This window comes from Nocardia sp. NPDC049935 (assembly GCF_055586645.1).
On record NZ_JBVJHV010000001.1, the window covers coordinates 1072707 to 1185459 of the forward strand.

Annotated in this window: 107 protein-coding genes, 1 tRNA gene and 1 riboswitch (2 of these 109 only partly in view); of the genes, 47 read left to right on the plus strand and 61 right to left on the minus strand. The window is 69.3% G+C overall.

The window, feature by feature from the left end; all coding sequences use genetic code 11:
- Positions 1-1122 carry the 3' portion of a DNA-directed RNA polymerase subunit beta gene (gene rpoB / locus ACZ6SF_RS05040; protein ID WP_466060673.1) on the plus strand. It extends 2388 nt beyond the left edge of the window, so 1122 of the gene's 3510 nt are visible here — the last part of the coding sequence; its start codon lies off the left edge, out of view; its stop codon occupies positions 1120-1122.
- A gap of 765 nt (positions 1123-1887) precedes the next feature.
- Here the strand turns inward: rpoB and ACZ6SF_RS05045 are convergent.
- The 4 genes from ACZ6SF_RS05045 to ACZ6SF_RS05060 are packed head-to-tail and all read right to left on the minus strand — an operon-like array spanning position 1888 to position 5458.
- Positions 1888-2682, minus strand: coding sequence for an alpha/beta fold hydrolase (locus ACZ6SF_RS05045; RefSeq protein WP_466060674.1), 795 nt, complete (start codon positions 2680-2682; stop codon positions 1888-1890).
- 14 nt (positions 2683-2696) lie between these two features.
- Positions 2697-3101: an HTD2 family dehydratase gene (locus ACZ6SF_RS05050; protein ID WP_466060675.1), complete on the minus strand. Its 405-nt coding sequence runs from the start codon at positions 3099-3101 to the stop codon at positions 2697-2699.
- A complete protein-coding gene (locus ACZ6SF_RS05055) occupies positions 3094-4254 on the minus strand; it encodes a CaiB/BaiF CoA transferase family protein (protein ID WP_466060676.1) in 1161 nt (386 codons plus the stop codon). The genes ACZ6SF_RS05050 and ACZ6SF_RS05055 overlap by 8 nt, the downstream gene beginning before the upstream one ends.
- Positions 4255-4300: 46 nt before the next feature.
- On the minus strand, positions 4301-5458 hold the full coding sequence (locus tag ACZ6SF_RS05060; RefSeq protein ID WP_466060677.1) for an acyl-CoA dehydrogenase family protein: 1158 nt from the start codon (positions 5456-5458) through the stop codon (positions 4301-4303).
- Positions 5459-5591: 133 nt separating this feature from the next.
- Between ACZ6SF_RS05060 and ACZ6SF_RS05065 the strand changes: the two genes are divergently transcribed.
- Positions 5592-6548, plus strand: a complete 957-nt coding sequence (locus ACZ6SF_RS05065; RefSeq protein WP_466060678.1) for a LysR family transcriptional regulator — start codon at positions 5592-5594, stop codon at positions 6546-6548.
- A gap of 25 nt (positions 6549-6573) precedes the next feature.
- On the opposite strand, the gene ACZ6SF_RS05070 is transcribed toward ACZ6SF_RS05065, so the two are convergent.
- The gene (locus tag ACZ6SF_RS05070) at positions 6574-7065 is read right to left on the minus strand and encodes a beta-class carbonic anhydrase (RefSeq protein WP_466060679.1); all 492 of its coding nucleotides are present in this window, start codon (positions 7063-7065) and stop codon (positions 6574-6576) included.
- 218 nt (positions 7066-7283) lie between these two features.
- On the opposite strand from ACZ6SF_RS05070, the gene ACZ6SF_RS05075 reads away from it, so the two are divergent.
- The 4 genes from ACZ6SF_RS05075 (at position 7284) to ACZ6SF_RS05090 (ending at position 12445) form a co-directional block, all read left to right on the plus strand.
- Positions 7284-7928: an HhH-GDP family DNA glycosylase gene (locus tag ACZ6SF_RS05075; RefSeq protein ID WP_466060680.1), complete on the plus strand. Its 645-nt coding sequence runs from the start codon at positions 7284-7286 to the stop codon at positions 7926-7928.
- Positions 7929-8028: 100 nt separating this feature from the next.
- Positions 8029-9816 carry an APC family permease gene (locus tag ACZ6SF_RS05080; protein ID WP_466060681.1) on the plus strand — a complete coding sequence of 596 codons (1788 nt, stop codon included), beginning with the start codon at positions 8029-8031 and terminating at the stop codon, positions 9814-9816.
- A 100-nt stretch (positions 9817-9916) separates the two neighbouring features.
- Positions 9917-11038: a terpene synthase family protein gene (locus ACZ6SF_RS05085; protein ID WP_466060682.1), complete on the plus strand. Its 1122-nt coding sequence runs from the start codon at positions 9917-9919 to the stop codon at positions 11036-11038.
- Between the two features lie 111 nt (positions 11039-11149).
- Positions 11150-12445, plus strand: a complete 1296-nt coding sequence (locus tag ACZ6SF_RS05090) for a diguanylate cyclase domain-containing protein (RefSeq protein WP_466060683.1) — start codon at positions 11150-11152, stop codon at positions 12443-12445.
- A gap of 13 nt (positions 12446-12458) precedes the next feature.
- On the opposite strand, the gene ACZ6SF_RS05095 is transcribed toward ACZ6SF_RS05090, so the two are convergent.
- The 12 genes from ACZ6SF_RS05095 to ACZ6SF_RS05150 form a co-directional block, all read right to left on the minus strand.
- On the minus strand, positions 12459-13562 hold the full coding sequence (locus ACZ6SF_RS05095) for a glycosyltransferase (protein WP_466061345.1): 1104 nt from the start codon (positions 13560-13562) through the stop codon (positions 12459-12461).
- 77 nt (positions 13563-13639) lie between these two features.
- A complete protein-coding gene (locus ACZ6SF_RS05100) occupies positions 13640-14971 on the minus strand; it encodes a glutamate-1-semialdehyde 2,1-aminomutase (RefSeq protein ID WP_466060684.1) in 1332 nt (443 codons plus the stop codon).
- Between the two features lie 22 nt (positions 14972-14993).
- Positions 14994-15566, minus strand: coding sequence for a YdcF family protein (locus ACZ6SF_RS05105; protein WP_466060685.1), 573 nt, complete (start codon positions 15564-15566; stop codon positions 14994-14996).
- A 1-nt stretch (position 15567) separates the two neighbouring features.
- Positions 15568-16950: a glycosyl hydrolase family 28-related protein gene (locus ACZ6SF_RS05110; RefSeq protein ID WP_466060686.1), complete on the minus strand. Its 1383-nt coding sequence runs from the start codon at positions 16948-16950 to the stop codon at positions 15568-15570.
- Positions 16947-18389 carry a YveK family protein gene (locus tag ACZ6SF_RS05115; protein ID WP_466060687.1) on the minus strand — a complete coding sequence of 481 codons (1443 nt, stop codon included), beginning with the start codon at positions 18387-18389 and terminating at the stop codon, positions 16947-16949. Before ACZ6SF_RS05115 ends, ACZ6SF_RS05110 begins: the two co-directional genes overlap by 4 nt.
- Positions 18389-19813: a hypothetical protein gene (locus ACZ6SF_RS05120; protein ID WP_466060688.1), complete on the minus strand. Its 1425-nt coding sequence runs from the start codon at positions 19811-19813 to the stop codon at positions 18389-18391. Before ACZ6SF_RS05120 ends, ACZ6SF_RS05115 begins: the two co-directional genes overlap by 1 nt.
- A gap of 27 nt (positions 19814-19840) precedes the next feature.
- On the minus strand, positions 19841-20845 hold the full coding sequence (locus ACZ6SF_RS05125) for a CgeB family protein (protein ID WP_466060689.1): 1005 nt from the start codon (positions 20843-20845) through the stop codon (positions 19841-19843).
- On the minus strand, positions 20842-22317 hold the full coding sequence (locus tag ACZ6SF_RS05130; protein WP_466060690.1) for a lipopolysaccharide biosynthesis protein: 1476 nt from the start codon (positions 22315-22317) through the stop codon (positions 20842-20844). Before ACZ6SF_RS05130 ends, ACZ6SF_RS05125 begins: the two co-directional genes overlap by 4 nt.
- The gene (locus tag ACZ6SF_RS05135; RefSeq protein ID WP_466060691.1) at positions 22314-23468 is read right to left on the minus strand and encodes a glycosyltransferase family 4 protein; all 1155 of its coding nucleotides are present in this window, start codon (positions 23466-23468) and stop codon (positions 22314-22316) included. Before ACZ6SF_RS05135 ends, ACZ6SF_RS05130 begins: the two co-directional genes overlap by 4 nt.
- Positions 23465-24520 (minus strand): glycosyltransferase family 4 protein, encoded by a 1056-nt coding sequence (locus tag ACZ6SF_RS05140; RefSeq protein WP_466061346.1) that lies wholly within the window; start codon positions 24518-24520, stop codon positions 23465-23467. The genes ACZ6SF_RS05135 and ACZ6SF_RS05140 overlap by 4 nt, the downstream gene beginning before the upstream one ends.
- Before the next feature lie 23 nt (positions 24521-24543).
- On the minus strand, positions 24544-25383 hold the full coding sequence (locus ACZ6SF_RS05145) for a glycosyltransferase family 2 protein (RefSeq protein ID WP_466060692.1): 840 nt from the start codon (positions 25381-25383) through the stop codon (positions 24544-24546).
- 128 nt (positions 25384-25511) lie between these two features.
- Positions 25512-26693 carry a class I SAM-dependent methyltransferase gene (locus tag ACZ6SF_RS05150; protein ID WP_466060693.1) on the minus strand — a complete coding sequence of 394 codons (1182 nt, stop codon included), beginning with the start codon at positions 26691-26693 and terminating at the stop codon, positions 25512-25514.
- A gap of 14 nt (positions 26694-26707) precedes the next feature.
- Between ACZ6SF_RS05150 and rfbC the strand changes: the two genes are divergently transcribed.
- On the plus strand, positions 26708-27274 hold the full coding sequence (gene rfbC, locus ACZ6SF_RS05155) for a dTDP-4-dehydrorhamnose 3,5-epimerase (protein ID WP_466060694.1): 567 nt from the start codon (positions 26708-26710) through the stop codon (positions 27272-27274).
- Here rfbC and ACZ6SF_RS05160 read toward each other — a convergent pair.
- Genes ACZ6SF_RS05160 through ACZ6SF_RS05175 form a run of 4 tightly spaced genes read right to left on the minus strand, consistent with a single transcriptional unit; the run spans position 27258 to position 30965 of the window.
- Complete coding sequence (locus ACZ6SF_RS05160; RefSeq protein WP_466060695.1) at positions 27258-28286, minus strand: NAD-dependent epimerase/dehydratase family protein; 1029 nt, start codon at positions 28284-28286, stop codon at positions 27258-27260. The genes rfbC and ACZ6SF_RS05160 overlap by 17 nt on opposite strands.
- 2 nt (positions 28287-28288) lie before the next feature.
- Entirely contained in the window at positions 28289-28939 is a 651-nt protein-coding gene (locus ACZ6SF_RS05165) for a PIG-L deacetylase family protein (protein ID WP_466060696.1), read from the minus strand.
- Positions 28936-29718: a glycosyltransferase family protein gene (locus ACZ6SF_RS05170; RefSeq protein WP_466060697.1), complete on the minus strand. Its 783-nt coding sequence runs from the start codon at positions 29716-29718 to the stop codon at positions 28936-28938. The genes ACZ6SF_RS05165 and ACZ6SF_RS05170 overlap by 4 nt, the downstream gene beginning before the upstream one ends.
- The gene (locus ACZ6SF_RS05175; RefSeq protein ID WP_466060698.1) at positions 29715-30965 is read right to left on the minus strand and encodes a class I SAM-dependent methyltransferase; all 1251 of its coding nucleotides are present in this window, start codon (positions 30963-30965) and stop codon (positions 29715-29717) included. Before ACZ6SF_RS05175 ends, ACZ6SF_RS05170 begins: the two co-directional genes overlap by 4 nt.
- A 434-nt stretch (positions 30966-31399) precedes the next feature.
- Between ACZ6SF_RS05175 and ACZ6SF_RS05180 the strand changes: the two genes are divergently transcribed.
- Positions 31400-32890, plus strand: coding sequence for a sugar transferase (locus ACZ6SF_RS05180; protein WP_466060699.1), 1491 nt, complete (start codon positions 31400-31402; stop codon positions 32888-32890).
- 21 nt (positions 32891-32911) lie between these two features.
- On the opposite strand, the gene ACZ6SF_RS05185 is transcribed toward ACZ6SF_RS05180, so the two are convergent.
- The gene (locus tag ACZ6SF_RS05185) at positions 32912-33352 is read right to left on the minus strand and encodes a DUF4440 domain-containing protein (RefSeq protein ID WP_466060700.1); all 441 of its coding nucleotides are present in this window, start codon (positions 33350-33352) and stop codon (positions 32912-32914) included.
- A gap of 164 nt (positions 33353-33516) precedes the next feature.
- Between ACZ6SF_RS05185 and ACZ6SF_RS05190 the strand changes: the two genes are divergently transcribed.
- From ACZ6SF_RS05190 to ACZ6SF_RS05220, 7 genes are all read left to right on the plus strand, one after another.
- Positions 33517-33882 carry a WDGH domain-containing protein gene (locus ACZ6SF_RS05190; RefSeq protein WP_466060701.1) on the plus strand — a complete coding sequence of 122 codons (366 nt, stop codon included), beginning with the start codon at positions 33517-33519 and terminating at the stop codon, positions 33880-33882.
- Positions 33883-33941: 59 nt separating this feature from the next.
- Positions 33942-34346, plus strand: a complete 405-nt coding sequence (locus ACZ6SF_RS05195; RefSeq protein WP_466061347.1) for a Fur family transcriptional regulator — start codon at positions 33942-33944, stop codon at positions 34344-34346.
- Between the two features lie 35 nt (positions 34347-34381).
- Positions 34382-36613: a catalase/peroxidase HPI gene (gene katG, locus ACZ6SF_RS05200; RefSeq protein WP_466060702.1), complete on the plus strand. Its 2232-nt coding sequence runs from the start codon at positions 34382-34384 to the stop codon at positions 36611-36613.
- Positions 36614-36797: 184 nt separating this feature from the next.
- Positions 36798-37805 carry an ABC transporter ATP-binding protein gene (locus tag ACZ6SF_RS05205; RefSeq protein ID WP_466060703.1) on the plus strand — a complete coding sequence of 336 codons (1008 nt, stop codon included), beginning with the start codon at positions 36798-36800 and terminating at the stop codon, positions 37803-37805.
- Positions 37802-38614 (plus strand): ABC transporter permease, encoded by an 813-nt coding sequence (locus ACZ6SF_RS05210; protein WP_466060704.1) that lies wholly within the window; start codon positions 37802-37804, stop codon positions 38612-38614. Before ACZ6SF_RS05205 ends, ACZ6SF_RS05210 begins: the two co-directional genes overlap by 4 nt.
- Positions 38611-39753: a sensor histidine kinase gene (locus ACZ6SF_RS05215; protein ID WP_466060705.1), complete on the plus strand. Its 1143-nt coding sequence runs from the start codon at positions 38611-38613 to the stop codon at positions 39751-39753. The genes ACZ6SF_RS05210 and ACZ6SF_RS05215 overlap by 4 nt, the downstream gene beginning before the upstream one ends.
- Entirely contained in the window at positions 39750-40367 is a 618-nt protein-coding gene (locus ACZ6SF_RS05220) for a response regulator (RefSeq protein ID WP_466060706.1), read from the plus strand. The genes ACZ6SF_RS05215 and ACZ6SF_RS05220 overlap by 4 nt, the downstream gene beginning before the upstream one ends.
- Here the strand turns inward: ACZ6SF_RS05220 and ACZ6SF_RS05225 are convergent.
- Positions 40364-40750: a winged helix-turn-helix transcriptional regulator gene (locus ACZ6SF_RS05225; RefSeq protein WP_466060707.1), complete on the minus strand. Its 387-nt coding sequence runs from the start codon at positions 40748-40750 to the stop codon at positions 40364-40366. The two genes, ACZ6SF_RS05220 and ACZ6SF_RS05225, sit on opposite strands and share 4 nt — an antisense overlap.
- A gap of 77 nt (positions 40751-40827) precedes the next feature.
- On the opposite strand from ACZ6SF_RS05225, the gene ACZ6SF_RS05230 reads away from it, so the two are divergent.
- Positions 40828-41238 carry a RidA family protein gene (locus ACZ6SF_RS05230; protein WP_466060708.1) on the plus strand — a complete coding sequence of 137 codons (411 nt, stop codon included), beginning with the start codon at positions 40828-40830 and terminating at the stop codon, positions 41236-41238.
- Here ACZ6SF_RS05230 and ACZ6SF_RS05235 read toward each other — a convergent pair.
- The 3 genes from ACZ6SF_RS05235 to ACZ6SF_RS05245 form a co-directional block, all read right to left on the minus strand.
- Complete coding sequence (locus ACZ6SF_RS05235; RefSeq protein ID WP_466060709.1) at positions 41181-41831, minus strand: TetR/AcrR family transcriptional regulator; 651 nt, start codon at positions 41829-41831, stop codon at positions 41181-41183. The genes ACZ6SF_RS05230 and ACZ6SF_RS05235 overlap by 58 nt on opposite strands.
- A gap of 184 nt (positions 41832-42015) precedes the next feature.
- Positions 42016-42309 carry a DUF1330 domain-containing protein gene (locus ACZ6SF_RS05240; RefSeq protein ID WP_466060710.1) on the minus strand — a complete coding sequence of 98 codons (294 nt, stop codon included), beginning with the start codon at positions 42307-42309 and terminating at the stop codon, positions 42016-42018.
- Between the two features lie 92 nt (positions 42310-42401).
- The gene (locus tag ACZ6SF_RS05245) at positions 42402-42983 is read right to left on the minus strand and encodes a carboxymuconolactone decarboxylase family protein (protein ID WP_466060711.1); all 582 of its coding nucleotides are present in this window, start codon (positions 42981-42983) and stop codon (positions 42402-42404) included.
- 72 nt (positions 42984-43055) lie between these two features.
- On the opposite strand from ACZ6SF_RS05245, the gene ACZ6SF_RS05250 reads away from it, so the two are divergent.
- The gene (locus ACZ6SF_RS05250; protein WP_466060712.1) at positions 43056-43409 is read left to right on the plus strand and encodes a winged helix-turn-helix transcriptional regulator; all 354 of its coding nucleotides are present in this window, start codon (positions 43056-43058) and stop codon (positions 43407-43409) included.
- A 407-nt stretch (positions 43410-43816) separates the two neighbouring features.
- Positions 43817-44056 (plus strand): hypothetical protein, encoded by a 240-nt coding sequence (locus ACZ6SF_RS05255; protein ID WP_466060713.1) that lies wholly within the window; start codon positions 43817-43819, stop codon positions 44054-44056.
- 628 nt (positions 44057-44684) lie between these two features.
- Here the strand turns inward: ACZ6SF_RS05255 and ACZ6SF_RS05260 are convergent.
- Positions 44685-45002 (minus strand): hypothetical protein, encoded by a 318-nt coding sequence (locus ACZ6SF_RS05260; RefSeq protein WP_466060714.1) that lies wholly within the window; start codon positions 45000-45002, stop codon positions 44685-44687.
- A gap of 1202 nt (positions 45003-46204) precedes the next feature.
- Here ACZ6SF_RS05260 and ACZ6SF_RS05265 point away from each other — a divergent pair.
- A complete protein-coding gene (locus ACZ6SF_RS05265) occupies positions 46205-46387 on the plus strand; it encodes a hypothetical protein (RefSeq protein ID WP_466060715.1) in 183 nt (60 codons plus the stop codon).
- Between the two features lie 289 nt (positions 46388-46676).
- Here the strand turns inward: ACZ6SF_RS05265 and ACZ6SF_RS05270 are convergent, their stop codons facing one another.
- Entirely contained in the window at positions 46677-47333 is a 657-nt protein-coding gene (locus ACZ6SF_RS05270; protein ID WP_466060716.1) for a hypothetical protein, read from the minus strand.
- A gap of 240 nt (positions 47334-47573) precedes the next feature.
- Here ACZ6SF_RS05270 and ACZ6SF_RS05275 point away from each other — a divergent pair, with 240 nt between their 5' ends.
- Positions 47574-47777 (plus strand): hypothetical protein, encoded by a 204-nt coding sequence (locus ACZ6SF_RS05275; RefSeq protein WP_466060717.1) that lies wholly within the window; start codon positions 47574-47576, stop codon positions 47775-47777.
- 240 nt (positions 47778-48017) lie between these two features.
- On the opposite strand, the gene ACZ6SF_RS05280 is transcribed toward ACZ6SF_RS05275, so the two are convergent.
- From ACZ6SF_RS05280 to ACZ6SF_RS05290, 3 genes are read right to left on the minus strand one after another with little or no spacing between them, the layout of a single operon-like run.
- A complete protein-coding gene (locus ACZ6SF_RS05280) occupies positions 48018-48872 on the minus strand; it encodes a helix-turn-helix domain-containing protein (RefSeq protein WP_466060718.1) in 855 nt (284 codons plus the stop codon).
- Positions 48869-49417, minus strand: coding sequence for a DUF6879 family protein (locus ACZ6SF_RS05285; protein ID WP_466060719.1), 549 nt, complete (start codon positions 49415-49417; stop codon positions 48869-48871). Before ACZ6SF_RS05285 ends, ACZ6SF_RS05280 begins: the two co-directional genes overlap by 4 nt.
- Entirely contained in the window at positions 49405-49704 is a 300-nt protein-coding gene (locus ACZ6SF_RS05290) for a hypothetical protein (RefSeq protein WP_466060720.1), read from the minus strand. Before ACZ6SF_RS05290 ends, ACZ6SF_RS05285 begins: the two co-directional genes overlap by 13 nt.
- A 432-nt stretch (positions 49705-50136) precedes the next feature.
- Between ACZ6SF_RS05290 and ACZ6SF_RS05295 the strand changes: the two genes are divergently transcribed.
- Complete coding sequence (locus tag ACZ6SF_RS05295; protein WP_466060721.1) at positions 50137-50442, plus strand: hypothetical protein; 306 nt, start codon at positions 50137-50139, stop codon at positions 50440-50442.
- Positions 50443-50583: 141 nt separating this feature from the next.
- Positions 50584-51987 (plus strand): hypothetical protein, encoded by a 1404-nt coding sequence (locus ACZ6SF_RS05300; protein ID WP_466060722.1) that lies wholly within the window; start codon positions 50584-50586, stop codon positions 51985-51987.
- Positions 51988-52039: 52 nt separating this feature from the next.
- Here ACZ6SF_RS05300 and ACZ6SF_RS05305 read toward each other — a convergent pair whose 3' ends face one another.
- A complete protein-coding gene (locus tag ACZ6SF_RS05305) occupies positions 52040-52426 on the minus strand; it encodes a hypothetical protein (RefSeq protein ID WP_466060723.1) in 387 nt (128 codons plus the stop codon).
- A 284-nt stretch (positions 52427-52710) separates the two neighbouring features.
- Between ACZ6SF_RS05305 and ACZ6SF_RS05310 the strand changes: the two genes are divergently transcribed.
- Positions 52711-52851: a hypothetical protein gene (locus ACZ6SF_RS05310; protein ID WP_466060724.1), complete on the plus strand. Its 141-nt coding sequence runs from the start codon at positions 52711-52713 to the stop codon at positions 52849-52851.
- Between the two features lie 97 nt (positions 52852-52948).
- Here the strand turns inward: ACZ6SF_RS05310 and ACZ6SF_RS05315 are convergent.
- Positions 52949-53022: transfer RNA gene (locus ACZ6SF_RS05315), tRNA-Pro, on the minus strand.
- Between the two features lie 942 nt (positions 53023-53964).
- Between ACZ6SF_RS05315 and ACZ6SF_RS05320 the strand changes: the two genes are divergently transcribed.
- Positions 53965-54249: a hypothetical protein gene (locus ACZ6SF_RS05320; RefSeq protein WP_466060725.1), complete on the plus strand. Its 285-nt coding sequence runs from the start codon at positions 53965-53967 to the stop codon at positions 54247-54249.
- A 288-nt stretch (positions 54250-54537) separates the two neighbouring features.
- Here the strand turns inward: ACZ6SF_RS05320 and ACZ6SF_RS05325 are convergent, their stop codons facing one another.
- Positions 54538-55194, minus strand: coding sequence for a response regulator (locus ACZ6SF_RS05325; protein ID WP_466061348.1), 657 nt, complete (start codon positions 55192-55194; stop codon positions 54538-54540).
- A 100-nt stretch (positions 55195-55294) separates the two neighbouring features.
- Positions 55295-57853: an ATP-binding protein gene (locus ACZ6SF_RS05330; protein ID WP_466060726.1), complete on the minus strand. Its 2559-nt coding sequence runs from the start codon at positions 57851-57853 to the stop codon at positions 55295-55297.
- 360 nt (positions 57854-58213) lie between these two features.
- Between ACZ6SF_RS05330 and ACZ6SF_RS05335 the strand changes: the two genes are divergently transcribed.
- The 4 genes from ACZ6SF_RS05335 to ACZ6SF_RS05350 are packed head-to-tail and all read left to right on the plus strand — an operon-like array spanning position 58214 to position 63021.
- The gene (locus tag ACZ6SF_RS05335) at positions 58214-58300 is read left to right on the plus strand and encodes a potassium-transporting ATPase subunit F (protein WP_466061349.1); all 87 of its coding nucleotides are present in this window, start codon (positions 58214-58216) and stop codon (positions 58298-58300) included.
- On the plus strand, positions 58301-59971 hold the full coding sequence (kdpA, locus tag ACZ6SF_RS05340; protein ID WP_466060727.1) for a potassium-transporting ATPase subunit KdpA: 1671 nt from the start codon (positions 58301-58303) through the stop codon (positions 59969-59971). It abuts the gene before it with no gap.
- Position 59972: 1 nt separating this feature from the next.
- Entirely contained in the window at positions 59973-62147 is a 2175-nt protein-coding gene (gene kdpB, locus ACZ6SF_RS05345) for a potassium-transporting ATPase subunit KdpB (protein ID WP_466060728.1), read from the plus strand.
- A 1-nt stretch (position 62148) separates the two neighbouring features.
- The gene (locus ACZ6SF_RS05350; protein ID WP_466060729.1) at positions 62149-63021 is read left to right on the plus strand and encodes a potassium-transporting ATPase subunit C; all 873 of its coding nucleotides are present in this window, start codon (positions 62149-62151) and stop codon (positions 63019-63021) included.
- A 113-nt stretch (positions 63022-63134) separates the two neighbouring features.
- Here the strand turns inward: ACZ6SF_RS05350 and ACZ6SF_RS05355 are convergent, their stop codons facing one another.
- Together ACZ6SF_RS05355 and ACZ6SF_RS05360 are read right to left on the minus strand one after the other, a co-directional pair.
- Complete coding sequence (locus ACZ6SF_RS05355) at positions 63135-64064, minus strand: hypothetical protein (protein WP_466060730.1); 930 nt, start codon at positions 64062-64064, stop codon at positions 63135-63137.
- Positions 64065-64451, minus strand: coding sequence for a hypothetical protein (locus ACZ6SF_RS05360; RefSeq protein ID WP_466060731.1), 387 nt, complete (start codon positions 64449-64451; stop codon positions 64065-64067).
- 167 nt (positions 64452-64618) lie between these two features.
- On the opposite strand from ACZ6SF_RS05360, the gene ACZ6SF_RS05365 reads away from it, so the two are divergent.
- Entirely contained in the window at positions 64619-69244 is a 4626-nt protein-coding gene (locus tag ACZ6SF_RS05365; RefSeq protein ID WP_466060732.1) for a CHAT domain-containing tetratricopeptide repeat protein, read from the plus strand.
- Positions 69245-69274: 30 nt separating this feature from the next.
- Here ACZ6SF_RS05365 and ACZ6SF_RS05370 read toward each other — a convergent pair whose 3' ends face one another.
- Entirely contained in the window at positions 69275-69766 is a 492-nt protein-coding gene (locus ACZ6SF_RS05370) for a DinB family protein (RefSeq protein ID WP_466060733.1), read from the minus strand.
- 327 nt (positions 69767-70093) lie between these two features.
- Positions 70094-70630 (minus strand): DoxX family protein, encoded by a 537-nt coding sequence (locus ACZ6SF_RS05375; protein WP_466060734.1) that lies wholly within the window; start codon positions 70628-70630, stop codon positions 70094-70096.
- 207 nt (positions 70631-70837) lie between these two features.
- Between ACZ6SF_RS05375 and ACZ6SF_RS05380 the strand changes: the two genes are divergently transcribed.
- Positions 70838-71512 (plus strand): TetR/AcrR family transcriptional regulator, encoded by a 675-nt coding sequence (locus ACZ6SF_RS05380; protein ID WP_466060735.1) that lies wholly within the window; start codon positions 70838-70840, stop codon positions 71510-71512.
- A 3-nt stretch (positions 71513-71515) separates the two neighbouring features.
- Here the strand turns inward: ACZ6SF_RS05380 and ACZ6SF_RS05385 are convergent, their stop codons facing one another.
- From ACZ6SF_RS05385 to ACZ6SF_RS05400, 4 genes are all read right to left on the minus strand, one after another.
- On the minus strand, positions 71516-71971 hold the full coding sequence (locus ACZ6SF_RS05385; protein ID WP_466060736.1) for a hypothetical protein: 456 nt from the start codon (positions 71969-71971) through the stop codon (positions 71516-71518).
- A gap of 325 nt (positions 71972-72296) precedes the next feature.
- On the minus strand, positions 72297-72740 hold the full coding sequence (locus ACZ6SF_RS05390; RefSeq protein ID WP_466060737.1) for an SRPBCC family protein: 444 nt from the start codon (positions 72738-72740) through the stop codon (positions 72297-72299).
- A 36-nt stretch (positions 72741-72776) separates the two neighbouring features.
- Positions 72777-73130: an ArsR/SmtB family transcription factor gene (locus ACZ6SF_RS05395; RefSeq protein WP_466060738.1), complete on the minus strand. Its 354-nt coding sequence runs from the start codon at positions 73128-73130 to the stop codon at positions 72777-72779.
- Positions 73127-73576: an SRPBCC domain-containing protein gene (locus ACZ6SF_RS05400; protein WP_466060739.1), complete on the minus strand. Its 450-nt coding sequence runs from the start codon at positions 73574-73576 to the stop codon at positions 73127-73129. Before ACZ6SF_RS05400 ends, ACZ6SF_RS05395 begins: the two co-directional genes overlap by 4 nt.
- A gap of 180 nt (positions 73577-73756) precedes the next feature.
- Between ACZ6SF_RS05400 and ACZ6SF_RS05405 the strand changes: the two genes are divergently transcribed.
- On the plus strand, positions 73757-74965 hold the full coding sequence (locus tag ACZ6SF_RS05405; RefSeq protein WP_466060740.1) for a low temperature requirement protein A: 1209 nt from the start codon (positions 73757-73759) through the stop codon (positions 74963-74965).
- 137 nt (positions 74966-75102) lie between these two features.
- Entirely contained in the window at positions 75103-75966 is an 864-nt protein-coding gene (locus ACZ6SF_RS05410) for an RNA polymerase sigma factor SigF (protein WP_466060741.1), read from the plus strand.
- Between the two features lie 20 nt (positions 75967-75986).
- Here the strand turns inward: ACZ6SF_RS05410 and ACZ6SF_RS05415 are convergent, their stop codons facing one another.
- Together ACZ6SF_RS05415 and ACZ6SF_RS05420 are read right to left on the minus strand one after the other, a co-directional pair.
- Positions 75987-77504: a sensor histidine kinase gene (locus ACZ6SF_RS05415; RefSeq protein WP_466060742.1), complete on the minus strand. Its 1518-nt coding sequence runs from the start codon at positions 77502-77504 to the stop codon at positions 75987-75989.
- A complete protein-coding gene (locus ACZ6SF_RS05420; RefSeq protein WP_466060743.1) occupies positions 77497-78174 on the minus strand; it encodes a response regulator in 678 nt (225 codons plus the stop codon). Before ACZ6SF_RS05420 ends, ACZ6SF_RS05415 begins: the two co-directional genes overlap by 8 nt.
- 119 nt (positions 78175-78293) lie before the next feature.
- On the opposite strand from ACZ6SF_RS05420, the gene ACZ6SF_RS05425 reads away from it, so the two are divergent.
- The 4 genes from ACZ6SF_RS05425 (at position 78294) to ACZ6SF_RS05440 (ending at position 81372) form a co-directional block, all read left to right on the plus strand.
- Entirely contained in the window at positions 78294-78659 is a 366-nt protein-coding gene (locus tag ACZ6SF_RS05425; RefSeq protein WP_466060744.1) for a PepSY domain-containing protein, read from the plus strand.
- Positions 78660-78780: 121 nt separating this feature from the next.
- Positions 78781-79476, plus strand: a complete 696-nt coding sequence (locus ACZ6SF_RS05430) for a dienelactone hydrolase family protein (protein WP_466060745.1) — start codon at positions 78781-78783, stop codon at positions 79474-79476.
- A gap of 236 nt (positions 79477-79712) precedes the next feature.
- The gene (locus tag ACZ6SF_RS05435) at positions 79713-80777 is read left to right on the plus strand and encodes a beta-mannosidase (protein ID WP_466060746.1); all 1065 of its coding nucleotides are present in this window, start codon (positions 79713-79715) and stop codon (positions 80775-80777) included.
- Between the two features lie 7 nt (positions 80778-80784).
- Positions 80785-81372 carry a sugar O-acetyltransferase gene (locus ACZ6SF_RS05440; protein WP_466061350.1) on the plus strand — a complete coding sequence of 196 codons (588 nt, stop codon included), beginning with the start codon at positions 80785-80787 and terminating at the stop codon, positions 81370-81372.
- On the opposite strand, the gene ACZ6SF_RS05445 is transcribed toward ACZ6SF_RS05440, so the two are convergent.
- The 4 genes from ACZ6SF_RS05445 to ACZ6SF_RS05460 form a co-directional block, all read right to left on the minus strand.
- Positions 81365-82186: a YceI family protein gene (locus tag ACZ6SF_RS05445; RefSeq protein WP_466060747.1), complete on the minus strand. Its 822-nt coding sequence runs from the start codon at positions 82184-82186 to the stop codon at positions 81365-81367. The two genes, ACZ6SF_RS05440 and ACZ6SF_RS05445, sit on opposite strands and share 8 nt — an antisense overlap.
- Positions 82183-84795 (minus strand): MFS transporter, encoded by a 2613-nt coding sequence (locus tag ACZ6SF_RS05450; RefSeq protein WP_466060748.1) that lies wholly within the window; start codon positions 84793-84795, stop codon positions 82183-82185. Before ACZ6SF_RS05450 ends, ACZ6SF_RS05445 begins: the two co-directional genes overlap by 4 nt.
- The gene (locus tag ACZ6SF_RS05455; protein ID WP_466060749.1) at positions 84788-85288 is read right to left on the minus strand and encodes a MarR family winged helix-turn-helix transcriptional regulator; all 501 of its coding nucleotides are present in this window, start codon (positions 85286-85288) and stop codon (positions 84788-84790) included. The genes ACZ6SF_RS05450 and ACZ6SF_RS05455 overlap by 8 nt, the downstream gene beginning before the upstream one ends.
- A gap of 393 nt (positions 85289-85681) precedes the next feature.
- Positions 85682-87019, minus strand: a complete 1338-nt coding sequence (locus ACZ6SF_RS05460; RefSeq protein WP_466060750.1) for a lipase family protein — start codon at positions 87017-87019, stop codon at positions 85682-85684.
- A gap of 304 nt (positions 87020-87323) precedes the next feature.
- On the opposite strand from ACZ6SF_RS05460, the gene ACZ6SF_RS05465 reads away from it, so the two are divergent.
- The gene (locus ACZ6SF_RS05465; RefSeq protein WP_466061351.1) at positions 87324-88175 is read left to right on the plus strand and encodes a phosphotransferase family protein; all 852 of its coding nucleotides are present in this window, start codon (positions 87324-87326) and stop codon (positions 88173-88175) included.
- 19 nt (positions 88176-88194) lie between these two features.
- Here ACZ6SF_RS05465 and ACZ6SF_RS05470 read toward each other — a convergent pair whose 3' ends face one another.
- The 4 genes from ACZ6SF_RS05470 to ACZ6SF_RS05485 all read right to left on the minus strand — a co-directional run bounded on the left by ACZ6SF_RS05470 (position 88195) and on the right by ACZ6SF_RS05485 (position 92615).
- Positions 88195-89733 carry a DUF4153 domain-containing protein gene (locus ACZ6SF_RS05470; protein ID WP_466060751.1) on the minus strand — a complete coding sequence of 513 codons (1539 nt, stop codon included), beginning with the start codon at positions 89731-89733 and terminating at the stop codon, positions 88195-88197.
- 70 nt (positions 89734-89803) lie between these two features.
- Positions 89804-90751 carry a HAMP domain-containing sensor histidine kinase gene (locus ACZ6SF_RS05475; protein WP_466061352.1) on the minus strand — a complete coding sequence of 316 codons (948 nt, stop codon included), beginning with the start codon at positions 90749-90751 and terminating at the stop codon, positions 89804-89806.
- 146 nt (positions 90752-90897) lie between these two features.
- Entirely contained in the window at positions 90898-91599 is a 702-nt protein-coding gene (locus ACZ6SF_RS05480; RefSeq protein WP_466060752.1) for a response regulator, read from the minus strand.
- Between the two features lie 74 nt (positions 91600-91673).
- Entirely contained in the window at positions 91674-92615 is a 942-nt protein-coding gene (locus ACZ6SF_RS05485) for a patatin-like phospholipase family protein (RefSeq protein ID WP_466060753.1), read from the minus strand.
- A 303-nt stretch (positions 92616-92918) separates the two neighbouring features.
- On the opposite strand from ACZ6SF_RS05485, the gene ACZ6SF_RS05490 reads away from it, so the two are divergent.
- Together ACZ6SF_RS05490 and ACZ6SF_RS05495 are read left to right on the plus strand one after the other, a co-directional pair.
- Positions 92919-94247, plus strand: a complete 1329-nt coding sequence (locus ACZ6SF_RS05490) for an alpha/beta hydrolase (RefSeq protein ID WP_466060754.1) — start codon at positions 92919-92921, stop codon at positions 94245-94247.
- Positions 94244-96730, plus strand: coding sequence for a phosphatidylglycerol lysyltransferase domain-containing protein (locus ACZ6SF_RS05495; protein WP_466060755.1), 2487 nt, complete (start codon positions 94244-94246; stop codon positions 96728-96730). The genes ACZ6SF_RS05490 and ACZ6SF_RS05495 overlap by 4 nt, the downstream gene beginning before the upstream one ends.
- Positions 96731-96743: 13 nt before the next feature.
- Here the strand turns inward: ACZ6SF_RS05495 and ACZ6SF_RS05500 are convergent, their stop codons facing one another.
- On the minus strand, positions 96744-97106 hold the full coding sequence (locus ACZ6SF_RS05500) for a cupin domain-containing protein (protein WP_466060756.1): 363 nt from the start codon (positions 97104-97106) through the stop codon (positions 96744-96746).
- 350 nt (positions 97107-97456) lie between these two features.
- Between ACZ6SF_RS05500 and ACZ6SF_RS05505 the strand changes: the two genes are divergently transcribed.
- The gene (locus ACZ6SF_RS05505; protein ID WP_466060757.1) at positions 97457-99280 is read left to right on the plus strand and encodes a hypothetical protein; all 1824 of its coding nucleotides are present in this window, start codon (positions 97457-97459) and stop codon (positions 99278-99280) included.
- 673 nt (positions 99281-99953) lie between these two features.
- Here ACZ6SF_RS05505 and ACZ6SF_RS05510 read toward each other — a convergent pair.
- Entirely contained in the window at positions 99954-100658 is a 705-nt protein-coding gene (locus tag ACZ6SF_RS05510; RefSeq protein WP_466060758.1) for a YoaK family protein, read from the minus strand.
- 285 nt (positions 100659-100943) lie between these two features.
- On the opposite strand from ACZ6SF_RS05510, the gene ACZ6SF_RS05515 reads away from it, so the two are divergent.
- A complete protein-coding gene (locus ACZ6SF_RS05515; protein ID WP_466060759.1) occupies positions 100944-101864 on the plus strand; it encodes a universal stress protein in 921 nt (306 codons plus the stop codon).
- 11 nt (positions 101865-101875) lie between these two features.
- On the opposite strand, the gene ACZ6SF_RS05520 is transcribed toward ACZ6SF_RS05515, so the two are convergent.
- Positions 101876-102886: an alcohol dehydrogenase catalytic domain-containing protein gene (locus ACZ6SF_RS05520; protein WP_466060760.1), complete on the minus strand. Its 1011-nt coding sequence runs from the start codon at positions 102884-102886 to the stop codon at positions 101876-101878.
- A gap of 189 nt (positions 102887-103075) precedes the next feature.
- On the opposite strand from ACZ6SF_RS05520, the gene ACZ6SF_RS05525 reads away from it, so the two are divergent.
- Positions 103076-104089 carry a hypothetical protein gene (locus ACZ6SF_RS05525; protein ID WP_466060761.1) on the plus strand — a complete coding sequence of 338 codons (1014 nt, stop codon included), beginning with the start codon at positions 103076-103078 and terminating at the stop codon, positions 104087-104089.
- A 34-nt stretch (positions 104090-104123) separates the two neighbouring features.
- Here the strand turns inward: ACZ6SF_RS05525 and ACZ6SF_RS05530 are convergent, their stop codons facing one another.
- The 3 genes from ACZ6SF_RS05530 to ACZ6SF_RS05540 all read right to left on the minus strand — a co-directional run bounded on the left by ACZ6SF_RS05530 (position 104124) and on the right by ACZ6SF_RS05540 (position 106660).
- Positions 104124-105203: a saccharopine dehydrogenase family protein gene (locus tag ACZ6SF_RS05530; RefSeq protein WP_466060762.1), complete on the minus strand. Its 1080-nt coding sequence runs from the start codon at positions 105201-105203 to the stop codon at positions 104124-104126.
- 80 nt (positions 105204-105283) lie between these two features.
- Positions 105284-105532: a MoaD/ThiS family protein gene (locus ACZ6SF_RS05535; RefSeq protein ID WP_466060763.1), complete on the minus strand. Its 249-nt coding sequence runs from the start codon at positions 105530-105532 to the stop codon at positions 105284-105286.
- A 30-nt stretch (positions 105533-105562) separates the two neighbouring features.
- Positions 105563-106660 (minus strand): WD40/YVTN/BNR-like repeat-containing protein, encoded by a 1098-nt coding sequence (locus tag ACZ6SF_RS05540; RefSeq protein WP_466060764.1) that lies wholly within the window; start codon positions 106658-106660, stop codon positions 105563-105565.
- A 151-nt stretch (positions 106661-106811) separates the two neighbouring features.
- On the opposite strand from ACZ6SF_RS05540, the gene ACZ6SF_RS05545 reads away from it, so the two are divergent.
- Both ACZ6SF_RS05545 and ACZ6SF_RS05550 read left to right on the plus strand, forming a co-directional pair.
- The gene (locus ACZ6SF_RS05545) at positions 106812-108845 is read left to right on the plus strand and encodes an MDR family MFS transporter (RefSeq protein ID WP_466060765.1); all 2034 of its coding nucleotides are present in this window, start codon (positions 106812-106814) and stop codon (positions 108843-108845) included.
- 87 nt (positions 108846-108932) lie between these two features.
- Positions 108933-109679 carry a hypothetical protein gene (locus tag ACZ6SF_RS05550; RefSeq protein ID WP_466060766.1) on the plus strand — a complete coding sequence of 249 codons (747 nt, stop codon included), beginning with the start codon at positions 108933-108935 and terminating at the stop codon, positions 109677-109679.
- Between the two features lie 85 nt (positions 109680-109764).
- Here ACZ6SF_RS05550 and ACZ6SF_RS05555 read toward each other — a convergent pair whose 3' ends face one another.
- A complete protein-coding gene (locus tag ACZ6SF_RS05555) occupies positions 109765-110211 on the minus strand; it encodes a 6,7-dimethyl-8-ribityllumazine synthase (protein ID WP_466060767.1) in 447 nt (148 codons plus the stop codon).
- 77 nt (positions 110212-110288) lie between these two features.
- Positions 110289-110455: riboswitch (FMN riboswitch) on the minus strand.
- A 136-nt stretch (positions 110456-110591) separates the two neighbouring features.
- On the opposite strand from ACZ6SF_RS05555, the gene ACZ6SF_RS05560 reads away from it, so the two are divergent.
- The 3 genes from ACZ6SF_RS05560 (at position 110592) to ACZ6SF_RS05570 (ending at position 112579) form a co-directional block, all read left to right on the plus strand.
- The gene (locus ACZ6SF_RS05560) at positions 110592-110918 is read left to right on the plus strand and encodes a hypothetical protein (protein WP_466060768.1); all 327 of its coding nucleotides are present in this window, start codon (positions 110592-110594) and stop codon (positions 110916-110918) included.
- On the plus strand, positions 110918-111499 hold the full coding sequence (locus ACZ6SF_RS05565) for a carboxymuconolactone decarboxylase family protein (protein WP_466060769.1): 582 nt from the start codon (positions 110918-110920) through the stop codon (positions 111497-111499). The genes ACZ6SF_RS05560 and ACZ6SF_RS05565 overlap by 1 nt, the downstream gene beginning before the upstream one ends.
- Positions 111500-111607: 108 nt before the next feature.
- Positions 111608-112579: a sterol desaturase family protein gene (locus ACZ6SF_RS05570; protein ID WP_466060770.1), complete on the plus strand. Its 972-nt coding sequence runs from the start codon at positions 111608-111610 to the stop codon at positions 112577-112579.
- Positions 112580-112592: 13 nt separating this feature from the next.
- Here ACZ6SF_RS05570 and ACZ6SF_RS05575 read toward each other — a convergent pair whose 3' ends face one another.
- Positions 112593-112753, minus strand: partial view of an SDR family NAD(P)-dependent oxidoreductase gene (locus ACZ6SF_RS05575; RefSeq protein WP_466060771.1) — the 3' portion only. The gene runs 631 nt beyond the window's last position; only the last 161 of its 792 coding nucleotides appear in the window; its start codon lies beyond the right edge, outside the window; it ends in the stop codon at positions 112593-112595.

Genomic DNA, 112753 nt, shown 5'->3' on the forward strand with positions numbered 1-112753 from the left:
CCGAAGGGTGAGACCGAGCTGACTCCGGAGGAGCGGCTGTTGCGGGCGATCTTCGGTGAGAAGGCGCGCGAAGTCCGCGATACCTCGCTGAAGGTGCCCCACGGTGAGTCCGGCAAGGTCATCGGTATCCGGGTCTTCTCCCGTGAGGACGACGACGACCTGCCTCCGGGTGTGAACGAGCTGGTGCGCGTGTATGTGGCGCAGAAGCGCAAGATCCAGGACGGTGACAAGCTCGCGGGCCGGCACGGGAACAAGGGTGTGATCGGCAAGATCCTGCCGACCGAGGATATGCCGTTCATGCCCGACGGGACCCCGGTCGACATCATCTTGAACACCCACGGTGTGCCGCGTCGTATGAATATCGGGCAGATCCTGGAAACCCATCTGGGCTGGATCGGCAAAGCGGGCTGGGACGTCCGGCTTCCCGGTGGTGATCGTCCCGGCTGGGCGGCGTCGTTGCCGGACGAACTGCTGTCGGTGCCGCCGGGTACGAACCTGGCGACGCCGGTATTCGACGGCGCTCGCGACGACGAACTCGCGGGTCTGCTGGCCTCCACCCTGCCCAACCGTGACGGCGACGTGATGGTGGGGGAGGACGGTAAGGCGACCTTGTTCGACGGTCGGTCCGGTGAGCCGTTCCCGTACCCGGTGGCGGTGGGCTACATGTACATCCTGAAGCTGCACCACCTGGTCGACGACAAGATCCACGCCCGCTCGACCGGCCCGTACTCGATGATCACCCAGCAGCCGCTCGGTGGTAAGGCGCAGTTCGGTGGTCAGCGTTTCGGCGAGATGGAATGCTGGGCCATGCAGGCCTACGGCGCCGCCTACACCCTGCAGGAACTGCTGACCATCAAATCCGACGACGTGGTCGGCCGCGTGAAGGTCTACGAGGCGATCGTCAAGGGCGAGAACATCCCGGAACCGGGCATCCCGGAATCGTTCAAGGTTCTGCTCAAGGAACTCCAGTCGCTGTGCCTCAACGTCGAGGTGCTGTCGGCCGACGGTCTCGCGGTGGATCTGGCCCGGGGCGACGACGACGAGGTGGATCGCACCGCGGCGAATCTCGGAATCACGCTCTCTCGCGACGAATCCCATACCCTCGACGATTTGACCAGCTGAGATCCCGCCCGCTGCCGCATACCGGAATGGTAAGCGGCAGCGGGCGGAATCCGCTTCCGCGGTACGGATCGGCAGTCAGGAGTGCCGGTTACGCGGAGATACTGCCGTCTACCCCGGAGCCGGAGTCGGCCACGGTGTCGGTGGGGCCGGGCTCGGCGCCGCATGTGCACCGGTGCGCTGTGGGTCCGGGGCCCTCGTCGTGTCCGGCCTGCAGCGAACAGGCGTGCGAGCGCCAGACCGACGGGCAGGGTGCGGGCAGGTCGGGGGAGTCGTGCAGGGATATCACGCTGACGGGTATGCCCCGGTACTCCTCGAAATCGCGAAGGTGCTCGGCGCAACGGTCGCATGCCACCGTCGGTGGGATGCCGATCCGTCCGCGCCGTATCACGACCCGGGTCGCCGGTACCGCGCCGGCGCGGTGGCCTCCGCGGGTGAAAGGGCAGGTGAGAGCCGATTTGTCGAGCCAGCGCAAAGTCATCGCTCCGCCTGTCCCGCCGCGGCACCCGTTCCGGCCGTGCCTCGTCCGGACCGCTCGGGGGATAGCCCCGCCGGGGAGTCTGTGTCGTTCATGCCGACATATCGCCCGAATCCTGCTGTATATAACCGGAAACCGGGCCCCTAAATGCATCGGCTTGCGCCGGTAGCGATCCGCGATCCGCAGTTCCGCGGGCGGGACTCCGGCGGTATTGCTCCAAGATAGTGCCGATACCAAGATATGCGCATTGAACTATGTATTACGCGGACCCAGTGCACCGGCGGAGCCGGCTAGGCCAGGAGGAAGGCGCAGACCCTGTCGGTGACTGCCGGGAACTCGTCGAAGAAACCGTGCCTGCCGCCCGGGAAGATCTCCAGGACGGCGCCGGGTACGGAGTCGGCGATGAGCCGGGCGTTGCCGGCCGGCACCATACGGTCGTCGCTGCCGTGCAGGATCAGGGTTTCGCAGGTGATCGTGGACAGCAGGCCCGACGCATCGTGCTCGTCGCTCGCGCGCAGATGCAGGCGTCGCGCGCGTGCGGTCATGGCGGGGTCGCCCAGCAGGGGGGACCGGCGCGGCGGCGCCGACGTCCATTCGGGGGTGTACATCAGATCGAGCAGGACTTCCCGGCGGGCTCGGGCATCACGCTGCCCGAGCAGCCTGCGCAACTCGGGGCCGCGCTCCTGGGCGGCCGCCCCACCGGGTGACGTGCAGGCGAGGATCAGCCGGTCGACCCGGTGCGGATGGCCGATCGCGAGCATCTGCGCGACCCGGCCACCCATCGAGGTGCCGTAGACAGAGGCGCGGGCGCACCCGACCGCGTCGAGAACGGCGGCGGCATCGTCGGCGAACGAACGGGTGGACCAGTTCTGCGTGCCGCTGTCGTCGGCGCGGGAACCGCCGGTGCCGCGGTAGTCGAAGGATATGGTCCGGAACCGTTCGGCGAGGCGGGGGCGCACGCCGTCCCACCAATGGTGCGAGTTCGCCTGCCCGGAGAGCAGGAGCAGCGGCGGGGCGTCCGGCGATCCGTCCGATTGCCAGCTGATCCGCGCGTCACCGGGACGCGATACCGATCCGGTTTCCACTCCCGCGGCCCCTTTCACGTCCCGTAGGTGAGCACACCCCGCGCGGTCTGCCGGCCGTATCTGTCACGCGCGTGGGTGTGCAGCCCGCCGTCGCGGGCCGCGGCGCCGGCGACCAGGCCCTGATGGTCGAACAGCGGCGAGAGCAGACGGTAGTCGAATGTACGTGGATCCGCCGGGCCGCCGTGGGCCCGGGCCGCCTCGGCCATCGCGAGTGCCTGCAGCGGTCCGTGGGTGAGCAGGCCGGGATAACCCTCGATATCGCGGGCGTAGTCGCGGTCGTAGTGGATGCGGTGGCCGTTGTAGGTGAGCGCGGAGAAGCGGAACAGCAGAGTGGGATCCACGCCGATCTCGCGTTCCCCCGGGGCGACAGGACTTTCGGGCGGCGAGGCGTCCGCCTGCGCTTCCACGGTGTCACTCACGGCTGTACTCCGATCGGGCCGGGTCGAATTCTGCGCGCAGGGCGTCGTTGTGCTCGCCGAGCCGGGGTACCGGGCCCATACGCGCTTCGCGACCGGGCACGGTCACGGCGGGCAGCAGCGCGCGGACGGTACCGCCGGGGGTATCGACGGCGCGCCAGCGGTCACGGGCACGCAGTTGCGGATGGTCCGCGAATTCCTCGGGGGTGCGCAGACGGGCGCAGGCGATACCCGCCGAGTCCAGGACCCGCACCGCTTCGTCCGCGGAGTAGCGGCTCAGCGCCGCCTCGAGGATCGCGGTGATCTCGTCGTCGTGGGCGAGGCGTTCGGGGTTGTGGACGAAGCGCGGGTCGTCGGTGAGCGCCGGGTCGCCGAGCACCCGGGCGCACAGGCTCGCCCATTCGCGATCGTTCTGCACACTGAGGAACACCGACGAACCGTCGCCGGCCCGGTAGGGGCCGTACGGCGAGATCGAGGCGTGCCGGGCGCCGGTGCGGCGGGCCGGCTGCTGTCCGTAGACCGAGAAGTAGGCGGGCTGCATCATCCATTCGCCGAGTGCGTCGAGCATGGCCACCTCGAGCGTGGTGCCGCGGCCGGTGCGTTCCCGGTCGTAGAGCGCGGTGAGGATGCCCGAATAGGCGTACATACCGGTGGCGATATCGGCCACCGAGATACCGGCCTTCGCCGGCTCGTCCGGTGTTCCGGTGATGCCGAGAAGACCGGCTTCACACTGGACCAGCAGGTCGTAGGCCTTCTTGGTGCGGTACGGGCCGTCGGGGCCGTATCCGGAGATCGAACAATGGATCAGTTCGGACCGGCGGTCGCGCAGCGTGGCGGCGTCCAGGTCCAGCCGCGCGGCGGCGCCGGGCGTCAGGTTCTGTACGAAAACATCCGCGCCATCGATGATCCGGCCCAGCAAGGCGTGATCGGCGGGGTCCTTGACGTCGAGTTCCAGGCTTTCCTTGCCGCGATTGAGCCAGACGAAATAGCTGGCCTCGCCGTGCACCGTGCGATCGTAGCCGCGCGCGAAATCACCGGCGCCCGGCCTTTCGATCTTGATCACCCGGGCCCCGAGATCGGCCAGCTGACGGGTGGCGAACGGCGCGGCCACGGCTTGTTCCAGGGATACGACAGTGACGCCGTCCAGCGGATGCACAATTATTGCCTTCCCACCCCGGGCGCGAGCCGGGTGCGCGCCGCGATCACGGTGCGGTCCGGTAGCGCTGGATCAGCTGTTTGGTGATCACGTTCTTCTGGATCTCGTTGGTGCCCTCGCCGACGATCATCAGCGGGGCGTCGCGGAAATAGCGTTCGACATCGAATTCCGTGGAGTAGCCGTAGCCGCCGTGGATACGGACGGCGTTCAGCGCGACTTTCATGGCGGTCTCGGAGGCGAACAGTTTCGCCATACCGGCCTCCATATCCGCCCGCTCGCCCGAGTCGTAGCGCCGCGCGGCGTACATGACGAGCTGGCGGGCGGCGGTGAGTTCGGTGGCCATCTCGGCGAGGTAGTTACCGATGGACTGGTGTTTCCAGATCGGCTGCCCGAAACTCTCCCGTTCCTGCGCGTAGCGCAGCGAATCCTCGAGCGCGGCCCGCCCGACGCCCAGCGCCCGGGCGGCGACCTGGATCCGCCCGACTTCGAGCCCACGCATCATCTGGGCGAATCCATGTCCTTCCTCGGTGCCGAGCAGCGCGTCCGCGGGCACCCGCAGATCGTCGAAGACGAGTTCGCAGCTCTCGACACCCTTGTAGCCGAGTTTGGGCAGATCGCGGGACACCTCGAAGCCGGGGCCCTTCTCCACCAGCAGGATGCTGACGCCGCGATGCGCGGGTGTGGCGTCTCGATCGGTTTTGCAGAGCAGGGCGATCAGTGCGGACCGGCGGGCGTTGCTGATCCAGGTCTTGGATCCGTTGACGAGATAGCCGTCGCCGTCGCGGCGGGCCCAGGTCCGCATCGCCTGCAGGTCCGATCCGCCGCCGGGCTCGGTGAGTGCCATGGTGGCCCGGATCTCGCCGGTGGCCATCCGGGGCAGGTAGTGGTCCCGCTGCGCCGGCGTGCCGTAGGCGAGCAGCAGTTTCGCGACCACCGTATGCCCGCCCATCGCGCCCGCCAGGCTCATCCAGCCGCGGGCGAGTTCCTCGGTGACCGCGGCGTAGCAGGGTGTCGAGACGCTGGCCGTGCCCCAGGGATCGGGGATCGCGAGCCCGAAGATCCCGATCTCCTTCATCTGCTCGACGAGTTTCTCGGGATAGATGTTGCCGTGCTCGAGTTCCCGGACGACGGGTTCGACCTCGCGGTCGACGAATCGGCGCACCAGCGCCACGATTTCGGCTTCGTCCTCGTCGAGCTCGTACATCGGACTTCCTTTCCGCGCGTGACCTCGGGAGTCGTCTCCGGTACCGGCACTCGTCACCTGCCGTCGTCCATCATCGAAGGTGATCTCGGGTGTTGTAAAATAACGATTACTGATATGACCATGCCGTGGCGCGATGGAGGCCGGACCGGTGGAGCTGAAACAGCTGAAGGCCCTGGTGACAGTGGCCGAGACCGGGAGCGTCACCAAGGCGTCGCAGCTGCTGCACCTGGTCCAGCCCGCGGTGACCCGGCAGATCAGAACTCTCGAAACGGAGCTGGGGGTGGTGCTGTTCGAGCGCACCCGGCAGGGGATGCGGCCCACCGCGGCGGGCGCGGTACTGATCGACCACGCCCGCCGGGCCTTGCACGAACTGGACCGGGCCCGGGCCGAGATCACCCCCGCGCCCGGGCCGGTCACGGGTATCGCGACCGTCGGACTGCTCGAGAGTACGGTGGATATCCTCGCGCGCCCGCTGCTCGAACGGTTGCGCGCGCACCATCCGGGTATCGAATTACGGATCCTCACCGCCTATTCCGGACATCTGCAGCAGTGGCTCGACGGCGGTGAGGTGGATATGACCCTGCTGTACAACCTGCGCAGCACCCCGTCACTGCACGCGCGGCCCCTGTTGCGTGAGCGACTGTGGGTGGTGGCGGCACCCGAGGCCGGACTACGGATCGAGGAGCCGGTGCCCACGGAGACCTTCGCGGCGCATCCGGTGGTGATGCCGGTGGCGGGACACGGATTGCGAGTGCTTATCGATCAGGCGTTCGCCCGCGCGGGGATCGTCCCGCGCATCGCTGTCGAGACGAACTCGATGTCGATGCAGAAGCAGTTCGCCGGTGCGGGCTACGGCCGGACGGTGTTGCCGGCGGCCGGAGTCGCCGCGGATGTCGCGGCCGGGCTGCTGTCGGCGGCGCCGCTCGACGATCCGGAGGCGTCCAGGAATGTGGTGCTGGGCCTGCCCCGCGCCGGGCGGCGCTCGCCGGCGGTCGAGGTCGTCGCGGGGGAACTGGTCCGGGTGGTGCGTGATCTGGTGGCCGCGGCGCGGTGGCCGTCGGCGCGGCTGTTCGAGGACGGGCCGGGGTAGCCGGACCCCGGCGCGCCCCGGGTGGTCAGGCCTTCACTTCCTCGAGTGCGCCGGTGGCGACATCGAAGACGAACCCTCGCAGCGAGGAGGTCTTGGTGACGAACGGGCTGGTCTCGATACGCCGCACGCTCTGCCGCACATCCTCGTTCAGGTCGGGGAACGCCTCGGCGGACCACGCCGGCTTCAGGCCGGTCTCGTCCTGGATCGAGCGTTTGAAATCGTCGTCGGTGAAGGTCAGCATTCCGCAGTCGGTGTGGTGGATGAGGATGATCTCGGTGGTGCCCAGCAGCCGCTGGCTGATGGCCAGCGAACGGATCTCGTCATCGGTGACCACACCACCGGCGTTGCGGATGACATGCGCCTCGCCCTCCTGTAATCCGAGGATCCGGTACACGTCCAGGCGCGCGTCCATGCAGGCCACCACCGCGACGCCTTTGCTCGGGGGCAGGGGCAGCGGCCCGCTGAACTGCTGCGCGTACTGCGCGTTGTTGGACAGGTACTCATCAGTGGCGGTCATGCACCGATCTCCGATCGTCGACGGTTGGCTCCGGTGGATCTCCCTGCACGATCTCGGACCGCATCCGCGGCCGGGAGTAAAAGATACCCGCTGAGTCCAAGCCTGGCGGATCGCCGGCGAGGAGCGGACCCTGGGCGCCGACTGTGTCCGGCGCCGGGCGGACGTGCCGAGGTGTGGATCGGAGGCGAGCGGGTACGCGCGGGCGGAAAGGAGGCGCCATGAGCCAGCGAGACGTTGTGCACACACTGCTCGACCGGGCCGGGACCACCTTCGCGTCCGAAGCCGGTATCCACCTCGACGACAAACCGGCACCGCTGTTCCAGCTGTTGATGCTGACCGAGTTGCTCAGCGCCCGGATCTCGTCCGATCTCGCGATCTCGGCGACGGCCGAACTGGTGGACAGCGGGTACGGGACCGCCCGCAAGGTGGCCGACGCCGACTGGCAGGACCTGGTGGACGCCCTCGGCCGCGGCCACTACCGCCGCTACGACGAGAGCGCCGCCTCGCAACTCGGGGCGACCGCCGCCCTCGCGCTCGATCGATACGGCGGTGATCTGCGCAGGCTCGCCGACGAAGCCGATCACGATATCGAACGGGCGGGTGAACTCGTTCAGCAGTTCAAGGGCATCGGCCCGACCGGCGGCCATATCTTCCTGCGTGAGGTCCAGGATGTGTGGACCTGGGTGCGGCCCTATTTCGACGACCGCACGGTGCGCGGCGCCAAACGTATCGACCTGCCCGCCGACCCGGAAGAACTCGCCGCACTGGCGCCCACGGACCACACCGCCGATTTCGCGGCCGCCCTGGTGCGGGTCGGCAGCGACGGCGAACTGGCCGACGGGATCCGCGCCGGCGAGCACTGAGGCCCGCCGCCGCGGAGCTCGGGTGGGCGTCGTCACGTCGCCGTCAAGGACACGTCAACACCTCTTCGTCCGGGCGGGCAGCGGTCCGACACTCGCTGCTGTGACTGTTGTACTTCCGGACCCCGGCCGGACCGCCGGGACCGAACCCCGGCGCCGCGGCCTGACGGTGCCCACCGGACTGGCCGGACTCTCCCTCGACGCCATGGCGTCGGTGTCCTACGGACCCGAGGCGATCGTGCTGGTTCTCGCCACCGCGGGTGCGGCCGGCCTCGGGATGACCCTGCCGGTGACGCTGGCGATCGCGGTCCTGCTGGCGGTGCTGATCGCCTCCTACCGGCAGGTGATCGCGGCGTTTCCCGACGGTGGCGGCGCGTACGCGGTGGCGAAACGCTATCTGGGACCCCGGACCGGTTTGGTCGCGGCCGCCTCGCTGATCGTGGACTACGTCCTCAATGTCGCGGTATCGGTGGCCGCGGGAGTCGCGGCGCTCACGTCCGCGTTTCCCGGTCTGCACGGGGCGGCCGCCGAGATATGCGTGGCCGTGACACTCGGGATCACGGTGCTGAACCTGTTCGGCATCGTGCACAGTGCCCGGGCGTTCATGCTGCCGACCATCGTCTTCGTCGGCGGGATCTTCGTAGTGATCATCGGCGGCCTGCTTCGTGACGCTCCGGCCGCGGCGCCGGTGCCCGCGGGCTCCGGTGAACTGGAAGCGGTGGGCGTGCTGTTACTGCTCAAGGCGTTCTCCAGCGGATGCGCGGCGCTGACCGGGGTGGAGGCCATCGCCAATGCCGTCCCGAGCTTCGCCGAGCCCCGGGTACGCCGGGCCCGGCGGGCCGAGGTCACGCTGGGGCTGCTGCTGGGTTCGATGCTGCTCGGGCTGGCCGTGCTGATCGAGAAGTTCCAGGTGCGTCCCGAACCCGGGGTGACGGTGCTGTCGCAACTCACCGCGACGGTGCTGGGTGACGGGATCGGATACTACGTAGTCCAGTTCGCGACCATCGTGCTGCTGGCGCTGGCCGCGAACACCTCCTACGGCGGTCTGCCGACCCTGACCCGGCTGCTCGCCGACGACAACTGCCTGCCGCATCGTTTCGCGGTCGCCTCCGCCCGGCAGGTGTACCGGTACGGCGTGGTGGCGCTCGGCCTGGGCGCCACCGTGCTGCTGGTGGTGTCCGGCGGGCAGATGAACGCGCTGGTACCGCTGTTCGCGATCGGGGTATTCGTCGGGTTCACCATCGCCCAGGCCGGGATGGTGCGGCACTGGTGGCGGCACCGGCCGGCGCGCTGGCGGGCGCTGCTGCTGCTCAACGGTTTCGGTGCGCTGCTCACCGCGGTCGCCGCCGTGATCACCACGGTGATGAAATTCGCCGAGGGCGCGTGGGCCATCGTGCTGGTGCTGCCGGTGCTGGTCGTACTGATGCAACGGGTGCGCGGCGCCTACGCGCGGATGGGGGAATGCCGTCTGGTCCACCCCGGGCCCGCGCGGCCGCGACCCGGACGCACCGTCGCGGTGGTACCCGTCGCGGAGATCTCCGAACTCACCCGGGAGGCCGTCGCGGCGGCCATATCGGCGAGTACGGAGGTGGTGGCGGTGCACGTGGTGTTACCGGGTGACGACGGCGCCGCGTTCGCCGCGGACTGGGAGGCGTGGCGGCCCGGAGTGCCCCTGGAAATTCTGGGCGGCGAATCGGGGGTGGGTGAACCCGTCGCCCGGTTCATACGGCGGCGATACACCGGATGCCGGGTGATCGTGGTGCTCGCCGAGGTCGCACCGCCGCGCGGCTGGGACCGGCTGCTGCCGAGCCATCGCAGCGACGAACTGGAACGGCATCTGCGCCGGCTGCCCGCGGCGATGGTCTGCCATCTCCGGATGCGCCCCGCCTGAATACGGCCCGGTCGCTGCCGGCGGACCGCTCGGTCCAGTGGCAGCGACCGGTTCCGTCGACCAGACTGGAAGGGTTTGGTTAGGCGGGAGGAGAGTCGTCGTGGCTTCTCGATATACATCGGCGTTCGAGCAGAAGATCGCGGATATGCAGGCGCAATACGAGGATTGGGTGAGTGCGGGGGACCCGTGGTCGTTGCGCGAATTGTTCAGTACACCGGATTGCGATATCGACGACTACTGCCGGGATTTCCGGCCGAGCCCGTTCGGCGATCAGGCCTGTGCCGAGGTCGAACGGTACTGCCGGGCACAGGGCATCTGGCTCGAACCCGCCGGGGCGCACTACAACAGCATGACACCGTATCTGCATCCGGGCCCGATCAGCGTGGAACGGCTGTCGGTGATCGGACTGTTCAACGCGATCCTGTTCTGGCTCAACGATACGGTGGGCCGGGAGAAGTTCGGGCACCTCGCCGATGTCGAGCAGCAGCGGGCCCGCACCGACCTCGACCGGTTGTCCCGGCTGCTGCAGACCCGGACCCCGCCGGAGAATCCGTCCCCGTTCGAATCGGCGACGATGGAATTCCTGACGCGGCTGACGGAACTGGCCGATCCGGAATGGCTCGACCTGTTCCTGGCCTCGACGCAGGAGCATCTGCACACCGCGATCCGGGACCAGAACGCCCGATCGCGCGGTGACGTGCTGACGGTCGCGGAATATATCGACCTGCGCGCGCAGGTATCGGGAATGTACCCGGCCATCGCGTTATGCGAATTCGGCCGGGACGGATATCTGTCCTGGGAAGCGCTCGCGGGCGCGGGACTCGCGGACGATCTGCGCCGATTACAGGTGCTCGCCGCCGAGCTGGGCGCATTGATGAACGATATGTTCTCCTTCGAGAAGGAATGCGTCGTGGATCGCTCCGATTTCAATCTGATACCGGTCTGCCTGCTGAACAGCCCCGGCGCGACACTCCCGGACGCGATCCGCGAGTCCGCCGATCTCGTGCGCGCCCGGCTGGTCGAATTCCGTTCCCGGCACGACAGCGTCGCCGCCCGGTGTGCCGCGCGCGAGGGCATGGATTTCGAATTCGCGGCGCAGGTCGAGTGGTATCTCGAGGACCTCTCGGCCTGTGTCCGGGCGAGCTGGGTGTGGCAACTGGGCACGCAGCGATACAAGGGCGTGAGCATTTTCGCGGAGAATCGGGCTACCGGCTCGAAGTGATCATCGGCCGATGAGGAAGTATGTTCACTATTCGGGCAGGTGTGATGCCACCCGGACCGCGATCACAGGTATCCGCGAACGGGGGCGAGATCGGCGAGTCGAAGGGGTGCGATGACGGGGTCGGAACGTCAGGAGCTGGTCCGATCGTGGTCGGAGGCGCTGACGGCGGCGGGTGGGGCCGCACCGGGCGGCGGCGCGGATCTCGAGGAGCTGCTCGACGGCCTGGCCGTGGATCTGGCCCGCGCGCTGACGGTGACCCCCTTCGACTCCGATGCGGGCGCGCGGGCCGGCGCGGCGCTGGTCACCACCGGACTGACATCCGACGACGTGGTGGCCGCGTCGGCGCCGGTCCTGCGATCACTGGCCGGTCCGGACCCCGATGCGGAGCTCTCGCGGCGGGTGGCGATCCTGCTCGCGAAATTCGGGGAGGGGTTCGGCTGGCGGCGGCAGCTGCTGTTCAGTTCCCTCGAACCCGATAAGAGCATGCGGCGGGTGGACGAGCGGTACCGGGTGGTGTTCGAGAACGCCGCCGTCGCGATCGCCATCGGTGATACCAACGGCGTACTGCTCGACGTCAACCAGGTGCTGGCCGAGATGATCGGCGTGCCGGTGGAGCAGCTGCGCGGTATCTCGGTCTACGAGTTCGCCCATCCGGAGGATCGCGCCCGGATCCGGAAAATGGTCTACGAACGCCTGGTGCCCAACAAACGGGGTGCGGTGAAACTCGAACAGCAGATCGCGCGCGCCGACGGCAGCTACGGGTGGGCGTCGTTCTCCATCACCTTCGTGGAGGGCCGTCCGGGGCATCCGAACTATCTGCTCGCCGTCGGTGAGGATGTCACCGAACAGCACCGGATGCGTGACGAACTGCGCCGGCAGGCCCGCCACGATCCGCTGACCGGGCTGCCCAACCGCCGTCACCTGCTGGAGCGTCTGGACGCGACGATCAACAGTGCCGGCTCCGAGGACTGCATCGGCTTGTGCTTCGTGGACCTGGACCGGTTCAAGAACGTCAACGACCGATTCGGACACGGTGTCGGAGACAAGGTGCTCGCCGCGGTGGCCGAGCGGCTGCAGCAGAGTGTGGAAGACCTGGACTGCCTGGTCGCGCGGATCGGCGGCGACGAATTCGTCGCACTGGTCCCACCGCCGGTCGACGATCTGCGCATGGCGCTGGTGGCCAACCGGCTGCTCGACGCGCTCGCCGAACCCCTCGACGCCGGCAATCACGAACTCCATGTCTCGGCCAGTATCGGCGCGGTGATGACCACGGTGTCCGACGGCCACGCCGAGGCGCTGCTCGAAGCCGCCGATACGGGGCTCTACCACGCCAAGAACAACGGCAAGGCCCAGTGGGTGCTGCACACTCCGGATAACGCCGTCCGTCCCGGCCCGGAGGATTTCTGACCCGTCCGCGCGCCTACCGGCGCATCGCGGCGCCGACGACCTCCGCCATCCGGGTGCGGAAGACCTCGGGTGCGAACGACTCCGCGTGCCGCCGGATCCCGGCCGGGCACAGTGCGGTGCTCGCCGGGTCGCGCAATGCCGCGGCGAAGCCGTCGATGACGTCCGCGTCGGATCCGACCGGGATATGGGCGCCGCTGTGACCGGGCAGCACGGTGTCGAGGGCGCCGCCCGCGCCCACCGCGAGGACGGGCGCGCCGCAGGCCATCGCCTCCACCGGGACGATGCCGAAATCCTCCACACCCGGCATGAGCAGCGCCCGGCAGCGGCGGTACATATCGGCCAGGACCTCGTCGGGCGCGGCGCCGAGGAAGGTTGTCTCCGGACCGGCCATCGCCTCGAGCCGCGCCCGGTAGCGTCCGTCGCCGACCACCACGAGCCGGCAGCCCGCCCGCTGCGCGGCGCGTATCGCGAGATCGGGCCGCTTGTACGGCACGAGCCGGCCGGCGAACAGGAGGAAATCCTCGCGCGGTACGGCCGGGTCGAGCGAGAAACGGTCCAATCGCACCGGCGGGTGCACGACTGTGGCCGTCAGATTCCACCGGTCCCGGATACGGTCGGCGACCGCGCGGGAATTCGCGACCACCGCGGTGAGATGCCCGGCGGCCGCGGTTTCACCCCGGCGGGCCAGCGTGCCCAGGGCGGCCAATGCCGTTCTGCCGGCCACGCCGCCGGCCTCCTGGGCCCGGAACTCCGGTTCCCACGCCCAGCGGGCCGGACTGTGCACATAGGCGATGACCGGCGCGTCGGTGGCGAGAGCCGCCTGGGTCGCGAAGGCGTGGTGGCTGATCACCACCGCGTCGAAGCGGCCCCGGAGAGGTAGGCGGCGCAGGGCGCGGGGGACGAACGGCAGCAGCGGGGCGTGGGAACGGCGGCCGGTGGCGGCATGGATACGGGAGAGGCCGCTGCCGGAGATGGTGTCCCACGGAGGGTGGGCGTGCGCCGGGGCGGCGGTGAGGTCGACGATGGGCGCGAACACCCGGGCCCGCGGCCAGATACGCGCCAATTCACCGACCACCGCCTCGGATCCGCCGTATTCGGTGAACCGTTCGTGCACGATCGCGACCGCGGCGCCTGCGGGGTCCGCCGCACCGGCCGTTCCCGGGCCGGGAGTCGTGGTCGCGTCCGCCGTCGCGCTCACCGCAGCACCCCCTCGAGCCGGCGGGGCGCGGCGTACGCGCGGACCGCCGGTGCCACCGGGCGTCCTTCGAGCAGGCCGGTCACCGAACCCTGGTCCAGGGCCCGGCGGTAGACGGCGGCGGCGTCACGGCAGGCGGCCAGGGTCCGATCGATATCGGTGTCGGTATGGGCGGCGGAGGTGACGAAGGACTGGCCGAGTACACCGCGCCGCAGCAACTCCTGCAGGAACAGCGTGCGGTACCCCTGAGAGGGCTCGCCCTCCGGATCGAGGGTCTGGAACAGCAGGCACGACGGCCGGCCCGCGACCCGCAGCCGCCCGGCGATACCGAGGTCGGCGGTGATCTCCTCGAAACCGGCCCGCAGCCGCCGGCCCGCGTGCTCCATCCGGGCGACGGGGTCGGTGGTGGCGTACGCGTGCACCACCGCCCGGAAGGCGGCCAGCCCGCCCGTCTCCGGACCGTGCGTGGTGGACAGCAGGAACACCCGCTCGGCATCGGTGGCCAGCCCGCCGCGCTCCAGGTATTCGCGGCGTCCGGCCAGTGCCGAGACCGGGAAACCGTTCCCCATCGCCTTACCCCAGCACGAGAGGTCCGGAACCACTCCGTACACCTGCTGCGCGCCGCCGGCCGCCCAGCGGAACCCGGTGATCATCTCGTCGAACACCAGCAGGGTGCCGTACCGGTCACAGAGTTCCCGGACCCCGGCCAGGTAGCCGGGTGGTGGTTCGCGCAGCGCGGTCGCCGCCTCCATGACCACGCAGGCCACCTGCCGATCGGCCAGGATCCGCTCCAGTTCCGGCAGATCGGCGTAGGGGAAGCGGACGGTCGGCTGCTCCGGGATCCCCGCCGCCATGGCGGTCGTCCCGATGAACCAGTCGTCGACGGAGAAGAACGGCTGTGCGCAGACGGCCACCGTGGTCCGCCCGGTCACGGCGCGGGCCAGCCGGACCGCGGCCGTGGTGGTATCGGAGCCGTTCTTGGCGAACTTCACCATCTCCGCCCCCGGTACCAGGGCCAGGAAATCCTCGGCGGCGGCCAGTTCGAGCACGGTGGGCCGCGAGAATCCGACCCCGTCGGCGATGGCCGCGGCCACGGCGTCGACGACCGGGCGGTAGCCGTGACCGAGGGTCACCGCGCGCAAACCCATCCCGTATTCGATGAACTCGTTGCCGTCACAGTCCAGGACCCGGCAGCCGTGCCCGCGGACCAGTACCGGGGCCATATGCTCGGGGTACTGGTCGGCGCCGCGCGCGTAGGTGTGCGCGCCGCCGGGAATCAGCGCGTGCAGCCGGGCCTGGGCCCTGTCGCTGCCGCCGAATTCGGTGATCACTCTCGCTCCTGGGGTCTTCGGCTCAGCAGCCGGATTCGGTGAATGCCTTGAGATATCCGGCGCTCTGCCGGATATACATCCAGGTCCAGAACCCGGGGTCGGTGCGCCCGGGACTGGCGACCATGGTGAGTTCGCCGTCGAAGCAGCGGTCCACGATGTAGCGGGCCCGCGAGATATGCGGGGTGAAGGTGATGACGATGAGGTGGCGCCAGCCGTTGGCCGCGGCCTGGCGGCGGATCTCCTGCGCCTCACCGCGGGTGGTCCACGGCCGCGGTTCGAAACAGGTGACGCGGAAGGGGTAGGGGGTGCGGCAGTAGCGGTCCATCCGGGGATCGTCGAGCCCGGTCGACGCGGCGATCAGCAACTCCGGCGCCCAGCGCTCGCGCGCCAGTTCGAGCCCGAGGTCGAACCGCTCGTACGGAGTGCCGCCGAGGACGACGATCGCGTCGGCGGGCCGCAGCGGGTCGACCTGAGGCCGGACGAACACCGGCCATCCGGCGACGGCCGCCAGCGCCGCGAGTACCAGACCCGACGCGACCACCTGCCACCGCCGGACCCGGCGCCGCCCGCCGGGAGTCGCGCTCGTCCCGGTCATCTCAGCGCACCGGCCGGTCCCGGCCCAGCGGCGCCGTGCGCAGCGCGCCGTCCGGTGCCACCACCAGCCGCCAGTACCCGCCCTCCGGATCCCGCAGCACCACACCGGCATCGGCGCGTTCGGACAGCCAGGCGCCGCTGGCCAGCACCGAGGCCAATCCGGCGCCGTCGGGGGCCACCGCGTTCAGGAGTTCCTCGGCGCCGTTACCGCGGGCGGTGACCGTACCGGTGAATACGGGCCGGTGGGTATGGCCGCGGCCCAGCACCTGCCAGTGCCGCGGGAAGACCGCCGGGTCCACCTCGGCGCCGGCGGACGAGATCAGGTTGACGGCGATCCCCTCCGGGCAGCCGCCCTCGTCGATCCGCAGTTCGGCCGGCCGGCTGCCGGGGTCGGCGTCGAAGGCGATATTCGCCAGATACGGCTGGCGGCAGTGGATCAGGTCGATATCGCAGGCCCGGGCGGCGACCTTGCAGTTGACCATTCCGAACTGCGACGGCCCGCCCCGGCCCGCGGCGCCCACCTGGACCGCGACCTCCGCCCCCTCGAACCAGACGTTGGTGAGCCACCAGTTGTTGGCGGCCCCGTCGATCAGCAGATGCCGGTCGGTGGTGGCCGGATCGGTATCGGAGACGAATTCCACGTTGGTCAGGGCCAGCCCGGCATTGTGGTCGTTACCGGTGCCGAGCACCCCGACGCGGTTGCCGGTGAACTTCGAAGAGGTGACGTAGTTCTGGATACAGGAGGTCGCGAGCCCGACTCCGAAATTGTTGATATCGCAGTCGATGAAGGCGGTTCCGCCGGTATTGGCCTCCAGGACCACGCCGCGCTGCGCGGTATATCGAGGGTGGTTGTCGCCGAGATGATTACCGCGCAGCAGGACGGAATCGAAACTGCAGCGGAAGCATTCCGCCAGCCGCACCGCCGTGGCGGCCGGGCCGGTCAGGTAGAAGCCCAGGCGCGCGAAGCGGATCCGCTGTTTGCCCTCGAGGTCGACGAGGGTGGTGTCGCGGTCACAGAACACCGTGGTGGCATCGGCGCCGTCACCGTAGACGACGGCGTAGTCGGGAAGATCGGGCCAGGCGGTGATCCGGTACTCCCCGGCGGGCAGGTACACCACCGGCGGCACCCCGTCGGTGCGGCAGGCCGCGGCCAGGGCCTCGGTATCGTCGGCCACGCCGTCGCCGACCGCACCGAACGCGCGGATATCGCGAACGGTCATGGGCAGCGTGCCCACCGGGACCACGACCGGCGCGGGCTGCGGTCCGCAGGAGGCCAGTGGCGCAGCCACCGCACCGATTCCGGCGGCACCCAATCCCGCCGCGAGCAGGTCACGCCGCTGGAGACGCCGGCGCGGGCGCACGGAATCGGGTTCGGGACCGCTCACGATCGCCGCCACCGGCTCCGCCGCGCCACCGCGACCACACCGGCCACCGTGGCGCCGGTACCGGCGAGTGCCGTGAGGGCCGCGGCGACGTGATCGCCGCGATCACGGCCCAGCTGCACGATGCCCAGCACCGCGGTCGTCTTCGGTGCGACGGCCACCGCGTCGGCGGGGGCGGTGGCGACGATGATCCGATCGAACCGCTGCCCGGTTTCGGCGAGAACGGTGTCGAAACGCGCCGATGCCAGCAGATCCGGGGTGTCCTCGTCGGCGTTGCCGAGCGCGAGTACGGTCACCGACTGCTCCGGCCACGGGACCAGTGTGCGCTCGACACTCGCCTCCTCGCGCAGGATCGCGGCCAGACCCTCGCCCGACCGTCCGCCGGGTACCGCGGGCGCGGCGATCTCCTCGAGCGGGGGCGCGGCGGCCCCGGCACGCAGATCCAGTTTGACCGTGGGTGGGTCGAAGACCTCACCGCGCACCGCGGCGGTGGTGCGGCTGGAGGCCGTCACCAGTTCGCGGCGCGAATTGTCCTCCCGGACCGGCCATTCCGTCGCCGACGGCTGCCGCAGCGATTCGGGCAGCAGCGTGGAGACGCCGGCGCCGGTGGTGTCCGCGTCGATGATCAGCACCCGGCTGCTCGTCGCGCCGAGCGCGGCGGCCAGCCCGAGCACCACACCCGGTTCGGTGCGACCGCCCAGCCCGGTCACCACGAGCCGGCCGGCTTCGGGCAGCCGCGCACGCACCGCGCGCAGACCGGCGCGCTCATCGGGACCGCCGAGCGAGACGGTGCCAAGTACGGGCTGCCCCAGGGCCGCCAGGTCCGCGGTATCGCGGACCTTCTTGTCGAGCCGATCCAGCAGGTAGGCCACCGCGGCGCCGAACAGCAGACCGCCCAGCGCGCCGACCGCCAGCATCCGGGTGCTGCCCGGGCCGCTCGGCTCGGTGGGGGTCTGCGCCGCGTCGACCACCGCGACCCGCGCCGCCGGGGCGGCGGTGGCCTCGATGGTCTCGAGTTCGTCGATCAGCGCCCGGACCTGCGAAACCACCTGGTCGGCCAGTACCCGCACGGTCTCGGGATCCTCGTCGGTCACCGAAACCCGCAGCAGCGAGGTCGCGGGCGGGGTGTCCGCGGTGATCTTGGCGCGCAGTTCTTCCCGGTCCAGGCCCAGCCCGAGCTGCCCGATGACCCGATCCACGACCCGGTCACTGGTGACCAGTTCCAGATAGGAACGCACCCGCTGCTGGGCGGCCAGCCCGCCCTGATACGAATCGGCCACCGAGGTGCCGGTCGCCATCGTCACGTACACGGTGCTGGTGGCGGTGTAGGTCTCCGGGGCCGAGTCCGTCTGGTACACCGCCAGACCCAGTCCGAGCGCCACGCCCGCCGACCCCACCGCCCAGTAGCGGCGCACCAGGCGCAGGTAATCGGGCAGTTCCATCATTGTCTTCCTTCACTTCCCACGGTCGCGCCGACCGGCCCGCGGGCCGGCCGGATCGTCGATTCTCGATCGGGCTCGCGGTCCGGGCCGGGTGGTGGCGCATGGGTGCGCCGCCACTGGCCGACCGCCAGCCGTACCAGCCAGGCCAGCACCACGACCTGCAGGTATTTACCCAATGTTTCCGCGCTGCCGAGCATTCCGCGCTCGAAGACCACCGGCACCTCGATCAGTGCGATACCGAACAGGACCGGCACCAGATGGCGCGCGTAGAGCGCCCGCGCCCAGCCCACGAGCACGATCGCGGTGAACGCCACCCCGACGACCACACCCGTCGTCCCGCCGAGCACATAGCCCTCGGCGATATTGCCTTCGGCCAGCGAGACCGACACCTGGCTCATATCGACCGAGGCGCCGCGCACCTCGGCGGCCCACGCGGTGCCGGCGTGCAGTTTCTCCTCCGCCAGCAATTGCGCGGGCACCATACTGCGCGCCAGATGCCCGGCCACCTCGCCCGGGGACAGCCACGATTGCGGCCCCACGTAGTAGGCGTCGGTCGCGGCCTCGAGCAGGTCGAATCGGCGCAGCAGACTGAGGAAGGGCCGGACCGCGGTGGGATAGGCGCCGTCCACGGCCGCCGCTTCGGCGCGCAGATACGGCGAGGTCTTCAGCGATTGCAGCCAGTCGAACCCGGCGATACCGGTCACCGAGACCGCGCCGATGCCCAGCACCTTCGCCCGCGTCCAGCCGGTCAGCGCACACCGGACGGCCACCGCCAGGGCGGCGCCGAGCACGGGTGTCTTCGATTCGGTCGCCGTGGTCCACCAGAGTTCGCCGGCCATGAGCACGCCGAGCAACAGGAGCGTGCCGGATTGCCGGGGCGGCCGGGCGAAGACGATCAGCCCGACGGCGCCCAGGGTCGCGGGCATGGTGAGCAGGCTCAGGACCGGTGAGGCGCTCTGTACGTCTCCGGCCTGCCCGGCCGCGCCGCCGGCGACGCTCACCAGGCGTGCGAGAGTCCCCAGCACGTAGAGCACCCACAGGGTGGCGGTCAGGTCCGGGTCCCCGGCCAGTGGCGCCGGGCCGGGCCGCGGCCGCCGCCGCGCCCACAGGACGTAGGCGAGAACGATGACCGCGTACACCGTGAGGCCGAAGGCCACCGGGCGCAGGACCGCCTCGATCCCGGCGTCGTATCCGATCTCGGCCAGCCGCGGGTCGGCGACGTTGTCGCCGAAATGCGGGTCGGGGCGTACGACCAGTAGCACCACCGGGCGCGCGATATACGACATCGCCCAGTACACCGTCTGCGCGATCAGCAGCACCCGCAGCACACCCCGGGCGAGGAGCCCGGCCAGCAGCAGTGCGGTGAGCGCCGCCGCCACGATCAGCAGCGGCGTATTCGAGGTCACGGTGTCCGGGATCAGCATCGGCGTCCACCCGCCGGTCCGGCCGGTTCAGTCCAGCGCACGCAGGATCTCCTCGGCGCGATCGGTATAGGTGTGCCGGCCCTCGACGATGCGCCGGTACCCCGCTTCGGCGGTCTTGGCCGCCTGGTCCGGGTACTGCGCGCAGCGTTCCAGGATGTCGTCGAGTTCGTCGCGGCTCGAGAACAGGAACGCCTCGGTGCCGTCGTCGAGCAGATCGGCGTGTTCGTCGGTGCGTTCCCCGACGAACAGGCCGCCCGAGGCGGGCACCTCGAAGGTCCGGCAGGTGTGGGTATCGCGGTTGGCGGAGTTCAGCAGCACCAGGTTCGCGGTCACCGAGGCCACCGCGATCGCGAAATCCTCGCCGTAGACGGGGCCCGCGACCGCGGCGCGCGTGGTGCGCAACTGCCGTACCCGGCGCCATCCCGGCCCCCGCACCAGAAGTTGTGCGCCGTAGGTGCGGGCCAGCGACACCATGCCGGGGCGGCGATCGGGCCGGCAGGCGCCGATGAATCCGACGAGGAACTGCCGGCTGCTGCGCCGCGCTGCCGGATGATGCCAGGCCGGATCGTAGGCGCTGCGCACGAACAGGGTCCGGCGCACGCCGCGGGCGGTGAGTTCGGGCAGGTTGTGACGTTTGGTGGTCACCACCATGTCCCATTCCGCCTCGTGCGCCAGATAATCCGCGGTGATATTCGCCGGATTGGACACATCGTCGGGGCTGTAGTGCACATGCAGCGCGGCCGGGATCTCCAGCAGACGGCGCTGGTCCAGGTAGACGGATTTGAATCCGAACACCAGGTCGGGACGCAGCTCCGCGGCGGCGCGCTCCAGCCGGGTGTGCACCCGGTCGGCCGCCCACGGGGCCCGCCCCGCACCCTGTTTGGCATACCACCACGACGGCGACAGCCGCGGCGGCAGCGTCACCGGGGTGGAATCGACCACCATCACCTCGTGCCCGAGGCGGCGGAATCCCTCGGCCAGCGAACGGGCATTGCTGCCGAGCCAGTCGTCGCCGACGAACAGAATCCTCATCGCGTCCCTCTTCTCTTCGCACCGGCGGGCACCGCAGTGCCCGCGACGCGCTCCCGCACGATCAGCGCGCGCATCCGCGCGAGATACCAGATCGCCACCGCGAACTCGGCGGCCACGATGCCGCCCGCCAACGTCCACACCGAATGGGTGCGCAGCCCGATCAGCAGTGCGGAGCCCGCCACGACGGTGCCGATTGCCGAACCGATGAGCACGCCGACGGTGTCCTGCCGCACCGGCAGGACCGCGGTGGTGACGAACGAGGTCACCGTGGTGGCGGGCAGGATCAGCGCCTCGAGGCGCAGGACGCCCACCGCACCGGCGAATTCGGCGCCGAATACCAGCGGTATCACCAGCGGCGCCGCCACCCACAGCGCGGCGGTGGCGACTCCCGCCGCCGCCACACAGACGGCCAGCGCCCGGAAGGCATCCGGCCAGAACCGCTGCTCACCGCTGCGTTTCGCCATCCGCGGCAGGAGTGCGAAACCGATCGGGTCCAGCAGCGACTGCACCGCGCGCACCAGCCGGTCCGATGCCGAGAACAGCCCGAGCGATACCGCGTCGAGCACCGCCCCGTACACCGTGGCCGCGCCCTGGCCGTAACTGGTGGTCAGCAGCCGGCCGGTGACCACCGGGAGCGCGGCGCGGATCAGTTTCCACGCGCCGCGTGGCGGCGCCGGTGGGCCGAACACGCGCCAGGTGTCCCACCAGGTGAGCGCGAGGCCGATCACCGCGGAACCGAGCAGGCACAGCATCGCCATGGGCGCGGTGGGGAATCGCGGTAACAAGGTCAGCAGCAGGATCAGGTACCCCACCCGGGCGATGGACTGGTACAGCGTCGACGCGCCGAATCGCCCCTGGCCGATGAGCACCCAGTCCTCCGACAGCGACCAGAAACCACCCACGAACAAACCCAGTAGCACCATGACCAGGTACTCCGGACTCGCGGCGGCCGCCGCCACACCCAGCGCCGCGCCGAGGACGCCCAGGATCCCGCCCCGGATGGCCAGATAGGTGCCGCGGGTGTGGTTCACCACGGCGTGGTCGGTGCCCGATTCCTGTACCCGGGCGGCGAGATAGGACGTGATACCGAGGTCCACGATCAGGGAGCCGAGGAAGTACGCCGACATCCCGACCGCCAGCAGGCCCATCCCGGATGCGCCGAGCAACCGGGCGATCAGCGGCAGGGTCGCGACCGTCACCAGGTACTGCCCGTATTTGCCGAAGCTGACGTAGGCGATATCGCGGAGCAGGATCGCGAATTCGCGGATCCGGGCGGCCCGGGTGCGGGGGAGGTCGGCGGCGGGGTCCGCCAGGGCCGCCACCAGCGGGAGTTTCTCCGTCGGCCAATCCGCGAACGCCGGGATGATCTCGGTCGGCAGGTCGTAGTCCGGAGTCCGGAGTCCGTCCAGCGAAACCGGATAGTGGCGGTGCACGATCCGGATCGGGATGGTGTTCTCGGTCGAGGTGTTCATCGTGCCGGTACCGCCCGCCCGCGGGTCACCCGCTCGAGCACAGCGGCGATCCCGTCCGCCGTCGCGGTGATCCCGAATTCACCGGCACGCTCCCGGGCCGCCGCGCCCAGCCGGGTGCGCAGCGCCGGGTCGGCGATGAGCCGGTCCAGGGCGGCGGCCAGCGCCACCGGATCGCCGGGAGGCGTGAGCAGGCCGTCCACCTCCGGGCGGACGATCTCGGTGGGTCCTCCGGCGTCGGCGGCCACCACCGCGCAGCCGGCCCGCATCGCCTCCACCACGACCTGGCCGAACGGTTCCGCGAGGACCGAACAGTGCACCGCGATATCGGCGTCGGCGAAGTACGGGTCGGGATCGTCGGTGTGACCGGTGAATTCGACAGCCGTACCCAGCGCCCGCGCCCGGTCCCGCAGCTGCGACCGGTAGTCCTCTTCACCGAAATGCGTTCCGCCCACCAGGACGACCCGGGCGGGCCGGTGCCGTACCAGCGCGAGCGCGCTCAACAGCACCTCGTGGCCTTTCCACCGGGTCAGCCGCCCGGCCATCACGACGTGTACCGCGCCGGGGGAGCGCTGCGGGGCCCGCCGCACCGGCCCGGTGTCCTCGAGCCCCGGGTAGACGACCGCCGCCACTCTTCCCCGGGTGTACAGGGTGCGCAGTGTCGCCCGGCTGTTCGCGACGAGCCCGCGTGCGACGGCCCAGCCGAGCATCCGGATCCCGAACGCGAGGACGGCACCGAGATAATCGGCACCGATCCGGTCGTGGACCTGCCAGACCAGCGGAATACCGGCGCGGCGCGCCGCCACCGCGCCCACCAGCAGTGTTTTCATGCTCTGCGCCACCACCACGTCGGCCCGTCCCGACCGGACGGTCTCGCCGACCTCGGTGCCGAGCCGTGCCAATTCCAGTGCCCCGGTGACCAGTCGCACCGGTCCCGAACCGGCAATGGTCAGCGAACGGCTGTCGAACCCGGTGCGGTGCACGGTGACCGGGATATCGCGGTCCCGCAGCAGATCCGCCAGCGGACCGTCGGCGGTGAGCAGGACCGACGCGTCCACTCGGCCGGCCCGGCGCAGCGCGGTCACCAGCCGCAGGACGGCCAGTTCGGCGCCGGAGGGAGCCGCGGTATGGCAGAGGAAAACGGCGCGGATCATGCGGCCAGCTCCCGGTAGAGCGCGATATGCCGGTCGGCGGCAGCGGCCCAGGAGAAGGTTTCGGCGTGGGCGCGGCAGGCGGCGTCCGCGGGGACCGTACCGTCGAGCGCCGCCGTCAGCCGAGCGGTGAGCGCCTCGGAATCGCCCGCCGCCACGATCAGCGACGGGTCCAGGCCGCGCACCGAGTCGGGCAGGCCACCGCAGTCGGTGACCACGGGCGCGCGCCCGGACGCCAGCGATTCCAGGGCGATCAGGCCGAAACCCTCCAGCGCGACCGAGGGGACCACCGTGACCGCGGCCCGCGCGTACCAGTCCGCCAGCCCGGAATCGCTGACCGCGCCGGTGAAGACGACGCCCGCACCCGCCCGCTCGGCCTGTGCGCGCAGCGCCGACTCGGCCGTACCGGTGCCGACCAGCACGAGACGCGCGTCCGGATGAGCGGCGCGGACCCCGGGCCAGGCACGCAGCAGCACATCGATACCCATGCGGTGTTCGAGCCGCCGGACGCAGAGCACGATCGGCACGGTCGTCGCCGGCCGCGCGACGGGCCGGAATCGGTGCAGGTCCACCCCCGGAGCGATCACCGCCACCGACTCCGGCGCCACCCGGTAGTCGTGGATCAGCAGATCGCGGAAATGCCCGGACAGCACCACGAACCGGTCGGCGGGCCGGGCCCGCAGCCGTTCCAGCGTGAACTTCATCCGCGCCGCGACGGCGCCATCACCGGCCATCCGGCTCTCGGCCGCCCACGGCCCGTGGAAATGCACCACCAGCCGGTGCCGCGACCGCCGCGCGGGCGGCCCGTACAGCGTGAAATGCCGGTCCAGTACGGCCGGGGATCCCGGGCCGTACGGCTCGGGCCGGAACGCGGTGCGCGCGCGGCGCCAGGTGGATCCGCCCACCGGCCCCCACGACAGCCCGCCCGGCGGCGGGGCGCCGAACGCCGCGGCGGAGACCGAGATCCCGGAGTGGCCGGTGAGCGCGCCGAACAGGTCGGTGAAATAGCGGTTCAACCCACCCGGTGCCGAACCGAACCATTCCGACCCCGTCATATGCACCCGCGGCACGATCGTCGTCATAGGTTCGATCCGCGTCGCGATCGGAGAACACGTCCGGTCCGCACCCGCAACCGCTCCAGCGCGGTACGCGCCAGCCGGAGGTCGCCGATGGTCACATCCAGTGGTGACAGCAGTCGCGGGCACTCCCGCGCCAGCCGATGGTGGAACCGCAGGGTTTCGCTCAGTTTGCTGATCGTGGACGTGCGGGCGCACAGATTGAACGTGGAGGCCCGCCAGGCCGCGGCGACCTCGGGCAGCCCGAAGAACAGCCCGAACTGACCCACCCGCGCGAACAGGTCGACGTCCATCGGGAACACCAGATCTCCGCGCAACCCGCCCACCCGGTCGAAATGTTCCCGCCGGAACATCGCCGCGGCGGTCGGCCCGAACTCGGCGGGCCCGCGCCGGACGATGGTGCGCGCCAGCGCCCGCGCGGTACGCACCCCGTCGAGTCCGGGCAGTCCGAGATCGGTCTCCACCAGCGCGCCCTGTTCGTCGATCACCTGGAACCGGCTGGAACTGATCGCGAACGCCGGATCGGCCATCACCTCGATCTGTGCCGCGAGCGCACCCGGCAGCAGAATATCGTCGGCGCACACCACCTTCACCAGATCGCCGGTGGACAGCGCGATCGCGCGGTTCCAGTTGTCCCCGATGGGCAGTGTGGTGTCGTTGCGCTCGACCCGCAGGCGGGGGTCGTCGAAGGACGCGGCGATCGCGCCGGTCGCGTCGGTGCTGGCGTTGTCGAGCACCAGCAGTTCGAATTCGGCGTCCTGGCTCAGGATCGAACGCAGGGTGTGCTCGAGCGTCCGCGCGGCCTCGAAGGCGGGGACACAGACCGAGACGCGGGCCACCACTGATCCTTTCGTGGGAATGACAGGGAATGACGGGATGGGGTATCGCGACAGCACCGCGGCATCGCGGGTGCTGTCCGGGTGACGCCGGGCGCCGTCGATACGGCCCCGGCCGGTATGGGGAAAGAGCGCTACCGGATGGGCCGCTCCCGCGGGGGTGGATCGGGTTCGTCGATCAGCCAGCGCCCGGCGAGTTCCGGGTAACGCTCGCTGACCTCGGGAAACAGATCGGGTACGGTCAGCAGTACCTGGTCCGGGCGAGCCGCGAGGAGCTGCTCGGGGGAGACCACCGGAATATCCGTGCCCGGCATCCGGCGCCCCTGTTTGGCCGGCGCGGCGTCCGCGACCCCGGCCAGCAGCTCGCGCCCGATTCCCGCCCGGCACAGCAGCGCGACCGCGCGGGACGCGGCCCCGTACGCGTAGACGCGGGCGCCGCACGCCGCCGCCGTTTCCAGGGTCGCCCGCAACTGCCCGGCATGCCGGTCGGCCGCGTGCTGTAATCCGCGCAGCGTCCCGGGATCGCCGGTCGCCGATTCCCGGGCCAGCACCCGGCGCACCGCGTCGTCGGGCTCGGCGGTCCCGGGCACGGCGGCGATCAGTACCGTCCCGCCGTAGAGCGCGAAATCCCACGCCGTCACCACCGACATACCGGCACCGGCGAGCATTTCGCGCAGTACCCGCAGCGAGTAGTACGCGAAATGGCCGTGCCGCAGCGCGTTCCACTGGCCCGTGGTCACGATGGTGTGCAGCGGGTGGTACTGCAGCAGCAGCACCCCGCCGGGCGCGGTCGCCGCCGCCCGGCGGGCGATCCCGGCGGCCTGATCCCGGTCGTGCATGAGGCCGAAGGAATCCAGCACGATATCCGCCGGACCGTCCGCCGGTGTGAAACCGCGCCCGGCCAGCAGACCCAGCCAGCTCCCGCCGTGCGGGCTGGCGAATTCGCGGATGGTGGCGCCCCGCAACAGCCCCGCCGACGCGACCCCTCGAATCGCGTCGGCGGCCTGTTCACGCAGGGCGCGGGGCTCCACTCCGCGCGGTTCGGCGGTGGTCGTATCGTCTTGGACGAGCTGGGCCAGACCGCATCCGCGGCAGACCGCCATCGACAGCGGATGCGCCGTCTCGTCCGGTCGCGGCGGGGTATCGGCGGGCGGGAAATGATCCGCGGCGGGCATCGGGCCGAGGTCGAGCACCGTCTCGGCGTCCGGATGACCGCAGGCCCGGCAGCCCGGCGGATCCCCGGCCGCGCCGGAACGCCCCGCGTCCAGGACGACCGTACGCGCGGTGCCGGTCTCCGCGAACCGGATGCCGCTCATGGCACCATCACCGGGTGCGAATCGAACAGACGGAACTGGCCGACGTGTTGCTCCTGGTGCCCGAACCCTTCCACGACGACCGCGGCCTGTTCACCCGCACCTTCGACGCGCGGATCTTCGACAACCGTCTGGGCGCCGGTGCCTCGGCGGCGTTCGTCCAGGATTCGCAGTCCCGTTCGGCGCGGGGCGTGATCCGCGGGATGCACGGTCGCGGCGGGCGCGGTGAGGCCAAACTTGTGCGTTGCGCCCACGGCGCCGTGCACGACATCCTGGTCGATATCCGCCCGGGCTCGCCCACCTTCGGCCGCCACCAGGCGTTCCTGCTGGACGACACCGATTTCCGGCATCTGTACGTGCCCGCGGGTTTCCTGCACGGTTTCCAGGCGCTCACCGATACCGCCGATATCTGCTACCGCATCGACCGCCCGCACGACCCCGCCGAAGACCTCGCCGTGGCCTACGACGACCCCGACCTCGGGCTGGTGTGGCCGCGGGAGGTCACCGTGGTCTCGCCGCGCGACCGCGCCGCGGGCAGCTGGCGGGAACTGCTGGAATCGCCCCATCTCACGCACCGACCCTGACCCGCCGCAGGGTCGCGTCCACCGCACCCGTATCGCTCAGGTGCCGGAGCCGCGCCAGCCGGACGAACCGCTGGGCGAACCCGTCCGCCGTGAGTCCGCGGGCGGTGTACTCACGCACCAGTTCCGCCGCGCCCTCGGCCACCGTCCAGCGGGCCTCGAAACCCAGATCGCGCCGCGCCGCGCCGAAATCGACCCGGTAGGACCGTGGGTCGGCGCCGGACTCACCGGTGATCAGCACCTCCGACCCCGGTACCGCGGCTGCCACCGCGTGCGCGATCTCGGCGACCGTCCGGTTGTTGGCCTCGGTCCCGATGTTGTAGGCCCGGCAGTGGATCGCCGCGACCGGCGCCTCCAGGCATACCGCGAACGCCTCGGCGATATCGGCCGCGTGCACCAGCGGCCGCCACGGGGTCCCGTCGGAGAGCACCCGCACCACCCCGTCCAGCACCGCGTGCCCGGCCAGGTTGTTGAGCACGATATCGGACCGCAGCCGCGGCGAGAACCCGAAAGCGGTCGCATTGCGCAGGAATACCGGCGCGAAATCCGCGTCGGCCAGATCCACCAGATCGTCCTCCACCCGGACCTTGCTCTCGGCATACGGCGTGAGCGGGCGCAGCGGAGCGCTTTCGCCGACCAGCCCGTCGCCGGCCGCGCCGTACACCGAACACGTCGACGCGTACAGGAAGCGCCGGACCCCCGCCTCCTTCGCCAGGCGCGCCAACCGCACCGACGCGTGGTGGTTGATGTCGTGGGTGATCCCGGGATTCAGCGCGCCCAGCGGGTCATTGGACAGCGCGGCCAGATGGATCACCGCGTCGAAACCGGTCAGCTGGTCGAGCGTGATATCGCGGAGATCCGCGACCGTGGCCGGGGGATCCTGCGGGGCCGGACCCAGCACGCACTCGGCGAACCATCCGGTATCGAGTCCGCGCACGCTGTGCCCGCGCGCCACGAGCACCGGAACCATCACGGTCCCCAGGTAGCCCTGATGCCCGGTGACCAGAACACGCATTGTTACGCACCTCCGAAATCGAGTACGGCCTTGACCAGTTCGAAGCCCTCGGCGTAGGGCCGGTGGCAGTGCACGCCCCGGATCCGGGCCAGCCCCAGGAACGCCTCCTCGTCGAACCAGTCCCGCCCGGATTGCGACGGATAGCATTCGGCCAGCAGCCGCGCCTTCTCTCGCGCGGTCGGCTCCGGAACCGGATGCAGGACCGCCGGACGGGGCGTATCGGTCTCCCATTTGAGGATTTCGTAGCCGAGCACCAGATGATCCCGGAACTCGGTGGGCACCAGCCGTGCCAGCATCCGGTGATCCTGGTGGGCGTCGGCGCTCTGCGGTGCGAACACCAGCTGCGGCTCGGTCCCGCCCCGGAACCGCGCGAGTTCGGATTTCACCCGGTCCCAGTGCGCGGGGGCGCGGCCGTCAGGGAGATCCAGCACCGTCAGTTCCAGATCCGCGCCCGGACAGAACGCGTCGAACGCCTTGCGCTCCTCGGCCTCGCGGGCGGTGCCGCCACCGGAGAGCACCAGCGCCCGGACCCGCAGGCCCGGATGCGCGCGGGTGAGTGTGAGCAGGGTGGCGCCCATCCCGATCGCGATATCGTCGCAGTGCGCACCGAGTACCGCGATCTCGGTGAGATCAGTGGGAGTCAGCGTGATCATCGGGCCGCGCCCTCCCACACCATCCACGGGCGGTCGCCCCGGTGGTATCCGGCGTCGAGTTCGGCGCGTTCCTTGAACGTATCGGCCGGCTTCCAGAATCCGTCGTGCCGGTAGCCGAAGAGCCGGCCCTGGGCGGCCAGCGCCCCGCAGGCGTCCTCGACCAGATCCCCGCCCTCGGGCAGATGGTCGAAGATGTCCTGGGTGAGCACGAAATACCCGCCGTTCTCCCAGATCGCGAGTTCGGCGACCGGCGTGATCTGCTTGATCTCTCCGCTGGGCAGCACATCCACACAGTGGAACGACGATTGCGGCGGCACGATCATCATCGAGGCGGCGGCCCCGGACTCGGAGAACCGGTCGATCATCCGGTCGAGCGGGGCGTCGGTGAGCACATCCGAATAGTTGGCCAGGAACATCTCGTCGCCACCGAGGTGCGGGCGCACCCGGCGCAGCCGTTCCCCGATGGCCGATTCCAGCCCGGTATCGACGAAGGTGATCGTCCAGTCGGCGATATCGGAGTGCAGCAGTTCGACCCGGCCGCCCCGGATGACGAAATCGTTGGACATCGTCTCCTGGTAGGTGAGGAAGAAATTCTTGATGTGATGGGCCCCGTAACCGAGGCAGAGGATGAACTCGGTATGCCCGAAATGGGCGTAGTAGCGCATCACATGCCAGATCAGCGGCCGCGGGCCGACCATCTGCATCGGCTTGGGCGCGCCGTCGGCGTCTCCGCTGCGCATCCGCATGCCGTAACCGCCGCAGAACAACACGACCTTCATCGCGCACCCGCCTCCACCGCGGCCGGATCGACCACGCGCATCTCGGGCAGCGGGAACACCAGCCGCCCGCCCCACTCTCCGACGGGCGCCAGTTGCGCGGTGAGCTCGGCTTCCAGATTCCACGGCAGGACGAGCACGTAGTCGGGGCGGTCGGCCTCGATCCGGTCCGGGGAGTGGATCGGGATGCGGGTGCCGGGGGTGTAGCGGCCGTGTTTGTACGGGTTGCGGTCCACCGTGTACGCGAGCAGGTCGGGCCGGATACCGCAGTAATTGAGCAGGGTGTTGCCCTTACCCGGCGCGCCGTATCCCACCACGGTCGCGCCCGCGTCCTTCCGGTCGAGCAGGAAGCGCAGCAGCTCCCGGCGTACTGTCTCGGCGCGATCGCGCAGCGGCCGGTAGCCCGGCACGCCGTGCAGGCCGGCGTCGGCCTCGAGTGCCAGCACCTCCTCGACCCGGCGCGACGGTCCGGTCACGGCGGCCGCCGGCCGCGCCCAGATCCGCAGCGATCCACCGTGGGTATCGAGCAGTTCCACATCGGCCACCGCCAGATCACCGGTGGCCAGGGCCCGCTGCGCCGAGGCCAGCGTGTAGTACTGGAAATGCTCGTGGTAGATCGTGTCGAACTGGCCGTGGCGTACCAGGTTCAGCGCGTGATGCACCTCGATCGAGAGCCATCCGTCGTCGGCGACCAGTGTGCGCAGCGCCCGCGTGAAACCGCGCAGGTCGGGAATGTGCGCGTAGACATTGTTCGCGACGACGAGATCGGCGGGACCGTGTTCGGCGCGCACTCGTCGCGCCGTGTTCTCGTCCAGGAACTCGGTCAGCGTCGGCACGCCGGCGGCCCGCGCGGCGGCCCCGACATTCTCCGAGGGTTCGATGCCGAGGCAGGGGATTCCCGCCGCCACGACGGAGTTCAGGAGATAACCGTCGTTACTGGCCACTTCCACCACGAAGGATTCCGGACCCAGCCCCAGCCGGGATCGGGCCGCGGCGACGAACTCCCGCGCGTGCGCGACCCAGCTCGCGGAGTAGGACGAGAAATAGGCGTACTCGGTGAAGGTGTCCTCCGGCGTGATGAGCGCCGGGAGCTGCAGGAGCAGGCAGTCCGCGCAGAGGCGGAGATGGAGCGGATAGGTGGATTCCGGAAGGTTTAGCTGTTCCTCGGAAAGGAAACTCTCACAAGGAGGTGTCGCCCCCAGGTCCACAACACTGGACAGCCGGGTCGACTCACACAATCGGCAATGCACTCGGGCTCCACTCGGACGGTCACGGTCATCGGCGGCGCCCCGCAGCCCCGAGAAGCAACTTCTCTGTGCCGATCGACGGAAAACTAGCACCTCTCCGGCGTAGTTGCGACATATGGCCGCAACGTTGTCGCACTTTGGTGACCTAGAGCATATCTTCAGCTAACCCGTAACGATTGGACTGTGTATAGCGATGGCGGCCAACCGAATACGGGGTTTCTCCGGGATCGACCCCCGTTCGCGGTGCCGCCCCCGGCCCCGGTGGCGTCCCAGCGCTTGTGCGCGGCGCCGATCGGGGCAATACTTCTGCAACAGACCGGCCCGGATGAGACATATTTGCGCTCTTCCGGGCCGGACTTCCTGAGAATACGTGCAATCCGCTGCCGGATACGGCGGTCGGAGGCACGGGTGGTTCCGAGTTCGAGCGGGTACGTTTCATGGTTCTGGATCTCCGGGCGGTCGGTGGCACGGTCGACCTGTCCCTGCCGAATCCCGCTGACCGGGACTCGTGGCGCGCGGGTCATATGCGCCGGCTCGCCGGTACCGACCTGGTGGTGGTCACCGTCGCCGCGCTGTGCGCGCAACTGTCCAGCATCGTTGCCACCCGTCCCCTCTCCTGGGAACTCGAACCACGCGTGACCGCTCTGACCTTGGGCATCGCGGTGGGGTGGTCGATCCTGCTGGGTCGCAGCGGGTCCCGGTCGCCCCATACGATCGGCGCGGGAACCGACGAATTCCGGCGATTGGCCTCGGCGACCCTGCAACTGTTCGGCACGATCGCCATCGTCTCGTTGATTCTGCGGATCGATATCGCGCACGCACATCTGGTGGTGGCGCTACCGCTCGGTCTGCTGGGTCTGGTCGTCACCCGGGCGCTGTGGCGCGGGCATACGGCCCGCCATCGCGCGCTCGGCCGGTACCGGCGCTCCGTCCTGGTCGTGGGCGGCCCGGATTCGGCCCGCGCCATCGCGACCGCCCTCTCCGAACGGGATCTGTACGGCTATCACGTCGTCGGTGTCTGTACGCCGACCGGTGGTGCGATCGACGCACCGGCGACCCTCGTGGTGGGCACCCGGTCGATTCCGATCGTCGGCAACGACCGCTCGGTACGCAGTGCGGTGCGGCGAACCGGCGCGGATACGGTGGTGGTGATGGCCACCGACCGGCTCGGTCCCCGTGATATCCGGCGGCTCGCCTGGGATCTCGACGCCTTCGGAACCGAACTCATCGTGGCGCCAGGCGTCATGGATATCTCCGGTACCCGGGTCGCCGGGCAGGTGCTGGCGGGTATGCCCATGCTGCATATCGAACGACCGCAATACGACCGGGCGCTGTCCTTCGGCAAAACCGTTTTCGATATCTGTTTCTCCGCGCTGGTCCTGGTGGCGATCGCGCCGATACTGCTGATCCTCGCCGCGGCCGTGAAGGGAACCAGCGCCGGCCCGGTGTTCTACCTGTCGGAGCGGATCGGGACGGACGGTAAACCGTTCCGGATGATCAAATTCCGCAGTATGTATCTGCGGGCCGACCGGGAAGCCGGGTCGCTCATCGGCGCGAACGGCGGTAATCCGCTGTTCTTCAAGCTCAAGGACGATCCGCGCGTGACGCCCGTGGGCCGTTTCCTGCGAAAATACAGTCTCGACGAACTTCCGCAGTTCTTCAACGTACTGGCCCGGGATATGAGCGTGGTCGGCCCGCGCCCGCAGGTGCGCCGCGAGGTCCACTCCTACGACGGCGTGATGCGCCGCCGGCTCCTGGTACGGCCCGGGATCACCGGCCTGTGGCAGGTGAGCGGACGCTCCGACCTGTCGCCGGAGGAATCGGTCGAACTCGATATCTCCTACGTCGAGAACTGGTCGATGCTGCTGGACCTGAGGATCATCGCGCGCACCCTGCGCGCCGTCGCGCGGGGTGACGGCGCGTACTGACGCGGGCCGGCCGCGGGCGGGCTACTCGAAAACCCCCGCGACCGCCTCCTCGGTGACCGCGGTTTCCTGCAGGGCCAGCCACCGGTAGCGATCCGCGCCGTGATCGACGAGCAGCACCGCGGTGGTGCGGCGGAATTCCCGTCGATCGCCGTCCTCGTGGCGTTCGGCGAACCGCACCACCAGGATGTCGGGCGTGGCGGCGAGCGTTTCGACCTCGGCGACGGTGATGGCCAGACCGGGCCTGCTGTTGCGGCCGCGATGCAGCGCCGACAGCAGTTCCGTTCGCCCCAGTACCGTTCCGTCGGTGGTGACCATCGAGAAATCGTCGTGATGGGCCGCGGCGAACGCGTCGAGGATCTGCGGTGACGCCGCCGAGCCCAGCCAGGCCGCCAGCAGGGCGTGCACCGTCTCGACTTCCGGCCGCAGATCCGGGCTGCCCGATTCGGGCGCGGCTTCGGTCATACTCCGCACCCTAGACGCCGCGCCGCCGGAGCCGGGGGACCGGCGACCGCGGGTCGGTCCCGGCGAAACCTTCGAGCCCGGTCGCTTCCGCCGACAGCGACCACAGCCCGAACAGGAGCCCTGATGTCGCTCCCATGCCGCTCGCGGGAAGGGAGGATGGCGGTATGGATGCCGGGGTCGACGAGAACACCAGCGACGGTCGCCATACATTTGCGGAGCTGTATCGCTATCGGATGCTGTACAACGCCCTCGCCTTCAACGAGTGGGCGCACACCGGCCGGTACGACGTACACAAGAGTCTGCGCCACAGCGACGGTGAGCTGTGCTTCGGGGGCGGCTGGTTCGTCGTCTACGCGACCCTGCCGACCGGGCAGATCGCCAACCACTACGACGTGCGACACTGGGATCTCTTCCGGATCCCGGAGCGTTGCCGGCCGGTAGCCTGGGACGGTCATTCGCCGCAGGAGGCGGCGGCGCGCATGGATCGCTTCCTGCGTGCGGCGCCGGGCGCGAACGAGGGCGATACTTGACTCATTCAAGAAAAGGGACGAGACTTCCGTACGTGCATACAGCCACGGACTTCCAGCAGATGCTGCGGGGAGTTCCGCTTCGCGTCACGGCCGCGCGAGTCGCGGTGCTGAGCGCGGTGCAGGACCACCCGCACGCCGACACGGATACGATCATCCGCGCCGTGCGGGCCGACCTGTCGGCGGTATCACATCAGGCGGTGTACGACTCGCTGCGCACGCTCACCGAGGCAGGCCTGATCCGCTGTATCCAGCCCCCCGGATCGGTGGCCCGGTACGAATCCCGGGTCGGCGACAACCACCATCACGTCGTATGCCGGGCGTGTGGGGCCATCGCCGATGTCGACTGTTCGGTCGGCGCCGCACCCTGCCTGACCGCATCCGATCACCACGGCTTCACCATCGACGAGGCCGAGGTCATCTATTGGGGTCTGTGCCCGAACTGCGCACCGGTTCCGCACCCCTGATCGCAGCCCGTACCACTCATTCAGGAAGGAATGTCGTGACCTCCGAAAGCCGTCCGCCCGCTCCTGACACGGGGACTCGCAGCACCAGCGAGAGTGAGAACCCGGCGATTCCGTCGCCGACGCCCCATACCGATCATCGCCCCCGCGCCAATTCGGACTGGTGGCCGGAACAGATCGATGTCTCGGTGCTGCACGCCCACTCGTCGAAATCGAACCCGCTCGGGGAGGATTTCGACTACGCCGCGGAATTCGCGAAACTCGATGTCGAAGCGCTGAAGGCCGATGTCGCCGCGGTCCTGACCGATTCGCAGGATTGGTGGCCCGCCGATTACGGCAACTACGGCGGGCTGTTCATCCGGATGAGCTGGCATGCCGCCGGTACCTACCGGATCGCCGACGGCCGCGGCGGCGGCGGGCAGGGCGCCCAGCGGTTCGCGCCGCTGAACAGCTGGCCCGACAACGCCAATCTCGACAAGGCGCGCCGGCTGCTGTGGCCGGTGAAGCAGAAGTACGGCAATGCGATCTCCTGGGCCGATCTGCTGGTGTTCGCCGGCAACGTGGCGCTGGAATCCATGGGCTTCCAGACGTTCGGTTTCGGTTTCGGCCGCCCCGATATCTGGGAGGCCGAAGAGGTCTACTGGGGTCCGGAGGACACCTGGCTCGGCGACGAGCGCTACAGCGGCGACCGCGAACTGTCCGGTCCGCTCGGCGCCGTGCAGATGGGCCTGATCTATGTGAACCCGGAAGGCCCCAACGGCCAACCGGATCCGGTGGCCGCGGCCCGGGACATCCGGGAGACGTTCGGCCGGATGGCGATGAACGACGAGGAGACCGCGGCCCTGATCGTCGGCGGTCACAGCTTCGGGAAGACCCACGGCGCGGGAGATCCCGACCTGGTCGGCGCCGAACCCGAGGGCGCCCCGATCGAGCAGCAGGGCCTCGGCTGGAAGAGCGCGTACGGCACCGGTAAGGCCGGCGACGCGATCACCAGCGGTCTGGAGGTCGTCTGGACCGCGACTCCCACGAAATGGGGAAACGGCTTCCTGCAGAACCTCTACGGCTACGACTGGGAACTCACCAAGAGTCCGGCCGGCGCGTGGCAGTGGAAACCGAAGGACGGCGCCGGCGCCGGCACCATCCCGGACCCGTTCGACGGACCCGCCCGTACACCCACCATGCTCACCACCGACCTGTCGCTGCGCGAGGATCCGGTCTACCGGGAGATCACCCGCCGCTGGCTGGATCATCCGGAAGAACTCTCCGAAGCGTTCGCCAAGGCCTGGTACAAACTTCTGCACCGCGATATGGGCCCGATCAGCCGGTACCTGGGCCCGTGGGTCCCCGAACCCCAGCTGTGGCAGGACCCGGTGCCCGCCGTGGATCACACGCTGATCGATGACCGGGATGTCGCCGCCCTGAAGCGGACGGTCCTCGATTCCGGTCTGTCGGTCGCCCAGCTGGTCAAGACCGCCTGGGCAGCGGCGGCGAGCTTCCGCAGTACCGATAAGCGCGGCGGCGCCAACGGGGCCCGTATCCGGCTCGAACCCCAGAAGAGCTGGGAGATCAACGAACCCGCCGAACTCGCGAAGGTACTGCCCGTGCTGGAGCGCGTCCAGCAGGATTTCAACACCTCCGCGACGGGCGGCAAGAAGGTCTCGCTGGCCGATGTGATCGTGCTCGCCGGTTCGGCGGCCGTGGAGAAGGCGGCGGCCGACGCCGGGCACGAGGTCACCGTGCCCTTCGCGCCCGGACGCACCGACGCCACGCAGGACAGCACCGATGTGGAGTCGTTCGCGGTGCTCGAACCGCGGGCCGACGGTTTCCGCAACTACACGCGCCCCGGTGAGAAGGCGCCGCTGGAGCGGCTGCTGCTCGACCGCGCCTATATGCTCGACGTCACCGCGCCGGAGCTGACCGTGCTGGTCGGCGGCCTGCGTGCCCTCGGCGCCAATTACGGCGGTACCGCCCACGGCGTGTTCACCGACCGGCCGGGCAGCCTGACGAACGACTTCTTCGTCAATCTGCTCGACCAGGGCACCGAGTGGAAGGCGTCGGAGTCGGCGGAGAACGTCTACGAGGGCCGGGACCGGAAATCCGGTGCGGCGAAATGGTCGGCCACCGCCAACGATCTGGTGTTCGGCTCGCATTCGGTGCTGCGCGCGGTCGCCGAGGTGTACGCCCAGCGTGACGCCGGGCGCCGGTTCGTCGACGATTTCGTCGCGGCCTGGACGAAGGTCATGAACAACGACCGCTACGACCTGGCCTGATCCGGACCCCAACCGGTTCACCGAGTGGCCCCTCCCGCCCTGCCGGGAGGGGCCACTCGCGTCGGCGCCGCCTCGGACCCGGCGCGAGTGATGACAATTGTCATCACCGGACCATGATTTACCCACCGGATCCGCTGACTGCGCTCACTACTGGCCACGGCTTCTTCCCGCGAGGCTGGAAGACATGAACACGGTTCCGCACCAGCCACCCGAATTCCGCCCGGCGCTGCCGGGGACATCCCGGCCCACCGATGTCATCACCGCGCGCGGTCTACGCCGGGTCTACGGCCGCGGCAAGGACGCCTTCGAGGCAGTCGGCGGTGTCGACCTGCAGGTCTCCGAGGGCGAGGTATTCGCCCTGCTGGGTACCAACGGCGCCGGTAAGACCTCGACCCTCGATCTGCTGGAGGGCCTGGCGGCACCCTCGGCCGGTTCGGTGGAGGTCTTCGGGCTGGACCCGCTGCGCCATCGAGACGAGGTCCGGCCGCAGATCGGCATCATGCTGCAGTCCGGGGGGCTGCCCGCCGAACTGACCGTCCGGGAAACCCTCGAGATGTGGCGCGGAACATGCACCGCGCCCACGACCACCGATACCGCCCTCGGCCGGGTCGGCCTGTCCGATCGGGCGGACGTGCGGGTCGGATCGCTGTCGGGCGGCGAACAGCGCCGCGTCGATATGGCCTGCGCGCTGCTCGGGCAACCCCGGCTGCTGTTCCTCGACGAACCGACCACCGGACTCGACCCGGAAAGCCGGCGCAGGACCTGGGGGCTGCTCGCCGACCTGAAGTCCACCGGGGTCACCATGGTGCTCACCACGCACTATCTGGACGAGGCGGAGGCGCTCGCCGACCGGATCGTGATCATGCACAAGGGTGTCGTCGCCCGGGCGGGCACCCTGCGTGAAATCGTCGACGGGCATCCGGCGCGCATCGTCTTCGACCACCCCGGCCTGCCGCTGCCGCCGTTGCGGGACGCGCAGGTCGAGGCCCGGGCCCGGGTCACCGTCACCACCTACGACCTGCAAGGACATCTCTTCGAGGTCCTCGGGTGGGCGCGCGACCACGGGCTGGTCCTCGGCGGGCTCGAGGCCCGCGCCGCGTCCCTGGAATCGGTATTCCTCGATATCGCCGACGGCACCGATACCCCCGAAACCCCGGCGTCCACCCACGACCTGATCGGAGCCCTCCGATGACCACCCTCGCGACCCCCACCCCGCGATTTCGCCGCCGGCCGCTGGCCGCGCTCGCGAAGGCCGAATACCTGCAGTTCCGGCGTAACAAAACACTGATCTACATGGCGACGGTGTTCCCCATCGGAATCCCGGTGGCCATGTTCTTCATCGCCGCCCGGAGCGAGACGCCGACCCGGGCGACCGCGGCGACGGCCTTCGAACTGCTCGCGGTGGTCGCTCTGCTGTTCGTGCAGTACTACTCGGTGCTCTCGATGGTGACGACGCGCCGCGGCGAGGGTGTGCTGAAACGACTGCGCACCGGTGAGGCCACCGACCGGCAGATCCTCACCGCCCCGGCCGTCCCCGGCGCCGTCGTGACCCTGGCCTGCGCGGCGGTGGTCGCCGTGGTCGTCTACGGCGCCGGTGCCCCCGCGCCGGTGAACCCCGTCGCGCTCCTGCTCGCCCTCGCCGGCGGGATCCTGCTGTTCTCCCTGCTCGCGCTCGCCACCAGCACCGTCACCAAGAACGCCGAGGCCGCGCAGATCACCTCACTGCCGGTGATGACGGTCGCCATGCTCGGACTCGGGTCCATCCGCGCCATCCTGCCCGACCGGCTGGCCGATATCGCCGACTGGACCCCGTTCGCCGCCGTCTCCGACCTCATATCGCTGGGTGTCGCCGGCACCGCCTCGATCGGCGACACCGAACCCGCCCTGGGTTTCGCCGACACGTTCACCGAACTCGGCCGTCCGTTTGCGACACTGGCGATATGGACCGTCCTGGCGCTCGCGCTGACCCGCACGAGTTTCCGCTGGGACGATCGCGGGTGACCCGCTGGACCTCCTGGTGGCACGAGATGCCGGGAGCCGCGAAGTACCGCCTCTACACCCGGGTCACCCTGCAGGCCTCCCTGGTCGGAATGGGCCTGGCGATCGCGCTCACCACGCGCTCGCCCTGGCCCACGGCCGCCGCTGTGACGGCCACCGCGGCGGCGGTCGTCGCGGTCGAAGCGCGTCCCGAACTCGGCGCGTCGACAGCCCTGATGAACAGACGGTGGGTGCTGCCCGCCGCCACCGCCGTGTTGGTGGCCGTATGGCTCGCTGCCGCCGTCGTCGCCCGCACCGCCGCCGAGGACACGGTGGTGCGGCGGGCCGGGGTGGTCGGTATTCTCCCGGTCCTCCTGGCCGCGTTCGCGGTGGTGCCGTTCGTGCGCGGACGATGGTGGATCCTGCTGGGCGCGGCGGTCGGCACCGGATGGGTGTTCGGCGACTCCCCGAGAACCGCCCTGGGCATCGGCGTCGTCGTCGCCGCGGGTGGCCTCTTCGCGATAGGAACGGCCCTGCTCACCGTCTGGGGGCTGCGCATCGTCGACGAACTGGAGCGCACGAAACTCGTCGAGGCCGAACTACGGGTCGCGCAGGAACGGCTGCGTTTCTCTCGGGACCTCCACGATGTGGTGGGCCGGGGATTCTCGGCGATCGCCGTGAAAAGCGAACTCGCGACCGCCCTGTCGCGCGCCGGGAACGCCGACCGCGCCGCCACCGAAATGGACGAGGTCCGCACCCTCGCCGTCGAATCGATGGGACAGATGCGGGAACTCGTCCGCGGCTACCGCGGGATCGACCTGCTCGGCGAGGTCGCCGGTGCCCGCTCGCTGCTGAAGGCGGCCGGTTGCCGCCTGTTCCTCGAAGGCGATCCCGCCGCGGTCCCCGGACGCTTCCACGAGGTCGCGGCCTGGGTGGTCCGCGAGGGCACCACCAATATCGTCGAACACTCCGCGGCCACCGTCGCGACACTCACCCTCGGCTGCGCGGGAATGTCGCTGCGCAACGACAATCCGCATCTTCCGATGGGGGAGCGGTCCGGGCTGCGCGGCCTGGCCGAACGGCTCGCGACCGTGGGCGCAACCCTCGAGACCACCGCCGGCGACACCGGCTTCCTGCTCGAAATACAGTGGGGGAAACAGTGATACCCGTCTTCCTGGCCGACGACGAGACCCTCATCCGCGCGGCCCTGGCGACCATGCTCGATCTGGAACCCGACCTTAAGGTGGTGGCCCATATGGGTTCGGGTGAGGAACTCGTCGCCGCCTGGCGCCGCCGTGACAGCAGCGAACCGGCCGCCGTGGCCGTCATCGACCTCCAACTGCCCGGAATCGACGGAATCGACACCGCCGCGCAACTCCTCGAGACCACCCCCGGCGCCGCGACCCTGATCGTCACCAGCCACGGCCGCCCCGGTTACCTCAAACGCGCACTCGCCACCGGCGTCCGCGGATTCCTCCCCAAAACCACCTCGGCCGCCACCCTGGCCGAAGTGATCCGCGCCGTCCACGCGGGCGGCCGCTACGTCGACCCGGAACTCGCCGCGGAAGCCATCAGCGCCGGCGACACCGTACTCACCGCCCGCGAAGCCGACGTCCTGGAATACGCCCTCGACGGCTCATCGGTCGACGACATAGCCCGCCGCGCCCACCTCTCACCCGGTACCACCCGCAACTACCTGTCCGCCGCGATGGCCAAACTCGGGGTCTCCAACCGCTACGAGGCGGCCCTCAGAGCCCGCGAGAAAGGCTGGATCTAGGACAGCCGTCCGGACTCGTCGTCGAACCGATCCCGCGCTCGCTCCACATCGGGCAGGGCGACCGTCGTCCACTCCAGCAGAGCATCGATGAGATCCTGCAGCGATTTCCCGATTCCGGTGATGCGGTACTCGACGGCGACCGGCCGGGTATCGGTGACGATCCGATCGACCATCCCGTTGCGCTCCAGCCGCCGCAGCGCCGTCGTCAACGACTTCTGCGTGACCACGGGTATCGCCCGGCGGAGCTCGTTGAACCGCAACGGCCCCTCACACAGCGCCTCCAGAACCTGTATCGACCATTTGTCCAGCACCTGATCGAGCAGTTCGCGATGCCGCGGCGACAGCTGCGGGCCGGGCGAAGGCGGGGGAGCGGTTTCCTGCATGCCACCTAGTCTCGTTGAAGTGTCCTTCGAGTACCAGGTAGACATCGGATACCTACATCGCGAAGGAAGGCCCACCGATGCCCGTGCAATACCTGACCCCCGACGGCATGTTCACTCCCGTTCCCTACCATCATGTTTCGATCGCCACCGGTACCCGCCAGGTCCACGTGGCCGGCCAGATCGCGCGCGACGCCGACGGCAACCCCGTCGCCACCGGGGACCTCGCCGGCCAGGTCGCGCACTCCCTGCGTAGTACCGCTCGCGGTCTGGCAGGCGCCGGCGCGACCTTCGCCGACGTGGTCCGGCTCCGCTTCTACGTCACGAACTGGAGTCCGGACAAGTACCCCGCGTTCATCGAGGGTATCGAACGAGTCGCCGGCGAACTGGGCCTGCCGAACCCGCTGCCGCCCCTGTCGGCGATCGGCGTCGACTATCTCTTCGAACCCGACGTCCTCGTGGAGGTCGAGGCGGACGCGGTCCTCGACTGAACCGTGAAGAGTTCGTCGAGATGCCGATCGATCGCGGCGAGGGCGTCGGCGGGGCGGATGACGTCCAGGTCGAGTAGAGGCGCGAGGCCGGTGAGCGCGAGCACACGGTCGGTCTCGGTGTCCGGGTCGCGGTCGGCCGGGATCCTTCCCTCGGCGATCGCCTGCTGGATCAGCGCTTTGACCTGTTCACGTCCCTGGCGAAGCCCGTCGCGCGTTCGATCGCGGATCGTGGTGTCGTGTAGTGCCTCGAGGACGTAGGCGGCATTCATGCGGCTCGTCGCGCGCGCATCCTCGTGCAGCGGCAGCAACTCAGTGAGCGTGAGCCGTAGGACATCTCGCGGATGCGGTGTCGCGCCGAGTTCCTTCAGTCCCCTGGCCACCCGCCGGTCGGTCTTCTCGGCAGCGAAGTCCATGGCGAAGGACAGCAGCTCCCGCCGGGTCGTGAAGTAGTGCTGGAGTTGGCCGTGTGATATCCCGGCTTCCTTCGCGACCTCGCGCAGACTCAGGCCCGTGACTCCCCGCTGATCCACCGACCGCCACAGCGCGCGTGCGATCGTCTCGCGACGCTCACGATGATCGACCTGTTTCGGCACGCTTCCACTCCTCGCCGTTGCGATACGCTCGTAATAATACGGCTGGCTGATAACTGTGCCGAAGATACGCCGAGCCGGGAAGACGGGCAGACGCGCGCACGGCTTCGGCGCCCATATCGTGGCAGGGTGATGCGTAGCGAATGGGAAGCAGTCCTCGACCACAACCGCGCGGGGTGGACCGCGGTCAGTGGGTGCCTTCGATGATGCGGAAGTCGCGCTGGACGCCGTCGGAGAGGGCGGTCAGCGCCTCCTGGTAGGCCGCACTCTCGCGTGCCGCGACGGCCTGCTCGAAGGTGTCGAACTCGATTACGACGGTGCGCTCGGCGATTCCGGCCTCGTACGCCACCACCCGGCTGCCGAGGCTGAGGAGCCGGCCGCCCCCGGCCTTGACGGCCGGACCGGCCAGCTTGTCGTAAGCAGCCACCTTCTCCGGGTTCGAAGTGGGGCCATAGACGCTGACCCAGTAGCCCTTCGGCATGGAACCTCCTGTGTTGGGATGTACATCAGACCTACGGTCGGCCTCGGACGAGTGTCGGCGGGCGAGAGCGAGGCTTGTCGGCGTCGTGATCGTCATGGCGGGGAGAGGAAGTCGGCGAAGCGAGGCGCGCCGGGCTCGTGCGGCACGCGCGTAGCGCGCGCGGCGAAGCTGACGGCGTGGTACCACCCGCACAGCAGAAGTAGATCGAGCAGCTGAAGCTCGTCGAAGACCGACACGAGCCGTGCCCACAGCGCGTCATCGATGTCGGAACGCTCGTGCAGCGCGTCGACGGCGAGGATGAGTAACTGCTCCCGCTCGGACGTCCAGCACTGGTCGGAGGGGCCTCCGTGCACCAACGACGCCGCCTGCTCGCGGGTGAACCCGACCCGTTCGGCGAACATCATCATGTGCACGCCCCACTCGTACTCGCAGCCACACAGCGCGCATGTCCGATCGATGGCGATCTCGCGCTCCCTCATCGTCAGAGTCAGCTGTCGCCCCAGTTCATAGCGTCCCCATTCGTGCATGGCGCCGGCCATCGGGAGGTTCCTGGCGAATATCCGGAACAGCCCGATCGGCGGCACACCCTTGGGCATCATGCGCGCGAGCAGCGCACCGGCCTGGTCTGCGTACGGCGGTTCCAGCGGGGCTATTCGCGACATCGGAGCTCCCATATCGAGATTGTTTCGGAATCAGAAACGCAGAATGGATGCTAGTGTTTCGATAAACGAAACGCAAGGAGGGTCATGCCGACACCACGCCCGGGCGGGCCGGTTCGTGGATCGACTACCGGCCGGCCGATCATGGCGGCCCTGGATCTCTTCGGCCGTCGATGGGCGCTGCGAATTCTCTGGGAACTGCGTACGGGTCCGCTCGGCGCGCGTGCGCTGCTGACGCGGTGTGCCGGTTTGTCATCCAGCGTCCTCTACCAGCGGCTTCGCGAACTCACGTCGAATGGGATCATCGCGCCCTCGGCCGATGGCTATGAGCTCACTCAGCTGGGGGCAGCACTCATACAGGCCATCCGCCCGCTCGACGAATGGGCGACAACCTGGGCGCAGGCGCAAGAGCAGAACGACCAGAATCCTGCGGAGGCATGAGATCGCGGGACGGGACGGCTGCGCCATCTCCGCGGCTGTTCCCAGTGCCTTCGATATGCGCACGGACCTTCGGGTCGACGAGGTTATGAGGGCCCGCTCGGGTAGGAATCGGTCCGTCTGGAGGGTGTACGAGGGTCCGATGGGGGTTGGAATAATCTCTTCGACAGCACGTTTCATGCGCGCGGTATTGGCTATTGTCGCGGGGTTGGTCGGTGTCGCGGCAGTACTGGTGCCGCCGCGGGCGGTGGCGCGGCGATCGCCGCCCGAGTTCGGGCGCATAACGCCAATCCTCCGAACCCGAACAACGTGGCGGCTGCAGCGCGGCTGCGGTCGCCGATACGAAGAAGGCTGCGGACAGGAATGTGCCGCGGGGTCACTACAAGCGCCACCGCAAGGAGATCTGATAGATGCCGGACGAGAAACGGTTGTGGGAGATCCGTCTGGGCGTCATCGCCTCGGAGACGGAAGCACGCGCGGTGGCCGAACAGATCGAGCGCCTGCTGTGCCCTGACCCCGACCACGCTCCTCCATGCCCGATCCCGTGGAGCATCGGCGTCCACGCCGAGGACGAAATGGCCGCGGATCGTCGGGAGGGATACGACCACGTGGTGGAGCAGTATCGGATCGAGTCCGGCAAGGGTCGATAGCCTCTGGACCTGTATTCGATCGGCTCAGGCGTTTCGATGGCCGCAGACCTTCGGCGCTGCGGCCATCGTGCTCTGTTCACCGACCGAGGCGATCTACCAGGGATGGCAACCGTCCAGGATGACCGTGATGACTCCCAAGCAGGTCGCGCTGGCTACGTTCGTATGCCCTTTTCTCCGCCGGGGTCGCAGTCGGTCCGATCAGCCACACCAGGGCGATCGGACCGTGGGAGGCGATTCAGCTCAGAAGGCTCTGGATCCACTCGAATCCGGCCGCCCCTGTCAGTTCAGCGTCGGCCCAATGCAGCGCGCCGGCGGCCGGGCCGAGACCGACCCAGCCCACAGCTTTCGCGGTTCGCCGCCGCCATGCGCGCCGGCGATTGGTGTCGGGCCGTGGAGGGTCTTCAGCGTGCGGGGCACCACCGTGGTTGTTCATAGCCGCGGACGTTATGAAAGTGGGGTGCGCGGGCCGCTCGGGCTGAGTGCGTGGGTGCTCGGAATGGCGAAATATGCGCATTTGCGGGTCCTCCGGACGCCATCAAAAGGGGATGGGTTTAGTCCGGCCCGCAGCCAGTCGACTGGGTGGTACGCAAGCCCGGCCCGCAGCCAGCAGCTCAGCCGCCGCGATAGCTCACTGCTCGGCGGGGGTTTGCTGCTGTGCGGCTTTCGCTTTCAGTGCTTCCATCTCCTCGTCGGTGACGTTGCCGATGAACCGTGCCTGCCAGGGGTGCCTACGGCTGTCGATCCAGACGCCGGCGGAGGTCTCGCGCAGCATCACCTCGCGGTACCAGTCGACCTCCGCGGGGGCGCTGGCTTCCATCTCGCGGATCTTGTCCGCGCGCAGAGTGGTTGCCCAATCGATCTGCTTGGGCGAACCCGTGAGCTCGGGCCACCCGGCGTCGCGGGCCGAGGTCGCGTTGGCTGTGATGACGTCGTCGTGCTCGCTCATGGCTTCGATGGTGCACCCGCCCACCGACATCCTGGGCGCTGACCGATTCAGGGCGCGGTCATCCGTTGCAGGTGTTCGCGGGTGGTGGTCACGTCGCCGAGGGCGCGGTGGCCGCTGCCGTTGGGCAACCACCGGTAGCTGCGGGCATGGTCGGTGCGGGGGGTCATCACGTCGGCTTATTGCGCCGAGCGGGTCGGGTGGGTGCGGGGGGAATCACCAGCAGTTGTCACTATCGCTGGTACTTGTGGAAATCGCCGCGTGGTTCGGGTTGCCGGTACGGGTGACTGCCTGCTCCTACGCTGGGCGCGTTGATCTTCTGTGTCCAGATTCTGATGAAAGGACCACTGTGATCTCTCGCGTTTTCGTCGCCGGGTTCGTTGTGGCCGGCGTGGTGGGCGCGGCGCTGTCCGTTCCGGCCGCCGCCCAAGGACCGAACTCTCCGCGCGACCCGTACTACAGTTGCACGACCGGCAGGGCTGTTGGAGCGAGTGTCAGCGGCAGCCACTGTGAGGGCTTCAATGGAGCTCGCACACAGGTCGCCGACCTCACGAACGTGAACGTACTGTTCCCGGTCAACAGCGAGGAAGAGGGTCAGGCTTTCACCTGCCAAAAGGTCAGGGTGAGGAGAGGTGAGGTGAGGGGTGTGGGATGCACGCCCATCTCGCCGCCAAACCCCTGACTGTAGCTTTCCCACTGCGGAATGGTGTGGTAGCGCCGTAGAAAAGCCCTCGCCGTCTCGGCGGGGGCTCCTTTGCGTCCATGAGAAGGTGTCGAGCCGCCGCTGCCCGGGGTCCCGGTAGCAATCGCAGAAAAAACAACTGTCACCCGATCGTGCAGCAGCCCCGATGTACTCCCCCCTAGAGTGCCTACACCACAGCCGGACAGGAGCTCGAGCTCGGGGGCGCCGCACCAGATCGAGCGGGTTGGCCGCAGTGCCGACGATGCGAGCAACAGGCTCGCCGAGTCGATGCTCGATTGCCGTGAGCAGATCGGGCAGGGCCGGATCATCCGCAACACCACCTTGACCGAGCTGGCCGCCGAACTGCTGCGTCGAAGCGATCCGAGAAGCCTGCAATGACCTCGAGGTCACCTCCTGTCCCAACCTGCGAGGCCTGCTGTTCCCGGCGCTCAACGGCTCGCTGCGCAATCCCAACAACTTCGGCCGCACCTGGCGAGCAGCCCGCGGCGTGAACTTCCCCTGGGTGACGCCTCGCACCTTCCGTGAGGGCGCAGCCACCGCGGTCGACCACGCCTACGGCGATCCTGAGCGCGCGGCCCGCCAGCTCGGCAATACCCGCGCGGTGGCCAAGGCCCACTACATCGATATCCCCGAGACCGTGCCCGACTATCGAGAGGTTCTCGAGCGCTGGGCGCCGGGCCGGTAGGGGCCGAAAATGTGAGATTTTGGTGAGATCGTGCCGGAAACGCTCAGGTCACCACAATGAGAAACCCCTCCGACCGCTTGTCAGGAGGGGTTCTCTGTGTCGGGCTGACAGGATTTGAACCTGCGACCACTTGACCCCCAGGGAACTGGAAGGTCTGGTCTCCCGGTCCAGACCCTAGAACCGGCCAGGTCAGAGGTGGTTGCCCCGTATAGGGTGCGGGTCAAGTGCGCTCGTGTGCGTGAACGATGGCACATTCTTGGCACCATGGTTCGCTGTCATTCGGTTGCTTTCACCGGCGGTTTCCCGCCTTCTTCCCGTCGCGCTGCGCCTTCGCCTTGCCATCCTTCTTTGACCGCCCGATCTTGTCGGTGATCTGTTGAGAGCGCTCGCTGCGAGCCGATCGGAAGGCAGTCATCGCCTCGTCGATAGCTAGTCGAAGGGGCCCGTCGTCCGGGCGATCCCACTCGGGATTCCGCAGGATGTCCCAGTAACTTTCGAGTGCCGTGATCGCGCCTTCCATCTTCTCCGAGGCGTCAGACAAGCCGAGCAAGTCCAGCTTCGTTGCTTCGATCCTGCACGCGTCGAACGAGTCGCCGAGCATGGAATATGCGTCACGGTGCTTACGAGTGCGTTCAATCCGGCCGTATTCGTCTTCTTCCTCAGCCGGATCACCTCCGTAGAAGTTGTTCTTCATCTCGATTAGCAAGGTTTGCAGCACTTCCAGCGCCCCCGCTGCGGACACGAGAACCTCGGTGATCCGGGCGAGCTCCCGTTCGTCGAATTCAATCGAAAGCTGCCGTCGCTGGCTATTGATCTGGCTCTGAACACCCCAGAACGCCAGACCTGCGGCGACGATCACCAAGACTCCGCTGACAATCGTCGCGGCGGGTTGGGTAAGCCAGTCCCACCCGAACGCGGTCGCTTGTTGGGCGATGACTGTTCTCATCGTGCCTCCGCTAGTGACTGATCCGTGACAGAGCAAGCAGCCTACTGGCGCCGCCGACAGGCACCGCTGCGGTTCCTGCCCTCTGGCGTGTCTGCTCGGACCTTCACCGATCCGCCCTGAAATGTCGGTCGGTCGTGTTTCACTTCCCGCTATGCAGCCACAATATGGTCAGAAGCGCGTAGGAGCCGGATCGGTATCGACCGGCGATGTTGAGTTCGGCCCGGCCCCGGCGGCGGACGCATGATGGAGGTCGGCGAAGTCCGGATGGAGTCCCAGAATGGTCAGACGGTGTACTCCTACATCGGGCAAACCTACAACCTCGACGCGGGTGAGCTCGGCGGACAGATGAGCGGCACTCCAGGATCTGTCGAGACGTGGAAGATTTCGGATACCGGGCAGGTCGACAAGCGCGTACCGATCGCTGAAGCCGATTGGCGTTCTTGACCAATTCTGTTGATCTCGCGTGCGCCGCTCGGCAACCAACCACGTCGTTTTCGAGCGGTGCAGCCATTGCGCACCAGACAGGAACCACACGGGTGTCCTCCGCGTCTGTTCCTGCAGGGCACCGGAACTGAACCCAATCGACCCGTACGAGCCACCCGCAGGCGATGGCGCCGAAGTAGTGGGCAGCGGTGCAGCCGCGTGGACGGAATGGCTCGATGACCACCGGGGGCCGGCCACCGACTAGCCGAGTATCGATAGGCGCTCGTGCCGGGAGGCCGCATCCGCGACGATGTCCACCGCCTCGCGGCCGTGCACGGAGATCTCGTGCATTGCGGCGAACGTGTGGCCGTAGACGGCGATCTCGGACGGGCGGGTAATGGTCAGCTCCGCGCTGATCGTCTCCACCAACACCGACTCGCGATCGAACATGGCAAATCCGTGGGAGCCCAGGAGCATGTTCGCGTCCAGCGGCACGACTGCCAGGTCCACCCGTGGGTTGCTGGCCTCCTCGATGAGCTTCCCCATTTGCTCGATCATCACAGCTCGGGATCCGACCACCTGAAGTAGTGCCGACTCGGCCACGATGAACGCGAACCGCCGTCGGCCGGTCCGCAACACATGCTGCCGGGCCATCCGTACCAATACGGCTTCGTCGATATCGTCGCGCCCCCCGGGAATCTGGCTTCGGCACTCCACCAGCACGGCGCGCGCGTAGTCGGCCGTCTGTAGCAGGCCGGGAATCACCGCGTTCTCGAACCACCGAACATGCTGGGCGCGGCCCTCGATCTCCAGGGACTGCCGCTGCCGATGCGCCCGCCCGGAGGCGACCACCCGCCGCCATTCGAGGTACATGGATTGGACGTTCCGCAGCGTGGCAACGAGATCGTCGTAGGCCAGCATCGAGTCGGTCACGCGGCACCATTCCAGCAAGTCGTCCTCACTGGGTTGCTGCTTGCCCAGCTCGATCCGCGACACCTTGGACGGGTGCCAGGTGCACCGCTCCGCCATGTCCTTGCCGGATAGGCGCGCATCTTTCCGGAGATCACGCAGCCGGGCCCCCAGAGCCGCACGCGCCTGCCCGACATTGCTGCTCACCGGCTGACATGCTCCGATTGCGTGTATTCGGCAAGGCCGATGCCCTGGGTCCACAGCCGACGCCATACGCCGGAGCACAACTCGGCGATCACCGGATCGGTGGATACCGCAAGTCCGGCCGCTGCACCGTCTCCGTCCACGGTGTTGAAGGCGACGGTGGCATCGTCGAAAAGCCAGAAGTCGTCCTGCGGCACCGGTCCATCGACGAGATGCCGGGGCACGTACCGGATCTGCTCGCCCGCCGCCGCGTTATCAGCGCTGGCCTCGATCAGCCACTGGGTGTACTCGGTGTGGGGCACCGTCACTACCCGAATGCGCTGCACGGCAACCCCGCGTGCCACCGCATCGGCAACCAGCGCGCACCACTCGCGGTCGCCCTCGGTTTCAACGATTTCCCGCGATTCACGCCAGCGGGCGAGTGACTCCTCCTCGTCCTCCACCCGATAGACATCCTGTACCTCGACATGCACAGCGCTGGACCGCGCCGCCCGGAAATACTGCTCAAACACCCCTGCGCCGGACAGGTCTCCGCTCACTCCGCGCATCGCGGAACCTCCACCGCCATCTCACCCGGCGAAAGCAGCAACTGAGCGCGGATCTCGTCGGAGACGGGTTGCCCGGGTACCCGCACGAGTTGCGCCGAGTCGATGCGCTCGACGGCGATCGTCGTGCCCGGTTCGGCCCACTTCAGCAGTTGCGCGTGCGGAATCAGCACCGAGCGGCCTCCAGCAGCGGCCAATCCCTGCACGACCAGGGTGTCATGGTCGGTGGCATACAGCGCCGGGCACTGCCCGTTCTTGGACCCGGAGCCGAGCATTCTCAGTACGGTCATGGCGACGTCCTTGCTCTCAATGAGATACGTGTACTGCAATTCTCCGTGGTCCTATCCGGCCTTGCAGCAGATTGCTGCGCAATCACGCGCAATTATGTAGAGCGGGATATAGGGGTGTCCTTAGCGTCGAATGTGGTCCCCAACCCACACTCCCACACCGCCGAGGTCCCTCATGCGCCAGGAGATACCCGCCCTCACCAGCCGGTCGAGACATCGAGCCGCCATTCCTAAGCACTACGCGCCGGTCGACCTGAAGCTACTGAGCCGCCTCGCGAGCGGGCTACGCGCGAGCCTCCCGCACCTGCACGGGACGTGCCGGTTCACCGACCCGATCCGAGGCCGATCCCACGCGTTCCATGTGATGGACATCCATCGCGGGCACCGCTGCCGACGCTGGCACATGGCGGTCGAGTATGTGACGGATGTGACCGCATGAGCGTACGAAGCGCGGTCGCCATGTGTAACCCGGACTTCGACAGCCGCGACCTCGAGCAACTGGCCGACCACCATGACTTCGATCTCGTGCACACGGTGTTCATCAACCCGATGTCACCGCATGCGCCGCTTATCGCCGCGCAGCACGTCTTGGATTCCGACGCGGCGGCGGTCGTGGTCCCGGAACTCACCACCAACGATGTGCGAGCGGCGCGGGCGTGGCGTGCGGTCATCGCTCTCGCACATGTGGTCACCCTGGACGGGATGGTCGAGTGCTGCCCGGACGTGATGCCTGCCAGGTGAATGAACGAAAGATCGCCCCCGCCCATCCGGAGATCGGATAGACGGGGGCGTTTCGCGTCTGCTCTTCGTCGTCCTCTTGGCTTTCTGTCAGCTTCCGCGCGTAGGCTCCGCTGGCATCCAAACCGAGAGGAACCGACAGGGATGTTGGACTTCGATGTGTCACGCCTACCTTCGTCGTCAGCCGAGTGGCAGGCGCTCGTCGCGGCACTCACGAAGACCGATGACTACTCCGAAAAGCACTATCTGGAGATGAAGTCACAGCTGAATTTCCGGGATAGCAGGGAAGTCGCGAAGATCACCAAGTTCATTCTCGGGACCGCGAACCGCATGCCGTATATCGCCGAAGAGTACTTCGATGGATACGCGCTGATGGTGCTCGGCGTGAAGAAGGGCAGCGCAGAGGGCATCGAGAACCCGCCGGAAAGCAAGGATCTTCGCAGGAAAATCCAGGCTTACTTAGGTAGTAACCCTAGTGGCTGGGACATGTTGCACCTAGATGGTGACAGCGGTGATCCAACCCGACGAGTTGTAGTAATCGTGGTCGATCCACCACGGTGGGGCGACCCGATCCATGCTTGTTACCGGGAGCTCAAGATGCAGGTTCCGACATTAAAGCCGGGCGAGACCTGCCCATCAGGAAAAGCGTGTCCACACAAGGTCAACCGTGCAGATATCTTGCTTGATAATGGACAGATCTGGTTTCGTCCCGACGGGGAGACCAGATTGGCTACTGGACCGGAGATTGAGCTTCTCTTGCAGCGTGCTATACGGAATCGACCGGCGAAACCCTCTGTGCGGATACAGGGCAGGATCGTAAGGCCGAGATACTCGTCCAAACTCATTGGCCACTACACGCAAGTGTGGTTCGGACACCACGCAAACGCGGCTGAGAACGCGAAGCGGCTAGGGCGCACATTCGGTGAGCAAAGAACCGTGGAGTCCTATATGCAAAGCGTCGAAAACTGGATGGCCAAGGTCGAGGAGTCGTGGCCGGATTTGGTCGAATACGCTGCTCAGCTCACGGCAAGTGAGGAAATTTCGCTCACTGTCATGAACGATGCCGACATCTACCTCAAGCGTCCGAATATTCAGGTTCAGTTTCCGTATCCCGTATGGGGTGTCGAAGTGGTAGACGAAGACGATTTCGATGTCACCGAAGTCCTACCTAAACCTCCGAGAACATACAACGTGGACGTCCTAACTCCGTACCCCATCGGCGGTAGTATCCCAGTCATTTCGCCTCCGAGCTTCCACCATACCGCCCAGCAATTCGACGCTATTGAGTGCGACCATGACGACGACGGAGAGTACGTTGAGTTGTCTGTGAAGCTCGAGGATCTGCGTGCAGGTGTTCCCCACAAGGTTCCGCCGAATGGGGTGCTGCTACTTACGGATGATGAGGATTCGCAGTCCTTCACCGGTCAGTGGTCGGTCTCGGCGGCCGATCACGACCATCCTCCGTACACGGGAACAGTTGAGGTGGAGGTCATAGACGTCGACCTCACCAATACCATCGAACGCCTGTTGAACTGGCCGAAGCGGTAACGAAGAGCTTCAGGACGTACGAACCATTGCGGCGCGAGTTCCACACCCACGCTCAAGGTCTGTAGACCCTCACGTAGTTGGTGTCCGCCGTCGTGCAGCTCGGGCTACTGCTACCCGAGTCCCGGACCGCTTCCAGCCGGATGAGATCACCGGCGATCACGGTGAGGCCGGTAATCGAGACAGTGGCGATGCCGGAGGTACTCGGCGGCATCGTGACCGGTGTGCCGGTGGCCAGGACCACGCCGGATCGAGTCAGCCGCATAGTCACCGTCCTGGTGAATCCGCTCGGTGTGTTCCATGTGACCTGGGATTCGACGGTGATGCCGGTACCGGAGGACTGGACGACCAGGTCCGAGCCGGCCACCGAGGAACCCGGATAGTTCACGGTGTCGGCCACCCAGCCCAGCACCTGGGCATAGCTCGTACCGGTTGTGGTCACCGAGTGGGTACCGGACTTGGTCATCTGCGAGGGCAAGAAGGAATCTGCGGGCGGCACCACTACCAAGCACGGCATCAGGTCAGTCCCCCGATCTCGACGACCAGCCCCTTACGCAGAAGGCGGAAGCCCTGGCGCTGGGGATCCCTTGGACCGATGACCGGCTGATCGCCGTTCACGCCGATGGGACGCCGGTCCGGCCGGAGTGGTACAGCGATGAGTTCCAGCGGATCAGCCAACGCGCCGGTCTCCGGCGGATTCAGCTGAAGGGGCTGCGGAACACTTCGGTGTCGCTCATGCTCGCGCTCGGTATCCCGGTGCACATCGTCGCGGCGTGGCATGGCCATGACCCGGCGGTTTCGCTGTCGATCTACAGCGATGCACAACCCGAGGATTTGAAGGCGGCGGGGGCCGCTCTGTTCGGGTGATCTGAAGAAAGTATGCTCTCCGTGCGTTGACACGTTCTTGGCACATTCACCGTGCCGAGCGGGGTTCCCGGAGAGTGGAAACCCCCTCTGACCTGTGTCGGGCTGACAGGATTTGAACCTGCGACCACTTGACCCCCAGTCAAGTGCGCTACCAAACTGCGCCACAGCCCGTCGCGCCCGGTGCCCGGGCGCTCGATGAGATTACCTCAGACAGGCTCAGGAGAGCTAATCGGCAGGTCGAACGGGGTGTTTGCCCGCCCTCAACCCGACCGGCAACATCATCGGTGAAGGGTTTCGGATCATGGGAGTGGGATCCCTCGCGGCGAGGTCGGCTTCGATTGGGACCTCGGTGGCCCGTGACTCAGGATTCGAGCCTTGCGTGAATCGGCCACCCGCGAGTGGCGGCGACGCCGGGTTGCAACTCCCCTGTGGGCAGCCTGGTGGACCGTCCGGCCTCGCCTTCATCGGTAGTCGGCGAGCCTCCGAGTGCATTCGGAGGGAACATATTTCGGATGTTGCGTATTGCGCAGCGGCAAATCCGTTGCTCGTTGGCAAGACGCCGAGCGGTCGGTGGTCACCCGCGGGATAGGGCATCGGGTCGGCCCGCGCGCAGGTGGTCGATCAGGAGGTCGAGGGCCGGGTCGGTCGGCCCGGTCCACCCTAGGACCTGGACTCAGCCCTGGCTGCCGGCGATGAACGCCGCGGGGGTGCTCCTGCATGCGCGTAGGCACGGAGCAGAGCGGGATGGGGCCGTCGAGGAGGTGGGCACGGGATTCGCTGGGTCGTCAGGGGTGTAGCCACAGGTCCCAGCCGAGGCATGCCAGCGCGGCGGTGAGGGTGCCGACGGCGAGCGCCGCCGCGATCGACCACCCGTCGCATGTCTCGGCGGTTAGGAGAAGAGCGGCAGGCACGGCGAACCCCAGGGTCAGTAGTGGCCCGGCGTAGCGATGGCGGATCGGAAGTGGTCTTTGCACCCGTCGTAACGGCATGGCCGTTCCTCTCGAGATCGATGGGGTGATGTGTTCACTGTGCCCGCCGGGCGGAGCCGGGACTGCGATCCTTACGCGATTCGAACACCTCTGTCGGCGGTGATCGGGGTCTAGGCTGCCCGATATGGAACCGGTTCCCGACGATCTGCCGCCGGCCCGAAATGGCGCCGGGTTGACGGCCCTGATGCTCGGTATCGTCGCGGTCGCGTTCCTTTTCATCCCGTTCGCGGGAGAGATTCTCACCGCGCCGGCGGGTGTGGCGGCGGTGATAGCAGGTTTCGTCGGCTGGGACCGGGTCGACCGCGGGGTCGCGACCAATCGGGCCGATGCGCTCATCGGTGGCATCCTGGGCATCGTCGCGCTCATGGTGACGCTGCTGATCTACGCGGCGACGAGCGGGACCGGCTGATTCGTCGACGGCAGGGTCAGGATGACGTGAAGATCCGCCTGCGGTCCTTCACGTCGGGGGCATCCGCGTGGACGCTTGCCTGGTTCGATTCGTTCGGTCTCGGAAGAGGGAGCCCACGCCGTGGATGATCTGGTGCCCGTTATTGTGGTCTTCGGCGTATTCCTCGTCGCAGTCCTGGTGCTTCGATACGCGAATGACCGTTCGGGGCAGCGGGAGCGGAGGACCGGCGATCTCGACGGGGCGCGGCCGGGCGTCCGCCGGTCCGATGTGCGGCGGTAGGGCGAGCGATCACTGGAAGCGGTATCCCATTCCGGGTTCGGTGAGCAGGTGAACGGGCCGGGCCGGATCGTCCTCGAGTTTGCGACGCAGTTGGGCGAGATACACGCGAAGGTAGTGGGTTTCGGAGGTGTAGCCCGGTCCCCACACCTCGCGGAGTATTTCTCGCTGGCCGACCAGTTTCCCACGATTGCGCGCGAGTATTTCGAGCATGCTCCATTCCGTCGGCGTGAGATGAACCGTCTCCCCGTTCTTGGTGACCTTCTTGCTGTCCAGGTGGACCGTGAACGAATCGGTGACCACCTGTGGTGCGGGGTTGGCACCGGGGGAGCCGCGCCGCCGGACCGCACGCAGGCGTGCCACCAGTTCGTCCATGCCGAACGGTTTGGTGACATAGTCGTCTGCGCCGGCGTCGAGCGCGCGGACCTTGTCCGCGGAACCGGTGCGCGCCGATACGACGATCACCGGAACCTCGGTCCAGCCGCGCAGCCCGGCCAGTATGTCGAAACCATCGATATCGGGCAGGCCGATATCGAGTATCACCGCATCGGGTTGTTTATCCATCGCCCGCAGCGCGCCGGTGCCGGTTCCGGCGACGAGCACGTCGTAGCCGCGGCGGGTCAGATCGACCCGCAGCGTCCGCACGATCTGGGGGTCGTCGTCCACCACGAGTACTTTCGCCCTCGGCGCGACGTGTTCCCCACCGGAATCCGCGGCCCGGCCGGCCGGAGGTTTCGGGCCTCTGGTGCTGTGAGGCGTCGCGTCGAGGTCACCCACCTGCCATCTCCCGGGTCCGGACCGGCCGCTGCGACCCGTCCGACGGGAGCTCGACGATGACGGTCAACCCGCCGCCGGGGGTCGGTTCCGCGAAGACTCTTCCGCCCATGGCCTCCACGAATCCTTTCACGACCGACAGCCCGAGACCCACACCGCTGGTGTTGTCGCGGTCGCCGCGGCGCTGGAAGGGCTCGAACAGTTTCTCCTCGGCCCCGGGCGTGATCCCGGGGCCGTGATCGACGACCGCGATCGAGGTGCCCTGCTCGTGCCGCTCCGCCACGACACGCACCGGGGATTCCGGTGAACCGTGCCGGAGCGCGTTGTCGATCAGATTCGCCATCACCCGTTCGAGCAGGCCGCTGTCGGCCTGGACATGCATATCACCGACCTCTGTCTCGACGCGTTCCACACCACCGCGTCGCACGCCGCGCGCGCCCATACCGACACCGACCAGGGCTCGGTGCACTACCTCCTCGAGGTACACGCGTCGCAACTGCGGCGTCACCACGCCGACCGCGAGGCGCGAGGAATCGAGCAGATTGCCGACCAGAGCGGTGAGTTGATCGACCGACTCCTCGATGGCTTCGAGCAGTTCGGTGGTGTCGTCCGCCGAGAATTCCACCTCGTCGCTGCGCAGGCTCGAGACCGCGGCCTTCGCACCCGCAAGCGGTGTCCGCAGGTCATGGCTGACCGCCGAGAGCAGGGCGCGCCGGAGCCGGTCGGCTTCGACGAGCGCGGCCGCCGCGCTCGCCTCTTCCGCGAGTTCCGCTTGGTGCACCAGCCCGGCCGCCTGGTTGGCGACCGCGTTGAGGACGGGCCGGTCGATCGCGGCCAGGGAGTGGCCGGCGAGTAGCAGCCGGCTTGTCGCATCACCGGCGTCGACCGAGTTCTCGGCATCGCCGGTACGGACAGGCGGATCCGAACCCACCGACGCGACGACCTGTTCGCCCCGGACGAGGCTGACCGCGCGCAGACCGTAGGATTCACGGATCTGTTCGAGTAGCTTCGGCAGATCCGCACCGTGGAGCACGGCGCCGGCGAACAGGGTCAGCAGATCGGCCTGCCGGGTGGCCCGACGGGCTTGGCGCGATCTCTTCGCCGCGGCGTCGACCAGCGCCGCGACGGCGACTGCTACGAAGAGCATCACCACGACCGTGACGAAACTGTCCGGCTGCGCGATGGTGAGGCTGTAGCGCGGATCGGCGAAGAACCAATTCAGCAGCAGACCGGACAGCATGGCCGAAACCGCGGCGGGGACGACGCCTCCGAGTAGGGCCACGGTGACGACTCCGATGAAGAACACCGCGCTCAGACCGCCGAGCTGGAGAATGCCGTCCAGCAGCAGAGCGCTGATACCACACACCGCCGCGGGCACCAGGACCGCGGCGATCCACGCCCGGACCCTGTTCTGCGGCAGTGTGATCAGTGGCCGCCCGCCCCGGTGGGCCTCCTCGTGCGTCACCAGGTGCACATCGATCTTCCCGGACTGCTGTACGACGGCGGCGCCGATGCCCTCGTCGAGGATGCGCGCCCACCGGGAACGGCGGGAGGTGCCCAGAACCAGCTGTGTCGCGTTGACCTGCCGGGCGAATTCGAGCAACGTGGCGGGCAGATCAGTGCCGGTGATCGTATGCATCGACGCGTCGAGGCTGTCCGCGAGCTCGCGCAATCGCGCCGATCGCTGCTCCGAGATGCCGGCCAATCCGTCGCCGCGGACGACATGGACGAGAACCAGTTCGGCACTCGCCTTGATCGCGATCCGGCCGGCCCTGCGGACCACCGTTTCGGATTCCGGGCCGCCGGTCACCGCGACGACCACCCGCTCGCGCGCCTCCCACAGATCGGTGATCTCGTGATCGGCCCGGTATTTCGCGAGTGCCGCGTCGACCTGGTCGGCCAGCCACAGCAGCGCCAGTTCCCGTAGCGCGGTGAGGTTCCCGGGCCGGAAGTAGTGCCGCAGTGCGGCGTCCACCTTGTCGGCGGAGTAGATAGAGCCGTGGGAAAGCCTGCGACGCAATGCTTCCGGAGTGATATCGATCAGCTCGACCTGCTGGGCGCCGCGTACCACCGAGTCCGGGACGGTTTCGCGCTGCCGGATGCCGGTGATCTGTTCGACGACGTCGTTGAGGCTCTCGAGGTGCTGGATGTTGACCGTGGAGATCACCTCGATCCCCGCCGTCAACAGTTCCTCGACGTCCTGCCAGCGTTTGTCGTTTCCGCTGCCTGGGGTGTTCGTATGGGCCAGTTCGTCGACCAGGACGACGGCGGGCGCCCGCGCGAGCACCGCCGCGATATCGATCTCCGGGAACCGGGTGCCGCGATATTCGACGGTCTTCACCGGTACCTGCTCGATTCCCTCGAGTAGTGCGTCGGTCGCGGCCCGCCCGTGTGTTTCCACGATCGCGGCCACGACGTCCCGCCCGCGGCCGAGACGACGGTGCGCCTCCCCGAGCATGGCGAAGGTCTTCCCGACGCCGGGCGCGGCGCCGAGGTAGATGCGCAGCTGCCCGCGATTGCCGTCGGCACCGGGGTCGAGTGTCACTACCGCCATCGGGCGCCTCCCGCGTCGAGGTGAGCCGCATCCCGGCTCGGTTGTACGGACGGTAGCGCCGGTACACCGGGGCCGAACTCGGTCTTTACGGTGTGTTGATGCGTCGGGCTCCCGCGTTCACGGCATCCTTGCACCCGGCGACAGGGCCGCTCCGTCAGCAAAGCGTCGATTACCGGCGGTGATCCGCTAGGGACCCGTAAAGAACCTTGGAACGCGCCCCGTCAACAGCTTGACTCACCCGGTGTCTTTCTGAATGAGGCACGAGATGGAGGTCGTTCGGATGGCTGTTGTGGTGTTCACAGTGCTCACGGTCGCGGTGTTCGCGCTGCTGGGCCTGATCCAGAGGGGAGTGGAGAAGCTTTGATCGCCAATTCGATCGGCCTGCTGCTCGCCGTCTCCGTCGCGATCTACATGGTCGCGGCACTGCTTTTTCCCGAGAGGTTCTAGGTGAATACGACAACGGCGGGCATCGTCTTCATCGCCTCGCTGGTGCTCGCCCTCGCGCTCGTCCATGTGCCGCTGGGTGACTACATGTATCGCGTCTACACCCGCCGTGAGCATTCGCGCGCCGAGCGGTTGATCTATCGCGGGATCGGCGCCCGGCCCGAGGTCGAACAATCCTGGTCGACGTACGCGCGCAGTGTGCTCGCCTTCTCCGCGGTGAGCATCCTGTTCCTGTTCTTCCTGCAACTGGTGCAGGGCAGGCTGCCGCTGCACCTCGACGATCCCGCCACGGAGATGACCCCGGCGCTCGCCTGGAACACGGCCGTCAGTTTCGTCACGAATACGAACTGGCAGAACTATTCCGGTGAATCGACCCAGGGGCATCTGGTGCAGATGGCCGGCCTCGCCGTGCAGAACTTCGTCTCGGCGGCCGTCGGTATGGCCGTGGCGATGGCGCTGGTGCGCGGGTTCGCCCGCACCCGCACCGGCGACCTGGGTAATTTCTGGGTCGATCTGGTGCGCGGCACCCTGCGGATTCTGCTTCCGATCGCGTTCGTTTTCGCGATCGTGCTCGTGGCCGGAGGTGTCGTCCAGAATTTCCACCTGCACGATCAGATCGCGCAGACGGTGGCCGGCGGTGAGCAGACCGTCACCGGCGGTCCGGTGGCGAGCCAGGAGGTCATCAAGGAACTCGGGACCAACGGCGGTGGTTTCTACAACGCGAATTCCGCGCATCCGTTCGAGAATCCGACGGTCTGGACCAACTGGGTGGAGATCTTCCTGCTCCTGGTGATCGCGTTCTCGCTGCCGCGGACCTTCGGCCGGATCGTCGGCGACAAGAAACAGGGCTTCGCCATCGCTGCTGTGATGGGCATCATCGCGGTGGTCAGCGTGAGCCTGACGAATTTCTTCCAGCTGCGGGCCCACGGCACCGTCCCGACCGCTGTCGGCGCGGCGATGGAGGGCGTGGAACAACGTTTCGGCGTGGCCGATTCGGCGACCTTCGCCGCCTCGACGACCCTCACCTCCACCGGCGCGGTCGATTCCTTCCACGATTCCTACACCAGCCTCGGCGGGATGATGACCATGTTCAACATGCAGTTGGGCGAGGTCGCTCCCGGTGGCGTCGGGTCCGGCCTCTACGGCATGCTGATCCTGGCGGTGATCACGGTGTTCGTGGCCGGATTGATGGTCGGGCGGACTCCCGAGTATCTGGGTAAGAAGATCACACCCCGCGAGATCAAGCTGGCCGCTTCGTACTTCCTGGTCAGTCCGCTGATCGTGCTGACCGGCACCGCTGTCGCCATGGCGTTGCCGGGGCAACGCGACGGGATGCTGAACTCCGGCCCGCACGGGTTGTCCGAGGTGCTGTACGCGTTCACGTCGGCGGCCAACAACAACGGGTCCGCGTTCGCCGGTCTCACCGGCAATACCGAGTGGTACAACACCGCGCTCGGGCTGGCCATGGTGTTCGGCCGGTTCCTGCCCATCGTCTTCGTCCTCGCGCTGGCCGGTTCACTGGCACGGCAGGGGACCACTCCCGCGTCGATCGGCACGCTGCCGACGCACCGGCCGCAGTTCGTCGGCATGGTCGTCGGTGTCACCGTGATCCTGGTCGCGCTCACCTTCCTGCCCGCGCTGGCGCTCGGGCCGCTCGCTGAGGGAATCCACTGATATGACAGGCCGCATCGATACCCCGTCTCAGGGCGATACCGCCGTGGAATCGGGGCCGGATCGTCTGGGCCCACCCGCTCGCGGGAGTGTGCCCAACGGTGCGCTCGACCCGAAGATGCTGGTGTCCTCCCTGCCGGAGGCGTTCCGCAAACTCGACCCGCGCACCATGTGGCGCAACCCGGTGATGTTCGTCGTCGAGATCGGCGCCGTATGGTCGACCGTGCTCGCGGTCACCGATCCGAGCCTGTTCGGCTGGGCGATCGTGGTCTGGCTGTGGCTCACCGTCGTCTTCGCCAACCTGGCCGAGGCCGTGGCGGAAGGCCGGGGTAAGGCGCAGGCCGATACGCTGCGCAAGGCCAAAACCGATACCGTCGCGCGGCGGCTGGTGGAGTGGACGCCGGGTGGCCCCGTGCGGGAGGAGGCGGTCGCCGCTCCGGAACTGCGGCGCGGCGATATCGTCGTGGTGGAGGCCGGGCAGGTGGTCCCCGGTGACGGTGATGTCGTCGAGGGCATCGCCTCCGTGGACGAATCCGCCATCACCGGCGAATCGGCGCCGGTGATCCGGGAATCCGGTGGCGACCGCAGTGCCGTCACCGGGGGAACCACGGTGCTGTCCGATCGGATCGTGGTCCGGATCACCCAGGAGCCCGGGGCCAGTTTCATCGATAAGATGATCGCGCTGGTCGAGGGCGCGAGCCGGCAGAAGACACCGAACGAGATCGCGCTGAACATCCTGCTGGCCTCGCTCACGATCATCTTCGTGTTCGCGGTGGCGACCCTGCAACCCCTGGCGATCTTCGCGAAATCGGAGAATCCGGGGGTGCCGGATACGGTCGCGCTGGACGCGCACGGGGTCACCGGTATCGTCATGGTCTCGCTGCTGGTCTGCCTGATCCCCACCACCATCGGCGCGCTGCTGTCCGCCATCGGGATCGCGGGGATGGACCGATTGGTCCAGCGCAACGTCCTGGCCATGTCGGGGCGTGCGGTGGAAGCTGCCGGTGATGTCAACACCCTGCTCCTGGACAAGACCGGCACCATCACCCTGGGCAATCGGCAGGCCTCGGAATTCGTTCCGGCGCCCGGTGTTCCGGACGACGAACTCGCCGACGCCGCGCAGCTGTCGAGCCTCGCGGACGAGACGCCCGAAGGCCGGTCGATCGTGGTGTACGCGAAGCAGGCCTTCAACAAGCGGGAACGCACACCCGGCGAACTGACCGGCGCGACCTGGATCGAATTCACCGCGCAGACGCGGATGTCGGGAGTCGACCTCGCCGACGGACACCGGCTCCGCAAGGGGGCGGCCAGCGCCGTGGTCGAATGGGTGCGGGAGAACGGCGGTTCGGTCCCGCAAGAGATCGGCACCACGGTCGACGGCATCTCCGCGGCCGGCGGTACCCCGCTGGTCGTGGGAGAGATCGCCGGCGGTACGGCTCGACTGCTGGGGGTTGTTCATCTCAAGGACGTGGTCAAACAGGGGATGCGCGAACGTTTCGACGAAATGCGCCGGATGGGCATTCGCACCATCATGATCACCGGCGACAATCCGCTGACCGCGAAGGCCATCGCGGAGGAAGCCGGTGTCGACGATTTCCTCGCCGAAGCGACTCCCGAGCACAAGCTCGAGCTGATCAAGCGGGAGCAGGACGGCGGCCGGCTGGTCGCGATGACCGGGGACGGCACCAACGACGCGCCCGCGCTCGCGCAGGCCGATGTCGGCGTCGCGATGAACACCGGCACCTCCGCGGCCAAGGAAGCCGGCAATATGGTCGACCTCGACTCCGATCCGACCAAGCTGATCGAAATCGTCGAGATCGGCAAACAACTGCTCATCACCCGGGGCGCGCTCACCACGTTCTCGATCGCCAACGATATCGCCAAATACTTCGCGATCATCCCGGCGCTGTTCATCGCGCTGTTCCCGGGTCTGGACGCGCTCAACATCATGCGCCTGGCCAGTCCGCAATCGGCGATTCTGTCCGCGGTGATCTTCAACGCGCTGGTCATCGTCGCCCTCATCCCGCTCTCGCTGCGCGGGGTCCGCTATACCCCCACCAACGCGTCGAAGCTGTTGAGCCGCAATCTGCTGATCTACGGGTTCGGTGGGCTCGTCACTCCGTTCATCGGGATCAAACTCATCGATCTCGCCGTCCACCTTCTCCCGGGGATGTCCTGATATGCGTACATCGACTTGGATCCGGCAGCATCTGGCCGCCGTGCGTACCCTGCTCATTCTCACTCTCATCACCGGAATCGCCTATCCACTGGTCGTTTTCGCGGTCGCGCAGCTGCCCGGACTGCGAGACCGGTCCGAGGGTTCGCTGATCGAGGTGGGCGATACCGTCGTCGGCTCCGAACTGCTGGGCCAGTCGTTCGCCGATGCGGACGGCAACGCGCTGCCGCAGTACTTCCAGAGCCGGCCCTCGGCGGCCGGCGACGGATACGACCCGCTGTCCACCTCCGCGTCCAACCTCGGGCCGGAGAGCATCGTCGACGCCGCCCCCGACGACCCCGGCCTGCTGACCACGGTGTGCACCCGCAGCAAGGAGATCGGCGACCGGGAGGGGGTCGACGGGCGCCGGCCGTTCTGCACGGACGGCGGTGTGGGAGCGGTGCTGTCGGTGATCGGCCCACGCGATGCCCGGGGCGAGGTGACGTCCCCGGTACGGGTCGTGAGCGTGAACGAGTTCTGCCCGGCCCGGCCGTTCCTGACCACCTACCGCGGCGTCGCGGTGGAATGCGCCGAACCGGGAACGGACTACTCCCAGGGGCGGATCGTGCCGGTGCCCGGTGCGGTCCCGGCCGAACCGGGGGTCCCCGCCGACGCGGTCACCGCCAGTGGCAGCGGTCTGGATCCGCATATCTCGCCCGAGTACGCGGCGATCCAGATCCCGCGTATCGCGCGGGTGCGCGGTATCGGTGAGGACCGGGTCCGGGAACTCGTGGCCGCGCACACCGCACCGCGCGCACTGGGTTTCCTGGGGGAGCCGCGGGTGCTGGTTCTGGAACTGAACCTCGATCTGGACGAGCGGTACCCCGCTCCGCAATAGTCCGGGGCCCGGCGAAACCGGGCTCCGGCAGGGCTGTCGGCCCGCCGGCGGCATCGTGGGTCGGCACGGTACCGGTCACCGGATGCGGTGGCCGGTACCGCCGACGCGGATGGTCAGGGCTCCGAGATGGGCCGGCTGCGGAGCCGGTGGGTGAGGTCGTGGCCGAGGTCCGGGGTCAGCGGGCCGGAGTGGTCCAGGCCGAGCTGCGCGGCGAGGGCCGCGGCGTGCAGACGGGTGGTGGTCTCGAGGAGTGTGGCGTAGGTGTCGGCGGTGGTGCGGATCCGGTGGCGTGCCGTGGCGGCGATGACGACGGCCAGGGGCGCGGCGGGCCACCACAGGACGGCGACCGGCAGATACAGCACGGCCCAGGCCGCGAGGACCGTCGCCCGTGACAGGGCCGAGCGTGTCGCCGTCAGTTCCTCGCGGGTGGTGTCGGGCAGGGTGAGCCACACGGCGGGCCAGACGGTGGCGAGGTCGAGGTGATGATCGTTGTCCAGGCGGAGGGCGGCCGCATGCATACGGTCGCCGCTCCAGGTGGGACGTTCGGGACGTTCCACCGCGATCCGGTCCCGAACGCGGACGGCGCGCCGGCGCCGCGCCGGGTCGGGCCGGTCGGCGGGGTCGGGCGCCAGCGCTCTCCGGTACTCGGCCCGGTAGACCGCGTCGGCGGCGTCCCACCGGCGCCGGCGGGCCCGGGTACGCCAACGGGCCGGTTGCCGCAGCGCACGCGGCCAGCTCTGCCAGCCGGCGGCCAGGCAGAGGTATTCGATCCCGGCGCCGAGGAATTGGGCGGACAGGCCGACCACGGCGGCGCCGGCGAGTACGGCGACCGCCAGGAGAACCTGTCCGCCCAGGGCGGTGACGGCCGGATGTCCGGCATAGGCGGTGATCCGGTCGCCGAGGTAGCGGAGATCGAAGGCGCGGGCGTGACCGAGGGTATGCGCGGAGGCGAGAACGGCGAGGTAGAGGGCGCCGGGCAACGCCAGCAGCGAAAACCACTGTTCGGCCAGCTTCTTGGCGACCTCGCTCCAGAAGCCGCTCATTCAGGCCAGCCGTTCGCGGTGTAGCGGCAGACCGCTGACGGCGCAGCGCGGCGGGTCGGCGGCGTGGACGTCGTCGCGGCCGGTGCAGATCCGCAGGGGACAGCGGTAGACGATCTCGAAGCTGTGCACGCCGAGGGCCTCGAGGCTCCGGGTGTGGCCGAAGAGTCCCGGTGCGTCACCGGCGACCCGGAGCGCGGTGTGGACCGCGTCGAGCGCCGGCCCGATGTCCTCGGACCCGCCCGCGTGCAGGGCCGTCAGGAGGCGCTGCAGCGGTGTGGCGGCATCGGTGCCCGGGTCGTCCAGCGTGCCGCGTATCTCGGCGAGGTGGTCGCAGAGATACGCCAACGCCGCGGTGGTGCGGGCGGTATCGGGTGGCTGCGATGGCACTGGTGGAACCCCCGGGGATCGGCGACTGCGGTGGGCACAGCTGCCCGAAGTTCCCGGTCCGGGACTTGGCGGCGCGCTCGCAGGATCTTATCCTCGATGGCCGGTACGCGAAACGGTCACGGTACCAACGACAGTGGCCGTCGCGAGAATTCGAGGCAACGCACGCAATGCGGACCGCAGTGCTGGACGGACCCGGCTCCGAGGACGAGCGCCGGGCGATGCTGCGTGCCGTGGTGTCCCGCCGGGTGGCGCGCGCCGAGGAGGAGGCGGCGCTCGGGCCGGTGCTGGAACCCGAGGCCGCCGCCGAGGCCGGCCTGCTGGCCGCGGATCTCCGGCCCGACGACGGTGACCTGGATTCCAGGTTGCTGCTGGCGAGATTCCACGGGTACCGCTATCTCGCCTTGCGGCCGGGAGGTGGTGAGCGGGAGTGGCCGGCGGCGATCGAGTTGCTCGCCTCGATCCTCGACTACGCGTTCGGTCCCGCCGGGCCTCCCGGGCACGCGCAAATCGTCGCCGATCAGGTGTTCGCGGTGGCCGGCGACATCACGGTTCTCTACGACCTGCCGGGGTTCGGTGCCGACACCCTGACCGCCGCCGTCGGACTCTGGCGGCGGATACTCGCGGGCACACCGCTCGACCACCCCGGTAGCGCGGCCAGGCTGGGCAGCTTCGGGGTTCTCCTCGCGGCCCGATACGAGTGCACGGGGGTGCGCGCGGATCTGGACGGGGCGGTGGACGCGTGCCGCCGGGCCGTCGCCGCCACGGCGGCCGGCGACCCGGACCGGACGCAATGGTCCAAGATGCCGCCGGCCGATTACACCGGCCGGGCGATCTGGCTCAACGCACTGGGGGATTTCCTGCGCATCCGGTCCGCACGAACCGACACTCCCGCGGACCTCGACGAGGCCGTGGACGTGTGCCGCCGGGCCGTACAGGCCACCGCGCGTGACGATCCCGGCCGGGGTGCCTGTCTGATCACTTTCGGCGCGACCCTGCAGGCCCGGTTCACCCTCACGGACATACCGCTGGACCTGTACGAGGCGATCGAGGTGGGGCGCCGAGCCGTGCAGGTCACCCGGGACGGAGATCCCGAACTGGCCGCGGGCCTGAACAATCTCGGGAACGCGCTCCGGATCCGCTTCGAATGGAAGGGTGCGCCGGCGGACCTCGACGAGGCGGTGGATCTCTGCCGCCGCGCCGTCGATATCGCGCCGGCCGGCCACCGCCACCACCTGATGTGCCTGACCAATCTCGGCAGGACGCTGCGCGCCCGGTTCGAGCGCACCGGGGCCGTCGCGGACCTCGACGAAGCGGTGGAGGCAGACCGCCGAGTGCTCCACGCCCACCCCGCCGACCACCCGGACCGGGCGATGCTTCTGCACAACCTCGCCCTCGCCCTCCACCGACGGTTCGAGCGCACCGGTGCGCCCGCCGTTCTCGACGACGCGGTGGCGATGGGCCGCGCGGCGGTCCATGCGGATTCGGATGGCTCACCCGAACTGGCGATGTACCTGGATACCCTCGCCAGTTGCCTCCGGTCGAGGTTCGGCCGCACCGGTGCTCGCGCCGACCTCGACGAGGCAGTGGCGAGTGACCGTCGAGCGTTACTGGTCGCTCCGGCCGGTGCGACCGTCGCAGCGACGATCATGACCAATCTCGGAATCACGCTCCAGCACCTGTTCCGGCAGACGGGCACCATGACCTACCTGGACGAAGCCGTGGAGATCGGCCGCGAGGCGGTGCGGGCCACCCCGGCCGGCGACCCGGGACTGGCCCTGCGGCTCAACAATCTCGGAAGTGCGTTGGTTCTCCGGTTCGACCGGGCCGGTCGGCCGGCGGATCTCGACGAGGCGATCGAACTCGGGCGCCGCGCCCTCGAGACCTCTGGAGACAGCAACTCCGAACATCCGGTATTTCTGAGCGGTCTGGGGCTGGCGCTGCGGACCCGGTTCAAATGGGCGGGTGCGCCGGCGGACGTATACGAGGCGGTCGAGGTCGGCCGCCGTGCGCTGGAGGCCACCCCGGCCCACCATCCGGATCGCGTGGGACGCCTGACCACACTCGCGACCGCCCTGCAGAACCAGGCCCGGCAGGCGGGAGTGAAGGCGGAACTGGACGAAGCGGTGGCGATCGCCCGGGAGGCCGTGGCGGCCACCCGGGAAGATCACCCCGAGCGCGCATTGTGCCTGAACAATCTCGGGGGTGCCCTGCTACTCCGGTTCGACCGGACGGGTGCACTTCCGGATCTGGACGAGGCGGTGGCGGTATGCCGGGCGGCGGTCCAGGCCACCCCCGGGGAGAATCCGAACCGGTTCCTCCGGCTGAACAATCTCGCGAACGCATTGCTGAGCCGATTCGAATGGGTGGGTGCGCAGGCGGACGTGGACGAGGCGATCGCCCTGCGCCGCGAGGTGCTGCGGGCCGTCGCCGATGACGACCCCAGGCTGGCGTTGTGCCTGAACAACCTCGGAAGCGCCCTGTGGCGCCGGTTCGCGAGGACGGGTGCGCCGGCGGATGTGGACGAGGCGGTCGCCGTCGGGCGACGGGCCGTCGGGGTGACGCCGTCCGGTCACAGTGCGATGGCCGATCGCCTGGCCAACCTCGGCACCATGCTGCAGAGCCGATTCGAGCGGACGGGCGCGGTCGCGGATCTGGACGAGGCCGTCACCGTCTGCCGGGAGGCGCTGCGGATCACGCCGCCCGCCGCGCCCGATCGATCCGCGAAACTGGCCGCGCTCGGGCTCGTGCTCATGACCCGGTTCCAGCGGACGAGCGCCGGCGCGGACGCGGACGAAGCCGTCGCGGTATGCCGCCAGGCGGTGCAGTCCCGGCCACCCGATCACCCCGGGCGCGCGCGGGTGCTGATCCAGCTCGGGAACGCCCTCCTGATCCGGTCCGGCCACGACCACACGGTACGGAATATGCGGGAGGCGGTGACCCCCCTACTGGACCTGGACGAGGCAGCGACGGTCTTCGGCGAAGCCGCGCGGTCGCCGGTGGCGCAGCCGTCGATCCGTATCCAGGCGGCTCGGACAGCCGCCGATCTGCTCTGGTCGGGCAGACAGGTCCGGGCGATGATGCTGGTCTTCAGCGCAGTCGGCCTGTCGCGGAGTCCGACCGGTTTCCGCGACCGCCGCCGTCGGGCGGCGGAGCTGCTGGACACGGCGGTCCGGCTGCTGCCCGAGGTGGCGCCACGCCGGTTGCAGCGACCGGATCAGCAGCACGCCCTGGGCGAGTACGCCGAACTGGCCGCCGACGCGGCCGCGCTGGCACTTCGGGACCCGTCGGCACCCACGGCCGAGCGTGGTGCGCCGGCGGTACGGCTGCTGGAGGCCGGCCGCGCGATACTGCTCGGGCAGGCACTGCAGGTCCGTGGCGATACGACCGACCTGGCAGATCGGCACCCGGACCTGGCCGCCGAATTCGTCCGGCTCCGTGAACTCCTCGACCACACCCCGGTGGCCGCCACCGGTATCGAACCGGAGTCCACGACCGACAACCGGCATCGCCTCGCGCGGGATTTCGACGAGTTGCTGACCCGGATCCGCACCCGGCCGGGGTTCACGGCCTTCGCGCTCCCACCGGACATCGACCGGCTGCTCGAACAGGCCGCCGAAGGCCCGGTGGTGCTGTTCAATATCAGCCGGCACGGTAGCGACGCTCTCCTGATGACCGTTTCCGGAATCCGAGTGCTGCCGATGCCGGGGCTGAACCGAGACGCCGTGGCCGAGCGGGTCGTTGCCTTCCGTCAGGCGCTGGCCGAGGCCGGCGGGGGCGCGACCGCGGCGCAGCGGCAGGCCGCGCAACGACGTCTGAGCGGGACCCTGGAATGGTTGTGGGACAACGCCACCGGCCCCGTTCTGGATGCCCTCGGTCACCGGCATCCGATGGCACCGTCCACGCCCGGCCCGCGGGTCTGGTGGATACCGGGCGGGTTGCTGGGGCAATTGCCGATCCATGCCGCCGGTCACCACCTCGACCCGCGCAAGAGAGGCGCGGTCCGGACCGTCATGGACCGCGTCGTCTCCTCCTACGTTCCGACCGTTGCCGCCCTGCGGCACGCCCGGCGGCGTGCGACCGGCGCCGATCGCGATATCGTGCGGCCGGCGCTGGTCGTGGCGATGCCGACCACGCCCGGAGTCCCCGGCCGCCTGCACGCCGTGCCCGCCGAGACCGCCGTGCTCGCCGCCCGCCTGCCTGCCGTGATCACACTGACCGAGCCGGAATCCGGCGCTGCCTCCGTACCGTCGACCGGCGGGCCGGTTCACCCGGACGGGGCAACCGGATCGGCCGGCGGGAACACTGTCGAATCGCCCACCAGGGACAGGGTTCTGCACCTCCTGCGTGAATGCTCGATCGCGCACTTCGCCTGCCATGGGATCAGCGATCCGGCCGATCCCTCGCGGAGCCGGTTGCTCCTGCACGACCACGCCACGGCCCCGTTCACCGTCGCCGCCCTGGCCCCGCTCGACCTCGGCCACGCGCGCCTGGCCTACCTCTCCGCGTGTGAAACCGCCGCCACCGGCGCCGAACTCATCGATGAGGCGATCCACCTCACCTCGGCCTTTCAACTCGCCGGGTTTCCGCAGGTCATCGGGACCCTCTGGACCGTCGACGACGAGACGGCCACCCAGATCGCCGACAGCTTCTATGCCGCGCTCACCGAGTCCGGCCGCGCGGCGCCCGATACCGACCGTGCCGCCCACGCCCTGCACGATGCCGTTCGCGCGGTGCGCGATACATTCCGCGCCACGCCGTCGCTGTGGGCCGCGCACCTGCACGCCGGGGCCTGATCGTGCCTGCCGGACCGGAGCCGGCCGTTCCTACCGGGATCCGGGATCGTCCAGCTGCTCGCGCAGGATATCGCCGTGGCCCGCGTGCCTGGCGAACTCCTGGATCATGGCGAGCAGGGTCCACCGCATGCTGACGGTGCCCTCGCGCGGGTTGTGCTTGGTGTCGTCGAGTGCGAAGCGGGACGCGATCGCACGGGACTGTTCGCCCGCGCGTTCGAACTCGGCGATCACATCGGCCAGCGTTTCGTCGTCGGCGACGGCGAAGGTGCCTTCGTCGCGGCGGGAATAGCCGTCGCATTCGGATTCGGTGCGTCCGGCCCAGAAACGCTGGAACCAGATTCGCTCGGCGGCGGCGGCATGCTTGACGAGGGAGATCGGCGTGGTCAGGGAGGTCACGAGCCGGCGGCGGGCCGCGGTCTCGGACAGGCCGCGGACGGTCGCGACGAGTGCGGCGCGGTTGTCGTCGAGCATGCTCTCGAGGAGGACGCGCTCGGTGCCGGTGGTTATTCCGTGGGTGCCCATGACATATGGCTCCTGTCTTCGGGGTCGGTTCGGGCCCGTCCGGTGTGTGCCGGACGGGTTCGATGAGGGGTGAGAGGGGCCGTCGGTCCACGGGACGGCAGTGAGACTTCCGGTGGGAGAGGAACCGAGAAGGTGTGTCGAGTCGCCGGCCCGGAGACGGGCGGGGAGCGATAGGGGACCGGTTGCGCCGAGACCGTGGTCCGGGCCGATCGAAGAGCGCTACGGCTCGAAGGAAGCATAACGCACAGACGGCGATTCGGCCGTGCCGAATCGCCGTCTACCCGGTGCGCCGGACTCCGGCGCCGATCGGGCCGGAGGTGGGCCGGACTAGAGAACTGCCTTGAAAACCAGCGTCACCACCGCGGCCGCGACCGCGAGAGCCACCGAGATCGCGCCCCAGACGGGGCCGGTGCGGGCCCAGGGGCGGCCGGAATCCACGGACAGCCGGCCGGGGCCGGTGAAGGCGACCGCCAGGGCGACGACCGCGAAGAGCAGGCCCAGCTCGTAACCGCCGAGCAGCCCTTTGTGGAAGCCGGTATCGACGATGACGAGGGCGGTGCCCAGGACGATGGCCGCGGCCAGCGGGGTGAACGCGCCGAGGGTCAGCAGCAGTCCGCCCGCGAGTTCACTGAGACCGGCCATGGTGCCGAACACGCTGCCGGGATGGAAGCCCATCTTCTCGAAACCGGCGTTGTTGGCGGTCAGGCCGTCCCCGCCGAACCAGCCGAACAGCTTCTGGGCGCCGTGCGCGGCGAACAGGAGTCCGAACGCCGCCCGCAGGATCAGCAGACCGATATCGGCGGATGCGGTTCGATCCGGAGTTGTGGTGTCGCCGGCGCGGTCGAGCGTCGAAGTGGCAGTCATGGGAACCCCTCATCATCGGTATTTCATCGGCCACGGCAGCGAACGACCCGTGATCAACTCCGTGGAAAGGTAATCCTAACCTTGGTTCGGTGGGTTTCGGGGTGCCAGCGGGTGCGCGCGCTCGAATGATGATGTGGCCGACGCTGTTTCCGGCATGATTCACCGTGATGGGGCCGCTGCCGGGCAAGGCCGGGCTACCATAGCCCGGTGAACGGTCTCGGTGAATCGGCCACGGCGGCGAAAATAATCGGCGCCGTGGTGGAGATCGTCGAGTCCGACGGCTACGACGCGGTGCAGCTGCGTACGGTCGCCAAACGCGCCCGGGTCTCGCTGACCACGATCTACCAGCACTACAGCAACCGCGACGCGTTGATCCTGGCGGCCGTCGAGAGGTGGATGGCCGACAACTCCTATACCGAGCTGGCCTCGCCGCCGCCGGACGAACCACTGGATCGCGGTCTGATGCGCCTGATCGAGGGCGTATTCCAGCCGTGGGAGCGCAGTCCGCGGATGGCCGAGGCCTTTTACTACGCCCGCGTCACCCCGGGTGGGCACAGGCTGGACAGTCAGGGCTTCGATGCGGTGGTCCCGGCGGCCGCCGAGCTTCTCGACGGGCTGGACCCGGACTATGTCGCCGATATCGCGCTGGTCATGATCAACCTCTGCTATGCGATGGTCGGCCGGCTGGTCGACGGTTCCGCCGACGTCCCCACCATCCTGTCGTCGATCGCGCGGGTACTGCACCGGCTCACCAGCGATAATTCCCGGCTGGCGGTGCGCAGGCCGTCCGGCGAGGGCACGGGCGGGCTGGATTCCGCGCTGCTGTCGCCGTATACGCCGCGCCCCGGCCGGCAACCGGCGGGCGCGGCACCCTCGGAATAGGGATTATCTCCGGCGGTTCGCCGGCCAGAAGGTCTCTTCGTTTTCGGTGGGCCCGCACTCGGCTCCCGCGGCCTCCAGGGCGCGGCGCTTGAATGCCAGGCCGGCGAGGCTGACGCGATGGCGGGTGAGCGCGGCGTCGGCATCCGGTTCGGCGGGGGTGCCGCCCCACAGGTAGGTGTGCTCGGTCCCGCGATCGAGCCGACTGCGCACCGCATCCCGGACCCGGAGATCGGCGGAGTACATCTCGGCGCATACCGCGAGTTCGTCGATATCGGCCGCCCAGTCGGCGCGGCTCAGGGTTTCGTCGAGATCCAGCACTGTCGCGCCGACGATCTCGAGGGCTCGTGTCCCCTCGTGTCCCGCGGTGAGCGCGATGGTCTCCCAGCCCGCGGTGGTCCGGTCGAAGAGCCAGCCGCCCAGCCGGAGCACGGCCGCGGCCGCGGAGGGTGTGACGATCACGATTCGGCTACGCAGCGGGCGCGGCCTGGGTGACCGTTTCCGGGTAGTGGGGGCGGCGGTAGCGGGGCCGTCGGATACAGCGAGTCGAACTGTCATAAGTGCCATTCCGTCCTGATCGAACTGCTCTGCTGTATGACACGGCCGGTTCGCGTGGGCCGGATCCCGCGCGAACCGATATCGGTCGGCAGCCCGGCTCCGTGCTGGTCCAGCGCCCGGCCGCCGCACTCAGCAGCATGACGGTAACAAGGTTATCCGCAGTTCGTGGCGTATTCGGCGGAGTCGGTCCGATTCCGGCCGATACTCCGCCGACGCCGCAGGTGGCAGGTCAGTTCCAATTGTCGATTTCGACGTCGTCGGGCGCCGGGGCGCCCCGGCCCGTTTCACCCAGAGACTTCAGGCTCAGGAGGAAGGTCGCCCATTTGGTGCTGCAGTGGTACATGAACTCCACCGGCTCGCGCCAGTCCGTGTGCTCGAAGAGGACGACGGTCCAGTCGCCGGAGCGGTCGAGCTTCCAGTCGATATGAGTGCCGATCCATTCGTCGGGTCCCCCGACGACCTCCCAGCGGATACGACGGTCGGGTTCGAGATCGCGGACCTCCATATCGAAGCCGTCGGCTCCGAAGCGGAACTCCAGTCGTCCGCCGAGTTCGTCACCGGTCCCGGTGGTGTCGGTGGTCCACCATCCGGCGAGGCCGTCGGTGGTGGTGAGGGCCTTGTAGACGTCGGAGGGGGAGGTGCGGATTCCCACTCTGTGCAGGATGTTCACCATGATGTGTCCTCGTTTCGGTGCGGGTGTTCGCGGATTTCACTGCTGAGCGGACCGCCGGTCCTGTTCGCGCTGGATGGCTTCGGCGATCCGCTTGATGCGCTGCAGGCGCGCGTCCCAGGCCGCGCCGACCGAGGCGAGCTGGGCGACGGCGCGGGCGAGCTGGGCCTCGTCCACCCGGTATCGACGCTCCCGGCCGGCGGGGGTGGCGTGGACGAGTCCGACGCGGTGGAGTACGGCCAGATGTTTGGCGACGGCCTGGCGGGTCACGGGAAGTTGCCCGCTGAGGCCGGTCGCCGTGCCCTCGCCCTCGGCGAGGAGCAGGTCGAGCATGCGGCGGCGGGTCGGATCGCCGACCGCCGACCACAGATCGTCGTCGACGGTGGCGCTCATGGGGTCGACACCAGACCGGCCAGGTAGTCGCCGAGCCGCGGGAGGTAGAAATCCCAGCCGTCGGTATGGGCGCGGTACTGCTCTTCCAGGACGGCGGCCTCCCAGCCCATTTCCCGGAAACCGGTTTCGGTGAGCCTGATCCGGGTGCCGGTGCCGGCGGGGACGAGTTCGAAGGTCACCAGGAGCGACGATTCGGTGTCGTCCACGGCGTCCGGGTAGCGCCAGCGGAAGGCGAACACCCGCGGCGGTTCCGAGGTGATGACCTTGATCGGGGAGACGTCCTCGCGCTCGCCCCAGACGAGTTCGCCGACGGATCCGGGGGAGGGATCGAAGGTGGCGCCGTCGGTCCACCATTCCGAGATGTGCTCGGGTCTGCTGACGACCTCGAAGACGATCTCGGGCGCCGCGTCGACATGGATCTCACGTTCGATGCTCCCGTATTCCATGATCACTCCTCTACATGCAACGTTTGGTTGCGTTACACGGTAGGCGATCCTTCCGTGTAACGCAACTACTGGTTGCGCAATGTGGGAGGTACGGCCCTGCGGGCGGCGTACCCGGTGGGAGTCGGCCGTCGGGTGTGGAGGAAAGTGCGATCGGCCTCGCCGGGTGCGAGGATCTGCGCTATGAGTGGATCCAATCGGGTGCGCCTGCAACCTGTCGCGCAGGGCGCCGCGGTCACCCAGCTCGAGCTGTTCTTCGACCTGGTCCTCGTCTTCGCGCTGACCAAGGTCACCGATCTGGCCGCCGACGAGACGACCGCGAAGAACATGCTGCGCGCACTGCTGGTGCTCGCGGTGATGTGGTGGGTCTGGATCGCCTACAGCTGGCTCGGCAATGTGGTGCGGGCCGACGAGGGACTGGCCCGGGTGGCGATGTTCGTCGCCATGGGCGCCGCGTTCATCGCGGCCCTCACCATTCCGGAGGCGTTCCACGATCTGCCCGGCGGCTGGTTCGGGCCGCTGGTGTTCGCCATCGCCTACCTGGTGGCCCGGCTGGTGCACCTGGTGATGTTCTGGCTGGCCAGCGCCTCGGATCCGGGCCTGCGCGAGCAGGTGGTCCGGTGGGGGCTGGGATCGATCACCATCGGGACCGCGCTGCTGGTCATCGCGGCGATGACCTCCGGCGCCGTGCAGATCGCGCTGTGGATCGCGGCCATCGTCGGCGATATGCTCTGGACCCTGCTGGCGGGCGAGGGCTGGCGGGTGAACTCGGCCCGGCATTTCTCGGAACGCTACGGATTGATCATCATCGTGGCGCTGGGCGAGTCGATCGTCTCGATCGGGATCGGTGTCGCGGCGCTACCCATCTCCTGGCCGATCACCCTCGGATCGCTACTGGGGCTCGCCATCTCGGGGCTGCTCTGGTGGGCGTATTTCGATGTCGCGGCGCTGTCGGTGGAACACGCGCTGGCCGCCGCCGACGGTGACCGGCAGATCAAGATCGCCAGGAACAGCTACACCTACTGGCATTTCCCGATGATCGTCGGAATCATCGCGCTGTCGCTGGGTTTGAAGAAGGTGCTGTACTACGTCGGTGACAGCTCGCATCACTCGCTCACCGACGCGCTGTACGGTATTCCGCTCTTCGCGCTGTACGGCGGTGTGGCGCTCTACCTGATCGGCCTGGTGGGCTGCAAAGCGTATGCGACGGGACAGGTCACGATATCGCGGGTGGTGGCCGTCGTCGTGCTGTTCGCCCTGATTCCGCCGGCGGCCGCACTGCCGGCGCTGGCCTCGCTGTCGATCCTGTGCGCGGTACTGGTGGTGCTGATCGGCTGGGAGACCGTCCGTTTCGCGCAACCGCGCGAGGAGATCCGGCACGGCGAGCACTGACGACCGCGGCGCCGGGAGCAGCGAGTTCGCTTTTGTTCGGGCAAATCTGACCTGATCACGTTTCGATCACGCGGACGCGGGTATCAACGTGAGGTCGAGCCGATCACCGAGCCGATTGGGACGCCCGAGGAGCCCAGATGAACGATACGACCGCTGTCGCGGCGCCGAGCCGGACCGCCACCGCACCCAGCCCGTCGCGGTCACGCCGTGGCGGCGACAGTTACGACGACATCGAACCCTGGTTCGAGAAGATGGAGGCCCTTGCCCCGGACGATCCGCACCGGCGGGAGCTGCGGGACCACATCCTGCACCTGAGCCTGCCGCTGGCCGAACACATCGCGCGCCGTTTCACCGGCCGCGGTGAGGCCTTCGACGATCTGCTCCAGATCGCGCGCGTCGGACTGGTGCACGCGGTGGACCGCTTCGACACCGGCCGGGGCAGTTCGTTCCTCTCGTTCGCGGTACCCACGGTGATGGGTGAGGTGCGCCGCCACTTCCGCGATCACACCTGGGCGGTGCGGGTGCCCCGCAGCACCAAGGAACTGCATCTGCGGGTGGGACCGGCCACCGAGGAGCTCTACCAGCGGCTGGGCCGGATGCCGACCGCGCGCGAGATCGCGACGGAGCTCGACGTGGAACTGACCGACGTCACCCAGGCGCTCATCGCGGGCAACGGGCACACCAGCAACTCCCTCGACGCCACCGTGCGGGACCAGGACGACGACAGTGCGCCGCCGGCCGTACTGGCCCGGCTGGGCAGCGAGGAACCCTGCTACGAACTGCTCGAGGACGCCATGACGGTGCGTCCGCTCATCGAGGCGCTGCCCCGGCGTGAGCGTCAGGTACTCGTGTGGCGGTTCTTCGGCGGACTGACACAGGTGCAGATCGCCGAGCGGCTCGGGATTTCGCAGATGCAGGTATCGCGCATTCTGGCCAAGACGCTGAAGACATTGCGCGAGCAGGCGCTGGCCGACGAAGACGAATACGCGCCGGCCGCCTGACCGCGGCCGGGTTCCGGCGGTCAGGACGCGTCGCCGGAGGCGGGCAGTTCCACGATGAAGTGGGCCCCGCCGAGGGCTCCGGTTCCACAGCGGATGGTGCCCCGGTGGCGTTCGATGACATCGCGGACGATGGCCAGTCCGAGCCCGGCACCGCCGTCGTCGCGGCTGCGGGCATCGTCGAGCCGGACGAAACGCTGGAAGATTCGCGCCCGATCGGCCTCGGGTACGCCCGGCCCGTCGTCGGCGACGGTGACCACCGCGGTGTTGTGTCCGCGGGTCAGCTCCACTCGCACCGTGGTGGCGGCGTGACGCTGCGCGTTGTCGACCAGATTGCCGAGGACCCGGGCGAGCTGGGTGCGGCTGCCGAGAACGGTGATCGGCGTATCGGAGGCCGCGAAGCCGACCGGGATCCGGTCGGCGGGGCGACGGTCGAGTTCACCGCGGATGAGCTCGGTCAGCGCCACCCGTTCGCTGCGCGGCTGCTCACCGGCGTCGAGCCGGGCCAGGAGCAGTAGATCCGCGGCCAGATGTTCCAGCCGGACCGTGTCCTCGAGCAGTCCGCCCGGTTCGAGCAGCCCCGGATGCGCCTGCGCGACCTCGAGCTGGGTCCGCAGGCTGGCGATCGGACTACGCAGTTCGTGGGCCGCGTCGGCGATGAAACGACGCTGCCGCTGCGCGGATTCCTCCAGGGCGGCGAGAGTGTCGTTGGTGGTGATGGCCAGCCGCGCGATCTCGTCGCGGGACGCGGGTTCCGGAACCCGGCGCGACAGGTCGCCGTGCATGATTTCGGCGAGTTCGGTACGGATCGCCTCCACCGGGCGCAGCGCCCGACGGGTCACCAGCCAGGTCACCGCGGCGACGAGCACGAGCAGCAGCGGCAGACCGGTCAGCATGGCCGCGCGCGCATCGGCCACCGCGCTGTCGGCGGTATCCAGCGAGGTCCCGGCGTACACGGTGACCGGCCGGCCGTCGGGTGCGGTACCGGCGAGCGCGGCGACCCGGAATCGGTCGGTGGTGGTGGGGTCGTCCACGGCGAGCTCGACATCACCGAACACGGCCTCGGTCGCCGCCGACGCGATCCCGGCGTCGTCGCCGGTGCCGGGTGCCGCGGCCCCGACACCGGCGGCTGTACCGCCGGGCGCCGTCTCGTCGTCCTCGTCGCTGTCTTCGTCCTCGTCGAACTGCTCGGCATCGTCGTCGTCCTCGTCGGCGGCATACGGGCCGAACCCCGCCATCGGTGGGCTGCCGCGCAGTTCCTCGTCGGCGGCCAGTACCCGACCGTCCATCGAGACCACCTGTACCGGTTCGTCTTCCGGATCGGGCAGGCGGAGCCGGTCGAGCGCGGTTCCGGCGTCCAGTTGGGCGACGATATCGCGACCGGTGTGTTCGGCCTGCAGGCTCGCGCTCTCCACGAGATTGCCGCGCAGGGCCGTGAGAACCAGGAGCCCCGCCGCGCCGAGTCCGGCGGCGACCACCGCGGTCGCGCCGAGAGTCGTGCGCGCCCGGACCGAACGCCACCGCGATGCGCGCTCAGCCACGGTCGGCGGCCAGCCGGTATCCCGCGCCGCGGACCGTCAGGATGGTCCGGCAGCCGAAGGGGGCGTCGATCTTGCGGCGCAGGGTGCTGATGTAGACCTCGACGATATTCGGATCGCCGTCGTAGGCGAAGTCCCAGACATGGTGCAGGATATCGGCTTTCGAGACCACCTCGCCCGCGCGCACCGCCAGGTGCTCCAGGACCGCGAATTCCTTCGCGGTGAGCGATACTTCGCGGTCACCACGGAGACACTGCCTGGTGGCGGGGTCGACGACCAGATCGCCGATACGCAGCACCCGGCTGCCGCCACGGGTGCGGCGGCGCAGCAGCGCGCGGATACGTGCCAGCAGCACCACGTACGAAAACGGTTTGCAGAGATAGTCGTCCGCGCCGGTGTCGAGACCCTCCGCTTCGTCGTATTCGCCGTCCTTCGCGGTGAGCATCAGGATCGGGGTCTCGTGTCCGGCGGCGCGCACGGTGGAGCACACCCGGTAGCCGTTCATCCCCGGCAGCATGATGTCGAGGATGATCAGGTCGTAGTCGGTACCGGTGGCGCGGAGCAGGCCTTCGGCGCCGTCGTGGACGACATCGACAGCGAAACCCTCCGCGGACAAACCCTGGGCGAGCGCGAGAGCAAGACGCTTCTCGTCCTCCACGATCAGCAGGCGCATCCCCCAAGACTGTCAGACCCGCCTGAAATGATCTTCAGGTTGCTTCAGGTGGGCTTCAGCTGCGCGCTGCCACAGTGGTGATCGCAGTCGGGAAGGGCTGCTCTACAGGAGGTTTCACCATGGCATCTGTCTTCCGTCGCGCGTTCACCGGATTGCGCTGGCTGCTCGTCGGCGCGGCGGTCGCGGCCTTCACCGCGATCGCCTCGCTCGCCGTCGCCGGAGTAACCCTCGGCCACGGACCGCAAGCGCAACCGGACACGACCGGCGGCTGGTCGCTGGTCGCCGATCCCGGTATCGACCGGCAGCAGGCCATGGATACCGCCGCGGCGGCGGTCGCGGGCAGCCGGGCGGTATCGGCAGAATTCGAGACCGAACACGGCGCCCCGCGGTGGGAGGTCGAGGTCGTCACCCCCGACGGGCGGGAATTCGAGGTGACCGTCGACGCCGCGACCGGGCGGGTGGTGGGGTCCCCTGTTCCCGACTGAGCGCCGGGTCGCCGATCGTCGCCGCACCCGGCCGGTGATCGGCGACCGGGCCCGGTCCGGCACTAGACTCGCGACCACTGTTGCCGCGAAATGCCGGACTCGAACAGGAGATGACCCGCCGATGACGATGATCCAGCTGGCTGCTCCCGACGGTGATATCGCCGCGCACCGGGAAGCCCCGGAGGGCCCCGGGCCGTGGCCGGGAGTGGTGGTGCTCCACGATGCCGTCGGTCTCACCGCCGATACCCGGCGTCATACGCGGATGCTCGCCGACAACGGATATCTGGCCTTGGCGCCCGATCTGTTCGCCCGGGGCGCACGCTGTGTGCCGGGGGTTTTCCGTGATCTGCTGTTCACCGGTGACGGCCGGGCGGTGCGCGATATCCTCGCCGCGCTGGACCGGTTGCGCAACGATCCGGCGTGTACGGGCAAGGTCGCGGTGGCGGGCTTCTGTATGGGTGGCGGATTCGCCCTGCTGACCGCGCCCCGGGGTTTCGACGCGGCGGCGCCGTTCTATCCGACCAGCCGTGGCAATTACGCCGAGATGCTGCGGGGGAGCTGCCCGATCGTGGCGAGTTACGGTCGGCTGGATCCCATCAATATCCACCGGGCCGAACGGATGGAGCGGGTGCTCGACGAATACGGCGTTCCGCACGATGTGAAGACCTATCCGGGGGTCACCCACGGGTTCGCGAACCGGCTTCCGGTCGAACCGGTGATCCGGGTGACCGGGCTCGGATACGACGAAGAGGCCAGCGGCGACGCGTGGCGGCGGGTCTTCGCCTTCTTCGACGCCCATCTGGGGTCGCCGGGCTGATCGTGGCGGAGGTGTTCCCGGTCCCGGGAGCGGGTGGGAAATTCGAACCGCTGAATATCGTACCGTCACCTAACGGTGAATGGCCGCGAATGGGTCGCGGTCGCCGGTACGGAGGTGGATCGATATGTCCAACAACTTCTTCGGCTTCATGCTGATGTTCCTCGGCATGATGATGATGCTGAACTGACAGCCGGCCCGGGCGGTGCGGCCGGATTTCCCAGGACGGAGGTTCGGGTGTGCCCGCAGGTCGCGTGAGCGTCGCCGGGGGAGCGTTGCGGCTGGACGGGGCGCCCTGGTGGCCCGCCGGCCTCGACGCCTATCAGCTCGCGACGGACTGGTCGGTCAATCGCGGCTGCGGTGCGCAGGTCGATCTCGACCGTTATTTCGCCGCACTGCCCGCGCGGTCGCTGACGCGCTTCAACGCCTTCGAAGCGCTGGCCACCGAGGAAGCGACCGGCACCCGGAACTGGTCGGCCGTGGACGCGGTGTTCACCGCGGCCCGGCGGCACGGGCAACTGGTGATCCCGGTGCTGACCGCGCAGGACGGCGCCTGCGAGGACGAGATCTACAAACAATACGACTGGTACACCGGAGGCTGGCAGACCCGGCCGCACGGAATCGCCGCCTCCTTCCGGGAATGGCTGATCGCCGCGGTATCGCGGTGGCGGGATTCGCCCGCCCTCGCCGCCTGGGAGATCATCGGCGAGCCCGAGCCCGGCCGCTGTCCCGGGGGTGATTGCGCGGCGGCCGCGCGGGTCTGTCCCCCGGACGCGGCGGTGGTGCTGCGCACCTTCATGGACGAGGCCGGGGCGCTGGTGCGTGCGGCCGCACCCGGGGTGCCGATCACCGCGGGTCTGCTGGGTGGCGGCCAATGTGGTTCCGCCGGAGACGAATACGGCTATCTGGCCGAATCGCGGTTCGTCGATATTCTGCAGTACCACGACTATCACGCCGACGGGGTGCCGCTCCCCGGCGACCGGTGGAACGGGCTGGCCCGCCGGATAGCGCAGGCCCGGGCGGCGGGTAAAGCGCTACTGGTCGGCGAAATCGGCCAGTACGCCGATGGTTCGGACTCCTCCCTGCGGCGGCGGGCCGCCGATATCGATCGCAAGATCGCCGGGCAGCGCGCCGCCGGGACGGCGGGTGCGCTGCTGTGGGCGTTCGTCCCCGATCCGCGAACGGGTCCCCGAACCTATGACATCGGTCCGGCCGATCCGCTCTTCGAGGTGCTCGCCCGGCACAACGCCGTCCATCCCGCCGCCGCGCGCGGCGGCGGTTACCCTCGGACCCGTGGCCGATAACCGGACGATGCGAGAGCTGATGCTGGCGGGGGAGCCCTACCTCGCCGACGACCCGGAACTGCGGGAACTGAGTCTGCGGGCGATGGATCTCATGGAGGCCTACAACGCCACGCCGATGCGGGAGGTCGCGCGCCGTCGTGCGCTGTTGACCGACCTGCTCGGCGCGGTGGGTGAGGACACCGAGATCAGGCCGCCGCTGCGGGTGGACTACGGCACCCGGATCCGGATCGGGTCGGGGAGTTTCGTGAACTTCGGGCTGGTGGCCCTCGACGTCGCGGCGATCACGATCGGTGACGATGTCCAGATCGGCAGCAATGTCCAGCTACTGACACCCACGCATCCGCTGGACCCGGTGCGCCGGCGCGCGAAATGGGAGGCCGCGCAACCGATCACCATCGGCGACAACGTCTGGCTCGGCAGCGGGGCGATCGTTCTGGCCGGAGTGACGATCGGCGCCGACACCGTGGTCGGTGCCGGCGCCGTGGTCACTCGCGATCTGCCCGCCGGTGTGGTGGCGGTGGGCAATCCCGCCCGGGTGATCCGCACTCTCGACGACGGCGGCGATACCCGGGCCGAGCCCGCGGAACTCACATAGCGGGAAGTTGCTCGCCCTGGACCACCTGGATATCGAGTTCCAGTTTGACCGTGGTGCCCACCGCGGCCACCCCGGCCCGGACCACCGCGTTGTAGTCGATGGCGAAATCGTTGCGGTGCAGCAGCGTTTCGGCGTGGAAGGCCGCCCGGACACCGCCCCAGGGATCGGCGCCGAAGCCACCGAAGGTCACGTCGAGATCGACCTGCCGCCGCTGTCCGTGCAGGCTCAGCTCGCCGGGCATCACCCAGGTGTCGGCCCCGGTACGGCGCAGGCCGCGGCCGGTGAACGCGATAACCGGATACTGTTCGACGTCCAGGAAATCCGCCGAGCGCAGATGATCGTCACGCATGGTGATCCCGGTATCGATACAGGCGGCCTTGATCTCGGCGTATCCGGAGGACCGATCGAAGGGCTCGGCGATATCGATCCGCCCGCCGACATCGGGGAACCGGGCCTTGATACTCGAGATGCCGAGGTGGCGCGCGGTGGCGATCACCGTCGAATGCACGGGATCGATGGTCCAGGGCCCGGCCGGCGGGAGCGCCACGGTCTCCACGGCGGAGACGAGGGTGATCTCGCCGAGCGACCCGGTACCCGTCGCGGATATCTGGGCGGTGCGGGCCAGCGGCTGATAGCCCGGCGCGGTGAGGACGGCGGTGTGAATGCCCTGGGGCAGGGCCTCGGTGGCCACCGTGCCGGTCTCGTCGGCGACGACCCGGGCGATCTGATGTCCGGTGGCGTCGGTGACGGTGAGTACCGCGCCGGCCAGTGGCCAGCTCTCGGGGGTGCGGATGCGGGCGGTCAGTCCGGTCATGCGTGGTCCTCGTTTCCGTATCCGAGCCGGATGTCGTAGCCGGCTTCCTCACCGGTGACGTTCACCTGCCCGGTGACCGGCGGGTAGCCGCGGGCGACCACCGTGTACTGCCCTTCGGGCAGGTCGGTGACCACGTACCGGCCGTTCTCGTCGGTGCGCACGGTCGCGACGACATCACCGGTCGCGTCCAGCACCGTCACCTGGATATCGGTGGCGACGCGTCCGCCCTCGGCGCCGGCCGAGCCGGTGAGTACCGCCATCGGGGCGAGTTCGATGTCGTGGCGCAGCATGCCGGTATCGGGCACGGTGAGCGCGCTGGCGTTGGGGCGCATATGGTGTGCGACCGCGACCAGCGTGTAGACACCCGGCACCACGCCGTGGCACAGGTAGGCGCCGTCGGTTCCCGAGGCGGCCGAGGCCACGACCTCGCCGCGCTGATCGGTCACCGTGACCGTGGCCCCGGCCAGCGGTTCACCGCCGCGCGCCGAGCGCACCACGCCGGAGAGTTCGCCCAGTCCCGACAGAGTGAGGTCCAGCCGCGCGAGCTGTCCGTTGACCGCCACATTGATCGCGGCGGGCCGGTGCCCGGCCGCGGAGGCGATGAGTACGTAGTTCCCGGCTCCCGGGGCGCCGATGGTGTAGCTGCCGTCGCCGCCGCCGATCGCCCGCGCGACCTGATGTCCGCGCTGGTCGATCAGGGTGAGCGCGGCACCGAGGACAGGGCCGCCGTCGTCCCGGGTGATCCGGCCCTCGAGCGCCGCGGATTCCGGAGATCCACCCGTGCTCGCGCCCGCCGACAGGGTCGTCGTCGCGGGCGCGCCCGCGCCGTACACGCCGTGGCCGTTCTGCCCGGTGGTCGCCGGACCGGCCATGGCGCCGACCGGTACCGGTACCGGTTCGGCCGGTGTGCCGTCGGGCCGCCGCTCTCCGCCGGCCTGCGCGCCCACCGGTTCGGGGACGTTGTACGGGGTGGTGTCGAGACCGGAGAGGTCGTCGGGCACCCGGTCTTTCGCCGGATCGGCGGTCATCGGATCGGCGACCGCGGCCGCGGGGTCGGCCACCGGTTCGATATCGATGGTGCGCCGCAGGGGGCGGTTCGGCAGCAGGATGGCGGCGATGAGCGCCACCACCGTCGCGATCGCGGCGATGAGGAAGATCCGCCCGGTGGCGTCGCCGTATGAGAAGCGCACGATCTCGGCGATGGGCGCGGGCAGCGCCTTCAGGTCGAGATTGCCGCTGCCGGAGGACGAGCCCGTGGGGATGCCCAGTTCGGCGAATCGTGCACTGGACAGTTCGGCCACCCGGGTGGCCAGGACGGAGCCGAGGACCGAGACGCCGATGGCGCCGCCGAAGGTGCGGAAGAAGGCGACGCTGCTGGAGGCGGCGCCGATGTTCTGAACGCTGACGGTGTTCTGGACGGCAAGCACGAGGTTCTGCATCATCATGCCGACGCCCGCGCCGGTGAGGGTGATGAAGGTACCGATCAGCCACATATTGGTGGCGTGGTCGACCGTGGACAGCAGCCCGAATCCGACCACCAGCAGCGCGGCGCCGGAGACCACGAACGGCTTCCATTTGCCGAACCGGGTGATCAGCGCACCGGAGGTGACCGACGCGACGAGCATGCCCGCGACCATCGGCGAGGACAGCAGCCCGGCGGCGGTGGGGGAGTAGCCGCGGGCGGTTTGCAGGTACTGGCCGAGGAAGGTGGTGGCCCCGAACATGCCGACGCCGACGGCGATGGAGGCGATGATGGCCAGCGCGGTGGTGCGTTCGGTGACGATCTTCAGCGGGATCACCGGATCCTTGACCCGCGACTCCACCAGCACGGTGGCGAGCAGCAGCAGGACACCGCCGCCGACGTACAGCGCGGATTCGGTGGACCACCACTCGTAGTAGCCGGCCTTACCGGCGAAGGACACCCAGATCAGCAGGACCGAGACGCCCGCGGTGAGCAGCAGGGCTCCGGGCCAGTCGATGGATACGTCGTCCTTGCGCGTCGTGGGCAGTCGCAGCGTGTGCTGCAGCAGGAACAGCGCGATCACGGCGAGCGGGATGCAGATGTAGAAGCACCAGCGCCAGCCCAGCGGGCTGTCGACGATGACGCCGCCGAGGATGGGTCCGCCGGTCATGGAGACGGCCATGACCGCGCCCATGTAGCCGGAGTAGCGGCCGCGTTCGCGCGGCGGGACGATGCTGCCGATGATGGCGACGACGAGGGCGGTCAGTCCGCCCATGCCGACGCCCTGGAGGGCGCGGGCGGCGAGCAGGAGTCCGACGTTGTGGGCGAGTCCGGCGATGACCGAGCCGATGACGAAGATGACGATGGCGGTTTGGACCAGGGTCTTCTTGTTGAAGAGGTCGGCGAGTTTGCCCCAGATGGGGGTGGAGGCGGCGTTGGTGAGCAGGGCGGTGGTGATGACCCAGGCGTAGGCGGTTTGGGAGCCTTGTAGGTCGGCGATGATGGTGGGTAGGGCGTTGGCGACGATGGTGGTGCTGAGCAGCGCGGTGAACAGCGCGGCCAGCAGGCCTGTCATCGCTTCGAGGATCTGGCGATGGCTCATGGCGAGCGGATCGCGAGAGGCTGCGGGCGCCTCGGTGTCAGACATCGGCTCTCTCTTTCGAAACCTGCGAATTCTCGTCCGGTACGCCACAGCGGTCGCCGGAATCGGTGGCATTGAGGGAATTACGGAGTCGGCGTACGGCCAGGAACGCCTGTTCGGCGTCGTCCTCGCTCCAGTCGCCGAGCGTCTCCTGCAGATGGCGGGTATGGATATCCCGCGCGTGGTGCAGCAGGTTCTGCCCGTCGCCGCTGAGCTCGACCAGTGCGGCCCGGCCGTCACTGGGATCGGCTCGTCTGCTGATATATCCTGCGGCGGCCAGTTCCGTGATGTGCCTGCTCATGGCCGACGCGGTGATGCGCAGATCGCTCGCGAGATCGACCTGCCGGCACGGGCCCCTCGTCTCGAGGGTGGTGAGGACCCCGAGAGCCCCGGGCAGGAGCTCGCCGGCGTCGGAGTGGGCCAGTGCCGACCGCAGTGCCCGGCTGATCTGGAACATCTCGCCGAGGAGTTTCTGCGCGGTGGCGGCTGAGACGGTCACGACGACTCCAAGACAGTGATTAGTTTCTTTCGGTAATCAACAATATATCGGTTGCTTGCGCTAATCAACTATCGGGGTGGGCGGTGAATGTGCAGGTAGCCGCAGTTTTTCGGACATTTGGGATGATCGTGGCGCGGTGTGTGGGCCGGGCCGGCACGCGTGCGGGAACGGTGACAGCGGCTGCGGCGGGCGCGAATGCGCCGGGCCGGAGGAGCGTCGGGGCCGGTCATCGGGGCATTTGCCGCCGCTTCGCCGGGGATCGCCGGGTCCGCGCCCGGACAACGAAAAGGCCGCCTCGACGTGGTGATCGGTATCACCTTCGGCCGAGGCGGCCGGGGAACGGAACGGCGGGGTGGCAGGCGATGTGCCGCCCGGCCGCCCCGCCGGGTGGGATCAGTCGATCGTGCAGCCGGAAACCGGTTTGCCCGCCAGTCGATCGAGCAGATAGGTGATCGCGTTGTCCGGGCCGAACCCGTCGATCATCTCGGGACCGAAATGGTTGGGGATGGTGGTGCCGGGCAGGATGGGCGGCAGGTCGTTGGTGCGGAAGGTGACCGTCGCGCCCTGTCCGCACCAGTCGTCGGCCAGTCGCCGGGCCTGGTTGTAGGGGACGGTGTCGTCGTTGAGGCCGCTGGTGATCAGCACGGGGGTGGCCGGTGCGCGGCTTCCGAGCCGGAGTTCGGACAGCGCCGGAGCGGCCTCGGGGATCTCGTTCAGATGCTCGGTGAGCGAGCGTCCGTCGACGGTCAGCGAACTCGTTTTCATGAACGGGTGGTGGGTGATGATGTCCCCGATGCACATATCGCTCAGCTCGGCGAGTGTGGCCCGCCCGGCCGGGCCGGTGACGCGGTCCACCGCCTTCTGCAGATCGGGGTAGCGGGCCAGCAGGCCGTTGACGGCGAATCCGATGGCGCCGCCGATGAGCGCGCCGTCGATCCGCTTCAGGATCTCGGCGAGATCGGCGACCGGGCCGCCGGCCCAGGTGCCCCGCAGGTTCAGTTCCGGTGCGTACTCGGTCTGCATCTCCGCGGCCGCGCCCACGGCGCCGCCGCCCTGGGAGTAACCCCAGAACACCACCGGGGTGTCGGCGCCGACTCCGCCGAGCGCATTCGCGGCCCGTGCGCCGTCGAGTACGGCATGCGCCTGTTCGATCCGGTTGGCGTAGGTGTGGATGCCGGGGGTGCCCAGGCCGACGTAGTCGGTGACCAGGACGCGGGCGCCCAGCCGGCTCCAGACCGCCGACGACGGCAGTTCCTGGTTCGCCGACAGCGAGGGGGAGGGGTCGGCGGTGATCGAGATCCCGGTGGAGAACGCCTTCGACATCGCGCACCGGTCGCCCTGGCCCGAGGTGCCCGGGCCGATGACCACCGTCGGTCGCGGGCCCGCTCCCAGCCACGGGCCCGCGGCGTCGATATAGGTCCCGGTGACCGCCACCGGCGAGCCGTCCTGCAGCCGGGTGGTGTACATGACGTGGTCGGCCTTGCCGGGCCATCCCTGTTCGGTGGGCAGGGCGGCCAGCAGCGACATGGGCCGGGTCTTGATGACGGCTCCGGGCTCGGCGGGGATCTGGGCCGGCGGGAGGTAGAAATCGTCCGGGGCCGCCGCCGCCTGCGGCTGATTCGCCGCGATCCCTACCGCCGCGGCGGCGCAGGCGATAACCACCGCGACCGCGGCGCCCCGTCCTGCCGGTCCGCGCAGCCCCCACCGGGAACGCCACTGTTTCCGAATCATCGTCACTCTCCATGCCGTCCGCCCCGGAACCGTATCCGGGTGCCGGATCACAGCGCGCTGCCGAACGTGGCTTGTTTCACGCCTGTGACCTACCGGACAGTAACATGGATATCGGCGGGCGCCGTCGAGGTGGTCGGCTCCGGACTCCGTTGCCGGGGAAGCCGTCACGGCCCCGGACCCCGCCCCGGCCGTGACCTCCGCGGTTCGGTGCGGGGACCGAACCGGAGGGAGGCAGGTGGAGCACACGCGGAAACCCGCCTCGTCACCCGCCGGTACGGCTCCGCGGCGTGATCCCGCCGACCCGGTGGATATCCGTGACCGCCGCCGCGAACTGCTGCGGCACCTGCTGCCGGGCGAGCCGGATACGGTAGTGCGGCGAGGGCAGTTCCACGAGGTGATCGTGGGTGCGGACCGCGTGGTCTGCCTGCCGCGTACTCCCGCCGCGGCCGCGCGGCTGCCCGGACGAGCGCGGAGATTACATGCTCTCCGGGCGCTGGACCTCGGGGTCCGGACACCGGTTCCGCTGGCGGAAGGCCGGGACGAGGACGCCACGCCCTATCTGGTGCTGGACCGGATCCCCGGCGCCCCACTCGATCCCGCGGTGCTCGCCCGCTCCGATACGGCGGATACCGTCGCGGATCGGTACGCGCGGATGCTGACCGCGATGGCCGGCGCCGGGCAGGACCCGGCCGCGCGGCGCCTGCTGCCGCGTACCCCGGCCGGCCGCTGGCCGGATTTCGCCCGTCGGGTGCGGGCGGACCTGTTCCCGCTGCTATCGGCCCGCGGGCGGGACCGGGCGGACCGGGAACTCACGGCGCTCGAGGTGATCCGGCCGCGCGCCGACGCGGTCGTCCACGGTGACCTCGGCGTGGACAACGTGCTGTGGGAGTGCGGCGACGGGGTGCCGCGGATAACCGGGGTCCTCGACTGGGACGATATCGCCCTCGGGGACCGGGCCGAGGATCTCGCGGCGATCGAGGCCGGCCACGGGCGCGCGTTCGTGCATACGATCCTGGCCCGTGCCGGCCCGGTCGATCCGGGGCTCGCCGCGCGTATCGCGGCCATCCGCGCGACCTTCGCGCTTCAGCAGGCGCTCGCGGGACTGCGCGACGGTGATCCGGCGGAACTGGCGGCGGGCTTGGCCGAATATCGCTGAGATCGGCCGGCCGCCGGTGTCACCGGGCTCGCATCCGGGCAAGGTTCCAGCTGTTCCAGGTGTCCGTTTCGAGCCCGGAGCCGAGCCGGTCGCGTAGTTCGAGACCGAGACCCGCCGGCAGCCGGTCGAGAGCGGGGACGATATCGACCGACATTCCGGCGAGATAGTCGATATCCAGTTCCTCCCCGCGCTGCCAGCGGTCGATATTCCCGGAGGCCACCAGGGCCTCGGGATTCAGGACGGCGAGCAGGAGCAGCGCGGCGACGGCGGTGCCGGCGGCGGTGCGCGGCAACCAGGTCGCCTCCAGGCGCAGGACAGCGACGATCACCAGGAGATAGACGATGCCGAGCCAGAGCTCACAGGTGCCGACCAGCAGTCGCAGCACCGTGAATCCGTAGGCCTGCTGATAGGTCCACATCCGCCCGAGCGCGGACGCGATCATCACCAGGGTGAGCCCGCTGATCGCGCACAGGACGATTCGCAGCCACTGCCGGTCGGCGGCCGAATCCCGGGCGGCCCGGTGCAGGACCGGCAGGATGACGGCCAGAGTGAGCACGGTGACCGCCGACAGCTGCCAGAATCCACCGCGGGCGTACTCCGCGTAGGTCAGCCCGGCGGTGCGCTGTACATAGTCGTCGCCGCCGAACAAGGCCACCAGTTGTGCGCCCACGAAGACCGTGAACACCGCCGTCAGCGCGCCGACCGGGAGACCCCATTCGAGCCGGGCCAACGTCTTGTCCGGGCCCTTATCCGCCGTCGCCGCCTCGGTACGGGTGCGGGCGAGCAGATAGAACGCGCCCAGACAGCCCGCGGTCGCTGCCAGGAACAGCACGATCCAGCGCACCGCGGCATCGCTGTTCACCTGTGGGATCAGCCCTTCGACCAGCGCGGCGAAGGTGGCGTCGGCGCCGGCCAGCAGCGGTACGAACACGGCGAGCAGTCCGGCGGTGACGGCCACCGACACACCGAGTCGCCGGGTGGCCGTGCCCGCTCGCCGCGGCCGCCCGTCCTGGGCGGCGTATGCCCAGGCGAGGCCGCCGAAGGATGCCAGCGGGACCGCGATCGCGTCCCGGAGAATCCCGCGGCCCGACCGCCGATCCACCACCGCGAGCGATCCGGCCACGGTCGCGGCGGCCAGGCACAGGACGAACAACCACTCGGCGGCCCGGAAGGTACCGACCGCCAGCAGCGCCAGTGCCGATATGGACCAGAACAGTCGTTCCCGATACCGGTTCGTCCCGGCCGACCGGTCTGCGTCCGGATTCGCCGTCCGATGCGCGCGGCGGCGGACCACGATCACCGCGCCGGCGGCGGCGGATCCCGCGAGCAACCAGCCGATTCCGGGCCGGTCCACGGGGACCGCGGTCGCCGCGACCAGACCGGCGATCCCCGCCGCGGGCAGCGCGCCGGAGGTATAGGCCACCCGCCGCCAGCGGGGCGGCGGGGCGGGTGCGGGCAGATTCGAGGGTCCCGCTGCCGTGCCGGGGGCGGTGGCATCCGCCGCTTCCGGTGCACGGGTCTTCGGCGCCGTGTCGTCGGAGGCGAGTCGTCTGGGCATGGTGGTGCTCCTGGGGGTGTGCGGGATCGCCCCGGGGCCGAACGGCTTCCGGGTGCGGGGGTGGGGTGGGTCAGAGGTCGGGTGTCCGGGCGGAGGGGAGGACGACGCGGATACGTGAGCCGGGACCGGTCACGGCGATGGAACCGTGGTGCAGTTCGATCACCCAGCGTGCGATGGCCAGGCCCAGGCCGGTGCCGCCGCCGTCGGTGCGGCCGCCGCGGGTGAAACGGTCGAAGATGTGTTCGCGTTGATCGGGCGGGATACCGGGGCCATCGTCGTCGACATCGATGGCGAGGCCGGTCCCCGTGCGGTGGGCCCGCATCCGCACCGCACCGCCCGCGGGGCCGTGCCGGGCGGCGTTGTCGAGGAGGTTCACCAGCACCTGATGGAGGCGGGCGCGATCCGCGTAGACGGTGGCACCGGCCGGGTCCGTTTCGCTGTGGAACCGGATACCGCGGCCGAGTGCCGCCGTCATGACCTCGACCTCGGCGGTCACTTCGGCGAAAAGGGGTGCGACGGCGAACTCTTCACGCTCCAGCGGGACGGCGCCCGCCTCGATACTCGACAGGTCGAGGAGTTCGGAGACGAGGCGCCCCAGCCTCTCGGTCTGGGCGAGCGCGGTCTCGAGTGTCCGGGGGTCGGGTTCGGATACGCCGTCCACCAGGTTCTCCAGCACGGCGTTGAGCGCGGTGATCGGCGTGCGCAGTTCGTGCGAGACATTGGCGATCAGATCGCGGCGCTGCCGGTCGGCCGCGGCGAGATCGGCGGCCATCCGGTTGAACGCCTCGGCCAGCTGGCCCACTTCGTCGCGGGAGGACGCGCGGACGCGGGTGGTGTAGTCGCCGCGGGCCATCCGGCGGGCCGCGGCGGTCATCTCCCGCAACGGCATGGTGATGCCGTGGGCCAGGAACTGGGAGGATACGAGTGCGATGAGCATGGCGGCGAGGGTGGTCATCGGTGGCAGCCAGCCGATCCGCAACCGGAACCAGCCGAAGGCCAGGCCGCCGGCGAAGGTCATCAGAATCGCCAGTTTGAGTTTGAGGGAGCGGATCCGGTCCAGGGGCCGGGGCAACGCCGCCGCCACCCGATTCGATATCCGGCGCAGGGTGGGCACCGGGCCCGGTTCGCCGTCCGCGGTCGCGGGCCGGGGGGATACGTGGCGCGTCATCGTGGCTCCAGGGCATAACCGACGCCGTGGACGGTCCGGATCAGGTCGGCGCCGAGTTTGCGGCGCAGCGCCTTGATATGACTGTCCACCGCCCGGGTGCCCGCGGCATCGGCCCAGTCCCATACCTCTTCGAGCAGGCGCTCCCGGGCGAGCACCGCGCGGGGGCGCCGGGCCAGCCGCGCGAGGAGGTCGAATTCCAGTGGGGTGAGCTGTGCTTCGACTCCGCCGCGCCAGACCCTGCGCTGGTCGGCGTCGATGCGGAGATCACCGACCACGGTGATCGCGCCGTTGCCCTGCCCGGCGCGCTCGACGCGGCGCAGCAGCGCGTGGACCCGTGCGGCCAGGACCCGCAGCGAGAACGGTTTGGTCAGATAGTCGTCGGCACCCACACCGAGACCGATGAGCTGGTCGGTTTCGTCGGTCCGCGCGGTGAGCATCAGGACCGGGACCGAGCGTTCGGCCTGGATGCGCCGGCACACCTCAAGCCCGTCGTAGCCGGGCAACATCACATCGAGGACGACGAGATCGGGCGTGAAAGCGCCCGCTGCCGCGACGGCGGCCGGGCCGTCGTGCGCCGTCTCGACCGTGAAGCCCTCGGCCCGCAGCCGGGCAGCGACCGATTCCGCGATCGTGGGTTCGTCGTCCACCACCAGGATCCGTCGCGCCGTACCTCCCCCGGCCGGTGCGTTCTGTTCCATGGTCGGCGAGCCTATCGACCGCGTGTGGAGAGAACCGGTACCAGTTGTGGAGATTCGGTGTGCACGGGCCCGGACTACCTCGGTGCCGGCCGTCCGGCGGCGGCCAGCGCCCTGGCGACGGCTTCCGGTGCGTGCACCGTGGCGGCGTCGAAGGCGGCGCGGCGGTGCCCGTGGTTCATGAAATTCCAGCCGAGCCCGCGCATATCGGCGGGTCCCGGCATGATCGGGACCACGGTCCGGCCGTCCGCGCGGGCCAGCGCGATCTCGCGCCGCAAAACCGCCGACATGGGGTTGCGCAGCAGTCGCTGTTCCGCGAGCCCGCCGGGACCGGGCGCGCGGACACCGGCCGCGGAGGCCATCGGGGCGATGACGTAGATCTCGTCGGCTTCGCCGGGGCCGATCAGATCGACCGACGCGGTGGACGCGGCGCCACCGTCCACGTAGACCCGCCCGCCGATCGATACCGGCGGCATCCACGCGGGTACCGCCCAGGACGCGCGCAGCGCCTCCCCGGCCGTCGCGACGGGTGCGCCGGGGGCGCCGAAGACGACACGTTCCGCCCGCCGGGGGTCGTAGGCCACCATCCGCGCGCCCGGATGCGGCAACCGGCCGTCGGGTCCGGCGACCGAATCGGCGAGCCGTTGCAGCCACCGGGCGTCCCCGCGCCCACGCGGTGCGATTCCGGTGACGCGGGTGTGCCCGCCCCCGGCCTTCAGCAGTCCGGCCGGTGCGAGTGGAAGGGGAGCGGGCACGGGCGGGACCCCGGCCGGAGTCGCGGCGATATGCCGCCGGAGAACGGGATCCTCGGTGCGGCCGGTGTGCATCTCCACCAGATCTCGGGCGCGGTACCCGCCGGCGAGCAGGGTGACCAGTTCGGCGCCCGCGGAGGTGCCCTGCAGGATATCGGCCTCGCGGGGGTCCCAGGCCAGTTGCTCGGCGAGTGCCGCGAGTGCGGCCACGGCCCAGGCGCCGCCGATGGTGCCACCGCAACCGATGACCAGGGCCCGCCGGGTCACGATCGCACCGCCGGCGCCGCGCCGGTGGCGACCGTGGGGTCGCGGGGGTCCGGGGTGGTGCTCCTGAATCCGGCCATCGGCATGGGCGTACTCCTTCGGTCCGGCGGTCGTCCGGGAATGCGATGTCACTTCTGGAATGACGTGTCATTCGCAGCGTAGTGCCGGTTGCCGGTGCCACGCCAGGACGTGGCGCGTGATCCCCGGATGCCCGTCCCGGATGGACCGGCCGACCCGGCGTCGCGGGCGACCGGCCGCCGGTGTCGGTCATCGGTGCGGTCGCGGTGCGCTTGCATACTGGGTGTCATGTCGTGGACCGGGCCCGTCGAGCCGATACTCGATCTGCACGTGACCACGACGGCGGCGGTCGGCGTGTTCGCGCTGGTCGCGGCAGTGGGACTGGCCGTGCTCGCCGTCCGGCGCGGCCGTCGCCGGCTGGTCGTCGGAGTCGTCACGGCCGTCGCGGTGGCGGTGGTGACCGTGGTCGTGGCCGCCGTGCTGATCGACAAGGTGTGGCGGCCGTTCCCCGACCCGCTGCCGCGCAGCGTCTATCTCTGGTCGGGCGCCGCGGTGCTCGCGGTCGCGTTGCTGGCCGGCCGGTGGTTCGCCCGGCGTCGCGACCGGGCGCGTCCGGCGGTCGCTGCCGGACTCCTCGCCGCGGCCGTCGCGGTGGTGATCGCCGCGGCCGGGGGAATCAACGCGGTGTACGACGCGTATCCGACCGTGCGCGAGGTGGTGGGTCTCAGCGATTACCGCACGGTCCCGTTCGACGCCGCGCTGGCGCCGCAGGCGGGTGCGCCCGGCCCGCGGCCGGGGGAGTGGGTGGCGCCCGAGGATCTGCCGGATACCGGTGCGGTGACGAAAACGGCCATACCGGGCGCGGTCTCCCGATTCTCCGCCCGGGAGGCGCGGATCTATCTGCCACCGGCGTATTTCGCCACTCCGCGCCCCGCGCTGCCGGTGCTCGTGCTGCTGGCCGGCCAACCGGGCAGCACCGACGATTGGCTGGTCGGCGGCAGGCTCACCGAGATCATGGACGACTACGCGGCCGCGCACCGGGGACTGGCGCCCGTCGTCGTGCTCGCGGACGGCACCGGTAGCCGCCTGGGAAACCCGCTGTGTGTGGATTCGCCGCTCGGTAACGCGGCCACCTATCTGGCCGTCGACGTGCCGCGGTGGGTCCGCGAGCATCTGCAGGTCGACCCGGAGCCGCGTGCGTGGGCCGTGGGCGGGCTGTCCTACGGCGGCACCTGCGCCCTGCAACTGGCCACCACCCGCCCCGAGGTCTATCCCACCTTCCTCGATATGTCGGGACAACCCGAGCCCACGCTGGGCGATCGGGACTCGACGCTGCGGGCCGCCTTCGGCGGCGACGCCGCGGCCTTCGCGCGGAACAACCCCGCCGATCTGCTGGCCCGCCACCGCTATCCCGATTCCGCCGGCGCGTTCGTGGTGGGCCTGGAGGACGCCGAGTACCGGCACGGAATGGAACAACTCGCCGCCGCGGCCCGGGCCGCGGGTATGGATGTCCACCTCACCGAATTGCCCGGGGCGCACAGCTTCGCCGTGTGGTCCGCCGGACTCGAGAAGGAGATGCCGTGGCTCGGCCACCGACTCGGCCTCGACGCGTCATGACGCACCGGATCGTCTCCGGGGCCGCCCGCGCGCCCGTGGCCCTCGGCCTGCTGGTGGTGATCTGGATTCTGGCGGCGGCGACCGGCGCGTTGCGCCGCGGCCCGTCGCCCGAACTCGCGTCGAACGTCTCGCTGGGGATCCGCACGTTCACCGAAGGCCATGTGTGGACGCTGTGGACTTCGGGCCTGTTCGCCTCCGGGTTCGGCGACTACGTGCTGTCGAGTCTGTTCGTCCTCGCCGTCGCGGTACCCGTCGAACAGCGGATCGGCAGCCGCCGGTTCGCCGTCGCGGTGTTCGTGTCCCAGGGCGCGGGCGCGGGCCTGGCGCTGGTAGCGGCCCAGATCGCCGCGGCGGTGCCGAACTCGTGGGGTCTGGAACTGCACGGGCATGTGACCGAGGAACCCCTGCCCTGGGTTCTCGGCGCGCTGCTCGCCGCCACCGCGGCCATGCACACCCTGTGGCGCCGCCGGATCCGCACCCTGCTGCTGGTGGTCCTGGTGACCGCCGCGTTGTTCGCCGGGCATCTCCAGGACGTGACGCGACTGTCGGTCGCGATGGCGGGACTGCTCCTGGGCCCGGTGCTGTTCGGGCGGGCCGCGCGCCGGCCGGCGCTCGGCGGGACCATCCGGGAACGCCGCACCCTGGTCGCACTCGTCGTCGCGGCCAGTGTCGCCGGTCCGATCCTGGCGGTGTTCTCACCGCACGCCATCGGGCCGCTGTCGTCATTGCGGGAACTGTTCGACCAGGTCCCCTACAGCGCACGTGAACTCGTCGACGTCTGCGCCGATCCCGCCCTGCACGACGAATGCCGCCGCGGGCAGCGGGCCCTGAGTCTGTCCGGTCTGGGCCCGCTGATGATGAACCTCATGCCGTCGCTGGTGCTGCTCGTCGGCGCCGAGGGGTTGCGCCGCGGCCGGCGCGCGGCGTGGCTGCTGTCGGTGGGTGGGCACGCGGCGCTCATCGTCGTCGCCGCCGCCAGCGCCGTCGTCCGGATCACCGAACAGGACCAGACGCGTTCGCTGCTCTACGGGATCCACCGGCACAGCTCGGTGTACATGGAATTCGCTCCGCTGCTCGCGCTGGTGGCGGTTCTGGTGCTGCTGCTGGCGACGAGGCGTCTCTTCGACGTCCGCGCGCCGCGCGGAACCTACCGCCGGGTCTGGCGGGCGACTCTGGTCGTGGCCGGCACCGCCCTCGTCGCCTATGTGGTGTCGGGGACCCTGCTGGGCGACGGATTCGACCGGGAGCCCGGTATCGCGACGCTGCTCCGCGATGCGCCGCTGCGGCTGCTCCCACCGGTATATCTCCAGCTCTTCGAGCCCCCGGTACTACCGCTGACTCCCGCGGCGACCGTACTGTTCGAATGGATCGGCGTACTGGTGTGGGCGGTGTTCTGCGCCCTCATGCTGCGTAGCTTCCTCACTCCGCCGTCGGGGTACGACCTCGGTGGCGAGCGGCGGGTGCGGGAACTGCTGCACGCACCCGGCGGCGGATCGCTGTCGTGGATGAGTACCTGGGCGGGCAACAGATACTGGTTCACCGCCGACGGGCGGCATGCCGTGGCGTATCGCGTGCATTCCGGTGTGGCGCTGACCGTCACGGATCCGATCGGCGATCGCGGCGGGCTCGCCGAGGCGGTCGACGAGTTCGCGGCCTTCTGCCTCGGTAACGGCTGGACACCCTGCCTCTATTCGGTCGGTCACGACACCGCGGCCCTGGCGCGCGACCACGGCTGGAGTTGTCTGCAGGTGGCGGAGGAGACCCTGATCGAACTGGACGGCCTGGCGTTCAAGGGTAAGAAATTCCAGGACGTGCGGACCGCGCTGAACCGGGCCGGTAAGGAAGGGATCGAGGCGCGCTGGACGACCTACGCCGAGGCCCCGCTGTCGGTGACCGAACAGATCGTGGATATCTCCGAGGAATGGGCGGCCGACAAGGGCCTGCCCGAAATGGGGTTCACCCTCGGTGGGCTCGCGGAACTCCGTGATCCGGAAGTGCGGCTGCTGCTGGCGGTCGACGCGGACGACCACGTGCACGCCGTCACCTCGTGGCTGCCGGTGTTCCGCGACGGCGCCCCGGTCGGCCTGACCCTGGATTTCATGCGCCGCCGGTCGGACGGGTTCCGCGCCTCGATGGAATTCCTCATCGCCTCGGCCGCGTTGTCGGCCGAGGCGGAGGGGCTCGAATTCCTCAGCCTGTCCGGCGCACCGCTGGCCGCGGCCGATCCCGCCGAATCCGATCTCGATCGCGGCACGCTCGACGCCCTGCTGGATCTGCTGGGCCGCACCCTCGAACCGGTCTACGGGTTCCGCTCACTGCTGGCCTTCAAGGCCAAGTTCCAGCCCCGGCACCGGCCGATGTACATGGTGTTCCCCGATCCCGCGGCGCTGCCGGCCATCGGAATCGCGATCGGCCGGGCGTACCTTCCGCATATGTCGCTGGAGGAGAGCGGGCAATTGCTGACCCAGCTGCTGCGCCGCTGACCCGGGAGGTCCGTTACGGTTTGGCGTAATCGGCGAACCCCTGCCAGTCGATCATGACGCAGGGCTCGTCGCCGACGATCCAGGCGTCGTGACCGGGCGGGACGCTCATGAAATCGCCGGGCCCGTACTCCTGCTTCTCACCGTCGTCCATGACCACCACCATGTGCCCGGACACGCAGTATCCCGCGTGCGCGGCCTGGCAGCTGTCGGTCTGCGCGATCGGTTTCACATGTTCGGACCATTTCCAGCCGGGCTCGAAAACTGCGCGGCCGACGGGACCGGAGTCGAGGTTGACCAGATCGAGCCTGCCCTTGCCCGCCTCGAATCTGCGGGTCTCCTCGGGTGATTCGAAACTCTTGCGCACCAAACCGGACATGATTCGTGCTCCTCGGTGTCGCCTTCCCTCGTATCGGATCGTGGGGGCTTCGCGGGAACGCACACCGGGATGCGTGCGAGGGTACTCGCGCCGCGGCGCGCGCCCGCCCCTGATTGGTGATGTGGATCACATTCTACTGTCGGCCGGAACAGGGCGGCAAGACGGCAGATGAGTCCGGAGCGCCGACGGCCCTCGTGTTCCCGGCTTCCCATCCAGGAGAGTTCTCGCTGCTCGCGCGGCGAACGCCGACAGCACAGACTGTAGGGATGTCAGTGTGAGTCCACCGTGGGTATCGGCCGGGCTGATGAGTGGGTCCGGCCCGACTGCTGCGACGACAAGCGGAGAGATCGGTGAGCCGGACCCCGAAGGTAGACGTGGGCGAACTGCGCATTCTGGTATCGACCATGCGGCAGTTGATCGCCGAGGCCTCCCGGGTCACCGCGGAACTCGAGGCCGCCCTGGCCGCGGTCGAGGAGGTTCCGGGGCCTACCGTCGCCGCGGTCTCCGCGACGGACCGCCGGGGTTCGTCCGCGCGGGTATCCGCCGCTAGAAGTGCGCACGGCCGCGCGGTCGCGGACCCGGCCGGTGCGCAGGCGCGGGCCGGTACACCGTGGTCGCGGAAACGCGCGGCCGTGGCCGCGCGATCGTCGGCGCCCGATACGGCTGCCGCCGCTTCGCCGGCGATGATTCCCGAGCCCACGCCCGTCGTCGGGACCGCGGCGCCCGCACCGGATGCGGGCACGATGCCCGACATCGCAGCTCACTCCCCGGCAGGCGCCACGGGTGAACCGAACCGGCCCACCGTATCCGTGCGGAAGGGCGGCGAATCGGGTGTGTCGTCTCCGGAGGGCGGAGAGGTGGCGGCCCGGCCGCCGGTGGCAGTCGCTGTGCCGTTGCCCGGGGCCGGGATGATTGTCGCGGGTTCGGCCCGGCCGTCGGCGGCAGCGGGGGGACCGGAGTCGTCGGTCGAGGCAGGGGGCCGGGCCGGGCGGTCCCCGGTCGATGCGCAGGACGGGTCGGTGCGACCCGTGGCGGCCGGTGGTCCGGCGCACGAGGTGCGGCGTCCGCCGCGGGTTTCCGAGTTCGGACTGCTGCCCGCGAAGGCGGCCGGGCGGCGGCCCGCGACCACGGGGACCGGCCCCGCGACCGTGGCCGGTTCGACCTCCGGCCCGGTGCCGGCCGGTTCCACCTCCGGTCCAGTGCCGGCCGGGTCTTCCGCCGGACCGGAGACGGCCCGGCCGACACCGGGACAACCGGTCGAACCCAACCGGCCGGAGCCGATGGTGCCGCAGCGGGCCGATTCCGGCGGGCCGGAACTCCTTCCGTCCCGCGCCGCGCAGGTGCCGCAGCCCGGCCGACCCGAATTGTCGTTGCTGCGGGATCCGGAAGCGTCACCGGACGGGTCCTCGACCGCGGGGCTCTCCCGCGGTGTGGACCCCTCGGTCGAGGTCTCGCCGTCTCCGCTGCGGCTGGTGGGCGATTCGCGGTGTGCGGCAGAGCCGGTCCCACCTGCCGCTCCGGGGATACCGGTCGTTGCGCGGGCGGCCGGTGACGGCGCGGACTCCGAGGCGATCGGGCTCGTCCGGGAGATGGCACTGAGGTATGGGCTGGAAATCCGGGGGTTCGATATCCACCCCGTCGATACCGATATCGCGCGCGAGATCATCGCCGCGGTGGACGTGCTGTTCGCGAAGTACACGGTCGCCCTGCGCGGTATCGAGATCGCCGAAAAACGCGAGGACACACTGCGCCGTGAGCGCCGCAAACCGCCGGAACCCGGCGAGACCGCCGCTCCCCGTGTGTGGATCACCCTCGCGGCGACCGAGCTGGCGGATGCGGGCGCCCCTGTCCCGGCAGGTCAAGCCAGAAAGCTGTTCCGCCGAGCCGATCCCACCGCCCGGCCGGTGTACGCGGCCGTGGTGCGCGCGTTCGGTGCGGCACTGGACGAAGCCGGCGGCCACCGGGCACGGCAGGAGGCGTGGCGGATCCTGATGGCCGATTCTCTGGGTGGTGGCCTGAATCTGGGGCAGGGTCTGCTCGATCCCGCCCGCGCGCTGATCGACGGTTTCGTGGAGGTCGAGTTACTGGGAAAGCGCGCCGGGGAAACGGCTGCGATGCTGCACGAGGCGCTGGTCAAAATGATTCGTGCGAAACCGGAGGAGACTTCGGCCTGATATCCGTTCACGTTCATCGTCACAATTCGATGGTCGTTTTTGGCATTGTGTACGCAATTGAATGACGGAGTGGATCGGTGCCGAATTTCGATACCTGGCCCGTTATTACTCCGGAGAGGTGTCTAACAATCACGAAAACCCGGCAGGAGAAACTCTGCGGTAATGGGGATATCATCTCCTGTCCCGGTCTGTGACAGGCGTTTGGTCGGGCTCGTACCTGCCGGAATCGCTCGTATATAGGACATTTGTAGGGCCGGTGACGCCGGATTGTTCACCGGACCGTTTTCCGATGGCGGGGTCCTGACGGTGCCGATTCCAGGTGTTAGTCTGCAGACGTGGGCGCTCCAGAGAAAGGGGTGTCCTCGCCGGACGATGGCTCTGTCGGTAGCTGCGTGCGTATTCCAGTCGTTCACAGCCTGTTGTTACGAGGGCTTCGTCGCTTTCGCGGTTTCTTTACCGGAGAATTATCCCATCATTTCATCGGAAGAAGAGAGAACGTCATGAGTGCAGTAATCGGTCTAGGCTCCGCGGTCGCCGGGCTTGCTGTCAGTGCGGCATGGGCGCTACTGGGCCTGGTCTTCTGAGAGTGGAGGGTGCCCTCGCCGGTGGCGCCGCGGGTGAGCCGCTCTCCCCGCGGGCGTGCCGGCGTCCGGCACCCCAGGTCCGCATCGCGTCATTCCTCGAACGGGCCGTGCCGATCCAGATGCAGATACGTGTAGCCGGTGACGGTGAGGCATACGAGAGTCGCGGTGATCAGCATCGCCCAGCCCGCGACCAGTAGTCCGAGTAAGCCGCCCGCGAGGGCGCCGAGCGCGAAAGCGCCGTACAGCAGGAAGTATCCGAGCCAGTCCGCGTAGTCACCGCCGCTGGCGTGGCGTTCGATGCCCTGCCCCATTTTGACCAGCGTGCCGGTCACGTAGCTGAGAGGCACCGAGACCTCGTCGTTCTTGATGAACGAGGTGTTCAGCGCGCCCACTCCGAAGGCCACGAAAAGGATGGGCACGAAGTCGATATCGTCCGGATTCCCCTGGTAGAGGACGAGATCGGTACCCGCGCCCACCGCCAGGCAGACCGTCGTCAGCAGGGTGGGCCCGTGTGGATGCCGGGCCCAGTAGTGCCGCCGGCACCACGACGCGACGACGACCCCGGCCACGAACGCGGTGATCAGCGCCAGCGCGGCCGCGGCCATATCCGCCTCGTCGCGGAACCAGCCGAGGACCGCGCGCTCGGTGTTCCCCGTCATGAACGTGACGAAAAACCCGGCGGTATGGGTGAACGCGGCGGCGCCGATCAAACCGGCCAGTGCGGCCAGTGCCCAGGACAGCCGGGCGTCGGCGTCGAAGAGTGCCCGGCGGCGTCCGGCGTCCGGTTTCGGCACGGTGGGAGCTCCTTCCGCGCGGTACCGGCCGCTCGGGGCGCGGGCCGGCCGCCGACGGAATTCTCCTGCGGCGGTCGAGGGCGCACCGGACACCGGGTTCCGGACGGCGTGTCGGGCGACCGGGCACAGCGGGGCCGCGAGTTGCGGCGAGCACGTGCGTGTCTGCCCGCCTCGCGACCACCGGGCTTCTATCCTGTGCCCGACGGGTCGGCAGGCCGGAAAGGCGCTTTCGCGTGCGCCGATGCCGGTGACCGAGCGCGGCAGCGGTACGAAAGGTGGGATGGTATGCGGCCGAGCGCCTCAGGACAGTACATCGTGGCCGGTGTCGACGGCTCCGATACCTCGCTGGCGGCCGCCCGGTGGGCGACCGTGTTCGCCGAGAGACTGGCACTCCCGATACATCTCGTGCACTCGTCACCGGCTCCCGGGCCGATGCCCGAGATCGCGATCACCGCCACCGAACTGGAGGAGAGACAGCGGGCCTACCGCGCCGAACTCCTCGAGGAGGCGGTGGAGTCGGTGCGGCAGTGGGCGCCCGGGGTCGAGACGCGGACCGTCGCCGACGACAAGGCGCCCGCCGCCGGCCTGATCGCTGCCGCCGAGAGCGCCGCGCTGATCGTGCTGGGCGCGACCGGGGCCGGATCGGTCGAGCGCTGGATCCTCGGTTCCACGGTTCTGCGAGTGGTCACCCACGCACAGTGCCCGGTGGCGGTCTGGCGTGGCGACCCCGCGAATCCGGTGCCCGACCACCGCCCGATCGTGGTGGGAGCGGATGGAAGCCCCGTTTCGGCGGCGGCGACCCGCCTGGCCTTCGAATGGGCCGACCTGCTGACCGCGCCGGTGACGGCGGTCCGGGCCTGGTCCGACGCCACCGCCGTCGGCGACTCCGTGCCCACCGCCATGCAGCTTCTCGGCCCGACGGCGATGGTCGTCGACTGGGACGCCGTCGCGCGTTCCGAAGCCGGGACGCTGTCGACGATCATCGCCCCGTACCGCAAGGACTTTCCCGATGTCGCGGTCGAGGAACGATCTCGGCGCGGATCGGCCGCCCGCGAATTGCTCCGCGCCCTCGAGGACGGGCAGATGGCCGTGGTGGGGAGTAAGGGCTGGGGGCGGTTCCGTGGCGCGCTGCTGGGCTCCACCAGCCAGAATCTGCTCCATCGCGCCGACCGGCCGATCGTGGTGCACCGCGGCGCCGACGATTGACGGGTGGCCGCTCAGTCGAACGTGATGACCGCGCGCACGCCGCCACCACCCGCGGCCATGGCGTCGAGTGCGGTATTGGCGTCGCGCAGGCCGATCGGGGTGATATCCGGCAGGATACCGTGGGCGGCGGAGAACGCGAGAGCATCGCGGGCGTCGTGGGGCGAGCCGGACGGGTTGCACATCACGTGCAAGCGGTTGAGAACCATCGGCTGCGGCGGCAGGACCAGGGATTCGGGACTGTAACCGCACAGCACGAGCGTGCCGTCGGGCGCCAGCCCGGTCAGCGTCGCCGCCGCGGCGCCGGTGGACGGCGCGGCGTTCAGGATCAGGTTCGCACCGCCGTCCCAGTTCCGGAGGGCCTCGGCGGGGTCGGTGTCCTGGGTGGCGACGAACAGTTCGGCGCCCTGCTCCCGGGCCGCGGCCTCGCCGCGAGTCGACCGGCCGACGGCCGCCACCCGGGCACCCATCGCCACGGCGTACCGGATGGCGAGTGCGCCCACCCCGCCGGTGCCGACAACGGCGACCCGGGAGGTGGGGGTGATACCGGCCTGCCGCAGGCTGTTGAACGCCGTGAGGCCCGCGCACATCAGCGGCGCCGCGGCGACCGGATCGAGGCCGGGCGGTAGCGGGGTCACGAAATCGGCTTCCAGCACGGCGTATTCGGCGTAGCCGCCGTCCATCAGGATGCCGGTGATCCGTTTGTCCGGGCACAGGATCTGGTCGCCCCGTGCGCAGTAGTCGCAATGGCGGCAGGAATCCCCGAGGAATTGGGCGCCGACCGCGGTGCCGATCCCGGGCCAGGTCACCCCCGGCCCGGCGGCCGTCACCACACCGGTGATCTCGTGACCCGGCACCACCGGGAACGGGGCGTCGGGCCAGTGACCCTGGAGCAGGTCGAGATCGGTATGACAGACCCCGCATGCCGTGACGCGGACCAGCACCTGGCCCGCGCCGGGTTCGGGGATATCGCGTTCGGTGATCGAAAGCGGTTCGCCTGCCGCGGTGGCGAGGGCCGTGAGCATCTGCTGACCTCCCTGATTTCCGCATTTCCGCTGGTGTGACGATCGTAAGGCGGTGCGGGCCGGTATCGGCGGCGACGCGCGCCGGGTGACCCGGCCCGGTGCCGGAGGCGCGGCGGCGTTACTGTCGGCCGGACGAATCTCCGCACGCGGCGGGTCCGCACGCCGAACGAAGGAACCGGAGTTGGCCGGATGAAGGCAGTTCTGCCGTTACCGATTCTGCTGATCGGGTTCGGCCCGGTCGCCCGCGGCTACGCGACGGTCCTGCGGTCCCGGCGCGAGGAGTTCCGGCGGCGGTACCGCGTGGATCCGCGGCTGGTCGCGATCCGTGGACGGGACAATCAAGTGCTGCTGCCCGCAGGCGCGGAGCCGCCCGAGCGGCGGCAGTGGTCCGCACGCACCCCGATCGAGCAGTTGTTGTCGGAAACCGCGCCGGCCGTCGTCGCGCAGGCGGTGCCGTCGGATCCCGCGGGCGCCGCCGCGGCACTGGCGGACGGCTGTGCGGCGCTGGCCTCCGGCGCGCATCTGGTCACCGCCACGAAATCGCCGCTGCTCGCGGGATGGTCCGAATTGCACCGCGTGGCGTGCGAGTACGGCCGCGGTATCCGTATCTCGGCGGCGACGGGCGCGGCGTTGCCGGCCGGTGAATTCGCGCGGGCCGGGCTCCGCGGATTCGAGGTCGGCGCGGTGCAGGGCTGCCTGAACGGGACGGCGACCTTCGTCCTCGACAGGTTGGGCGAAGGTCTGCCGCTGGACGCGGCGGTCGAGCTGGCACAGGACCGCGGGATCGCGGAGGCCGACTACACCGCGGACCTCTCCGGTACCGACGCGGCCACCAAAGTGCGCCTGTTGACAGGGTTGCTGTGGGGCTGGGATGTCGGTGCGTGCGCTGTCGCCGCGGAGCCCGTGACTGCCGATACCGCCGAACGCGCGGTCGCGGCGAACGACTGTGGGGCCGTGCTCCGGCAGGTGGCGGCGGCGCGGGCCGGCGACCCGGGCCGGGTGACGGTGACACTGCGGGAATATCGCCGGAGCGAGGGGCCCTTCGGAGTGCTGGCCGGTCCGGAGAAGGCGGTCCGGTTCGATTGCGGCGACGCCGGTGACCTCACCCTCTCCGGCGGCCGGTCGAGCCCGCTCGGCGCCGCCCTGGCGATGGTGAAGGACACCCTGTCGCTCGCGGTCGACCCGGCACCCGGCCTGGCCTGATACGGGAGGCCGCCGCGGGCGCGGGGTCATTCGGCTAGCGGGTCGTGCCCGCGGCGGTTGCTCCGGCGGTGAGGGCGTCGAGGCCGAATGCCTCGACCGGGCCGAGTGCCCCGGTGCCCCGCAGGCCGCCGTCGAGCGCGGTCCGAGCACCCCACGCGAGGATGGCCCCCGTGAAATCGTAGGGATCGCCGCCGGTGAGCGTCACCGACGCCACGACCCGGCCCGCGGCGTCGGAGGCCTCGGCGACCGCCCAGGTGCGGGTCCGGGACCGCGACGCGGAATCGGGGCCACCGGTCGATCCCCGGACGAGGTGATCGAGCGCGCCCTCGGCGACGCGTTTCAGCGGATCCACCCGGGCGATCGCGCCGGTGAGCAGGGAGGTGGCCCGCAGTCCCTGGGCGGCCATTCCCGGCATCCCGAGATAGACCCCGGCATCCCGCAGGCCCGGGTAGGACCGGGTCAGGGCCAGATGCTCCGAGCCCGGCACCGACGCACCGGTGAGGGTGCGGCCCGCGACCTCGAACGCGCGCACCCGGGCGCCTGTCCGCTCCGCGGTGAGGCGGCCGTCGCGTAGCGCGAAACCGTCGGCGAAGAGCATGCCGGCCATGGACGCGCGGGTGCCGCCGCTGGTGCCGGGATCGGCGATGAAGTAGCCGATATCGACCCGGACGGCCTCGGGCGCCTCCTCCAGCGCGAGGGCCGCGGCCAGATTTCCCGGGACGTAGTCGAACCCGAACGCGGTGAGCAGCGCGCAACCCGCGTCGCGGGCCCGCTCGTCGTGATCGAAGACGGTGCGGATGAACGGACCTTCCCCGGTCGAATCGAAATAATGCGCCCCCGCGGCCACCGCGGCCGCGAGCGCGGGTCCGCCGTATTTCAGGAACGGGCCCACCGTCGTGACGAGGACATCGCCCCGGCCCAGCAGCGCCCGCACCGACGCGGGATCGGTGACATCGGCCACCGCGGTCTCCGCACCGCCGAGGTCCGCGGCCAGTTTCCCGACCGCGGTGGCGTCCCGGGCGGCGAGTACGGGTGCGCTGCCCCGGCCGATGAGGGTCTCGGCGATCAGGCGGCCGGTATATCCGGTGGCCCCGAACAACACGATTTTCGACATGGAGGGTGCTACTTCCGTTCTGCTCGTCGGTCGGGATGGACCTTACGGCGCGGTCCGGCGCCGTGCCCGCCGCAGGTGTCTCACCCGCCGGCCACCGACGGGATGATCATCACCTCGGATCCGGGGCCCACAGGCGTATCCGGGCCGTCCAGCGTCCGGCATTCGTCCCCGTCGACGAAGAAGTTCACATAGCGGCGCAGCGTCCCGCTTTCGTCGCGGAGCCGGCGCTCCAGGGCGGGCGATCGTTCGCGCAGGGTATCCAGGATCTCACCGAGGGTGGCGCCGTCGACCTCGACTTCTTTCGCGCCGCCGATATGGGGACGGAGCACGGACGGCAGGTGTACGCGGGCCACCCCCCGTCACCCGACCACGGCTGCGCGGACGCACAGCACATCCGGCAGCTTGTCGGCGACCAGTTGCCAGTGGTCGCCCTCGTCGGCGCTGCAGTAGACCTCGCCGTTGCGGGTGCCGAAGTAGATTCCCGCCGGCTCCGCGTCGTCGGCGCACATGGCATCACGCATGACCGCCGCCCAGAACGGAACCCGCGGGAGCCCGTCGGTCCGCGCCGACCAGGTCTCGCCGCCGTCGGTGCTGCGGTAGACCGCGCAGGTGGCGTCCGGCGGGAAGCGGAACCGGTCCATATCCGCGACCAGCGGGAAGGTGTAGATCACGCCCGGGCGCCGGGGGTGGGCGACGATCGGGAACCCGAAATTGGCGGCGGGCAGACCGCCGTCGATCGACTGCCAGCTCGTCCCGTCGTCGGTGCTGCGGAAAACGCCCCCGTGATTCTGCAGATACAGGGTGCTCGGTGAGCCCGCGTCCATGGCGACCTTGTGCACACATTGGCCCCACTCCGGCAGTTCACCGGGCATGAAATCGGCCGTGACGCCCTTGTTCGTGGGTTTCCAGGAGGCTCCGCCGTCGCCGGTCTGATAGACGCCGCCGGTGGAGATGGCGACCGCGATCCGCTCGGGGTCGCGCGGATGGGGCAGGACCGTGTGCAGTGCCAGACCGCCGCCGCCCGGCATCCACTCGGGCCGGTGCGGATGATCCCAGAGGCCGCGGATCAGCGCGAAGGTGCGGCCGCCGTCGGCGGAGCGGAACAACGCCGACGGCTCCACACCCGCGTACACCACGTCCGGTTCGGCGTCCGTGGCGGGCGCGATCTGCCAGACGCCCTGCAGCGCCGCCTCGGTATCGGCGGGAAAGGCCAGCGGCGCGTCGTCGGGCTCGCTCCAGGTCGCGCCGAGGTCGTCGCTGGTCACCAGAGTGGGCCCGAAATGACTGTCCAGCACGCCGGCCAGGACCCGGGGCGTCGCCCGCCGGGTGTCGATGGCCAGTGCCTTCACATCGGCCACCGCGAACTGCGGGGGACCCACCTCCCAGCTCGACCTGCCGTCCCGGCTCCGGGCCAGGAACAATCCCTTGCGCGTACCGATACCGAGCAATACGTCCACAGCCGACCTCCTGGTGTCACCGCCACGCCGACGGGTGCGAGCGTACTCCGCCGCGATGACAGAAACACGACGTCACAGGCGTGTGTACCGGGCCGGGTGGTGGACGGCGTGTTGTCCCGGGGCGTGGGCGGGGCCCGGCCATAATCGCCCGATGACCACCCGCCGCGGGACCGTGGACGGTGCCGAGCAGATGAGTCGTTCCCGGACGAATCTCGTCTTCGTGACCATCCTGCTGGGCATGCTGATGGCGGCGCTCGACCAGACGATCGTCTCCACCGCGCTGCCGACCATCGTGGCCGACCTCGGCGGAGCGGGTCATATGGCCTGGGTGGTGACCGCCTATATGCTCGCCGAGGCCATCGCCACGGTCCTGGTCGGCAAGTTCGGCGATCTCTTCGGCCGCAAGGTCGTGTTCCAGGCCAGCGCAGTGGTTTTCGTCCTCGCCTCGGCGGCGGCCGGTCTGTCGCAGGGCATGGTCGAGTTGATCGTGGCCCGGGCCGCGCAGGGCCTCGGGGGCGGCGGCCTGATGGTGACCGCGATGGCGCTGATCGCCGACACCATCCCGCTGAAGGAGCGCGGGAAATACCAGGGCGCGCTCGGTGCGGTCTTCGGGGTGACCACCGTTCTCGGCCCCACCCTCGGCGGTCTGTTCACCGACCACGCGGACTGGCGATGGTGCTTCTACGTGAACATCCCCATCGCGGTCCTGATGATCGCGATGGCGGCCAAGACGATTCCGGTGGTGCGCTCACCGCTGCGGCCCATCATCGACTACACCGGAATCGCGCTGGTGGCCCTCGGGGTATCGGCGCTGATCCTGGCACTGGAATGGGGTGGGCAGGAGTACCCGTGGAATTCGGCGATGATCGTGGGCCTGTTCGCCGCCTCGGTGGTGCTGCTGGCCGGGTTCGTCGTGGCGGAGCGGCGGGCGCCCGAGCCGGTGCTGCCGATGGGGTTGTTCCGCGGCAACGTCTTCACGGTCTGCTCGATCCTCAGCTTCATCGTGGGTTTCGCGATGCTCGGATCGATGACGTATCTGCCCGCCTACCTGCAGTACGTCGACGGCGTCTCGGCCACGGTCTCCGGGCTGCGCACCCTGCCGATGGTGGTGGGGCTGCTGGTGACCTCGGTGCTGTCGGGGTCGGTGGTCGGGCGGACCGGCCGGTACAAGGTCTTCCCGATAGCGGGCGCGGCGGTGATGGCGACCGGGCTGTTCCTGATGTCGACCATGAACCAGCACACGGGTATCTGGCTGGAATCGCTCTATATGCTGGTGCTCGGCCTCGGTATCGGCCTGGCCATGCAGGTGCTCACGATCGTGGTGCAGAACACGGTCCCCTACGAACAACTGGGCACGGCGACCTCGGGGGTCACCTTCTTCCGGACCCTCGGCAGCGCCTTCGGCACCGCGATATTCGGCACGCTCTACAGCAATTCGCTCACACCCGGACTCGCCGCCGCGCTGGCCGAGACGGGAGTCCCGGCGGCGGCCGCGCAGAACCCGGCCGCGCTGCGGGCCCTGCCCCCGGCGCAGGCGGAACCGATCATCGACGCCTATGCCTCGGCCATCAATTCCGTATTCCTGTGGGTGGTTCCCGTCGCGCTGGCCGGGTTCGTGGTCGCCTGGTTCCTGAAGGAAGTACCGCTGCGGGATTCCGCCCGGGCGGGCGCCGCCGATCTCGGGGAGGGGTTCGGCGTACCGGATTCGTCGGACAATCTGGCGCAACTCGAGCGCGCGATATCGAATGTGTTGCGCCGGGAACGTGAACGAACCGGCCGGGTGCCGGGGCGGGTGGTGCTGAAGGAGTCCGGGAGTGCGCTCGCGCCCGATGTGGCCTGGGCGCTGGTGGAGGTGCATGTGCGGACCCGGGTCGAGGGGGCGCCCACCGTGGCCGAGATGGCGTGGGATCACCGGCTGCCCCCGGCGGTACTGGCACCGCTGTTCGGCCGTGCGCAGGAGGAAGGGTATCTGACGGCCGTCGAGGGGCGGTTGCGTCTCACCGATTCCGGCGGCGCCGAAGTGCGTCTGCTGGAAGCGAAGTGGCGGCAGTGGCTGGACGGCCGGTTGGAGGACTGGACCTTCGCCGATCCCCGCGACCGGGTGCTGCTGGACCGGGCGCTGGACAATATCGCCGCCAAACTCCTCGACCGGCAGGATGAATCGCTCACGCCGTCGGCGCGCTAGGAATTCCGTCCCGCTCTTCCCTCACCGGGAACACGGCGTTCACGCGGCGTGCCGTGATGCGATGATTCCGGGTGGGAGGAGGATTCGATGACGTCGGAGGATCCACAGGGCCCGCGGCAGCGGGCGTCGGTCGGTGAATGGGTGGCGCGGATTGTCGCGATCGTGCTGCTGGTACCGGTGCGGCTGGTGTGGGAGGGGGTGAAATTGTGCGGCCGGGCGGTGGTCGCGGCGGGTGTCTTCGTCCTGGATACGCTGCTGTCGCCGGTGGGACGGTTCCTGTGGTTCTGGGTGGTCCGGCCGCTGTGGCTGTTCCTGAAGGACGTGCTGTGGGGGTGGGCGGTGCAGCATGTGCTGTGGGGGATGGTCCTCACCCCGCTGGGGGCGCTGCTGCTGGATCGGGTGCTGCGGCCGCTGCGGCACGCCGTCGAGGTATGGCTGTGGCGGACGGTGTTACGCCCGGTCCTCGGCGCGCTGTGGCGATGGATCCTGCGCCCGGTCCTGTACGCGATCGCGGTGAGCGCGGAATGGCTGTGGCGGTGGTGTGTGGAATGGCCGCTGCGGCAACTGTGGCGGTGGGTACTGCGGCCGTGCCTGACCGCTGTGGCGGTGGTGGCGTCCTATGGGTGGCGGGGCGCGACGGCGGTGGTGCGGATCCTGGTCGTGGTGCCGTGTGCATTCGTGTACCGCTACGCAATGCGGCCGGTGCTGCGCGCGTTCGGGCGCTGCTGGCAGGTGCTCGTGGTGCGGCCCGCCGCACTGGTGTACCGCCGGGTGCTGAAGCCGGTGAACCGGGCCGCGGCGGACCTGCTGAACTCGGTATTCGGGAACCGGTAGCGCCGAACCCGATACGGCGCCCGCGGCCCTCGGATCGGCGGCGGCGCCGCTCTTCCGGGGGCCGGGGGCGCCGGCCGCGGACGAATCAGGCCGGAACCGGGTCCAGCGCCAGGGTGGTCGCGACGGCGTCGGCGAGTTCGGTGCCCTTGATCTCGAAATGCCGGCCGAAATAGGTGAGATGTTCGGCGTGCTCGTGGAAATGATGCGGGGTGAGAACCGCGGAGAACACGGGCACATCGGTGTCGATCTGGATGCGCATGAGCGCGTCGACCACCGTCGACGCTACGAAATCGTGCCGGTAGATCCCACCGTCGACGACCAGTGCGCAGCCGGCGATCGCGGCGTACCGGCCGGTCGCCGCCAATCGTTTGACCTGTAACGGGATCTCGAAGGCGCCGGGCACCTCGACGACCTCGATCTCGGTGTATCCGTGTTCCGCCAGCCGGGCGCGGCAGGCGGTCACCGCGCGGTCGACGATCTCGGCGTGCCAGCGCGCGGCGACGACGGCGATACGTGAGGATTCGGGTGACATGGTCTTCTCCTGTTCGCTATGTCACCCAGGGCATGGCAACGCGAACAGGAACCACCCGGCGGGCGGGCGCTCCGGTGCCGCGTTCTCTTTCATCCGGACTCTGACCGTCGGCTCCGGGATCGCACCGGAATCTGCTCGACCCACCACCTCCGCGGAGATCGTGGCGCTCGCGGGCTCATGCCTCCGGATCGGCCCGGATGCCATCACCGCCGGTGGGGAATTCCACCCCGCCCTGAGAACGTGTACAGGGCGAACTGTAACAACGTCCCGAGTTCTGTCGCAACGGTGGTCCGGGCGGCGGCCGGCGCCCGGTGGGCCGGGTGGGTACCGATCGGCCGAAACGCGTGGTGGATGGGGGTCGTAGCGGTAGCGTGGGCGCCGTGCCGGGAGAGGACGAGAAGCGGGCGGCGCACCGGGCCCTGGTGGACCGGGTGCTGACCGCGGACGGGCGGGCGTCGCGGGAGCAGCGCGCCCGGGCCTTCGGCAACGCCGAGGTCGCGCCGCCCCTGCGGTCGTTGCTGGAGAAGGTCGTCACCGCTCCGGGGCAGATCACCGATGCCGATTTCGCCACGGCGAAGGCGGCGGGCTTCGACGAGGATCAGCTGTTCGAGATGGTCGTCTGCGCCGCCGTCGGCCGCTCGGCCCGGTTGTACGACAGCGGCCTCGCGGCGCTGGCAGAAGCCACCCGGGATCAGGAGGCACCCTGATGCGGCCGGAGATCCTGAACCGCGGGTACCGGCCCCGGACCAGACTGCTGTTCGCGATCATCCGGATCTTCTCCGGACATCCGCTGCCCGATGCCGCGAAACTGGTCTTCTACCGGCCCGGGTTCTACGGTGCGGCGGCGAAGGCCTTCACCCACGAAGCGATGCGCGGGCCCTCGGAATGGTCGGTCGCCGACCGCGAACTGATGGCGGCCTATGTCTCGGTGGTCAACGACTCCGCGTTCTGCGTCGGCGCCCATACCGCGACGGCGACCCGGGCCTACCGCGACGGCGCGAAGGTCCGGGCGGTCCTGGCCGACCCGGATACCGCGCCCGTCGACGAAGGGCTGCGCGCGACACTGCGGCTGCTCGCCACGCTGGTCCGGCGGGGGACGGTGAGCGCGGCGGAGATGCGGGAGGTGCTCGCCGCGGGTGTGTCCCGCGAGCAGATCGCCGACGCCCTCGCCGTATGCGCCGCTTTCGACACCACCGACCGGCTGGCCGACGCGTTCGGTTTCACGGTGCCCGGGCCCGCGGGGTTCGAGGCGGGGGCGAAATACCTGCTCGCCCGCGGCTACCGGTAGGACCCGGCGCCGGTTCCTCAGAAATCCTTCATTACCGTCACACGGTGGCCCGACGATCGTGCGGGATCGTCATCGGTACCAGAGACACTTCGGCGAGAGGCCCCGCATATGCGCGATCCACTGTTCGTGGTCCCCACCCTGATCGCCTTCGTGGTGCTGATGCTGACCGAATGGGCGGCGACCCGCATCGATCCCGATACCGGGCCCGGTAATCACGGGTATCACGGCAGGGATGTCGCGACCAATATCGTGACGTTCGTCCTCGGCCGGATCACCAAACCGGTGATCACGGCGGCCGCGGTCGTCGGGCCGCTCGCGCTGGCCGCCGCCGTCGCGCCCTGGCACCTCGACACCGGATCGTGGTGGGTGTGGCCGCTGGCCTTCGTGGTGGTCGACTTCTGTTATTACTGGGCTCATCGCGCCGACCACCGGGTGCGGCTGATGTGGACCTCGCATTCGGTGCACCACTCCTCGGAGTACTTCAACCTCACCACCGCCATCCGGCTGCCGTGGCTGAATCCGTCGATGCTGCTGCGCAGCGCGTTCTTCGTGCCCGCGGTGCTGCTGGGTTTCCCGGTGTGGATGGTGCTGCTCATGCAATCGCTGAACCTGGTGTTCCAGTTCCCGATCCATACCGAGCGGATCGGGAAGATGTGGGGTCCGATCGAGTACCTGTTCAACACCCCGTCGCATCACCGCGTGCACCACGGGTCCAACAATCCGTACCTGGACAAGAACTATGCCGGGGTGTTCATCATCTGGGACCGGCTGTTCGGCAGTTACGCCGAAGAGATCGAACCGGTGCGGTACGGGCTGGTGCACAACATCGGAACCCACAACCCGATCAGGGTCAATTACGGCGAACTGGCGTCGATGGTGCGCGATATCCGGAACGCGACGAGCTGGCCGGCGCGATTCGGTTATCTGCTGCGCCCGCCCGGCTATCGCGAAGAACCCGGGCCGGCCACCGCGGCCGCGGACGAGTCGCCGCGGATCGACGGCGCGCCGCCGACCGCGGATCTGCTCGGCGTGAATACCGCCGGCCGGGTGGATATACCGGTGGAGGCCGGGCTGCGGTGACCGCCCGGGCCGCTCAGGGACGATTCATCAGTTTGCGCAGGGCGCGGGCGGCGCTGCGGACGAGATCGGCGCGCGGGAAACCGCTGCGTTTGCGGGCCGCCTCGTAGTTGCCCCCGGCCACCCAGACCGGGCCGTCGGTGAGATGTTCGAGGCCCTCGCGCGCGACGTCCGCGG

Bases quoted from the DNA above. Each gene is read 5' to 3' on its own strand.
- ACZ6SF_RS05300 (WP_466060722.1), top strand. From the start codon at position 50,584: ATGTTGGACTTCGATGTGTCACGCCTACCTTCGTCGTCAGCCGAGTGG.
- ACZ6SF_RS05115 (WP_466060687.1), bottom strand. From the start codon at position 18,389: ATGGAACTGCCCGATTACCTGCGCCTGGTGCGCCGCTACTGGGCGGTG.
- ACZ6SF_RS05270 (WP_466060716.1), bottom strand. From the start codon at position 47,333: ATGAGAACAGTCATCGCCCAACAAGCGACCGCGTTCGGGTGGGACTGG.
- ACZ6SF_RS05450 (WP_466060748.1), bottom strand. From the start codon at position 84,795: ATGTCTGACACCGAGGCGCCCGCAGCCTCTCGCGATCCGCTCGCCATG.
- ACZ6SF_RS05410 (WP_466060741.1), top strand. From the start codon at position 75,103: ATGAACGATACGACCGCTGTCGCGGCGCCGAGCCGGACCGCCACCGCA.
- ACZ6SF_RS05210 (WP_466060704.1), top strand. From the start codon at position 37,802: ATGACCACCCTCGCGACCCCCACCCCGCGATTTCGCCGCCGGCCGCTG.
- ACZ6SF_RS05135 (WP_466060691.1), bottom strand. From the start codon at position 23,468: ATGATCCGCGCCGTTTTCCTCTGCCATACCGCGGCTCCCTCCGGCGCC.
- ACZ6SF_RS05395 (WP_466060738.1), bottom strand. From the start codon at position 73,130: ATGAGCGCCACCGTCGACGACGATCTGTGGTCGGCGGTCGGCGATCCG.
- ACZ6SF_RS05545 (WP_466060765.1), top strand. From the start codon at position 106,812: ATGACCACCCGCCGCGGGACCGTGGACGGTGCCGAGCAGATGAGTCGT.
- ACZ6SF_RS05070 (WP_466060679.1), bottom strand. From the start codon at position 7,065: ATGACCGCCACTGATGAGTACCTGTCCAACAACGCGCAGTACGCGCAG.
- ACZ6SF_RS05225 (WP_466060707.1), bottom strand. From the start codon at position 40,750: ATGCAGGAAACCGCTCCCCCGCCTTCGCCCGGCCCGCAGCTGTCGCCG.
- ACZ6SF_RS05165 (WP_466060696.1), bottom strand. From the start codon at position 28,939: ATGATCACGCTGACTCCCACTGATCTCACCGAGATCGCGGTACTCGGT.
- ACZ6SF_RS05290 (WP_466060720.1), bottom strand. From the start codon at position 49,704: ATGACCGTACTGAGAATGCTCGGCTCCGGGTCCAAGAACGGGCAGTGC.
- ACZ6SF_RS05460 (WP_466060750.1), bottom strand. From the start codon at position 87,019: ATGATTCGGAAACAGTGGCGTTCCCGGTGGGGGCTGCGCGGACCGGCA.
- ACZ6SF_RS05190 (WP_466060701.1), top strand. From the start codon at position 33,517: ATGGATGCCGGGGTCGACGAGAACACCAGCGACGGTCGCCATACATTT.
- ACZ6SF_RS05480 (WP_466060752.1), bottom strand. From the start codon at position 91,599: ATGGAACAGAACGCACCGGCCGGGGGAGGTACGGCGCGACGGATCCTG.
- ACZ6SF_RS05125 (WP_466060689.1), bottom strand. From the start codon at position 20,845: ATGAGGATTCTGTTCGTCGGCGACGACTGGCTCGGCAGCAATGCCCGT.
- ACZ6SF_RS05075 (WP_466060680.1), top strand. From the start codon at position 7,284: ATGAGCCAGCGAGACGTTGTGCACACACTGCTCGACCGGGCCGGGACC.
- ACZ6SF_RS05495 (WP_466060755.1), top strand. From the start codon at position 94,244: ATGACGCACCGGATCGTCTCCGGGGCCGCCCGCGCGCCCGTGGCCCTC.
- ACZ6SF_RS05205 (WP_466060703.1), top strand. From the start codon at position 36,798: ATGAACACGGTTCCGCACCAGCCACCCGAATTCCGCCCGGCGCTGCCG.
- ACZ6SF_RS05425 (WP_466060744.1), top strand. From the start codon at position 78,294: ATGGCATCTGTCTTCCGTCGCGCGTTCACCGGATTGCGCTGGCTGCTC.
- ACZ6SF_RS05520 (WP_466060760.1), bottom strand. From the start codon at position 102,886: ATGCTCACGGCCCTCGCCACCGCGGCAGGCGAACCGCTTTCGATCACC.
- ACZ6SF_RS05525 (WP_466060761.1), top strand. From the start codon at position 103,076: ATGAAGGCAGTTCTGCCGTTACCGATTCTGCTGATCGGGTTCGGCCCG.
- ACZ6SF_RS05400 (WP_466060739.1), bottom strand. From the start codon at position 73,576: ATGGAATACGGGAGCATCGAACGTGAGATCCATGTCGACGCGGCGCCC.
- ACZ6SF_RS05065 (WP_466060678.1), top strand. From the start codon at position 5,592: ATGGAGGCCGGACCGGTGGAGCTGAAACAGCTGAAGGCCCTGGTGACA.
- ACZ6SF_RS05320 (WP_466060725.1), top strand. From the start codon at position 53,965: ATGGAACCGGTTCCCGACGATCTGCCGCCGGCCCGAAATGGCGCCGGG.
- ACZ6SF_RS05240 (WP_466060710.1), bottom strand. From the start codon at position 42,309: ATGCCGAAGGGCTACTGGGTCAGCGTCTATGGCCCCACTTCGAACCCG.
- ACZ6SF_RS05440 (WP_466061350.1), top strand. From the start codon at position 80,785: ATGCGAGAGCTGATGCTGGCGGGGGAGCCCTACCTCGCCGACGACCCG.
- ACZ6SF_RS05130 (WP_466060690.1), bottom strand. From the start codon at position 22,317: ATGAACACCTCGACCGAGAACACCATCCCGATCCGGATCGTGCACCGC.
- ACZ6SF_RS05060 (WP_466060677.1), bottom strand. From the start codon at position 5,458: ATGTACGAGCTCGACGAGGACGAAGCCGAAATCGTGGCGCTGGTGCGC.
- ACZ6SF_RS05185 (WP_466060700.1), bottom strand. From the start codon at position 33,352: ATGACCGAAGCCGCGCCCGAATCGGGCAGCCCGGATCTGCGGCCGGAA.
- ACZ6SF_RS05245 (WP_466060711.1), bottom strand. From the start codon at position 42,983: ATGGGAGCTCCGATGTCGCGAATAGCCCCGCTGGAACCGCCGTACGCA.
- ACZ6SF_RS05255 (WP_466060713.1), top strand. From the start codon at position 43,817: ATGCCGGACGAGAAACGGTTGTGGGAGATCCGTCTGGGCGTCATCGCC.
- ACZ6SF_RS05475 (WP_466061352.1), bottom strand. From the start codon at position 90,751: ATGACCTTCGCCGGCGGCCTGGCCTTCGGCTGGTTCCGGTTGCGGATC.
- ACZ6SF_RS05090 (WP_466060683.1), top strand. From the start codon at position 11,150: ATGACGGGGTCGGAACGTCAGGAGCTGGTCCGATCGTGGTCGGAGGCG.
- ACZ6SF_RS05530 (WP_466060762.1), bottom strand. From the start codon at position 105,203: ATGTCGAAAATCGTGTTGTTCGGGGCCACCGGATATACCGGCCGCCTG.
- ACZ6SF_RS05470 (WP_466060751.1), bottom strand. From the start codon at position 89,733: ATGCCCAGACGACTCGCCTCCGACGACACGGCGCCGAAGACCCGTGCA.
- ACZ6SF_RS05105 (WP_466060685.1), bottom strand. From the start codon at position 15,566: ATGACCGGGACGAGCGCGACTCCCGGCGGGCGGCGCCGGGTCCGGCGG.
- ACZ6SF_RS05405 (WP_466060740.1), top strand. From the start codon at position 73,757: ATGAGTGGATCCAATCGGGTGCGCCTGCAACCTGTCGCGCAGGGCGCC.
- ACZ6SF_RS05350 (WP_466060729.1), top strand. From the start codon at position 62,149: ATGCGTACATCGACTTGGATCCGGCAGCATCTGGCCGCCGTGCGTACC.
- ACZ6SF_RS05420 (WP_466060743.1), bottom strand. From the start codon at position 78,174: ATGCGCCTGCTGATCGTGGAGGACGAGAAGCGTCTTGCTCTCGCGCTC.
- ACZ6SF_RS05285 (WP_466060719.1), bottom strand. From the start codon at position 49,417: ATGCGCGGAGTGAGCGGAGACCTGTCCGGCGCAGGGGTGTTTGAGCAG.
- ACZ6SF_RS05180 (WP_466060699.1), top strand. From the start codon at position 31,400: ATGGTTCTGGATCTCCGGGCGGTCGGTGGCACGGTCGACCTGTCCCTG.
- ACZ6SF_RS05140 (WP_466061346.1), bottom strand. From the start codon at position 24,520: ATGACGGGGTCGGAATGGTTCGGTTCGGCACCGGGTGGGTTGAACCGC.
- ACZ6SF_RS05295 (WP_466060721.1), top strand. From the start codon at position 50,137: ATGAGCGTACGAAGCGCGGTCGCCATGTGTAACCCGGACTTCGACAGC.
- ACZ6SF_RS05500 (WP_466060756.1), bottom strand. From the start codon at position 97,106: ATGTCCGGTTTGGTGCGCAAGAGTTTCGAATCACCCGAGGAGACCCGC.
- ACZ6SF_RS05150 (WP_466060693.1), bottom strand. From the start codon at position 26,693: ATGAGCGGCATCCGGTTCGCGGAGACCGGCACCGCGCGTACGGTCGTC.
- ACZ6SF_RS05170 (WP_466060697.1), bottom strand. From the start codon at position 29,718: ATGAAGGTCGTGTTGTTCTGCGGCGGTTACGGCATGCGGATGCGCAGC.
- ACZ6SF_RS05430 (WP_466060745.1), top strand. From the start codon at position 78,781: ATGACGATGATCCAGCTGGCTGCTCCCGACGGTGATATCGCCGCGCAC.
- ACZ6SF_RS05160 (WP_466060695.1), bottom strand. From the start codon at position 28,286: ATGCGTGTTCTGGTCACCGGGCATCAGGGCTACCTGGGGACCGTGATG.
- ACZ6SF_RS05570 (WP_466060770.1), top strand. From the start codon at position 111,608: ATGCGCGATCCACTGTTCGTGGTCCCCACCCTGATCGCCTTCGTGGTG.
- ACZ6SF_RS05260 (WP_466060714.1), bottom strand. From the start codon at position 45,002: ATGAGCGAGCACGACGACGTCATCACAGCCAACGCGACCTCGGCCCGC.
- ACZ6SF_RS05230 (WP_466060708.1), top strand. From the start codon at position 40,828: ATGCCCGTGCAATACCTGACCCCCGACGGCATGTTCACTCCCGTTCCC.
- ACZ6SF_RS05195 (WP_466061347.1), top strand. From the start codon at position 33,942: ATGCTGCGGGGAGTTCCGCTTCGCGTCACGGCCGCGCGAGTCGCGGTG.
- ACZ6SF_RS05490 (WP_466060754.1), top strand. From the start codon at position 92,919: ATGTCGTGGACCGGGCCCGTCGAGCCGATACTCGATCTGCACGTGACC.
- ACZ6SF_RS05390 (WP_466060737.1), bottom strand. From the start codon at position 72,740: ATGGTGAACATCCTGCACAGAGTGGGAATCCGCACCTCCCCCTCCGAC.
- ACZ6SF_RS05330 (WP_466060726.1), bottom strand. From the start codon at position 57,853: ATGGCGGTAGTGACACTCGACCCCGGTGCCGACGGCAATCGCGGGCAG.
- ACZ6SF_RS05555 (WP_466060767.1), bottom strand. From the start codon at position 110,211: ATGTCACCCGAATCCTCACGTATCGCCGTCGTCGCCGCGCGCTGGCAC.
- ACZ6SF_RS05365 (WP_466060732.1), top strand. From the start codon at position 64,619: ATGCGGACCGCAGTGCTGGACGGACCCGGCTCCGAGGACGAGCGCCGG.
- kdpB (WP_466060728.1), top strand. From the start codon at position 59,973: ATGACAGGCCGCATCGATACCCCGTCTCAGGGCGATACCGCCGTGGAA.
- ACZ6SF_RS05445 (WP_466060747.1), bottom strand. From the start codon at position 82,186: ATGACCGGACTGACCGCCCGCATCCGCACCCCCGAGAGCTGGCCACTG.
- ACZ6SF_RS05550 (WP_466060766.1), top strand. From the start codon at position 108,933: ATGACGTCGGAGGATCCACAGGGCCCGCGGCAGCGGGCGTCGGTCGGT.
- ACZ6SF_RS05565 (WP_466060769.1), top strand. From the start codon at position 110,918: ATGCGGCCGGAGATCCTGAACCGCGGGTACCGGCCCCGGACCAGACTG.
- ACZ6SF_RS05120 (WP_466060688.1), bottom strand. From the start codon at position 19,813: ATGCTGATCCCGGACACCGTGACCTCGAATACGCCGCTGCTGATCGTG.
- ACZ6SF_RS05515 (WP_466060759.1), top strand. From the start codon at position 100,944: ATGCGGCCGAGCGCCTCAGGACAGTACATCGTGGCCGGTGTCGACGGC.
- ACZ6SF_RS05375 (WP_466060734.1), bottom strand. From the start codon at position 70,630: ATGACTGCCACTTCGACGCTCGACCGCGCCGGCGACACCACAACTCCG.
- ACZ6SF_RS05355 (WP_466060730.1), bottom strand. From the start codon at position 64,064: ATGAGCGGCTTCTGGAGCGAGGTCGCCAAGAAGCTGGCCGAACAGTGG.
- ACZ6SF_RS05275 (WP_466060717.1), top strand. From the start codon at position 47,574: ATGATGGAGGTCGGCGAAGTCCGGATGGAGTCCCAGAATGGTCAGACG.
- ACZ6SF_RS05370 (WP_466060733.1), bottom strand. From the start codon at position 69,766: ATGGGCACCCACGGAATAACCACCGGCACCGAGCGCGTCCTCCTCGAG.
- ACZ6SF_RS05250 (WP_466060712.1), top strand. From the start codon at position 43,056: ATGCCGACACCACGCCCGGGCGGGCCGGTTCGTGGATCGACTACCGGC.